Here is an 88,520-nt window from a genome sequence, read left to right on the forward strand (position 1 = left end):
ATGGCACCACCTGCAATAATCCCAGTTCCATCAGAAGCTGGTTTCATAAAAATATTTGATCCAGTATGAGCCCCTTTTAATGAATGTTGTAAAGTTTTATTTACTAACGGTATAGTAATCATATTACGTCTAGCTTTTTCCATAGCTTTTTGAATAGCAGCAGGAACTTCACGTGCTTTTCCATAACCAAATCCAACTCTACCATTTCCATTCCCAACTACAGTTAATGCTGTAAAAGAAAATATACGACCACCTTTTACAGTTTTCGAAACTCGATTTACTGTAATTAATTTTTCTTGTAAATCACTATTATTTTTTTTTTCAATATTAGCCATTCTGTATTTTTCACCTTAAAACTTAAGTCCAAATTCACGTGCAGATTTTGCTAATTCTTTTATACGACCGTGATATTTAAAACCAGATCGATCAAAAGAAACATTAGATATTCCTTTTGATAAAGCTCTTTCTGCAATAATTTTTCCTACTATTTCTGCAGCTTTTTTATTACCTGTATATTTTAAACCACTGCTTATATTTTTCTCTAAAGTTGAAGCGAATACTAATACTTTAGACTTTTTAGAAGAAATTATTTGGGCATATATATGGCGTGAAGTACGATGTACAACTAATCGAGTTGCACCTAATTTTTTAATTTTACAACGTGTTTTCATGGATCTACGTATACGAGAAGTAATTTTATTTTTACTTACAACAATCATATTATTTCTTTTTAGCCTCTTTTATACGTACAATTTCATCTGAATAACGAATACCTTTTCCTTTATAAGGTTCTGGAACGCGATAAGAACGTAGATTAGCAGCGATTTGACCAACTAATTGTTTATCAATTCCTTGAATTATTATTTCTGTAGGTGAAGGATTTTCTATACTAATACCTTTAGGTAAAGCATAAATAACAGGATGAGAGTATCCTAATGACATATTAATTATATTATCTTTTGTCATTGAAACTCGATATCCAACTCCAGAAAGTTGTAGTTTTTTGACAAATCTTTTAGAAACTCCTATAATCATGGAATTTACAAGAGCTCTTGACGTTCCAGCCTGTGCCCAACTATCAGAAAAACCTGAACGCGGTAAAAAAATTATTTTGTCTTCTAAATATTTAATGCTAACTGAATTGTGAATAGTACGTGAGAGCTGTCCATATTTACCTTGAATTGATATTGTTTGTGAATTTAATTGTACATTAATATCAGAAGGAACTACGATTGGACGTTTAGCAATACGAGACATTTTTCCTCCATTGTATATTAAGATACATAACAAACAATCTCACCGCCAAGACCTACTTCACGAGCTTTACGATCTGTCATAATACCTTTAGAAGTAGAAATTACAGCAATACCTAGATTATCCATTACTTTAGGTAATTTGTTCTTTTTTTTATATATTCGCAAACTTGGACGACTGACACGTTGAATGTTTTCTACAACAGGTTTTCCTTTGAAATATTTTAAAATTATTTCTAATTCTAATTTAGATGTACCTGTAATATTAAAATCTTTAATAAAACCTTCCTTTTTTAACAATTCAATAATTGATTTTTTTAATTTAGACGAAGGCATTTTTACTGAATATTTATTAGATAATTGACCATTTCTAATACGGGTCAACATATCTGATACTGGATCTTGCATACTCATTTGAAAACTCCAAAATTGAAAAAAAGTATATTTTACCAACTTGCTTTTTTTAAACCAGGGATTTCACCCCTCATAGCAGCTTCTCTAACTTTAATTCGACTTAATCCAAATTTACGTAAGAATGCATGAGGTCGTCCAGTTTGACGACATCTATTTCTTTGACGTGATGGACTAGAATCGCGAGGGAAAGATTGTAATTTAAGAACAGCATTCCAACGTTCTTCTTCTGATAAATTAATATTAGAAATAATATTTTTTAATTCAATACGTTGTGTGTAAAATTTATTAGCTAATTTTACACGTTTTACTTCTCGTGCTTTCATTGATTGCTTAGCCATTGAATAACCTTAATATCACTTACGAAAAGGAAAATTAAAAGCAGATAATAATGAACGCCCTTCTTTATCATTTTTAGCTGTAGTAGTTATAGTAATATCTAATCCACGCACTCGATCAATTTTATCATAATCAATTTCAGGAAAAATAATCTGTTCTCGTATTCCTAAACTATAATTTCCTTGACCATCAAAAGAATTACTTGATAAACCACGAAAATCACGAATACGTGGAATCGCAATAACAATTAAGCGCTCAAAGAAATCCCATTTTCTTTGACCACGTAATGTCACTTTACAACCAATAGGATAACCTTGACGAATTTTAAAACCCGCAACTGATTTACGAGCCTTAGTAATTAATGGTTTTTGTCCGGATATTGCTGTTAAATCTAAAATAGCATTATCTAAAATTTTTTTATCAGTAGCGGCAGATCCTACACCCATATTTAAAGTTATTTTATCAATTTTAGGAACTTGCATTGTAGAACTATAATTTAGTTCAAACATAAGTTGTTTTATTACTTTTGATTTATAATAATTATACAGTGTTGCCATTATATTTATATAACTCCGTTTGATATTACTCCAAATTATTTAATGATTTTACCATTAGATTTAAAAAACCTAATTTTTTTCCCTTCTTCAAATCTAAAACCAACACGATCTGCTTTATTAGATTCAGGATTAAAAATAGCAATATTTGATATTTGAATAGGTGCTTCTTTTTCTATAATACCACCACTTTTATTTTGAGAGGGAACTGGTTTTTGATGCTTCTTAATTAAATTTAAACCATTTATAATTGCTTTATTTGAAGATAAAATACTTTTTATAATACCTTTCTTTCCTTTATCTTTTCCAGTTAATATAATAACTTCATCATTACGACGTAATTTTGATGCCATTTTTCATTCCTTTAAGACTAAAATATTATTTTCAAAGAACTTCTGGAGCTAATGAAATAATTTTCATAAATTTTTCTGTTCTAAGTTCACGAGTAACAGGTCCAAAAATACGAGTTCCAAGAGGTTGTTCGTTATTATTTAATACAACACAAGCATTAGTATCAAAACGGATAATAGAACCATCAGATCGTCTTACTCCTTTTTTTGTTCTTACTATCACAGCTTTTAATACTTCTCCTTTTTTTACTTTACCTCTAGGTATCGCTTCTTTAATCGTAATTTTAATAACATCGCCGATACCTGCATATCGACGATGAGAACCACCTAATACTTTAATACACATAGCGGAACGTGCACCAGAATTATCTGCTACGTGTAAAATTGTTTGTTCTTGAATCATATTTTTAACGCCTCAGTTATTCTAATTGATCTACTTAGAAGACAATAATAAAAACAATTTCATTCTAACATTAGTTATCATTTATTAATATAAAACACAGACAAACCAAATGATTTTTAATTGTTTACAAAATAGCTTTTTCAACAATACGAACTAAAATCCAAGATTTTGTTTTAGAAATTGGACGAGATTCTCTAATTTCTATCAAATCACCAATAGAACACTCATTTTTTTCATCATGAATATGTAATTTTGTAGTTCGTTTTATAAACTTCCCATAAATATCGTGTTTTACAAAGCGTTGAATAGCAACAACAGCAGATTTTTGCATCTTATTCCTTAAAACACGTCCTTGCAAAGTTCGAATTTTTTCCATTTTTAATTTCCTTCCTTTGCAGTCAATAAAGTCTTTACTTGTGCGATATTTCGTCTAACTTTTCTTAATAAATGAGGTTGTTTTAGTTTTCCAGAAACAGACTGCATTCGCAGATTAAATTGTTCTCGAAATAATTGTAAAAGTTCTATATTAAGATCTTTTTTATTTTTTTTTCGAAATTTTACTATTTCTTTCATTACATCACCATTTTAGTTACAAAAACAGTTTTAATCGGTAATTTCGCTGCTGCTAACTTAAATGCTTCACGTGATTCTTCTTCAGTAACTCCATCTAATTCATAAAGGACTTTTCCAGGCTGTACTAAAGCCACCCAATATTCTACATTACCTTTTCCTTTTCCCATTCGTACTTCTAATGGTTTTTGAGTAATAGGTTTATCAGGGAAAATACGTATCCACATTTTACCTTGTCTTTTAATACAACGAGTGATAGCTCTTCTTGCGGACTCAATTTGACGAGCTGTTAAACGTCCTCGATCAATAGCTTTTAAACCAAAAGAACCAAAATTAATGTTAGTACCAGAAGCTAAACCACGATTTCGTCCTTTATGCATTTTACGAAATTTAGTACGTTTTGGTTGTAACATTATCAATCCTCCCCTTCTCTCTTTTACTTACGATTTTTGCGATTTTGCTTTTTTTTTTGAACAGAAGGTTTTTCTAATTTTTCAATTGCTGCCATACCACCTAATATTTCACCTTTAAAAATCCATACCTTTACACCTATGACACCATATGTTGTATGAGCTTCTGAAGTGCTATAATCAATATTTGCACGAAGAGTATGTAAAGGTACTCTACCCTCTCTATACCATTCTCTACGAGCTATTTCAGCCCCACCTAAACGTCCACTAACTTCAACTTTAATACCTTTAGCCCCTTGTCGCATAGCATTTTGAACAGATCTTTTCATTGCACGTCTAAACATAACTCTTCGTTCTAATTGAGAAGTAATACTATCGGAAACAAGTTTTGCATCTAGTTCTGGTTTGCGTACTTCAGAAATATTTATTTGCACTGGAACACCAGTAATTTGAGCAATAGTAACTCTTAATTTTTCTACATCTTCACCTTTTTTACCAATAACAATACCTGGTCTTGCGGTATAAATAGTAACTCGAATACTTTTTGCAGGTCTTTCAATAATAATCCGAGAAATCGACGCTTTTGATAATTCTTTCATTAAAAACTGACGAACTTTATAATCGCCATCTAAATGATCAGCAAAATCTTTAGTATTAGCAAACCAAACTGAATTCCATTTTTTTATTATACCTAATCGCATTCCATTAGGATGTACTTTCTGACCCATTATTATTCTCCCCAATATTAACGATCAGATACAATTACAGTAATATGACTAGTACGTTTTAAAATACGATCTGCACGTCCTTTAGCACGTGGCATCATTCTTTTCATTGTTGAACCTTCATTAACAAAAATTTTTTTAACTACTAATTGATCTATATCTGCACCGTTATTGTGTTCTGCATTTGCTATGGCTGACTCAAGAACTTTTTTCACTAAAATAGCAGCTTTTTTTCTGGTATAAATTAAAATATTTAATGCGTGAGGCACTGTTTTACCACGAATTAAATCTGCGATCAAACGTACTTTTTGTGCAGAAGACTTTGCTTGACGATGTTTAGCTAACGTTTCCATTTATGCTTCCTCTTTTTTTTAACGTTTTTTTACTTTTTTATCGGCAGTATGTCCTCTATAAGTACGAGTTAAAGAAAATTCTCCTAATTTATGTCCTACCATTTCTTCAGTAATAAATACGGGAATATGTTGACGACCATTATGTACAGATATTGTCAATCCAACCATATTAGGAAATATTGTTGAACGTCTTGACCAAGTTTTTATAGGTTTTTTATCACTTATTTTTACTGATTTTTCTACTTTTTTAAATAAGCTTAAATCAATATAAGGACCTTTCTTAAGAGAGCGTGGCATATTAAAATGATCCCTTTTAAAATTATTTAACACGATGACGTAAAATAAATTTTTCGGTACGCTTGTTTTTACGAGTTTTTTTACCTTTAGTTTGAACACCCCAAGGAGTTACAGGATGTTTACCAAAATTTCTTCCTTCACCACCTCCATGAGGATGATCAACAGGATTCATGGCTGTACCACGAACAGTAGGACGTATACCCATCCAACGAGAAGCACCTGCTTTACCTAAGACTTTTAACATATGTTCTGAATTACCAACTTCACCAATAGTGGCTCTGCAAGTAGATTGTATTTTCCGCATTTCACCGGAACGTAATCTTAAAGTAGAATATTCTTTATCACATGCAACTAATTGTACATAACTACCTGCAGAACGAGCTATTTGACCACCTTTTCCTGGTTTCATTTCTACATTATGAATAAAGGTACCGACAGGTATTTTTTTAATTGGCAAACAATTTCCTATTTTTACAGGAGAATGCAAACCAGATATAATTTTATCTCCGATACTTAAATTTTTTGGAGCTAAAATATAATTTCTTTCTCCATCTTTATATAATATTAAAGCAATATTAGAAGAACGATTAGGATCATATTCAAATCTTTCTACAATAGCTTCTACTCCATCTTTATTTCTTTTAAAATCTATAATACGATATGTTCTTTTATGTCCACCACCGATATGACGGGTTGTAATCCTTCCTTTGTTATTACGTCCTCCACTTTTACTTTTCTTTTTTAAGAGTGAAGAATAAGGTTTTCCTTTATATAATTTTGTGTTGACAATTTTAATAACGTGACGACGACCCGGAGATGTTGGTTTGCATTTAACAATTGCCATTGTTATTTTTCCTTCAATTACTCTGCATTGCCTATGAAGTCTAAATTATACCCTTTTTTCACTTTAATGTAGGCTTTTTTCCAATTGCTTTTCTGAATAATACGATTAGATTGACGCTTTTTTTTTCCTTTTACTTTTAAAGTTCTTACACTATCAACTTCAACATCAAATATTTTTTTTACTGCATATTTTATTTCATGTTTAGTAGCATTATTTAATACTTTTAAAACAACAGTATTACATTTTTCTATTGATATCGAAGACTTTTCAGACACATGTGGAGAAAGCAATATTTTAAGTAAACGTTCTTCAGAAATCATGAAAGCATTTCCTCTACTTTTTTTACGGCATCAACAGTAATAATGACATGTTCACAAGCAATTAAACTAACAGGATCTATAGAATAAACATCTTTGACATCAACAGAATGTAAGTTTCTAGACGCAAGTAATAAATTGTTATCTATTTTATCAGTAATAATAAAAACACTTTTTAAATTTATATCTTTTAACTTTTCTACTAAAAATTTTGTTTTTGGTAGATTTAATGAAAAATTTTTAAAAACAATTAATCTTTTTTGACGTATTAATTCAGAAAAAATACTTTTTAATGCACCACGATACATTTTTTTGTTAACTTTCTGACTATATTCTTGCGGTTTTGCAGCAAAAGTTACACCGCCTGATCGCCAAATCGGACTTCTAAAAGATCCTGCACGTGCACGACCTGTGCCTTTTTGACGCCATGGTTTTCTACCTGACCCAGAAACCTCTGCACGACTTTTTTGGGCTCTCGTACCTTGACGCGTAGATGCTGAATAAGCAATAACGACTTGATGGATTAGAGCTTTATTAAAATCACGACCAAAAATGATTTCAGAAACATTAAGAACACTTTGTATGTCTTTAACTACTAATTCCATTCTTTACTCCTCACTGCTCAAATCTTAATAGCTGGTTTAACGATAAGATTACCACCAGTAGCACCAGGAACAGCGCCTTTTACTAAAAGAAGATTTCTATTTTCATCAATTTTTACTATATTTAAACTTTGTACTGTTACACGGTTATTACCCAGTTGTCCTGCCATTTTTTTTCCCTTAAATACTCTACCAGGAGTTTGATTCTGACCAATAGAACCAGGAACTCTATGAGATAAAGAGTTTCCATGAGTTGCATCTTGAGTATGAAAATTCCAACGTTTCACTGTTCCAGAAAAACCTTTTCCTTTAGAAAAACCTGTAACGTCTACTTTTTTTACATTTTTAAAAATGTGAATGTTAATATTTTGTCCAACTTGAAAAACTTCATTTTTATTAATTCTAAATTCCCATAAACCCCTACCAGGAACAACCCCAGATTTTAAAAAATGACCCGCTTTCGGTTTAGTTAATTTATTTGTTTTTTGCACACCAGTTGTTACTTGAATAGCAGAATAAAGATCAGTATTAATATTTTTTACTTGTGTAATTCGATTTTCTTGAAGTTCAATTACTGTAACAGGAATTGAAGCTCCCTCTTTAGTAAAAATACGAGTCATACCAAGTTTTTTACCGACTAAACCAATCATTGTTTTAATACCTTAATCATATACATATACATTTTACAATTAGCCTAAACTAATTTGTACATCTACACCTGCAGCAAGATCTAAACGCATAAGTGCATCAACAGTTTTTTCAGTAGGTTCTACTATATCAATCAAACGTTTATGTGTACGAATTTCATATTGATCACGCGCATCCTTATTTACATGTGGAGAAACTAAAATAGTAAAACGTTCTTTACGAGTTGGAAGAGGAATTGGTCCACGTACTTGTGCACCAGTTCTTTTTGCTGTTTCAACAATTTCTGTTGTTGATTGATCGATTAATCTATGATCAAAAGCTTTTAAACGAATACGAATTCTTTGGTTCTGCATTAGCTCAGAACTCCAGTTATATACACATTAGAAATTTTATCTTTTCTGAATTAATGTATGTATTTCAGAATAGATGTCATTAGTTATTACTAATATAACTCCTATATCAGGAGTATTTTTTTAAAATATATAAAAAATGCTAATTTTTTATAAAAATTTTTTTTTAAACATATTATATATAGTTACTTTTAAATCAATTAAAATAAAAAAGAACTTATTATATAAGAAAGTTAGTATAATAAATTCTAATCAAGAAAAGAGCATTTTATACTCTTTTCTTAATAAATTCAACTAGATATCAAAATAAAAAACATTTTAAATAAAAAGTTATTAATTTAAAACTTTAGAAACTACACCAGCTCCAACAGTACGACCTCCTTCACGTATAGCAAATCGCAATCCATCAGCCATAGCAATAGGATTAATTAAAGTAACAGTCATTTTTATATTATCCCCAGGCATAACCATTTCAACACCTGAAGGTAATTCAATAGAACCTGTTACATCAGTAGTTCGAAAATAAAACTGAGGACGATATCCTTTAAAAAATGGAGTATGACGCCCGCCTTCTTCTTTGGATAAAACATAAACTTCAGACTCGAATGTTGTATGTGGATGAATACTACCTGGTTTTGCTAAAACTTGGCCTCTCTCAATTTCATCACGTTTTGTACCACGAAGCAAAACACCTACATTTTCCCCAGCACGACCTTCATCTAATAATTTTCTAAACATTTCTACACCTGTACAAGTAGTTTTTGTGGTTTTTTTAATTCCGACAATTTCTACTTCTTCACCAACTTTTATTACACCTTTTTCTACTCTTCCAGTAACTACTGTACCTCTTCCTGATATAGAAAAAACATCTTCTATTGGTAATAAAAAAGGTTGATCAATTGCTCGTTTCGGTTCAGGAATATAACTGTCTAAAAATTTAGATAAATCAATAATTTTTGATTCCCATTCAGGATCACCTTCTAGTGCTTTAAGAGCTGAACCACGAACAATAGGAGTATCGTCTCCAGGAAAATCATATTGCGTTAATAAATCACGAACTTCCATTTCTACTAATTCAAGCAATTCTTCATCATCTACCATATCACATTTATTAAGAAAAACAACAATATAAGGTACTCCGACTTGTCTTCCAAGTAAAATATGTTCACGAGTTTGCGGCATTGGTCCATCAGTTGCAGCTACTACTAAAATAGCACCGTCCATTTGAGCTGCTCCGGTAATCATATTTTTTATATAATCAGCGTGTCCTGGACAATCTACATGAGCATAATGTCTAAATTCTGTATCATATTCCACATGTGAAGTATTAATTGTGATGCCTCTAGCTTTTTCTTCTGGAGCATTGTCGATTTGATCAAAAGCACGTGCAGAACCACCATATTTTTTAGATAAAACAGTTGTGATAGCTGCAGTCAAAGTAGTTTTTCCATGATCTACATGACCGATAGTTCCTACATTTATATGAGGTTTTAAACGCTGAAATTTTTCTTTAGACATTATTTTATTCCTTAGATAATATATTTTTTTATAAATAAAAAATATTGTATACATTATAGAAAAAAACTTCTACTTTTCTCTTCTTTCAATAATAGCTGAGGAAATATTAGATGGTGCTTCTACATATTTTAGAAATTCCATAGAATATGATGCTCTTCCTTGAGTTTGAGAACGTAAATCAGTAGCGTAACCGAACATTTCAGATAAAGGAACGCATGCTTTAATAATTTTACCTATTGCTAAATCCTGCATACCTTCAATCAGACCTCTTCTACGATTCAAATCACCAATAACATCACCCATGTAATCATCTGGAGTTTCTACTTCTACTTTCATAATAGGTTCTAATAAAACTGGCTTAGCTTTCTTAAATCCATTTTTAAATGCAATAGAAGCAGCTAATTTAAATGCTAATTCAGAAGAATCAACATCATGATAAGAACCAAAGTAAAGGCGTACACCTATATCTACTACAGGATATCCTGCTAGCGGACCATATTTTAATTGTTCTTGTATGCCTTTATCAACCGCCGAGATATATTCATTAGGTATTATTCCTCCCTTAATGTCATTAACAAATAAATATCCAACACCTCCTGGTTCTAATGGAAATAATTCTATAACAACATGACCATATTGACCTCTTCCACCTGATTGTTTAATATGCTTTCCTTCAATATCTTTTATTTTATTCAAAATGGTTTCACGATATGCTACTTCAGGTTTTCCAACATTAGCATCTACACTAAATTCTCTTTTCATACGATCAATAATAATTTCTAAATGTAATTCACCCATTCCAGAAATAATTGTTTGATTAGATTCTTGATCAGTTCGTACTCGAAATGATGGATCTTCTTTTGCTAATCGTCCTAAAGCCAAACCCATTTTTTCTTGATCTAATTTTGTTTTAGGTTCTACAGAAATAGATATTACTGGTTCTGGAAATTCCATTTGTTCTAATATAATTGGCTGATTTAAATCACATAGCGTGTCTCCGGTAGTAACATCTTTTAAGCCAATAGCAGCAGCTATATCACCTGCATATACTTCTTTAATTTCCTCTCTCTTATTAGCGTGCATTTGAACAATTCTACCAAATCTTTCTTTTTGAGTTTTAACGGAATTAAAAACAGTATCTCCGGATTTTACTACTCCTGAATACACACGAAAAAAAGTTAAATTTCCTACGAATGGATCATTTGCAATTTTAAATGCTAAAGCAGAAAAGGGAGCTGTATCATTTGAAGATCTAATAGCTGGAGTGTTTTTATCATCATTTAAAACACCTTTAATATCTTGAATATCATCAGGAGCAGGTAAATATTCAATTATTGCATCTAATAATGCTTGAACTCCTTTATTTTTAAAAGCTGAACCACAAGTAATAAGTACAACTTCATCATTTAAAGCTCTTTTTCTTAAACCAAATTTAATTTCTTTTTCTGATAAAGAAATACCATTTAAGTATTTTTCTAAAAGATCTTCATCTGATTCAACTGATGCCTCAATTAGATTTTGATGCCATTTTTCTGCTAAAAAGATCATATCTTTAGGAATTTCATCATAAGTAAAAGTTAAACCTTGATCAGAATCCTTCCAATAAATAGCTTTCATTTTAATTAAGTCTACAATTCCAATAAAACTATCTTCTGAACCAATTGCTAACTGAAGAGGAACAGGATTAGCTCCTAAACGTGTTTTAATTTGTTTTACTACTTTTAAAAAATTAGCGCCCATACGATCCATTTTATTTATAAAAGCGATACGAGGGACTTTATATTTATTTGCTTGACGCCAGACAGTTTCTGACTGTGGTTGAACTCCTCCTACTGCACAATAAACCATAACAGCACCATCTAATACACGCATAGATCTCTCTACTTCTATAGTGAAATCAACATGTCCAGGTGTATCAATAATATTGATTCTATGTGGTTTAAATTGTTTTGCCATACCACTCCAAAACGCAGTAGTTGCAGCTGAGGTAATGGTAATTCCTCTTTCTTGTTCTTGCTCCATCCAATCCATAGTAGCAGCACCATCATGAACTTCACCAATTTTATGATTAATTCCTGTATAAAATAAAATTCTTTCTGTAGTAGTTGTTTTACCAGCATCTATATGAGCACTAATTCCAATATTACGATAGCGAGAAATAGGTGTTATACGAGACATTATCTTTCTCTTATGTTTAGATTGTTAACAATTAAACTTTATCAAACTAATTAAGATCATTGTCTCAATATAATTTATAAAAATAAAAAAATAAGATTTTAATAGTATTACCAACGATAATGAGCAAAAGCTTTATTGGCTTCTGCCATTTTATGTACTTCTTCTCTTTTCTTAACTGCTGTACCTTTATTTTCAACTGCGTCATAAAGCTCATTAGATAAACGTAAAGACATAGATTGATCTGAACGTTTCCGAGCAGATTCTACAATCCAACGCATTGCTAGAGCGTTTCTCCGAACTGGACGCACTTCTACTGGTACTTGATAAGTTGAACCGCCAACTCGACGAGATTTTACTTCTACTGTTGGACGTACATGTTCTAAAGCTATTTCAAATGCTTCTAATTCTTTTTTTTCTGTACGTTTAGATAAGTTTTTTAATGCAGTGTATACAATAACTTCGGCAATAGATTTTTTGCCATCTATCATAAGAATATTGATAAATTTAGCTAATAATTCTGAAGAAAACTTTGGATCTGGTAAAATTTTACGAGCACCAATAATACGACGACGTGGCATAAATACTCCATATAATTAAAATAAATATTTATATATTTTCAATAATAAATTACATTTTAAAACAAATATTTTTTTATGTTTTAGGTTTTTTAACTCCATATTTAGAACGACCTTTTTTACGTTCTTTTACGCCAGCACAATCTAATGAACCTCTAACAATATGATATCGAACTCCAGGTAAATCTTTAACACGACCTCCTCTTATTAAAATTACAGAATGTTCCTGTAAATTATGACCTTCACCTCCAATATACGCAGTAACTTCAAAACCGTTAGTTAATCTTACACGACATACTTTACGAAGTGCTGAATTAGGTTTTTTTGGAGTAGTAGTATAAACCCTTATACAAACACCTCTTTTTTGAGGACTTCCTTCTAATGCAGGAACGTTACTTTTAACAACTTTTCGTAAACGAGGTTTACGGACCAATTGATTCACTGTGGCCATAAAAACTCCTATTTCTAATTGATTTTTTGAAAAATATCAACATGATATAAATGCAATGACTATTTTATATATGAAGATTTTAGGATTGGATATAATAAATTAACTATAAACTTGTATTTTACCAAGTCATTTGTTGTTTATGTTTAAGTGTTAACGAAACGAAATGAATATAACTAATTAAAACAAATTTATTAGAAATATTTTTATGAATACCTCGAGCATAAACATCTTCTTTTATAAGATATAGTTTTGCTGAAGACATAATTATATTTTTTAAAAAAATGTTATCTATTAATGCAATTAATACACCATCTTGAAGAGCTAAAAAATCATCTGATGTTTTTAACATATTTGTAAGAAGAGTAATATTACTTGAAAAAGGAGATTTCATTAAAGTATGTAACATATTTATATACCTTAGAAATTAATAATGGCGTCGTAACTATCTAGTTTCATACGCAAAACATATGAATCTAATATTTTTATTTTTAATATAAAATTTTCATTATAATTTAGACCTCGTTCTAATAATGATGATTTACAGCAATAAAAATTTTTAATATCATAAAAAGATAATATAGAAAAAGAAGATGTATAATTTCTTGCTAAAATATTCTCTGAACGATGACTTTTAATCAGTTGTAAAACACCGTCACCAATAAAAAATAAGCTTATTTGTTTAAAAATAGATGAAATACTAAAAACAGCATCTAATCCTTCTCTACCAAAACTAGTACCATGTGGAGAATAAGAAAAAATAAAAGCAATTCTTTTCATTAAAGTAAATATACCAAATTAAAATTGTATTATACGATCACATATTTTTATAGAATGAGCTAGTTCTAATAATCCACTCAATTGAAAGAAAAGTGATAAATTTCCTTTTTTTGAATTTAAGTTTGATTTTTTTTCATCTTCTAATACACCTCTTCTAAGAGCTGCACTATTACAAACATATAATTTTACTTTATATTTTTTATTTAATTTTTGCCATGCTTCAACTAAATTAAATTCATCAGTTGCAGGAGTAGTCATTCTATTGGCATTAAGAACACCATCGCAGTAAAAAAAAACACTGTATAATTTATGTTTTGTTTTAACTAAAGATTGACAAAAAAGAAAAGCAGTACTTGCATTTTGTGTTCCATAAGCAGCACCTGTTACTAATATTGTATAATTCATTTTTATATTTTAATAAATATTTTCAAAAAAACACTTTAAGATTAATAATGAGTGTAAAAATATTAAGATTTTATATTAACTACATCTAGTAATTCTATATCAAAAATTAACGTAGAATTAGCTGGAATAGTACTAATTTCTTTTTCTCCATATCCTAAATTAGGTGGTATTACTAATTTAATTTTACCACCTTTTTTAATATATTTTAAACCTTCTTGCCAACCTAATATAACATCTTTTAACATTAATGATACAGGTTCACCTCTTTTATAAGAACTATCGAATTCTATACCATTAATTAAGGTACCTTTATAATGCACAGTAATTTTTGTATTGTTTGTTAATGCTTCTCCTTCACCTGTTTTTTCTATTAAATATAAAAGACCACTAGATGTTTTATTCACACCTTTTTTTTTAGAAAAATTTTTCATATACAACTCTCCTTTAATAAAATTATCTTTTGCATTCTTTTCTAATTGAATTTTAGTTGCATTTTTTAATTTTTCTTCTAGTTGTATAAGAATTGAAGAAATTTCTTCATGAGATAACTTTAAGTTACCTGAAATTGCATCTTGAACTCCTTTTAAAAGACTCTTTTTATCTAAATTTACACCTATCTGTTTTTGTTTTTCAAAAGATTGATTAACATAATTTCCTAATGATACACCTAAAGCATAGCCTAATTTATCATCGCCATTTCTAAAAGAATTTTTTATTTCTGAATGCGACTGTAAATGAATGTTGTTTAAAAATATTGATTCTGAAAATGATTTTGGAGCATATAATATTATACACAAAAACATCATTTTTTTTAAAATAAAAAAAATCATTGAAATACTCCCCAAAAAAACTTATGTAGTTTAAATATACTTAATAAGTATTATTTTAATAATTAAATTTTTAACTAATTAATATAGTTATAATTTATAAAATATTTATACTTCATAAAAATACTTTTTCTAAAGCATGTTCAAAACGTTTCATACCTTCATCAATATCATGTTCACTGATGATTAAAGATGGCGCTAAACGAATAACATTATCTCCAGCTGTTAAAAAAATAACACCCTCTAAAAAAGAAAAATTTAAAATTTCATGTATTTTATGAGAAATATTTGATTTTAATACAATTCCAATTAACAAACCTCTACCTCATATGTCTTGAAAAAAATTAAAACGTTTATTGATAAGATTTAATTCAGAAAATATTTGTTTAGATTTTTTTTCAACTCCATCTAATACTTTTTTTGTATTAATAATGTTAACAACAGATTCTGCTACAGCACAAGCTAATGGATTTCCTCCATATGTAGTCCCATGAATTCCGGGTTTAATAATTGATGTAATTTTATTGGTAGTTAACATTGCACTAATTGGAAATCCAGCACCTAAAGATTTAGCAAGAGTTAAAATATCTGGTTCTATTCCATAGTGTTCATAACAAAATAATTTTCCAGTTCTTCCAATTCCAGTTTGGATTTCATCAAAAATTAAAAGGGCATTATATTGATCACATAATTGTCTTAGTTCTTGTATAAAAGAAACAGTTGCTGGTATTACTCCTCCTTCTCCTTGAATAAGTTCAACAACTATTGCACATGTATTATCATCAATTATATTTTTTACCGTATTAATATCATTGAAAAAAAGCATGAACTATTGCTGGAGGTTTAGGACCAAAATTTTCAGAATATTTTGATTGTCCACCTACAGAAACAGTAAAAAATGTACGTCCATGAAATGAATTATAAAAAGAAATAATTTTATTTTTTTTAGAATTATATGTTTTACAAGAGTAATAGCGTGCTATTTTAAAAGCTGCTTCATTGGCTTCAGCACCAGAATTAGCAAAAAAAACATGTGATGCAAAACTAGAAGAAATTAATTTTTCGGCTAATTTAAGAGATGGTTCATTAATAAAAATATTACTAATATGCCATAATATTTTACTTTGCTCTTTTAGTACCTTATTTAATTTAGGATGACAATGTCCTAATGAATTTACTGCAATTCCTCCAGAAAAATCAATGTATTCTTGTCCTTTTTGATCCCAAATACGACTTCCTTTTCCTCTTACAGGAATAAAGGACACAGGTTTATAAACAGGTAAAATAAACTTTGTAAAAGTATTACATGTAATAAATGTTTTTTTTGATATCATGTTTATAATTTTATTAAATATTTAAAAAAATTAAATTTTTAAAATAAAATATACATTATATTTTATTAAAATTAAACTTAAATATTCAAAATGTTTATTGAAATTCTTCTACACTTTAAAAAAAGAAATTTTTTATTTAAAACTATAAAGAAGTTATAATGTCAGAAATTAAATTTTTATAAATTTTAAATTTTATTAAAGAAGGTGATAAAAAATGAAAAATATTAATCAAATAGCTCTTACATGGATTAGTTTTTTTTCATATGCATTTACAGGTGCATTAATTGTTGTTACCGGAATGATAATAGGAAATATTTCTGATTATTTTCATTTATCTATATCTCAAATGAGTAATACATTTACTTTTTTAAATGCAGGAATATTATTATCAATTTTATTAAATTCTTGGCTAGTAGAATATATATCATTAAAAAAACAATTAATATCAGGATTTATTTTAACAATAACGTCTATAGTAGGTATAGTATACGGTACTAGTATAATTTACTTTTCTATAAATATGTTTATACTTGGATTAGTAAGTGGTATTACTATGTCAATCGGTACATTTCTTATTACTCATTTATACACAGGAGGAAAAAGAGGATCTCAATTACTATTAACTGATTCTTTTTTCAGTATGTCAGGAATGATATTCCCTGTTATTGCCGCTTATCTTTTAGAAAAAAAAATTATTTGGTATTGGATTTATATATGTATAGGAGGAATCTATTTATTAATTTTTCTTTTAACAATAAATGTACGTTTTCCACAGTTAGAAAAAAATACAAAAAATTCAAAAGTAACGAAAAAAAAATGGAATATTAATATTTTTTTATTATCTATTTCAGCTCTACTCTACATATTAGGACAATTAAGTTTTATTTCTTGGGTTCCACAATATGTTACTGAAATAATAAATGTAGATATAAAACAAACAGGTGGTTTAGTTAGTAATTTTTGGATGTCTTACATGATTGGTATGTGGTTTTTTAGTTTTATAATTAAATATTTTAATCTAAATTATATGTTCATGTTTCTCACAGGTATTTCTACATTTCTTATGTATAGTTTTATTCATAACCAAAATTTTGTAATACTTAAATGTATTATTATTAGTTTAGGTTTTTTTTCTAGTGCAATTTATACCATAATTATCACATTAGCATCACTACAAACAAAAAACCCATCTCCCAAATTAATAAACTTAATTTTATTATTTGGAACCATAGGAACTTTACTCACATTCATTTTAACTAGTCCTATTGTAGAAAAAAAAGGATTATATGCTACTTTAATTAGTTCAAATATATTATATAGTATAGTTTTTCTGTTATCTATACTAATTTATATTAATAAAAAATACCAAAAAATTACATAAAAAATTTCTTTATAAATATTTTTTTATACTAATAACTACAAATTATTGTAAAACTTAAAAAATAAACTGGAATAAAATTCATTTCTAGTTTATTTAAAGAAGGAAAGGAATCCTAATTTAGTTTGTACATCCTGTAGAGTTTTTTCAGATTTTAATCGAGCTTTTATAGCTCCTTCATAGACTATTTTTTTTAAATAAAGCTCATCATTGCGATAATTAATATAAGATTTTTGCAATTTATATAGAAACTTAGACAAAGAATCTGAAACAATATTTTTAAATTCTGTATACATTATACCTTGTAATTCTTTTGATAAAACCTCAATATTTTTATTAGTAATAGCAGAAAGTATTTCTAATAAATTTGAAATACCTGGTTTTTTTTCTATATCATAATATATTTTACACGGTTTTTCTGAATCAGTTACAGACTGTTGAATCTTTAAGACTACTGAAGATATATTATCTAATAAAAAAATAACGTTGTTTTTATTTATATCAGATTTAGACATTTTTTTATTCGGTTCTAATAAAGCCTTGATTTTAGAACCATGCTCATTAATTAATGGTTCCGGTAAAGTAAAAATATCACCATATAAGGAATTAAAACGCTTAGCTATATTACGTGTTAACTCTATATGTTGTTTTTGATCATATCCTACTGGAACAAAATTAGTTTGATATAATAAAATATCAGATGCCATTAAAACAGGATAATTAAATAGACCTACATTTGTTTTTTCTATGTAATTATTTCCTAATTTTCTTTTGATTTTAAATTGCGTCATACGAAGTAATTCAGAAAATTGACTAAAACAATTTAAAATCCAATTTAGTTGACTATGTTGATAAACATGAGATTGAATAAAAATAATGCTTTTATTAGGATCTACTCCACAAGCTAGATAAAAAGATATTGTATCTAATATTGATTTTTTCAAAAACAAATTATTTTTTTGCGTAGTAAGGGAATGTAAATCAGCAATACAATAGAAACAATCGTAATTATTTTGCATTTTAGACCAATGACGCATAGTTCCTATGTAATTTCCAATAGTTATATTTCCCGAAGGTTGTATGGCACTAAATAAAACAGGTTTAGAAGAAATCATTTTATACTCTGTAATAAAAAATATTAATGAATAGATTTAGAATAAGCATGTTGTAATTCTTTACGAATTTTTTTAATAATAAGATCATAATTAGAATATTTAAACAATCCTGTTCCTATCACGAAAACATTTGCTCCAGAAAATGCTATTTCGCTAATATTATCTAATTTCACTCCTCCATCAACTTCTAATAGAATATCTGAAAAATTAGTATCAATAATTTTTCTTACTTCACGTAATTTATTAAATGTGGATGGTAAAAAAGATTGATTTCCAAAACCTGGATTGACTGACATTAGTAAAATCAAATCTAATTTTTCTAATATATAATCAAGAAAATTAAGTGGTGTAGTAGGATTAAAAGCTAATCCTGCTTTACATCCATGTTCCTTAATTAAATGTAAAGTACGTTCAACATGTTCTGTAGCTTCTGGATGAAAAGTAATAAAAGTAGCACCAGCTTTTGCAAATTGAGGGATTAAATTATCTACAGGCTTTACCATTAAATGAACATCAATTGGCACTGTAATATTATAATTACGTAAAGATTCTAGAATCATAGGACCCATAGTTAAATTAGGAACGTAGTGATTATCCATAACATCAAAATGTATAAAATCGCTTCCAGCATCTATTACTTTTTGGGTATCTTCTCCTAAACGAGCAAAATCAGCAGATAAAATTGACGGAGCTAAAAAAAATTTTTTCACTATAATTTTCCTATATTTATATCTAATATTCGATAATTCTGATTGTTTATTAGTGTAAATTTTCAAAAAATTTAAAAAATTTATAATATATAAAATTATTTTTTATATAAAAATAAGTTAATAAAAATATCTTGAAATAAAAAACAAATTTTTTATTTTAGATTTTAAGAAATATATTGATTTTTAAGGCTCAAAATAATACAAATTATAAATATATAAAATAAAATTTTATACACAGATAAAAAAAGTAGATTATTAATTTATTATTAAGTGAGAATTAATATTATTTAATATAATATTGTAATTGTAAGATAAGCATACAAAAACTATTTTTTAGCATGTGTTTAGAGAATTAAATATAAATATTTTTTATAATTTTTTTAAAATACAAGTTTAGATATTAAATTTTTTTAATTTCATAGAAAATAAAATATAATGCACTATAAAAATATTTATAAATACAAAAAAATTAAAAGTAATATTAAATATTTTTATAAATTTATTTTTTTAAACGATTTTGAACTTATATCAAAAAAATATTTTTTACTCTTTATAGTTTTATTTTTGTAATTGTAAATATGTTTATTAAATATAATTATTATATTTATTAAGAATAAATATAAAATATATTGCCTATAAAAGAATAAAACTATATAAGAGAAAAAATACAATTAAAACTAATATGAACATACAAAATTCAATTATTTTAATTTTTTATATAAAAAAATTTATTGAGAATCTTTAATAGCTGTTAAAATAATATTTTTATCTACATTATTATAAATTTCTGTTTTTCCAATAGATAAAGGTAAAACTAATCTAATTTCTCCTGAAATCACTTTTTTATCTCTCATCATGTAAGGAACATATGAAGCAGCTGACATATTTTTAGGTCCTTTGATAGGTAAACCAGTCCTTTTTAATAATGTAATAATTCTTTTAAAATCATCTTCTTTTAAATATCCAAGTATTTTTGAAGTACGAGAAGCCATGACTATACCTACTGATATTGCTTCACCATGTAGCCAACTTCCATAGCCAGCATGAGCTTCAATAGCATGACCATATGTGTGACCAAGATTTAATAACGTCCTTAAATTACTTTCTCTCTCATCAAGAGAGATTAATCGCGATTTTAATTCACAACATTTTTCTATACAGTAAGCAATAGATTTATTATTCAGTGATAGAATATCTTCAATATTTTCTTCTAACCAAGAAAAAAATTTTTCATCAAAAATAATAGCATACTTAATAACCTCTGCCATACCTGATATTAATTCATTATACGGAAGTGTTTTTAAACAATCAACATCAATAATTACAGAAGATGGTTGCCAAAAAGAGCCAATCATATTTTTACCTAATAAATGATTGACAGCAGTTTTTCCACCAACAGAGGCATCAACTTGAGCTAAAAGAGTTGTTGGAATTTGAATAAAACGTACACCTCTCTGATAAACAGAAGCAGAAAATCCAGTTAAATCACCTATCACTCCTCCACCTAATGCAATTAAAGTAGTATCTCGAGTATGTTTTTTTTCTAATAGAGCTGAAATAATAACTTCCATTTCATTCAGTGTTTTATATTGCTCTCCATCTGAAAGAATAACTTGATCTATTTTTATTCCGGATTTTCTCAAATGATAAAGGACTTTATCCTTTAAAAGATTAGCTAGTGTTTTATTCGTTACTAGCATAGCTTGATTTCCAGGTTGTAAAGGCCAAAAGATATCATCTTTTTGAATAATATTAGAACCTATACTGATAGGATAACTACGTTTTCCTAGAATAACTTTCAACTGTTTCAAAATTTTTTACACTCCATGAATTTTTCATTCTAAGTATAAATACTATATTTTTTCTAATAAACGAATTATATTAAAAGCTACAATTTTAGCACTATGATTATCGGTTTGAACTGTTATATCTGAAATTTCTTCATATAAAGGATTTCTTTCATGTGCTAGATTTTCTAATATAATACGATTAGAGGTAGGAATTTGTAATAATGGTCTTGTTTTATCTCTTTTAGTTCGTGATAATTGTTTTTCAATTGTTGTTTCCAAATAAACTACAATACCACGTGCTGATAAAAAATTACGTGTTTCTTTAAATGTAATTGATCCTCCACCTGTGGCAAGAACAATACCTTGTTTTTTAGTTAATTCATTAATAATTTTTCGTTCTCTCAAACGAAAACCATTTTCACCTTCTACATCAAAAACCCAACTTATATCAGCACCAGTACGTTTCTCAATTTCCTGATCAGAATCAAAAAAATCCATGTTAAGTTGTTGAGACAATTGACGACCAATAGTGCTTTTTCCTGCACCCATTGGTCCTATTAGAAAGATGTTTCGTTTTTCTGCCATATTTTTATTATTAATTAATTCGTTAATAAAACCAGCATTTAGCGTATTTTGCTGGCGGGACATAAATACAAGATTAATAATGAAATAAAATTAATATATAAAATATTTTATATCATTTATTTTATAAAACATAAATAAAATACTTAAACTGTTAAAAATAAAAAAATTATTTTTATTTTTTTATTAATAAATTTAATTTAACCAGATGCATATTTAAACATAAAGTAAAGATATATAAAGAATTATACTTAAATAAAAAATATATTCTATTAAAATCAACATCATTTTTTTCTATTTTGAAAAAACATACAGTTTTTTTTAATTAAAATAAAAATGTAGAAATAGTTTTAAATATAATTTAATTGAGTAAAAACTTGACGTACTTGTTTTTTTTAGATTAATATACTTTCTTGTATCATATTAATAAAATTTGTTTAAAATAAATGGGTGAGATGTCCGAGAGGCTTAAGGAACACGCCTGGAAAGCGTGTATATGGAAACGTATCAAGGGTTCGAATCCCTTTCTCACCAAAAAATTTTTCATTTATAAAATAGATTCTAAAGCAATATTAATCATATCATTAAAACTAGATTCTCTATCTTGAGACGGAATGCTTTCTTTTTTTATAATATGATCAGAAACGGTGCATATAGATAATGCTTTTATTTTTAATTCAGATGCAACTCCGTATATTCCTGCAGTTTCCATGTCCACTCCAAGAATGTTGTATTTTTTTAAAATTTTCAACATCTCTTCATCATTGTTATAAAAAGAATCAGTAGTAAAAAAATTACCAACACGTACGTCAATATTCAATTGTTTTGCAATATCTACTGTTTTACAAATCATGTCAAAATCAGCAATAGCAGAAAAATCATGATCGTTAAATTTTATTCTATTAATCTTTGAATCAGTACAGGCACCCATACCAATCACTATATCACGTAATTTTACGTCCTCTCTTACAGCACCACAAGTTCCTATTCGGATAATCTTTTTTACGTTATATTCAATAATTAATTCTCTAACATAAAGAGAAGCAGACGGTATTCCTATACCATGACTCATAACTGAAACTCTTTTGTTTTTATAAAGTCCAGTATAAGCTAACATTAAACGAGTGTTATTGATTTGACGATAATTATTTAAATAATTTTCAGCAATATATTTAGCCCGTAAAGGATCTCCTGGCATAAGAACTATGTCAGAAAAATCATTTTTTTTACTATTAATATGAGGTGTAGACACTAATTTTTTTCCTTTTTTAATATATAGCTAAATATAAAACTATATTCATTTAAAATTTTAAAGCATATTTTTACCATATTGCATATCAGATAAAAAAAAGTATTTAGCAATAGTTTGTCCTATATCTGAAAAAGTTTTACGATGTCCTAAATAACGAGGTCTAATATCTGGTGAATAAATCAATATAGGAATATTTTCTCTAGTATGATCAGTCCCTTGCCATGTTGGATCACATCCATGATCGGCAGTTAATATTAACAAATCTTTTTCAGTAACTAAACTTATTATTTCAGCCAATTTATAATCAAAAAATTCTAAGCCTTTAGCATATCCAGAAACATCACGACGATGACCCCAATTTGAATCAAAATCTACTAAATTAGTAAAAACAATGGTATTGTTTTTAGATAATTTTATTTCATTAATAGTATTATTACATAAATCTTTTAAACCAGTAGATTCAATTTTTTTAGTTATTCCTATACCGGCATAAATATCAGAAACCTTACCAATTGCAATAACCTGTCCTTGCTTTTCATCTATTAGTTTCTTAATAACTGTTGTAGAAAAAGGTTTTATTGAAAAATCCTTTCTATTACCCGTGCGTTGAAAATTTAATTTATTATTTCCAATAAAGGGTCTAGCAATTACCCGCGCCACTTTATATTTAAAATCATCTAAAATAAAACGAATAGTTTTACATAATTTATAAAGATTTGATAAACCAAAAAAAGCTTCATGACAAGCAACTTGTAAAACAGAATCTGATGAAGTATATATAATTGGTTTTTTAGTTTTAATATGTTCTTCGCCCAATTTATAAACAATATCAGTTCCTGAAGCATGACAATTTCCAATAAGGCCTGGTAATTGAAACTGACTTATTATTTCTTTTAATAATATATCAGGAAAACTATCATATTTTTTTTTAAAATAAAACCAATCATCTAAAACAGGTACTCCTGCAATTTCCCAATGTCCTGAAGTAGTGTCTTTTCCAGAAGAAATCTCACTAGCAAATCCATAGCTAGCTATAACATTTGAATTATTATCAAATCCTAAAGGATATTTTCCTGTAGATTTTTTTGCAGCTTGTATAATTCCTAATTTTACTAAATTAGGAATATAAAGAACGCCTTTTCTTCCTATATTAGCTTGACCTAAAAAACACTTTTCTACTATATGCCCGAATGTGTCTGAACCAACGTCATTAAATTTATCTGCATCAAGACTAGAACCGATTCCAAAAGAATCTAAAACAATCAAAAAAACTCGTTTCATTATCAAATATCCAAAAATTAATAAAAAATAATTGTGTTTATCTTTTTAAAATATTATCAACTTGCTCTCTTGTTTTATCGAAGATAATATCAGAATACTCACTCATTACTATATTTAAATTAGCAATAGTAGGGGCTAAATATATTAAACTATTAGAAGTATCATATGCTAAATATGCACTATTGTTCTTTTTAAAAGAATATATGCTACAAGGATTTTTAGACCTAATCCATCGAGCAAGAATAATGTTCACTTGTTCACATATTGCATCTATATGATATTCTATTTTTAAACGTTCAATAACAACATCAAATTGTAATATTCCAATAGCGCCTAAAATTAAATTATTATTATTAATAGGACGAAATACTTGTATAGCTCCTTCTTCTGATAATTGTGTTAAACCTTTTATTAATTGTTTTTGCTTAAGAGGATTTTTTAAAAAAATTCGACGATATATTTCTGGAGCAAAACTAGGTATACCAATAAATTTAATATCTTCTCCTTCAGTAAACGTATCTCCAATTTTAATGGTTCCATGATTATGAAATCCTATAACATCACCAGGATAAGCTTTATCTATTGATAATCTATCTCCAGCTAAAAAAGAAAAAGCATCAGAAACAATAATATTTTTTTTTATTCGTACATGCCTTAATCTCATTCCTTTTGTATATTGTCCTGAAACAATTCTAACAAAAGCTATACGATCACGATGTTTTAAATCCATATTAGCTTGAATTTTAAAAACAAAACCAGTAAATTTTTTTTCTTGAGGATATACTTTACGTGTATGACTTTTACGAGATAAAGGAGAAGGTCCCCATGTTATTAAACTAGTTAACAAATGATCAATTCCAAAATTACCGAGGGCACTACCAAAAAAAACAGGTGTTAAAACGCCTTTTAAAAAATTTTTTTTATCAAATTCAGGATATACATTAATAATTAAATCTAATTCTTCACGCAAATGATTAGCTAATTCAATTCCAATATCGTTATCTAATAAAACATCAGATAAACTATAAAAAACTTGACTATTTAATAAACATTTATTTTCAAATGTTTTTTTTTTATATAAATAAATTAATTTTTTATGGATATGATATATTCCTTTAAAATTCTTTCCACAACTAATAGGCCAGGTAACAGGAGTGCAGTTTAATTGGATTTTTTTTTCAATTTCATCTAAAATATTTATTGGTTCTTGACTATCACGATCTAACTTATTAATAAATGTAATAATAGGGGTATTATGCATTCGCGTAACATCTATTAATTTTTTTGTCTGTTCTTCAATACCTTTAGCAGCATCAATAACAACTAGACAACAGTCTACAGCTGTAAGAATACGATATGTATCTTCTGAAAAATCTTGATGGCCTGGAGTATCTAATAAATTTATTAAAACATTTTTATATATGAATTGCATAACAGAAGTAGTAACAGAAATTCCACGTTTTTTTTCAATATCCATCCAATCTGATTTAGCATATTTTTTATTCCCCCTTCCTTTGACTATTCCAGATGTATGGATGACCTTTCCAAACAATAACATTTTTTCAGTGATAGTAGTTTTTCCAGCATCAGGATGAGAAATAATAGCAAAAGTTCTTCTTTTGCTTAATTCCTGTTCATGATTTGAATTGAACATAATATATACATACTCATTGTAGAAAATAGTATAGAAAAAATCATCTAATTAAGATTTTTAAAAAATTATTTTTTAAAAAACTTTATGCTTTTAGTTATTTTGATTTGTTTAAAAAAAACAGTAATATTGTAAATAGTTGCAATCTAAATGTCATATTCATGTTAATAAAAATAACTTAATTGATCGTTTAATAAAATTTTTTAATTTAAAATACTTTATATAATTCTAAATAATTTTATACTATTCTAATCTTGTACTTAATTTAAAAAAATAAATTTAAATTTTTTTATTTAAAATCTACTTTTTATATTCAAGTATTTACAATTTCATTTAAAAAAACAACAAAAAGAATCGATCAATGAAGAAGAAATTTATATATATTGCATATACAGGTGGAACTATTGGTATGCAAAAATCAAAATATGGATACGTTCCAATTTCTGGATATCTTCAAAAACAACTTATTAAAATGCCAGAGTTTCATAAAAAAGAAATACCATATTTTACTATAAAAGAATATCAGCCATTGATTGATTCTTCTAATATGACACCAAGAAAATGGCAAATTATTGCCAATGACATTGGAAGAAATTATTATAAATATGACGGATTTGTTATTTTGCATGGAACAGATACAATGGCATATACAGCTTCCGCTTTATCGTTTATATTAGAAAATTTAGAAAAGCCAGTAATCATAACAGGCTCTCAAATTCCTCTATCAGAAGTGCGTTCTGATGGTCGTCAAAACTTATTAAACTCTCTATTAATAGCTGCAAACTATCCTATTAACGAAGTTACTCTATTTTTTAATCATAGATTGTATAGAGGAAATAGAACAACAAAATCACATGCAGATGGTTTTGATGCTTTTTCTTCTCCTAATTTAGAACCATTATTAGAAGTAGGAATAAAAATTCGTTATTTTCATAAAGAAAAAATAAAAAAAAAACCAAAAAAGTTAAGAATTTATCAAATAACACCTCAACCTATTAGTATCATTACTATTTATCCGGGAATGTCCGCAAAGGTTGTAAGAAATTTTTTACTTTATCCAATCAAAGCGATGATCTTGTGTACTTATGGTGTAGGAAATGCGCCTCAAAATAGAGATTTTTTAAAAGAATTACATTTAGCGCGTAAAAAACACATTATTATTATTAATTTAACGCAATGTATATCAGGAAGAGTTAATATGAACGGATATGCAACAGGCAATTCTCTTATAAAAGTTGGAGTAATTAGTGGTTATGACCTTACTGTAGAAGCAGCTTTAACCAAATTGCATTTTTTATTAAGTCAAAACATTTCAAGGAAAAAAATTTGTCTTGAAATGCAAAACAATTTACGTGGTGAATTAACACCTTTTTGATATTTTATTAATTCTTAATCACGTTAATAAAATGAATGCTGTCCATGTAAATGCTCTGTACCATCATATACTTTTTTAATTTCAGGAAAAGAAGCTAATAATTTTTTTTCCACCGTTTCTTTTAAAGTCATTCCTATCATCGAGCATCCATTACAACCACCACTAAATTGTATAATAGCAGTTCCATTTTTTTGATTGATTTTAATTAAATTAACTTTTCCTCCATGCATTGATAACTGAGGATTAATTTCCATATTTAAAAAATATTTAACTCTATCTTCTAATAAATAACTATTTTTATTTAAAATATTACATTTAGCATATGGAGCTTTAAAAGTTAATTGAGAACCAAGTTTATCATAAACGAGATCTATTTCAGAATTTTTTAAATAAGCAATAATATTCTTATCAATATAAATAAAAAATTGATTATATTTTAATTGAATATCTGATTCTTCTACTTCACTTTTTAAACAATATGCTACTCCACATTCTGCACTGGGTGTGCCAGGATTGATAATAAAAACACGTATTTGAGTTCCTGGAGGCTCTTTTGATAAGAGTGATCTAAAATAATTTTGAGCGTTTTCAGAAACAGTAATCATAAGTATAATTGTAATAAATATATGTTAATTTAAATAATTTTACTAACTTATTAAAAAAAAAACAAGAAACTTTAGAAAAAAATAAATTTTATTTTTTGTTTTTAATATAATTATAAAAATTATTATAGAAAATAAAAAAAGAGAAAAAATGAAAAGTTTTTACTGGAATACCATAGGAGAGGGGAAAATAAATGTTATTCTTCTTAGTGGATGGGGATTACATTCAAAAATATGGTTTTTTATTATTAAAAAATTTCAATTGTTTTTTAAATTTTATTTAATTGACTTACCTGGATTCGGTAAGAATAGGATGTTACATCCTATGAAGATAGATTGCATAATTAAAATTTTATATTACTATATGCCAAAAAATTCTATTTGGATGGGATGGTCTATGGGCGGATTAATTGCTAGCAAATTTGCATTATCTTATCCAAAAGAAACCTTAGCTGTAATCAGCGTTGCTTCTTCTCCATGCTTTATAGAAAAAAAAGATTGGCCAGGAATAAAAAAAGATATAGCTGAACGTTTTTATCTAGATTTAAAAAAAGATTACTATAAGACAATAAATGACTTTTTAAACTTACAAACAATAAATTTAAATCCATACGTACAAGATTTAATAATTTTAAAAAAAATATTATTTTCTGAAATGAAACCAAGTATAAGTTTCTTAAAAAATGGCTTAGAAATCATTTCTTCTATAGATTTACGTTCAGATATAGTTTTTCTTAAAGTTCCTTTACTACGTATATACGGTGGATTAGATAATTTAGTACCGAAAAACATAGCAAAAATACTTGATAAAAAATGGCCAAAAACTAATTCTATAATTATTAAAAAAGCCGCTCATATTCCATTTGTTTCACACAAAAAAGAATTTTGTTTCATATTATGGAATTTTCTAAATTCATTTTAAAAAAAATATAGCCCCAAAAAAAATGGGGCTTTAATAGTCTTTAATTTGTATAAGATATTGTTTTAAAAGGGGATTTCATCATCAAAATCTATTTCGGAAGAAGAATTAATTGAGTCTTTATTTGATTTATATTTTTCAGATATATTTTCAAAATCTACTTTTTCTGTTTTCTTTATTTTGGGTGAAACAATATTTTTATCATTTGTTGAAATTGCTTGTAAATTAGAATTGCGACTTCCTAACATTTGCATTGTACCACCAATATTTACAACTATTTCTGTAGTATAACGCTCAAGACCATTTTGGTCTTGCCACTTTCTAGTTTGCAAAGATCCTTCAATATATACTTGAGAACCTTTTCTAAGATATTCACCAGCAATTTCAGCTAATTTACCAAATAATACTATTCGATGCCATTCTGTTTTTTCTTTATTTTCTCCAGTGTTTTTATCTTTCCAATTTTCTGAAGTTGCTAATGTCATATTTACAACTGCATTACCATTAGGCATATAGCGAACTTCTGGATCTTGTCCTAAATGTCCAATAAGAATTACTTTGTTAACACCTCTACTCGCCATAAAAAACTCCATTTTTAAAATTAATAAAAATAATATTTTTTGTATATAAATTATAATTATACATGCTAAATATTTTATTTAGTATGATCAAATTTATAAAAGTGCTATATTATTTTTTAAAATTTTAAAAGAATTATAATTTCATTATTTATTTTTTTAATATAAATTTATCAATAGCATCAACATATAAAAAATATTATAAATATTAGATAAAATTATAACTAATTTAAAGATTAAAAACCCTTCTAAAATAATTTATTGAAATAAATTTATTTATTACTATTCTTACAAAACAAAAAACATAATAAAATAAAAAACTAAATATTTTTTAAAAAATTATAAAATATTAAAAAAATTTAATAATTAAAAATATTATTTTTTAAAAAAAATAATATGAGTAAAATATTTTGTGAAAGATTAAATATTATTAATACACATTTGACAATGTTTTAAATTGATATTTAAAAAAAAATCAAAAAGGACACAAATAGATCAGTTCATAAATGATGTATTATTGCAATATTACGATATAATTTCATATTGATTCACTAAATAATGGTATATGCAATAAATATGGCTAAAAATAAATTATATTTACATCAAATTAATAGATTAAAAATTCCACCGCATTCTTTAGAAGCAGAACAATCTGTATTAGGTGGTTTAATGTTAGATAATGAACAATGGGATACAGTTTCAGAACATGTAGTTGCTGATGATTTTTTTAGTAAACCCCATCGTTTAATATTTCAAGAAATGCAACAACTTCTTGATTTAGGATATCCAATTGATTTGATTACTCTATCTGAATCTTTAGAACAAAAAGGTAAGCTAGAAAGTGTAGGTAGATTTTCTTATTTGGCTGAACTATCAAAAAACACTCCCAGTACAGCTAATATTACTGCATATGCAGATATAGTTCGAGAACGTGCAATAGTAAGAGAAATGATATTAGTAGCTAATAAAATAGCTAATGCTGGATATGATACACAAGGTAGAAAAAGCGAAGAATTATTAGATTACGCAGAGTCAAGTGTTTTTAAAATTGCAGAAAAACGTTTTAAAAAAGATTCAGGTCCAAAAAATGTAGAACAAATTCTTGATGAAACTGTTGCTAGTATTGAAAAATTATTTTTATCACCTCATGATGGAGTAACAGGAATTAATACAGGGTATCAAGATTTAAATAAAAAAACATCTGGATTACAACGTTCTGAACTAATTATTATTGCAGCAAGGCCTTCAATGGGAAAAACAACGTTTGCAATGAACTTGTGTGAAAATGCTGCTATGCTTTACGATAAACCTGTGCTTATTTTTAGTTTAGAAATGCCTGGAGAACAGATTATGATGCGTATGTTAGCATCTTTGTCTAGAGTAAATCAAGCACGAATTCGTACTGGACAATTAAATGATGAAGACTGGGCACGCATGTCTGGTACAATTAATGTACTGCTTAAAAAAAAGAACATTTACATTGATGATTCTTCAGCATTAACTCCAAGTGAAGTCCGTTCAAGAGCACGTAGAATTTATCGAGAAAATAATGGATTAACTTTAATTATGGTAGATTATTTACAACTTATGAGAGTACCCTCTTTATCAGAAAATCGTACCCTGGAGATCGCAGAAATATCTAGAACTTTAAAAGCATTAGCAAAGGAGCTTCAAGTTCCAGTAATAGCATTATCACAACTTAATCGATCTTTAGAGCAAAGATCAGATAAAAGACCAGTAAATTCAGATTTACGTGAATCAGGTTCTTTAGAACAAGATGCAGATTTAATAATGTTTATATATCGTGATGAAATTTACAATGAAAATAGTGATTTTAAAGGAATAGCAGAAATAATAATAGGGAAACAAAGAAATGGTCCAATAGGAACAGTATGTTTGACGTTTAATGGACATTGGTCTAGGTTTGACAATTATTCAGGTGCTAAATATGATTAATTTTTAAAAAACATTTTAATAATTTTTTAAATTATTAAAAAACAACAATTATCAAAAAATATTTTTTTAATTATTTAGCAATAAAAAATTTTACAAAAATAAGTTTTTAAATATATTTAAAATATATTAATAAAATAATTAAAATAATATTATTTTAGTTTTGAATATATAAGTATATAAAATATTTAAATTAAACAAAAAACACCATCTATTTAAAAATGTTTTTTCAAATCATAAGATTAAATAAATGTATAAAAAAATCAAACTTAAAGTTGGAATACTAATGGATTCTATTGAATCTATTAATATTAAAAAAGATTCGAGTTTTGCTATTCTTCTAGAATCTCAAAAAAGAAATCATCTAATTCATTATATGGAAATGAATGATCTTTACTTACAGAATGGTCATCCATATGCAAGGGTTCGTTTAATTAAATTAGAAAAGAACATAAAAAAATGGCATAAAGTCATTGATGAAAAAAATATTTCATTAAATACATTAGATGTTATTTTAATGAGAAAAGATCCTCCATTCGATACAGAATTTATTTATTCAACATATATATTAGAACGTGCAGAAAACGCAGGGGTGTTAATTATTAATAAACCTCAAAGTTTAAGAGATTGTAATGAAAAAATTTTTATATCCTGGTTTTCTGAATTAACTCCCGATACTTTAGTAACAAGAAATTCTTCTAAAATACGTCAATTTTGGAAAAAACATCAAGATGTTATAATTAAACCATTAGATGGAATGGGAGGTGCTAATATATTTCGTATTAAAAAAAATGATCCTAATTTCGCAGTCATTGTTGAAACTTTGACACATTATGAAAAAAATTTTTGTATGGTTCAAGCCTATTTACCAAAAATTAATCTTGGTGATAAAAGAGTTTTAATTGTTAATGGAAATCCGATACCATGGTGCTTAGCTAGGATTCCACAAATTGGTGAAACAAGAGCTAATTTAGCTGTTGGAGGAAAAGGGAAAATACAATTACTCAGTCAAACTGATTGGGAAATAGCTAATCATTTAGCTCCAATTTTAAAAAGAAAAGGTTTAATTTTTGTTGGATTAGATATAATAGGTGATAAATTAACTGAAATTAATGTTACAAGTCCAACAGGAATTTGTGAAATTGAATCAGAAAAAAATATTTCTATTACTAGTATTTTACTAGATTATATCGAAAAAGAAATACAACAGAGATCGAAAAATGATAGTAATTGCATTTGATTTTGGTATAAAAAACATAGGAATAGCAGTGGGAGAAAATATTACCAAGAAAGGCAGACCTTTAAGGGTTTTAAATGCACATAACGGAATACCAAATTGGAATACTGTAAAAAATTTATTAAAATATTGGAAACCTAAATTTTTGATTGTTGGTCTTCCACTCAATATAAATGGTACTAAACAAAATATAACAAAAAAAACAGAAAAATTTGCTTGCTTATTAAAAAATAAATTTAATATTTTAGTAAAAATGCATGATGAACGTTTAACTACTATAGAAGCCAGATCGGTAATATTTCAAAAAGGAGGTTTTAAACAACTAAAAAAAATCAATATTCATTCTCTTTCAGCTGTAATTATATTGGAAAGTTGGTTAGATCAAAATACACTTGAAATTTAATCATTTTAAAAACAAGAAAAAATAAAAATATGAAAAATATAAGTTATAATTATAAAAATTTAAAAAAAAAATACAGAATTTTGTTAAAAACAATAATATCTCTACAAAAAAAATAAGAATTATTACAGTTACTAAAAATCAAAATATTGATATCATTGAACAATCAATATTATTAGGAATTAAAGAGTTCGGAGAAAATTATGCAAAAGAAGGTGTTTGCAAAATACAAAAATTACAAAAATACAAAAATATTATTTGGCATTTTATTGGTAAAATACAATCTAATAAAACTAAAATAGTTGCTCAAAATTTTGATTGGTGTCAAACAATTAATACAGAAAAAATTGCACTCTTATTAAATCAATATAGACCAAAAAATCTACTTCCCATTAACGTTTTAATTCAGATTAACGTTTCTAAAGAACCAAATAAAAATGGTATTAATATAAACGAATATCAAAAATTAGCAAAAGTAATTTCTTTAATGCCTAATCTTAATTTACGAGGAATTATGGCTATGCCTGAAATAAAAAAAAATATTATTGATAATAACATTCAATATAAAAAAATAAAAATTATATTTAATCAATTAAAAAGAAAATATGCATCAGTAGACACTTTGTCATTAGGAACAAGTTTTGATATAAAAAAATCTTTACTTGCTGAAAGCAATATGATAAGAATTGGTCGTAATATTTTTAATAAATAAAATATTTTTATCAAAATTCATTAAAAAAAGTATTCCTATGTTTAAATTATCTCCTATTAGTTTATATATTCATATTCCTTGGTGTTTAAAAAAATGTGGGTACTGTGATTTTCATTCATATGTCAGTCCAGAAATTATTCCTGAGAAAAAGTATATTGAAAATTTATTAAAAGACTTTGAAAAAGATTTACATCTTATAAAAAATAGAAAAATAAATACTATTTTTATCGGTGGAGGAACACCTAGTTTATTAAAAAATAAATCAATAAAAAGATTAATTTATGGTATTAAAGAAAGATATTTTGTTTCTCAAAATGCAGAAATTACTATAGAAGCAAATCCTAAAACAATAGAATGCAAACGTTTTGTTCATTATAAAAATTCTGGAATTAATCGTTTTTCTTTAGGTGTTCAAACATTTGATTCAGATTTACTAAAAAAAATAGAACGCACATACGATTTAGATGAATGTATAAATGCAATTAAAGAATTGAAAAAGGTAAGTCAAAATATTAATTTAGATTTAATGTATGGTTTACCTGATCAAACTTTAGAAAATTCTTTACTAGACTTGAAATATGCTATTGGATATAATCCGTCTCATATCTCATGGTATCAGTTAACTATAGAACCTAATACTATATTTTATTCAAAAAAACTAAACATCCCTAATGATGAAATAATTTTCGAAATGTTCTCTAAAGGAGATAAGTTACTAAGAAAATCAGGATATAAAAAATATGAAATCTCTTCGTATGCAAAACATGATTACCAGTGCCAGCACAATCTTAATTATTGGAATTTTGGCGATTACATAGGAATAGGTTGCGGAGCTCATGGTAAAATTACTCAAAAAAATGGTAAAATCATTAGAACGTTTAAAAACAAAAATATAAAAAATTTTTTAAATGGAAATTATTTGAATTCTGTAAATACTGTTTCTGAAGAAGACATAGTTTTTGAATATTTTATGAATACTTTTAGGTTATATAAACCTATTTTAAAAAAAGATTTTAGAAAAAAAACTCATATAAATGAAATTAATATAAAAAAAAGAATTCAAAAAGCAATAAATAATGGATTTTTAATTAATACAACAGATTATTGGAATACAACAAAAAAAGGTAAATTTTTTTTGAATTCACTACTAAAAATCTTTTTAAAATAAATTAAATATACTATGATATTTTTAATTGAAACATTAAATCAAAAACACGATCACCACGAAGATGTGCCTTTTTTTCAAAATCAGTTATTATACGAGATACAGGACGTATAACAAAATCATTCGTCTTTGATAAATTTTCATAATCATCGATACAGTTAATTCTATCTAATATGTAAAAAGCATATTCTTCAGAATCCGTCACAATATGTAATATACCATTAAATATTAGCTTTTTAGCAAGAACCTTTAAAAAATCACTTTGTAAAATCCTTCGTTTTTTATGACGTTTTTTATTCCAAGGATCTGGAAAAAAAATTTGTACAGTTAATAAAGTGTGATCTAAAATCATAATATTAATAACTTCAATCGCATCATAATAAATTATTTTTAAGTTTTTAAGTTTATAAATATAAGCTAAATTTAAGCACGATCCTATTCCTGATTTATATACTTCTATCCCTAGAAAATTTTTATCAGGAAAATTCATTGCAGTTTGAACTAAAGATCTTCCTGAACCAAACCCAATTTCTAATATAACTGGATCAGAACTATTAAATATAGAAGAAAAATTTAATGGTTCTAGGCAAAAATCAATTCCAATTAACGGCCAATATCTTTTAATTGCATTTAATTGAGATGTAGTAATACGACCTTTACGACATACAAAACTTCGAATTTTACGTAAAAAAATACCATTATGGTCATATTTAGGTGTCAAAATATTATTTTTCATATTTAGTTGCTAATTTAGTTTAAATCAAAAATTTTTAATAATTTATTCGTATAAAATTGAATATATTCTTTAAATTTTTTATAAAAAATGGTTGCTTATTATAATGACAATATATTCTTTTTCCCAATTAGTTCTAAACTGGTACCATTTTTATGGCAGAAAAGATTTACCATGGCAAAAAAACAAAACATTATACATAGTTTGGATATCTGAAATAATGTTACAACAAACTACAGTAAAATCTGTTATCCCATATTTTGAAAAATTCATATTAAATTTTCCAAACATAAAAACCTTAAGTAATGCTAAATTAGACGAAGTTTTACATTTATGGAGCGGTTTAGGATACTATAATAGAGCAAGAAACATTCATAAATCAGCTCAAATCATTCAAATAAAACATAATGGGATATTTCCTAATCAATTTATAGAAGTCATTAAACTACCGGGAATAGGAAAATCTACAGCAGGAGCTATTTTATCTTTATCACTAAATTTTTTTTATTCTATTTTAGATGGAAATGTAAAAAGAATTTTAATTCGTTACTATGGTATTATAGGCTCTTTAAAAGATAGAACAACAGAAAAAAAATTATGGGATATCATAGAGTATATTACTCCAATACATAATAGTGCTAAATTCAATCAAGCCATGATGGACTTAGGTTCATTAATCTGTATACGTGGAAAAGCAAAATGTAATATTTGTCCATTAAATCAAAAATGCGTTGCATATATAGAACAAAAATGGGAAAAATACCCTTTAAAACACATCAAAAAAAAAACTCCTAAAATAATATCTTGGTTTGTTTTAATTAAATTTAAAAATAATTTTTGGATAGAAAAAAATACCAAAAAAAACATTTGGAGAGATTTGTTTTGTTTTCCAAGTTTTGATAGTCAAAAAAAAGCATTAATCTGGTCAAAAGAAAAAAAAATAAATTTAAATAAAAGAAAAAAGATGATATCATTTTTTCATCAATTTAGTCATTTTATTTTACATATTCATCCAATTTTATTTGAATTATCATCTATTTTAGAAATTCATGAAAAAGATAAAATGGGTCTTTGGTATGATTTAAACAATCCTCAACATATAGGATTACCTCGACCTGTAAAAAAAATACTTGAAAGTTTTAAAAAAGATATTTTTTTAAGGGGATAATAAAAAATGCCTCGTATAATTTTTTGTACGTTTTTAGAAAAAAAATCTGAAGGTCAAGATTATCAATCGTATCCTGGTGAATTAGGAAAAAAAATATATAATCAAATCTCTAAAACAGCATGGAAGCAATGGATTATAAAACAAACTATTTTAATAAATGAGAAAAAACTCAATATGTGTAATATTAATGACCAAGAAGAAATAGAAAAACAAATGAAATTATTTTTATTTAAAAAAACTGAAAAAATATAAGATTATTTATAATAACTATTGTGAGTAATTTTTAAAAATTAAAAAACACTTTATCTTAAAATAATACTTTTTACTTTATAAAAAAAATCATACAGTGCTAATATTTGATTCAGGAGTAGGTGGTTTATCTATATTAAAATATATAAAAAAAAAACTACCAAACATACATTATGTATATGTATTAGATAATGAATTTTTTCCTTATGGAAACAAAAAAAAACTTTTTATTATCGAGAGAAGTATTAACATAATTAATATAGTAAAAAAAATTTATCCTATTCAGATAGTTTTAATTGCATGTAATACAGCAAGTACTGCTAGTTTATCTATCTTAAGAAAAAAATTTAATTTTCCTATTATTGGCGTTCTACCTGATATTCACACAGCTAAAAAAATTACAAAAAATAACATTATTGGTTTAATAGCTACTAAAGCAACTATTAATTCTTCTTATATCAAAAAAATAATACAAAAAAAATCTTTTAATAAAGTAATTAAAATTATAGCCACAAATAAATTAGCATTAATAGCTGAAAAAAAAATCAGAGGTATTAAAGTTGAAAAAATAGAATTACAAAATATTTTTCAACCATGGATTAATCTTGCAGTACAGCCAGATACAATTATATTAGGCTGTACTCATTTTTTATTATTAAAAAAAGAAATTCAAAACATTTTACATCCATCTGTTTATTTTATCGACTCAAAAAAAATAATTATATCTAAAATTAAGAAAATTTTTTATAAAACAAAAATTGATCAAAAAATAATAAAAAATATTTTTTTCTATTCAAAAAATAATAAAAAATTACAAGAATTGCTATTTTTTTTACAAGAATACAATTTTAATATAAAAAAAAAATTAATTTAAATTAAAATTTTGATAAAATAATTTTTTATATTTTTGAAAAGTATAAACTAATATACTATTTAGTAAAATAATATTCTTTTTATTAAGAGAATTCTGTTTTAATAAATCTTTAATTTTATCTATATATTCGTTTAAAACACTTGGTTTTAAAACATTTAAACAATATTTAAACCATAATTTTTTCTCATTTTTATTTAATGTCTCTAAAAAATTTCGAGCTCGATAACGAAAAAATAATGTTTTTAAACGAATATCATGAAAATTACAATTAATTTTTTTTAATAAAAACGGTGAAGTATTTCTAATAATTTCTATAATTTTTTTATCATGTACATCAAAAAACGCATTATAAATTTGTAAATCTACATTTGACGAAATACTAAAATCATTTTTTTTAGAAAAAATAACTTTTATTTTTTCAAAAAAATTACTATTTTTTTTTAAAAAATTAATTTTACTATTATATAAAAAAACATCTAAATCAAGTCGACGATAATCTTCAACTCGTATAGATTGAATCGGTGCTAACATTGGACAACGATTAAGATGCAATAAAACTATTCCTAAATTAAATAAATTTTTGATAAAATTATTATCAAAAGATATTTTTTGACATAAAAGAATTAATCTTTCAACATCTTTAAACAAATCAATAGCAATTAGTACATTACTATTATTTTTATGCCATGCTATAGGTAATATACAGCTTAGATTGTAACGAACAGCACCAAAATGATTAGAAATATAAACAATTGGCTCAAATTTTTTTAAATTGATTAATTTATATAACTCTTTTTTATTTCTATTTCTGAAAAAAAAGCTAAATAATTTAGGTTGCATTTTTTTAATCAATTTTGTTATTGCGATAGTTGCATATACATCCGCCATAGCATCATGTGCATTTAAATGAACAATATTATTTATTTTAGTTAAATCTGAAAGTTTAAAACTAACTAGACCTAAATTATTTTTAGGCCATTTTATACCTTTAGGTCTCAAAGCATAACATGCTCTTAATAAAGGTAATATATCCCAACGAGAATTTCCATTCTTCCAACACCATTCATAGGGATCAAAAAAATTTCTATAAAATATATTTCTTGTAATTTCATCATCAAAATTAATGTTATTATAACCAACAATGCACGTATTTGATTGTTTAAAAATATTGAATATTTTTTTAGAAAAAATATATTCATTAGTTCCATGTTTTTGTGTATATTGAGGAGTTATACGTGTAATTAAAACAGAACAAGGATCAGGTAAATAATCATCTGAAGAATAACAATAAAAACATTGTGGATCTTCAATAACATTAAAATCCGTATCTGTTCTAATGCAAGCAAATTGAGCTGGCTTATCTAAAGATGTATGTATTCCAAAAGTTTCATAATCATAAAATAAAAATGTAGAAGTTTTTTTTAAAGACATAATTTTTTTAAAATTTAATAATTAAATAAAACATGTTAAACTTTTAACATTTTGATATTTTTCAAAAAATTAAAAATTAAACATAAATAAAAGGCTTTTTAAAAATGTCAGACACAAAAAAATCATTTAAAAATGTATTAGAATTCGTTCATAAATTTAGAAGAAAAAATAAAATCAAGAGAGAGATATCTGACATTGAAAAAAAAATTAGAGACAATCAAAAAAGAATATTACTTTTAGATAATCTTAGTCAATATATTACATCAGATATGAATTATGAAGAAATTAAAAAGATAATTTTTATGATGAAAAACGATTACGAAGATAGAGTCGATGACTACATTGTGAAAAGTGCAGAACTTTCTAAAGAAAAAAGAAACTTATCAAGAGAACTAAAACTAATTATTAATTAAATTTTTTCTCCCCTGACTGGATTCGAACCAGTGACATACGGATTAACAGTCCGCCGTTCTGCCAACTGAACTACAGAGGAATTTAATAATATATATCAAAATTTTATCCATCTGTCAAATATATATATTTTTTTTTTTAAAAAACATGAAATTTTAAAAAGAACTCTAGATTATTAGAAAAAATTGATTTATAGTATAAAGATAGAAAAAATATGGCCCTTTAGCTCAGTGGTAAGAGCAGGCGACTCATAATCGCTTGGTCGCTGGTTCAAATCCAGCAAGGGCCACCAATAAAAAATTACTGCTTTTTTTATAAAATTTTCTAATAAAAATTATCATAATTTTTAATATCAACTAAAATGTTGATATTTTTTAAAATATTATTTTGAATTTTATGATAAATTAGGATTTAATTTTTATGCACTGGAAAAAACAATTTATTGACTTTTGTTTTAAAAAAAAAGCTTTAAAATTTGGAACATTTACACTAAAATCAGGACGTTGCAGTCCTTATTTTTTTAACTCAGGTCTATTATCTAACGGTAAAGACATTGTCAAAATTGGTTTATTTTACGCTCATTCTATAATAGACTCAAAAATAGAATTTGACGTTTTATTTGGTCCAGCATATAAAGGTATTCCTATCGCTGTAGCAACCTCCATAGCATTAAAAAATTACTATAATTTAAATATTCCATATACTTTTAATAGAAAAGAAAAAAAAACATATGGAGAAAAGGGCAATTTAGTAGGCAATATAATTCAAAACAAGAAAATTATTATTTTAGATGATGTAATAACATCAGGAACTGCAATACATCATTCTATTAAAATTCTTGAAGAACAAAACGCACATATATCTTCTATATTTGTACTTCTAGATAGAAAAGAAAAAGGGAAAAGAGATTTATATAACGTGAATTATCTCAGTAACAAAAAAAGTTATAAAATTATTTCAATAATTACAATTAAAGATTTAATTAATTATTTACTAGAAGATAAAAAATTAAAAAAACATGTACCAGAATTAGAAAAATATCGTCAAAAATATGGTCTTAATGAATAAATATAAAAAATAACATAAAACATATTTAAAAAGTTCCAGAATGTCCAAAACCTTTTTCAGCACGTATGGTTTTATCAAAATTTTTTACTAAAGAAAAATTTGGTCTAATAACTGGAATAAATATTATTTGCGCTATCCTATCATTAGGATTTATATAAAAAATTTTTTTACTACGATTCCAAAGGGATATCATTAATTGACCTTGATAATCAGAATCAATTAAACCTACTAGATTACCCAGAACAATTCCTTTTTTATGACCTAATCCAGAACGAGGTAAAATCAGTGCTGTTATATTAGGATTTTTGATGTATATTGCTATACCAGTTGAAACTAAGATAGTCTTTTCAGGTTTTAACTTAATTTTTTCTTCTAAACAAGCTCGAAGATCTAAACCAGATGATCCTGAAGTTGCATATGTTGGTAGTAAAAATTTTTTTTCAATACTTAAATCCATAATTTGTATTTCAATATTATTCATAATAAAATTCTTTCTTGATTAGTAAAAACAATTTTTGATTAAAACATTATATTGACAATGCACAAAAACCAGAATTAATAAAAGAAGAACAAGAAGATAATGAATAGTTTAAATCATCGCCTGTCCACGTCTTTACTGTTCCACCCGCAGCAGTAACAATAGCTTGACCTGCAGCAGTATCCCAAATATGGGTTTTCCCAAATCTTGGGTAAATTTGTGCAGTACCTTCTGCAATTAAACAAAATTTTAGAGAAGAACCCATTTTTTTTAATTTATAATTTTTTATTTTTTTTAAATAATTGTTTAATTCTTTATCAGGATGTGAACGACTAGTAATTAATAATGGTGTGTTCTTTTCTGAATAAGAAACGCTAATTTTTTCTTTTACACCTGGTTTGATTTCTTTCCAAGCGTTGTTATTAAAAGAAGAGTATAAAATGTTTGAAAAAGGAGCATATATCACTCCTAATACAGGAATTCCATTTTTAATTAAACTAATATTTACTGTAAATTCACCATTTTTTTTCAAAAATTCTTTAGTTCCATCTAAAGGATCAATCAACCAATAATCTTTCCAAAAACGATAAATATCAAAATTATGTGATTCTTCTTCGGAAATGATTGGAAAATTAGGATTTATTTGTATAAGTCCTTCTTTAATTATGTTATTAGCTTCACGATCAACATTAGTTATAGGAGTTTTATCCGATTTATAAGAAATATTTATAGATTTTTGAGAGTTATAAAATTTCATAATTACACTTCCTGTGTAACGCGCTAACTTACAAACTTTTTCTAACATTATACTTTTACACATCTTTAATAGTAATAAGAAATAAAAATTTCTAAAAATTTAATTTTTTGAAATAACATTAACTATAAAATCAATACATATTTCGTTATGTGGTTGAAATATTACTTTATGTTCTCCGACTTTGCGCAATAAACCATTCGGTAGACGAATTTCTTTTTTATTTAATTTAATACCTAAAGACATCATTTCTTTTATTATATTTCTAATACCTACAGAACCAAATATTTTACCTTCTTTACCCACTTTAGAAAAAATTGTTATAGCTTTTATTTTTTTTATTTTGTCAGCACGTGACTGTGCTGTAAGAAATTTATTAATATTTTCTTGTTCTAATGCAACACGTTGAGCCTCAAAAGATTCGATATTTTTTTTATGAGCTAAAATAGCTTTACCTTTTGGAATCAAAAAGTTTCTTGCATAACCAGATTTAACATGAATAACTGAACCAGTATTACCTAATTTATGAATTGTTTCTAAAAGAATTATTTCCATTATTTAATCTCATATATTATTACACATAAATAAATTTATTATTTAACGGTGTTGATCAGTATAAGGTAACAAAGCAAGATATCGAGCTCTTTTAATAGCTCTAGATAGTTGTCGTTGATATTTTGCTCGAGTACCAGTAATACGACTAGGAACAATTTTTCCACTTTCTGTAATATAGTTTTTTAAAATAGTAATATCTTTATAATCTATCTCTTGAATGCCTTCTGCAGTAAAACGACAGAATTTTCTACGACGAAAATAACGAACCATGTATATGTTCTCCAATAATAGTAAAAAAATTAAATATTTTTTATTGTTTATAATCTTATTTATTATATTAATAACAAATTTTTAAAAAAATTAAATTTAAATTTGTTTTTTTTCTTTTTTTTCATCTTTTAATTTAATAATAGGTGAAGGCTCGGTTATTGCTTTTTTCATACATATAATCATATTCCGAAGAACTATAGTATTAAAACGAAATTCTGTTTCTAAGAAATTAATAGCTTTAGAAGTAACTTCAATGTTCATTAAAACATAGTGTGCTTTTTGTAATTTATTAATAGAATAAGATAATTGACGTCTGCCCCAATCTTCTAAACGATGTATAATACCTGAATGATTATCAATAATTTTTTTATATTTTTCAATTAACACTGGAACTTTTTCACTGTGATCGGGATGAATCATAAAAATAATTTCATAATGACGCATAAAAAGATATGCTCCTTTTGGTTTTTTTAGCTTCCTTATGAGGTAATTATAGATATTTTCAAGGAAGCAAGGAACTTTTTTAAGTTTATAGATAATTTTATTACATATGGTATTTTAGTTTAATAAAAAAATCAATGAAATTTCATTGTTAAAATAAAAACGCATAAGAATTATATCAAAGATAATTCTATTTTACGTTCATTTAAATTGACAGATATAACTTTTACTTTTAGTGTATCACCAAGACAATAAGTGTTTTTTTTAGATTTTCCAATTAATTTAAATCCTAAGGCATCAAAATAATAATAATCATCATGTAAAGATGCTATATGAACTAATCCCTCAATAAAAAAGTGATTTAAACGAACGAAAAATCCGAAAGAAGTGACATTAGAGATTACACCTGTCAGTATATTACCTATTTTTTTATGCATAAAATCACATTTCAACCAATCTACTACATCTCGAGTTGCTTCATCAGCACGTCTTTCAGTCATAGAACAATGAACACCTATTTTTTTTATTTCATTTATACCGTATGCATAAGTATTAGAAGTATTGTATTTACTAAAGGAAATATTTTCGTTGTTTTTTGATAATAAATATTTTATAACTCTATGTAAAATAAGATCAGGATAGCGTCGAATAGGTGAAGTAAAATGAACATAACTAGATAAAGACAAACCAAAATGCCCACAATTATCTGGAGAATATACAGCTTGTTTCATAGAACGTAATAAAATTATTTGAATCATTTCGTATTCAGGACGTTTGGAAATATTTTTTAATAAATTTGCATAATGAATGGATTCTGGATTTTCTCCTCCTGATAAAGTTAATCCTAGTTCTTTCAAAAATAAACGAAAACTAGCAACATTATCTTTTTTTGGACGATCATGATTACGAAATAAGACGGGATATTTATATTTTTCTACAAAAGATGCAGAAGCTGTATTAGCTAATATCATACATGATTCAATGAATTTATGCACATCATTTCGAATGTTTTGAGAAATATGTTTAATTTTTAAGTTAGAATCTAAAAGAAATTTTGGCTCTATATTTTCAAAATAAATACCTTTCCTAGAAAAATTATATTTATTTAAAGTTTTTTGTAAATATGATAAATTTTCAATGTCTTTTAAAAATTTTTTATACTTAAAACGTAAAAAAGTATCACCATTCCAAATTTTAAAAATTTCATTATATGTAAATCGTCCATGAGAAGATATAACAGCTTCATAATGTTTATAGCTAATTAACTCTCCTTTTTTAGATAAATTCATTTCACATATTAAACAAAAACGTTCTTTATAAGGTTTTAAAGAACATAAATCTGTAGAAATTTTTTCTGGTAACATAGGTATAACTAATGAAGGAAAATATATAGATGTACCGCGTTCTAATGCTTCTTTATCTAAAGCAGTATCAGGTTTAATATAATAACTTACATCTGCAACTGCTACCCATAAATTCCATCCTTCTTCTAAATCTGTTTTTTTTTCACAAAAAACCGCATCATCAAAATCACGAGCGTCTTCATCGTCAATAGTGAAAAAAGGAAGATGTCTTAAATCTATTCGATTTTTTAAATCAAATGGATTTATTTTATCAGTAATTTTACATAATTGGTTTTCAACTTCTTTAGACCACAACGAAGGAATAGAATGAGTACGTAGTGCTATATCAATAGCTAAACTAGTGCCCATTTCTTTTCCAAGAATTTCTACTATTAATCCTTGTATTCTGTTTTTTCTTATAAAATGTTGTTTTAATTTTACAACTACAATAGATCCTATAGAAATATTCTCTTTAATAGATGAAAGGACAAAAATCTTAAAATTAAAACGAGTGTCATTCGGAATCACAATTTTTTTTTCATGATGAATATAATATCTACCAACAATTAATACATTATTAGGTTGTAATATTTTTAAAAATCTAGCAGAACTTCGTCTTTTTCTATCAGAATTTACTATATGAGCTAAAATAATATCTCCGTGAATACATAATTTCATTTGTTCTGAAGAAAGCCAAAGATCTTCTTTTAATGTTTCTGTTCTAAGAAAACCATAACCATCTCTATGACCTATTACTTTTCCTTTAACAACTTTTAAATTTTCAGGAGTAATGTAAAAACGGTTTTTAGTATATATAACTTGACCATCTCGTTCCATTGCTCTTAATCGTCGACGTAATGCTTTTTTTTCTTCTTGATTATTGATACCAAATTTCTTTTCTAAATGTTTTTGACTTATTAAATTTTTGCATTTTTTAAGACATGAAGAGATGTATTCTCGACTTGGAATAGGGTTTTTATATTTACTGGCTTCTCTTTTTTGGTAGGGATCTACTACCATATTTACTTCTCCATTTATATTATTTTATAATATATATAAATTATAGTTAATAATTTTTTTAAACATGCTCTTATATTTTTATAGAATTATTTCTAATTTTTCAAAAATCAAACATCTTATATTTTTAGAGTAAAATGGTTTCAAAATTTATCTTTTATTAGAAAAGATTTCTTACTAAGATAATATTAGAACGTTCAGGACCTGTAGAAATTATATCAATAGGAATTTTAGTTATTGTTTCTATACGTTTTATATAATTTTGAGCTTCATAAGGTAAATCTTCTAGTTTTTTAATACCTAAAGTTTTCTTTTTCCATCCTGGTAAAATTTCATATATTGGCTCTATATTCTCCCAATCATATACTGTATCAGGATATGATATAATCTCTGAAGTATTAGTATTTTTATAAGATATACAAATTTTTATCTCATTTAAACCATCTAATACATCTAATTTTGTTATACATAAGCTTGACAAAGAATTGATTTTTACTGCTCGACACAAAGATACTGTATCTAACCAACCAGTCCGTCTTTTTCTACCTGTTGTAGAACCAAATTCATGACCTTTTGTTGAAAAATGTTCATCTATATTATCAAATAATTCAGTAGGGAAAGGACCATTACCAACTCTTGTAGAATATGCTTTAGTTACTCCAAGTATACGATTTAAACATCTAGGACCTACTCCAGTACCTGAGATAATGCCACCAATAGTAGTATTAGAAGAAGTAACATATGGATATGTACCATGATCGATATCTAAAAAACTACCTTGAGCGCCTTCAAAAACAATTTTTTTGTTATTTTGAATAGCTTTATGTAAAATATGAGTTGTATCTTGAATCATATCTTGAATTAAATCTATTATTGGTAGTAAATCCTTTAAAATTATTTTATAATTAATAGAATTACATTTGTAAAAAGATACTAGCTGATGATTATAGTAATCTACTATTTTCTCTAAACGTGTTGATAATTTTTTTTCATCTTTTAAATCTTTTATACGTAATCCTCGACGAGCAATTTTATCTTCGTATGCTGGTCCAATACCTCTTCCCGTAGTACCAATTGCATTAATTCCTAATCTTTTTTCACGCGCAATATCCATTTCAATATGATATTTTAAAACTAAAGTAGCTGAACTAGAAATCAGTAAACGTTTTCTAACAAAAATACCACGTTTTTCTAATTTTTTTATTTCTTTTATTAGTTCTAACGGAGACACTACCACACCATTAGCAATGACACCAATTGTATTATCATGCAACAATCCAGATGGAATTAAATGAAGAATAATTTTTTCTCCATTTACAACTAAAGTATGACCTGCGTTATGACCTCCTTGACATCTTACAACATATGCAGCATCTTCAGTTAGATAATCTACTATTTTACCTTTTCCTTCATCACCCCATTGTGTTCCGAGTATTACAATATTTTTATTCATTTTTAATAACACCTACTATTTTTAAAATCTTTACGTTTATAAGAATATTTTATTCAATTTTAATCATTTTATTTATATATTTAAAAAATTTACCATCTGGTTGAATCAACATAATATTACCATCATTTTTAAAACTATTTTCATAAGCACGTAAACTACGAATAAAAAAATAAAAATAAGGTTCTTTATTATAATTTTGTGCAAATAATCTCGTTACAATAGCTTCTCCTTCACCTTTAATCATTAATGCTTCTTTTTGTGCTTCTGCTAATATTATAGAAACTTTATAATCTGCAGCTGCACGTATTTTTTCAGCTTTTTCTTGTCCTTGAGAGCGTTGACTTCTAGCTACAGCTTCTCTTTCTGCTCTCATACGATTATATATCGCATCAGATACTTCGATAGGTAAATTAATTTGCTTAATGCGAACATCTACAACTTGTATTCCTAATGCATTCATACTATTAACATTAATTGACGATTCTTTTTCTAAATGTATAGTTCCTTTATTTAAGGTGTTAAGAACATCTTTTGTTAATCTTCCTCTAGAATCAGTAACAATTTCTTTTACATTAAGACAACCTATTTCAGAACGTAAACGATCACTAAATTTTCTTTTTAATAAGACTTCAGCTTGAAATATATCACCTCCTCCTGTAGCAAGATAATAACGACTGAAATCATTAATACGCCATTTAATATAAGAATCAACAATTAGATCTTTTTTTTCTTTTGTAACAAAACGATCAGCTTGATTATCCATAGTATGAATCCGTCCATCTAACATTTTAACTGTTTCTAGAAATGGAAATTTAAAATGTAATCCAGGATTATATACTACAGTTTTTTGTTCATTATTACGTAAAACCTTACCAAATTTTAAAACAATACCACGCTCTCCTTCTTTAACAATAAAAAAAGAAGAAGAAATAAAGAAAAATAATATACTTAATAGACAAATAACAGCTTTATTCATATTCATTCTCTCTCTGGATTTTTCACATGACTTCGTATTGCATTAATACGACGTTGTTCTAAAATATTTTTAGGAGATAATGAAGAAAAATAATTAATATTTTTATCTTCTTTAGAAGAACGAGAATAATTTTTGCTAAAATTAACATTGTTTGTAAAGTTTTTATCAACTGATTTTTTATTAGAAAAAAATTTATCTAAAGACAGAAAAAACATTGAATTACTTTTTTTATCAATAAATATTTTTCTATTTTTACTTAATAATCTTTCCATTGATTCTATATAAAGACGTTTCAAAGTTATTTTTTTAGCTATTCTATATTCAGGTAAAATTTTAGCAAAACGAGCGACTTCTCCTTCAGCCTCTAAAATTATACGTGATGAATACGCTCGTGCTTCTTCTAAAATTCTTTGTGCTTGACCATGAGCTTTCGGTTGAACTTCATTTGAATATGCCTCAGCTTCACGTACATATTGTTCACGATTTTCACGTGCTGCTATTGCATCATCAAAAGATGTTTTTACTTCTTCTGGAGGTCTAGCTGTTTGAAAGTTAACATCTAATATCGTTATCCCCATTTGATATGGCTTAATTGTTTCTTCAATTTCTCTTTGAGTATCACTACGTACTAAAGTACGTCCCTCTGTTAACACTCGATCCATAGTTGAACGACCAATTACACCACGTAATGCACTATCTGTTGCTTGACGTAAACTATCATCAGGGTATAAAACAGAAAACAAATAGTCAGAAGGGTTAGTTATTTTATATTGTACATTCATTTCTACATGAACTACATTTTCATCTGAAGTTAACATTATCCCTGATGTTGCTAATTCCCTTACAGTTTCAACGTTTACAGCTTTTACTTCGTTGATAAAAACAGGTCTCCAATTTAATCCTGGTTCGACTAAATGACTAAATTTTCCAAAACTTGTAACAACGCCACGTTCAGTTTCTTTAATAGTATAAAACCCACTAAAACACCAAACAAAAAAACTGATAAAAATTATTATTAAAAAAGGATGTAAATTTTTTTTTGGTGTATTTGAGGAATAAGTTGTTTTAGTAATAATATTTTTCATATTATAGAAAAAACTTTTTATATCTGATACACTTTTTTTTTCAGTTAATTGTTTTCCATTGTTATCACTTGAACAGCTTTTTTTGTCATCTTTTTTATCCCCCCAAGGATCAAATTCAGGTTTTTTATCATTTGGTTTATTCCAGGCCATCTTATGCCTCATTTATTAATTTTATTACTTAAATAACTTAAAAAATAGTCAAATTTATTTACAATAAAATTCATAAAAAACACAAATACAGAAAATACATAGTATGTTTTATAAGAATAAAAATCTATTTTTTCTAAATATTTTTATTGTATTCTTTTGTCTATTTTTAATTTTTTTCAAGTATATATAATAATTGTTTAATTAAAACATCATTATTAGAACTATATGACAATTTATTAAGATTTTTCCATTTTTTTAGCCATGTTAATTGATGTTTAGCAAGTTTTTTTGTAGCATAAATAATTTTATCAAGCATTTCCTTATGATTAATTTTATATTCAAGATATTCCCACATTTGACGATATCCTATACATCTAATAGATGGTAAATTTATATGTAAATCTCCTCTAAAAAATAACAATTCTACTTCTTCTTGAAAACCTAGCATCAACATTTTCTTTATACGCAATTCAATACGATTATTTAACCATTCTTTACTTGGAGGTATAATTGCAAATTGAAAAATAGTATATGGTAATTTATGGTTATTATTTTTTTTTAATTCTGTTAAATTTTTACCGGAAAGATAAAACACTTCTAAAGCTCTTAATAATCTTTGAATGTCATTTTTATGAATTCGATTAGCAGAAGTAGGATCTATTAATTCTAATTGTTTATGCAAAATTTTTTTTTGATTGTTTAATAAATATTCACGAATTTTAATATTAGACGGTGGTAAAATAGATAATCCATTTAATAATACATTATAATAAAACATGGTTCCACCAACAAGACAAGGTATTTTCCCTAATTTAACAATATCATTAATTTCTTTTAGTACGTCACTATAAAATTCTGCAACTGAATAATTTTCAATTGGATCTTTAATATTTAATAGACGATGAGGATGATTTGATAAATCAGAAAGACTTGGTTTTGCTGTTCCAATATCCATATTACGATAAATCAAAGCAGAATCTACACTAATTAATTCTATTGGCAAATACTCTCTAAGAGAAATAGCAAATTGAGTTTTTCCAGATGCTGTTGGTCCCATTAAAAAAAGTACTATGGGTTTTTTTTTTTATTTTTTTTGTGAAAATTCATATTTTTAACATACATAATGCTGAATTAATATTTATTTTTTGTAATAATCTAGGCGGAGGATTTTTTAATAAAAAAGGACAATAATATTGCATTTGCAACAATACTGAAATTCCATCAGTATAATTCCAATTTTTTAATTCTATAAAAAGATTAATATAAAACCAATTAATTATATCTGAAATTGATACTCTTCTTTTGACGAATAAAAATTTAAAAAACTTTGATATCGTTATATCAATGTTTTTATTCATAAAACACACTGGAATAAATTTTAAAATAACATAATTTTTCTTAAAAATTAAATAGAATCCAAAGAGTAATAATTCTTCTTGATGATTTAATAAAATTGAATACTCTTTAAATATCAAATTGATTTTAATATTAGCTAAAAAATATTTAGGTATTTTTTTTTCTTTTATATCAATTTTTAATTGATATTTTTTAATTATCGCTTGAGCTAAGGGAAATGAAATAAGCGAAAAATTATCATACTGATGAATTAAACCATAATACTTGCGCACAACGATTAACAAGCGCTGAAAAGAACAATCATATTTTTTAAAAAAACTATCAAATGTAATATTTTTTTCTTTTTTTTTGATATTTTTTTTTGAAAAAGATAAAGATGTTATTTTTAATAAATATTTATTTTGATTTTTTTTTAAATTATGTAAAATACTGTTATAAATAAACGTATATATTATATCAAATTTATTGAATACAATTTCATTTTTTGTAGGATGAATATTTATATCAATTTCATTAGATGGGACTGTTAAATATAAAACAAATGAAACATATTTATTTCCTACTATTTCTTTATAAGCAGAACAAACAGCATTCACGATAAGATTATTACGAATATAGCGATTATTAACATAACAATATTGAATTTTTTTTAAATTATTAAAATATCGAGGATATGATATCCATCCAAATAGCATAATATTATATATTTTTGATTTTATCTCTAATAATTCATTGATATTGATTTTATTTAAAAACACATCTTTCAATCTATCAATTTTATTATTTGAGTTTTTCAAAGCATTATATTGTACAATTATTTTTTTGTTATGTTTTAGAGAAAAATTTATATGAAAATGTGATAAAGCAATTTTTTTAATTACTTCAAAAATTTTTAAAAATTCTAATTTTTGATTTTGTATAAATTTTAGTTTAACAGGTATATTATAAAATAAATTTTCTACTAAAACAGTAGTTCCTTGAGGGTGCGCTATTGGTTGTAAAACTATTTTACTATCAATAAAACCTTCTGAATATATTTTCCAAGCAACATTATTTGGTCTATTAGAAGAAATTAAAGTAAATCTTGAAACTGCTTTAATACTAGCTAACGCTTCACCTCGAAATCCAAAAGTGTTAATTGAATCTAAATCAGATAATGAATTAATTTTACTAGTAGCATGACGAGTAATCGCAAGTAATAATTCTTTTTGATCAATACCAAAACCATCATCGTTCAAAAAAATAGATTTAAAACCATTTTGTTCAATTTCAATATTAATATTTTTTGCATTTGCATCTATACTATTTTCGATAATTTCTTTAATAACAGACGCTGGTCGATCAATTACTTCTCCGGCAGAAATTTGAGATGATAAATCGGATGACAATATACGAATAGGCATTATCTTATTCTCTAATTTAGTTCAATAAATTATTGAAGAAAAAATAATATTGTCTTACAATTATTTTATATAATTATGAATGTGTTTTTAAAATAGAATTATATTCTGAAACAATTAAATGGGATTCTTTACTGTTTATAGATAAACCACAAATATCTAATAAAGTTTTTTTAATACCTTGGTTTTTTATTAAAGAAGAAATTTTTATTGATTCTAGATCATTTTCGTTATAATAACAAAATGCTGACGCAATACCCTTTGCTAAATTAAAATAAGATAATCCGTATTTAATACATCCTAAAAGAGGTTCGACTAAACGTTCTTCTCGTCTTAATTTTTGTAATGGATTTCGCGCTATACGTAAAAGATTATCTGACAAAAAGGGATTTTCAAAACGACAAAAAATCTTCTCTATATAAGAAAAGTGATCGTTTGAATTAAAATTATAATGTTTTATTAAAAAATTTCCACTTTCTTGCATGGCTGATTTAACAATAAAACGTATTTTTTCATCTAAGATAGCTTCATGTATTGTTTTATATTTTTTTATCCAACCTAAATATGCAGCTATAGCATGTCCAGTATTTAATGTAAACAATTTCCTTACTATAAAAGGATCTAAATTATTACTCAAATTCATATTAGTAATTATTGGAACTTCACCTTTAAACTGATTACAATTTACAATCCATTCTTGAAAGTCTTCAGCAATGATAAATAAAGAACTTTTCTTTTTATTTATTACTGAAGAAGGTATGATTGTATCAATACTACAATCTACAAAGCCAATATATTTATTTACATACATATGGTATTTTTCAGGTAATTTATCTAGCACGTTTTTTTTTAAAACTGAGCTTGCTTTTATTTTATTTTCACAAGCGATAATATTTAAGGGTTTTATTGACTGGATATTAAATTTTAATATTATTCCATTACAAATTAAAGATGCAATTTTATCTAATGCAGAAGGACCTACAGCAGTTGTAATCAAATCAACCAAAGTCATTATTTTTATAATTTTAGGATCACTAGAATTTATAGCACTAATACCTTTAACATCAAAAATACTATCTTGATCTTTACTAACTGTTCTAACAAAATAATGTTTACTATCATTAATAGTATCTATTACATCTTGATTAATATCAGAAAAAATTATATTAAAATTTGATTCTGATAATATTTTTCCAATAAATCCAAGACCAATGTTTCCAGCTCCAAAATGAAGTGCTTTCATATTAGACATTCCAAAAAAAATGTTTTATTTAGAAAAAATCATACTCGAATTTATTCAACATTTAAAAGTGACAATACTGTTTTTACATCACTGGTTTTAGATAATATTTTAATGGTATCTTTATTATCTAAGGCATTTGTAATATTACTCACTACCATAATATGTTCATCGTTTTTAGCTGCAATTCCAATTACAAGATAAGCGATATCATTTACGTCTTCTCCAAAATGAACTCCTTTAGGAAATTGACAAAAAACTATTCCTGTCTTTAAGACAGATTCTTTTCCTTTAATAGTGCCATGTGGAAGAGCTATTGATTCACCTAACCAAGTTGAAGATATTTTTTCTCTTTCTAACATCGAATTAATATAATCAAATGTAACATAACCTTGTTTTACTAAATTTTTGCCAACTATATTAATAGCTTCTTCTTTAGTATCTGCATATTGATTAAGTAAAATATTTTGTTCACTTAATCGAAATAAATTATGAGATTTTTTTTCATAATTTGTATTTTTTTTATTATTTTTATCCAGGGAATTAATATCATTTCTTTGTAAAGAAATTAGGTTTTCTATTAATTTTTTTACTAAATTATCATAAAAACTATTATTAAGAAAGTTTTTTAAAGAAATATGCTGAGCATTAGGCGCATATTTTTTTGCACGATCAGTTAAATTTTGATGTGTAATTACCAAATCTGCATTATGAGGTAATACATTAATTGCCATGTTTATTACAGAAATATGATTTAAATGAGCAAGTTTTATTTTTTTACGAAGAATACTTGCACCCATTGCACTAGAACCCATTCCAGCATCACAAGCAACTATAATTGTTTTTATTCTACTAAAACATCTAGATTTAATATTATTAAATGGATCTTTTTTTGATATTTTTGTATCAATTAAATTTTCATCTTGTTTTAATATTTTTTTATTATTTTTATTAACTTCATAAAAATTGCATTTTAATAATAAAGATGCAGTAATAAAAGAAACTATAAAAGAACAAAAAACAGCACTAATATTAACCAAATAAAAACCTTTAGGAGTCATTGCTAAAATAGATAAAACTGAACCTGGTGATATTGCAGAAATCAAACCACCATTAAAAAAAACTAACATAAAAACACCTGTCATACCACCCATGATAAGAGAAATAATTAACTTGGGTTTAATTAGTACATAAGGAAAATAAATTTCATGAACTCCTCCTAAAAATTCAATTATTGCCGCTCCTCCTGAAGATCTAGATAAACTTCCTTTTCCAAAAAAAAACCACGCTATTAATACACCTAATCCTGGACCAGGGTTAGATTCTATCAAAAAAAATATAGATTTATGATTTTCTGAAGTATCTTGAATACCTAATGGTGAAAAAATTCCATGATTAATTGCATTATTTAAAAAAAATACTTTAGCCGGTTCTATAATAATAGATGTAAGAGGTAATAAGTTATAAAATAATATTAATTTTATTAAACTAGATAAAATATGAGAAATCCATTCAATAAATGGACCAATAGTAAAAAATGAAATAATAGCTAATAAAATTCCAAATATAGCAATAGAGAAATTATTAACTAACATTTCAAAACCATTTTTTATTTTATTTTCTATTTTTTTATCAAAATATTTGATAGTCCATCCGCCTAGTGGTCCAGCAATCATTGCTCCTAATAACATTGGCATATCAGTACTTGTAATTACCCCAATGGTCGTTATACTGCCTACTAATCCACCTCTATCATTAGAAATTAAACGACCCCCAGTATATCCAATCAAAATAGGTAAAAGATAAAAAATCACAGGTGATATTAACTGCTCTAAAGCCTTATTAGGCTGCCATCCTAAAGGTATAAACAAGGCAGTCATAATTCCCCATGTAATAAAAATACTTATATTAGGCATTATCATATTACTTAAAAATTGACCAAGATTTTGTATTTTTGATTTAATTGATGTAAACATAATAAACCACGCATATTCCATAAAATTAAAATTTTAAAATAACTTTTAAATAAAATATTAATAATTAAATTTAATACTTTTTTAAAAAAAGTTAGATTTTTAATAAATATATACATCATTATAAATTTTTCTAATTAATTTTTTATTTTATAACAATTTAATAATTCAAATTGTTAAAATATTTACTTCGTAAAAGATTTATAAAAATCAATAAGTCCTTCAGTAGAAGAATCATAACACTTTTGTGTTATATTATTATTTAAATAATTATAAATATCTTGAGATAATTTTTTTCCTATTTCCACGCCCCATTGATCGAAACTAAAAATATTTAATATATAACCTTGAATAAAAATTTTATGTTCATATAAAGCGATTAATGCACCTAAATTATAAGGATTAATTTTTCGAACTAAAATCGAATTTGTAGGTTGATTTCCTTGACATATTTTAAAAGATAAAATTTTTTTTATATCATGAGGACTTATCTTAGATGAAATTAATTCATTCAATAAAGTATTTCTAGAATTACCAAAAGCTAATGCTTGTGTTTGAGCAAAAAAATTAGAAATTAATTTTAAATGATGGTTAGCAATATTATTATGTGAAAAAACTGGAGCAATGAAGTCACAAGGAATTAATTTGGTACCTTGATGTATTAATTGATAGAATGCATGCTGACCATTAGTTCCAGGTTCTCCCCAAATAATAGGACCAGTTTGATAAGATATTTTATCTCCTTTTCTATTAACTGATTTACCATTAGATTCCATATTAGATTGTTGAAAATAAGCAGAAAAACGATGCATATACTGATCATATGGCAATATAGCTTCTGTTTCAGAACCAAAAAAATTACCATACCAAATACTTATTAAAGCTAATAATATTGGAATATTTTTATTATTATCCGTATTGTAAAAATGATTATCCATAGCATGAGCGCCGTCTAAAAATTTTGTAAAATTATCAAATCCAATTGATAACATAATTGATAATCCTACTGAAGACCACAGTGAAAAACGTCCTCCAACCCAATCCCAAAATTTAAAAATATTATTAATATTAATTCCAAAATCTAAAGCATTTTTTACATTAGCTGATAAAGCAAAAAAATGTTTGTTTAAAATATTTGTATTTTTTGAAAAATTTAAAAACCATTTTTTTACACTAAGAGCATTTGTTATGGTTTCATCTGTTGTAAAAGTTTTAGAAGCTATTAAAAAAATTGTTTTTTCAGGATTTATTTTTTTTAAAACTTCCGTAATATGTGTTCCATCTATATTCGAAACAAAATGCATATTTAAATGATTTTTATATGGACGTAATGCTTCGGTAACCATGTATGGCCCTAAATCAGATCCACCTATACCAATATTGACAACATCAGAAATCGTTTTACCAGTATAACCTTTCCATGTTCCATTAATAACAAGATTTGAAAAATTTTTCATTTTTTCAAGTACAGTATTAATTTCTAACATAATATTACAATTATTTATTATAATAGGATTATTAGTTCTATTACGAAGTGCAACATGTAATACAGAACGATTTTCTGTCTGATTGATTTTAGCTCCAGAAAACATTAGTTGTATCGCTAATTTAACATCAGTTTCTTTAGCTAAACTTAATAAGTACATTAAAGTGTCATCATTAATACGATTTTTTGAAAAATCAATTAATATTTCATTTTCAAATGAAATTGAAAATTTTTTAAATCGATTAGGATCTCTTAAAAAAAGATCTTTTAGATGAACATGTTTTATTTTCTTAAAATGATCACTTAAATCTTGATAAGATTTAGTTTCATTAAAATTAATATTTTTCATCATAAAACTTACTCCTATAATTTAAAAATATAATTTTATATAAAACATCACTACATATGTTAATAAAAACATTATTAAATATACTTTTTACTAAATTTTATAAAAAATATTTTTTAATTAAAAAAAATAATTTTTTAAAATACTTATATAATTAATTTATGGTATAAATAAATAATTCTATTTTTTAATAATATTTGAATAACATATAAAGCATATGAAAATCAATAAAAAAAATCTTATTTGGATCGATTTAGAAATGACTGGACTTAATCCTAAAATACACCGTATCATTGAAATTGCTACATTAATTACGGATGTTAACTTAAATATCATTTCAGAGGGGCCAGTAATTCCTATATATCAAAAAAAAAACATATTTTATTAATGGATGAATGGAATTTTATAACTCATAAAAAAAATGGATTAATAAAACGTGTTCAAGATAGTTTATATAACGAACATCGAGCAGAGTTTGAAACTTTACTTTTTTTAAAACAATGGGTGCCTATTAAAGCATCTCCAATGTGCGGAAATAGTATTGCTCAAGATCGTAGATTTTTATTTAAATATATGCCAAAACTAGAAAATTATTTTCACTATAGATATATAGATGTGAGTACTTTAAAAGAATTAATTTATCGTTGGAAATGCAAAAATCAAACTAACTTTAAAAAAAGAAATAATCATACAGCATTAGAAGATATTCGTGAGTCTGTTATGGAATTAAAATTTTATAAAAAACATTTTTTTAAGTTTTCATAAAAAATATTTTTGAAAAAGAAAGCTTGAAAAATATATTTTATATCTATAAAATATATTTGATCACATATCAATTAAAAAATTTGCGGGAATAGCTCAGTCGGTAGAGCACAACCTTGCCAAGGTTGGGGTCGCGAGTTCAAATCTCGTTTCCCGCTCCATTTAGATTTTAAAAAATTTTGTTCTAATAATTCATTTATAAATAAACTAACTTTTTTAATATAAAAAATATTTTTCTGATAAAATTTCAAAAATGTTTTTAATAAAAAATTTAAAGGAAAACATATATGATTTTTTACTCATCCTATAAATGGATGATATTTTTTATTTTTTCGTTTATCTTTCAAGTTCAAATTAATCAAAATAAATATTTAAAAAAAAATATTTTAAAGAAAAAAAAGTATTTTTTTTAAAAAATTTAATTGAACCAAAACACACAAAAAAAGTAATTAAAATATCTCAATCTTTCAAAGAAATACATAAAAAAATAAAAATTTTTAAAAAAAAACAAAAAATTTTCAGCAGTAGTTCAATTTCATCAAAAAAAATTACTATCCTAATAGACGCCGGACATGGAGGACAAGATCCAGGAGCAATTGGACACAAAGGACTTCAAGAAAAAAAAGTTAATATTGCGATAGCACTTCAACTGAAAAAACTACTAGATAATGATACAATGTTTCGTACACTTCTAACACGTAATAATGACTCTTATCTTTCACTAAAAAAAAGAAGACAATTTTTAAAAAAAAATCAGGTAAATTTATTAATATCGATTCATGTAGATTCCTCCAAAAAAAAATACGTATCAGGAGCATCTTTATGGATAATTTCCAATAGTAGAATGAACCGTGAAATTAATAATTATGTAAAAAGTAAAAATTCAAATATGTGTTTTTCTCAAACTATTCAAAATATTTTTAATGAAAATAAAAATGATCTATTTTTAAAAAAAACTATTCTGGATTTGCAATTTAATAACTTACAAAAAATAGAATTTGACTTGTCTAAATATATATTTGAGCAATTCAAAAAAAAGATAAAATTACATAGAATACAATTAAATTATGCTAGTTTAGGGATATTAACTTGTATAAGCATGCCTTCCATATTAATTGAAACAGGTTTTATCACTAATTTTTTAGAAGAACAAAAATTGAGTACAACTTATTATCAAAATAAAATTGCTAATGCTATTTATTTATCTTTAAAAAATTATTTTTTACATAAATTTTAAGCATTAATAAAAAATTTTTAAAATATATAAATTTTTTAAAAATAATTTTTTTTAAGCATCTAAATACACAATCTAAGATGCTTAAACTAAACAAAGAAAAATTTTCTTAATTATCAATTATTTTTTATTAAAATTAAAACGTTTTTTAAATCTTTCAACACGACCTCCAGTATCAATAACTCTTTGTTTTCCTGTATAAAATGGATGACATTTTGCACATATATCTAAATTTATATTTTGATTGATAGTAGAAAAAATTTCAATTTTATTTCCACAAGAACAAGTAGCAATTATCTTAGAATAATGAGGATGAATTTTTTTTTTCATAAGAAAACTCCTTAAATAACAAAAACATATTTATTATGTTATACAAATAATAATATATTAATACCAAAAAATCAGCTATTTTATAAAAAATGATGTATAAAAAATATATGTATTATAATAAACACAAAATTGATTCTTTATATTTTAAAAAAAAAAAAAAAAAAATACGTATATATTATACTAATATTAATAGTTATTTTTTTAAATTTTTTTAATATGAATCGAAAAAATATTTCTAAAGAAAAAAGTACACGTTTTATAGAAAAAAACAAAAATACTAATATAGTACCTCCTCAGCCAAAAGAAAAATGGAAATACATTCAAAAATTAAAACATTTATAAAAAATGTCTAGTTTTTAAAAACTGGTTGAATTAAATAAATAATATTTCATATAATGAAAAAATTTTGTTTTAAATTATTTTTTAAAAAGTATTAAAGCAATAACTATAAAAAAAGTAATTTTACTTATAAAAAGTAAATTATATTTTATATATAATATATTTTTATACAATAAAAAAACGTTATGTTGAAGAGGCTTTTCTTGTGACGACAATATTAAGTGTAAGATTAAAAAATAAAGTAGTGATCGGAGGTGATGGACAAGCAACTTTAGGCAATACGATTATGAAAAGTAATGTTAAAAAGATCAGATCCCTTTATCATGAAAAAGTAATTGCTGGTTTTGCAGGAGGGACCGCAGATGCTTTCACTTTATTTGAAATGTTTGAAAAAAAATTAGCTTTATATCAAGGCCAACTACAACGTGCTGCAATTGAATTAGCAAAAGATTGGCGATCTGATAGAATGTTGAGAAAATTAGAGGCTTTATTAGCAGTTGCTGATAAAGAAACTTCATTGATAATTACAGGTAATGGAGATGTAATTCAACCTGAAGATGATCTAATAGCTATAGGATCAGGTGGTTCTTATGCTCAATCTTCTGCTCGTGCATTAATAAATAATACAGATTTGAACGCAAATCAAATTGTAGAAAAATCATTAACTATTGCTGCAAATATTTGTATTTATACAAATCATACTTTTACTATAAAAGAACTATTTTCAGAAAAATAAGGATTATCTTTATGTCTTCAATGACTCCTCCTCAAATTGTTTCTGAACTTGACAAATTTATTATTGGTCAAGAAAAAGCAAAAAGAGCTGTATCTATTGCACTAAGAAATCGTTGGCGTCGTATGCAATTAAATAATGAACTTCGCCATGAAATAACTCCTAAAAATATTTTAATGATTGGACCTACTGGAGTAGGTAAAACAGAAATTGCTAGACGTTTAGCTAAATTAGCTGATTCTCCTTTTATTAAAGTAGAAGCGACAAAATTTACTGAAGTAGGATATGTTGGAAAAGAAGTTGATTCAATTATTCGAGATTTAACTGATGCAGCAATAAAAATGATTCGAATCAAAAACATTGAAAAAAACAAAATTCGAGTTGAAGAAATAGTCGAAGAAAAAATATTAGATGTTCTCGTACCTACTCCTAAAAAAAACTGGTCTGAAAAAGAAAAAAATGAAAGCCTCTTAAATACTATTCAAACATTTAGAAAAAAATTAAGAGAAGGTCTGTTAGATGAAAAAGAAATAGAAATAAATGTGCTAACAACCAGTATGGGTATTGAAATAATGGCTCCTCCAGGAATGGAAGAATTAACTAGTCAATTGCAATCTCTTTTTCAAAACTTAGGAGGACAGAAAAAAAATAATAGAAGATTAAAAATTAAAGATGCTATTATATTATTAACAGAAGAAGAAGCTGCTAAATTAATTAATCAAGAAGAAATTAAAAAAGAAGCTATTCATGCAGTAGAACAAAATGGAATAGTTTTTATTGATGAAATCGATAAAATATGTAAACGAGGAGACTCTTCAGGTCCAGATATTTCTCGAGAAGGTGTTCAAAGAGATTTACTTCCATTAGTTGAGGGTTGTACTGTGTCTACTAAACATGGGATGGTTAAAACAGATCATATCTTATTTATTGCATCTGGAGCATTTCAAACTTCTACTCCTTCTGACTTAATTCCTGAATTACAAGGACGTCTTCCAATCAAAGTTGAATTACAAGCCCTCACTATTGATGATTTCGAAAAAATTTTAACCGAACCTACTGCTTCAATTACTGCGCAATATAAAGCACTTATGGAAACAGAAGGTGTTCATATTAATTTTACAAAAGAAGGCATACGTAATATTGCAGAAGCGGCTTGGAAAGTGAATGAATCTATGGAGAATATTGGAGCTCGTCGATTACATACGATTCTAGAAAAATTAATGGAAGATATATCTTTTAACGCTACTGAAAATAAAGGTAATACAATTGAAATTAACTCTAACTATGTTGGACAACATTTAGATCAATTAATATCTAATGAAGATCTAAGTCGTTTTATTTTATAATTTATTTTTAAAATGTTGATTCAATATTATAATAACTACATAAAAAAAATAAATATTATTTGTATAATAAAAAAAATTTAAATTATTTAAAATTAATTAATAATTACTATTGAAAAAAAAAAAATAAGACCTTATATGAAAAAAAGAAAGTTTCTTAAATTTGTTAGAACTATATAAAAATTAAAATTTTTTAAAAAAAGGAGCTTTTTATGTCTTATCGTTCTCTTTCATTTATTCCAAATTTTAATGGTCATAATGTTTTTTCAAATAGATTTAATCAAATTGATAAGATGTTTAGTACATTAACAGGAGAAAAACCAATATCTGATACCCCAGCATATAACATTTGTCAAATAAATGAAGTAGAATACCAATTAACAATTAGCATTCCTGGATATGAAGAAAAAGAACTAGATATTTCTGTACATAATAACCAACTATCTATTCAAGGAAAAAAAGAAAATCAAGTAGAAAATAATAAAAAAGAAAGCATAAAATGGTTGCACAAGGGAATAATTTTTAATAACTTTTCTTTAAGTTTTAATTTAGATCATAAAATAAAAGTTAAAAAAGCAGAGTTATCTTTAGGTTTACTAAAATTAAATTTTGAATGTAATGTTCCAGAAGAAGAAAAACCTAAAAAAATTTCTATTAATATTCCAGACGATACAAAAAAAATTGATAAAAGATAACATTAAAAAAAATAAAAAAATTGATTTAAATAAAAACCATTGTACTTAAATAAAACAAAGTACAATGGTTAAAAAAATAGTCATTGATTGTTGAGAATAAAATATGAATCCATGGATTAATGCTAAAGTTTTAAAAATAAAAAAATGGAGCAATCATTTATTTACTCTTATTTTAAAAGCCTCTATAGCACCTTTTTATGCAGGACAATTTACTAAATTAGCTTTATATGATGAAGCTAATAAAAAAAAAATACAACGAGCATATTCATATCTAAATTCACCTAATGAAAAAAACTTGGAAATATATATTGTTCGTGTATTAAACGGAAAATTGAGCAATATGTTATATAATCTTCAATCTGGTGATAAAGTTTTGATTAAGAAAAATTCATTCGGATTTTTTACTATAGATGAAATACCAGATTGTGAAACGTTATGGATGTTTGCTACAGGAACCGGAATAGGACCATATTGTTCAATTTTAAAAGAAGAAAAAAATATTATTAATAGATTTGATCATATTGTATTAATACATGCAGTACGGTATCAAAATGAATTAGTTTATCTTCCTTTAATGCAGAAACTTTATGAACAATATAAAGGAAAATTAAAAATTCAAACAATTATTAGTAGAGAAGAAAATAGAAATTCTTTGACTGGTAGAATTCCCTTTCTATTAAATAACCAAAAACTAGAAAAAAAAATTGGTTTATCAATTAATCCTCAAACTTCACATGTTATGTTATGTGGTAATCCTTTAATGGTTAAAGATACATATCATTTTTTAAAAAATAATAGAAATATGATAAAACATTTACGTCGTAAAAAAGGGAATATTACAATGGAAAATTATTGGTAAAAATTATTATCTCTTTTTAACAACGATCTAATGAAAAAGACATTATTTTACTAATACTTTTTTCGTTTAAAATTAACATAATTAATCGATCTAAACCTATTGCAACTCCCGAACAACGGGGCAAACCAGAAGATAATGCTTGAAGAAAAAAACAATCTATTTTTTGCGTAGGAATATTTATGGACAAACGTTTTTTATTATCTTCAATAAAACGTCTTTTTTGTTTGCTAAAACTTGTAAGTTCATAAAAACCATTCCCTAATTCTATTCCTTTAAAAAAAAATTCGAATCTTTCTGAAATACGAGAATCTTTTGAATTAATAGCAGCAAGACATGCTTGTTCTGCAGGAAAATGATAAACAAACAAAGGTCTTTTTTTTCCTAATCGAGGTTCTATTTTTAATGTGAAAAGCAATTGTATTAATTTATTTAAATCATCTTCAAAATCAGTCAAATGATCTAATTTTAGTTTTTTAGATATTTTACGTAATTCTAATAAATTAGTATTTAATGGATCTATGTTTAAGAATTTTATAAATATATCTTGATAAGAAATTTTATCTGATTTATGACAATTTAAAATAATTTGAAGAAATTCATCTATTTCTTTGATAAAATTTTTCATAGAACAAAAAGGTTGGTACCATTCTAAAATAGTAAATTCTGGATTATGATAACGACCTAATTCTTCATTTCTAAAACAATGACAAATTTGATATATAGGTCCACTTTTTGCAGCTAACAAACGTTTCATATGATATTCTGGACTAGTAACTAACCATAGTTTTAATTTTTTAATATGATCAAACGAAAGAAAATCTGTTTTAAAAGATGTTAAGTGTACATCAGTAACAGTTGAACGAGATAAAATTGGTGTTTCTACCTCCATAATTTTTTTTTGTAAAAAAAATAAACGAATATTAGAAATAATTTGTGATCTTTTAATCAAATTCTTAATTGAAGCATTAGGTTTCCAAAAATTTTTTTTTTCATATTAATTCTCTTAAAAATCAGTCATTTAAAAATAAATTTTTTCTCTTAGAGAAGATTATATATTGAAAATAAAACTCAAATAATATTACATATAAATAAAAATATGAATAAAACTGCAATATATCCTGGCACTTTCGATCCAATTACTTATGGACATTTAGATATTATAACAAGAGCTACAAAAATATTTGATAATGTAATTATTGCAATTTCTGATAATTTAAAAAAAAAACCAATCTTTAATCTAAAAGAACGAATAGAATTAACTCAAAGTGCTACTTTACATCTTAAAAATATAAAAAAAATACTTGGATTTAATAATCTTCTTGCAAATCTAGCAAAGCAAGAAAATACTAATATTTTAATTAGAGGAGTACGTACAATATTTGATTTTGATTATGAAATAAAATTAGCTGCTATTAATAAACAAATTTATCCAGATTTAGATAGTATCTTTTTACTTTCTTCTAAAGAAGTTTCTTTTATATCTTCATCTTTTGTTAAAGAAATTGCAAAATATAGGGGAGATACAAAACCATATCTTCCGAAAGAAGTTCATTTTGCATTGTTAAAAAAACTTAATAATATTACCATAAAATAAAATTTGTTATTAGTTTTATTTAAAAAAATATAATAGGGACATATTAAATATGCCCTATTATTCAATGAATAATTATTTATTTTATTTAAAAAAATATTAGTATTTTATTTATTTTTTATTTTATAAAATGTGAATATTTAATTATTGGTAAAGCATTTGGATAAATAATTATGGTTGCACGTACTCCTAAAGATTTATATTTTTTAATATAATTTTGATTTTTTATGTTTAAATCAGACAAATTAGTTGCAACTAACTTAATTCCACCATCATTTAAATTGTCTATTTTATAAATGTTTTTTGAATTTTTTATCTGATATTGATCGATTTCTGGATGTTCGGAAATTAATTGAAGATAAGATCGATATAAAAACTTTTGATTTGCATATGTAGCAATTAATTTTTGAGAATTTATATCAGGTATTATCTTTTTAAAATCTTGTATCATTTTTTCTCGATTACTAGAAAAAATTAAATTTTTATTTACAATAAAAAGAGATGAATTAAGATCATTCATAAATTTTTTATCCAGATCTTGAGAAAATTTTGAATTTTCATAATATTCTTGAAAACGCTTAATTGTATTTGTGATATTTTTCAATGAATTTAACTGATCTGAAACTTTCCATGAACTATTATCAAAAGCAAAATCTTCATAATAAGACTGTTGAACACTTTTATTCATTCTTTCTCTAAAATTATTATCAGTTTGTGAAATATTTTTCCTACCTTCCAAATCAAAATTTTCATCTAATCTCATAGAATTGTAAAAACTATCTTGATTATTTTTTTTTGGTGTAATAGTAAGTAGATCTGGAAAAGAACTTTGATATTGAGGATGTTTTGGATTGTTATTTAATTTATTAACAATTTTTATTTTTCCTTGACGTCGAATTTTATCCATGATTGCTCTCATAAAAACTTTTGAAGATTCAATAGTTCTTTTAAGTTCTTCGACGTGTTCAGATAAAGGAATCATAGTTCCATTTCTTGAACTAGGTCCTAGATCTTTGTCTGAAAAAAATATTTTTTGGATTGTTTTTCCATTAAAAAGTTTTATTGTTTCTTTTTTTACAGTTTTATAAGTTTCTATTACTGTATTTTTGATTTCATTTAAAATATCATGAGTTATTTTTATAAGATTAAAATTTAAAAACTTTTTATCAAAAAATTTTATTTTATTATTGAAGAAATATGAAGGGGGGTTGTTAAGAATTTTTTTTTCATTGATACATTATTAATAAGTTCATTATTATTTAAATTTATAATATTTTTAGTATTATTTTCTAAAGAAATAAAATTTTGTATATCATATTTTTCAAATATATTCTTTTCTGTTTGTTTTTTTAACATTTCTAATAAAAATAAAGATTTTTCACATACATTTTCTATATTTACAAGATATTTTTTATCTTTAAATACATTTAATTCTTTAGTATTATTTTTTATAGTAGAATAATTTTTGAATTTATTTATATCTCTTTCTTTTTCTAATGATTTTTTATTAGAATTTTGATAAATTTTGTTTGTTTTAATTAGAGATTTTTTTCTTATTATATCTATATTGAAAAAATTAGATGACATAATATTTTTATCCTTTTTATAAATTTATATAAAAAAATTCATATCTTAAATTATTTTTATATATTTTTTACATATAAAATACGTAAAAAAATTATCAATTTATATTTTAAATATATTTTTAAAAAAGTCAATTATTAATTGTTAAAAGAGAAAAGGTAGAAAATGAAAATACATTTATTATTTAAATTCCACAATCAAAGATTGTATGATTTAATCAATTCATTTGATATAAAACATGATGAAAATTCCTCTATATCTTTAATAATAAATTCTAATTCATTAGAATTATATAACCGTCAGTATCCTAAACAAAAACCTATCAAAGTTGATTTTACTTCAAATAAAAATAATTATAGATGTTATTCTGTTAGAAAAAAAAATGAAATTTTATCTAAAGCTGTAGGAATAAAAAATTCTTATTATCCTTTTGTTTTAGATGCGACAGCAGGATTAGGAAATGATGCTTTTATACTTTCTTTTTTAGGTTGTAAAGTCGTTATGATAGAACGTCATCCAATAATTGCTGCTTTATTAAAAGATGGATTGCAAAGAGCATATGAAGATAAAAAAATAGGAAATTGGTTAAAAAAACGATTACATCTAATTTTTAATGATAGTTGTGATATGTTAAAAATACCTTTTTTAAAACCAGATGTTATTTATTTAGATCCCATGTATCCTATTCGAAAAAAAATGTCTTTACCAAAAAAAAACATGCAAATTTTTAGGAAATTAATAGGACAAGATTATGATTCTAAAAATTTATTGAAAATTTCTAGAAAATTAGCAAAAAAAAGAATTGTTGTTAAACGTCCTTGTTATGCAAAACCTTTATCTAAAGATAAAATAAATTTTGTAATTATGGGTAAAAAACATCGTTTTGATATATATAGTCCTCTTTAAAAAAAACAGGAGTACATATATTTGATACATACCCCTAATTTAAAATACTATAAAAATTCTACGATTTAAAATTTAAATTAAAAACAATGCTATCCAATATAAAAAACCAGATAATAAAATTGAAATAGGTAAAGTTAACAACCATGCTAATGCAATATTTTTAATAGTCTTAATTTGAATACCATCACCATCAATTAACATTGTACCTGCTACAGAAGATGATAAAATATGTGTAGTCGAGACAGGTATTCCTGTATAACTTGCTATTCCAATTGAAAATGAAGCTGTTACTTGTGCTGACATAGCCTGTGCATATGTCATTTGTTTTTTTCCTATTTTTTCACCGATAGTAATTACTATACGTTTCCAACCTATCATTGTTCCTATTGATAAGGACAATGCAACAACTAATATAATCCAAATTGGTGCATATTCAATTGTTTGAAGTATATTTTTTTTGCTTTTTATTAAAAAAGATCTATCTTGAGAATTCACATCAAAAGTAGTTATTGTTTGATCAATTAAATCAGAAATACATAATAAAAAATGACGCAATTGTAATCTTTTTTCTACATCTAATCTGTGATAATTAGAAATATTTTGTAATAAAATTTTAGTTTTTTTGATATTTTCGATAATGTTATAAACATGAGAATAATTAATTGATGTATCAATTACTTTTTTATTTTCATTTTTTTTAAATATATTTTTAGAATTTTCTAAATAATATTTTTCTAATTGATTAATAGTATTTTGTGTGCAAATAATTTCGTTTTTATTAGCATTTAAATTTATTAAAAAAGACGAAGGTACAATTCCTATAAGAACAAGCATTATTAAACCAATACCTTTTTGTCCATCATTTGCACCATGAGCATAACTTACTCCAATAGATGATACAATTAATGCTAAACGTATTAAAAATGGTGGCTTTTTTTTTCCATCTATCTTTTCACGTTCTAGTGGTGTCATATGAATTCGATAGAAATTTTTATTAAAATTGTTTACATAATATCGTAATAAAAAAATTAAACCTCCTGCTATTATTAATCCTATAATTGGAGAAAACACAAGAGATAAAAAAATACTTTTCATTTTAGGAATATTAAGTGCATTTATTAAAGACGAGTCTGTTACTATTGCATTAGTTAATCCTATTCCAATAATCGCTCCAATAAGAGAATGTGAACTAGATGCAGGCAAACAAAAATACCATGTAGATAAATTCCACATTATAGCTGCTAATAAAATAGAAAAAACCATAGCAAGTGCATTTTTTGACGTACTATTTAATAGCAAATCATTTGGTAATAAATGTACAATTGCATAAGCAACAGTCAAACCTCCTAGCATCACACCTAAAAAATTAAATATACCAGACATTATAACTGCAACATTAGAAGACATTGCTCGAGTATAAATTAAAGTTGACACTGCGTTTGCTGTATCGTGAAAACCATTAATAGCTTCATAAAATAGAACAAAAAATAAAGCTAAAAAAACAAATAAACTATGATTCAAATCAGAATAAGAAAATAAATATAGCATAATCTTTAAGCCATTTTGATGAATTGAACTAAGTTTATTATCTGTGAGAAACTATGTTTAAGGAAAGTAAAATATGAATTTTATTTATAAAAATATTATTTTTAATGTTTTTATAAAAATATGATTTTTTTCATAAATTTTTATTTTTTTTTAGTTTAAAAGATAAAAAAATTGCTAACAATAACATTGTTATTATAAACATTAAAATTCCATACCATTTAAAATGGAACCAAAAAAAACCACCAAACGTACCGAATACACTTGAACCTAAATAGTAAAAAAATAAATATAAAGAAGTAGCTTGAACTTTTGCAGTCTTTGTATAAGAACTAATCCAACTGCTAGCAATTGAATGTGATGCAAAAAAACCACTAGAGAAAATTATTAAACCTAAAATTATTATAAATAAGTTATCACATTGTGTAATAAATACGCCTGTTACCATTAAACATAAAGACACTATAAGAATATTATTTCGACAATATTTTTTAATTAAAATACCAGCTTTAGGAGAACTATATACTCCAGTTAAATAAATAGTTGACAACAATCCTATGCTAGATTGATAAAGCAAAAATGGTTCTAAAATTAAACGATAACCAATATAATTAAAGATAGTAACAAAACTACCCATGAGTATAAAACCTATTAAAAAAAGAATAAATAATTCTGGTTTTTTTAATTGCAAATAAAAACGGTTTAAAAAACTATAAAAATTAATAGAAATAGAACAAAAATTTTTAGATTGAGGTAAAAAATATAAAAAAAAACAAGAAGATATTAAAGAAAAAAATCCAATAATAACCAATGAAATATTCCATGAAAATTTTTCAGCTAAAATACTGCTTAAAAGTCTTCCTGAACATCCACCTATAGTATTTCCGCTAATGTATAGTCCCATGCAAAAAGATAAAGAACTAGGGTGTATTTCTTCACTAATATATGTCATTGCTACTGCCACAACACCGCTTAAAGCTAAACCTGTTAAAGCACGAAATAAAATAATAGTCGTCCAACTAGTCATCATTGAACATATTATTGTTAATATTGCTGCTATAAATAAAGAAGCAGACATAATTAATTTTCTACCGACTACATCCGATAAAGGTCCAGTAAATAGCATTCCTAAAGCCATCATTCCAGTTGCTGCAGATAAAGATAAGCTACTTTCTGCAGGAGTTAAATAAAATTGTTTAGAAAATACTGGTAAAATAGATTGTACACAGTATAAAATCGAAAAAGTAGAAAAACCACCTGAAAAAAGAGCTAAAATAACTTGATTAAATTTTTTTGTATTTTTTTTTATGTATTGTTTTTTTTTTGAAAATTCTTGTTTTTCTTTTAATAAAATCAAAATATAACTCCTTTTTTAGCTAAAATAATTTTATAAATATATATAGCCATCGTAAACATGTTTTGCAGGTCCTGTCATATAAAGAGAATGTCCAAGACCTTTCCAGGTTATAATTAATTTTCCACCTAATAAATCTACTTCAACAGTATCAGAAAGTAAGTTTTGTACAATACCTACAGCTACTGCAGCACAAGCACCACTACCACAAGAATATGTTTCACCTACATCACGTTCATATACTCTTAATTTGATATTTTTTTTATTGATGATTTCCATAAATCCTACATTAATTCCTTTTGGAAATATAACATTTCTTTCTATATATTTACCAAGTGTATTTACAGGAGCATGTTTAATAGTTTGAACTTTAATAATACAATGAGGATTACCAATAGATACAATACTGCATATTAAACTTTCTTTAAAAAGTTTTATTGAAAAATTGTCATATGAAATATTTTTTAATAAAGTAAAATTTTGAAGTGTAAAATCAGGTTTATTCATATTAACTTTAATCATATTATTAGATATTAATTCAATAATTAAGCTTCTTTTTTTCGTACTAACAAAAATCTTTTTTTTACTAGTTAGATTTTTTAATAATAAAAAAAGACCAAAACATCGTGCACCATTACCACATTGTTCAACTTCATTTCCATTTGAATTAAAAATTCGATAATTAAAATCAAATAGAGGATTATTTGATTTTTCTACAAGTAATAATTGATCAAAACCAATTCCAGTATATCGATCAGATAGTTTCTTTATTATTGATGATGATAAGAGAAAATCTTGATTGATGCAATTAACAACCATAAAATCATTTCCTAAACCATGCATTTTAGAAAAGTAAATTTTTTTTTTATTTTTAAAATATGAAATCATTTTATGTCCTATTTAATTATTTAATATTTTTTTAAAAAATATATTTATTTATGAAATTTAATTCATCAAAAATTAAGTAATATTAAAATTATACTAAAAATAAGATTATATAAAATACATTAATCTAATTATTTTTATCTTTTAAATTTGTTATAATATAGATAAAATTTAAGGAAATAAAAAATGAAAATACCAGATATAAGTAAAAAAGATAATTTTTATATTTTAGTAAATAATTTATTTTTGCAAATAGAAGATACTTTAAACCTGTATGATAATGAAATTGATATAGATTATCAGATTCAGGATTATGTAATGACTATTACTTTTCAAAATAAAAGTTTAATAATTATTAACAAACAAGAATCATTGCAACAAATTTGGTTAGCTACAACAATAAATGGATATCATTTTAATTACAAAAAAAATAAATGGATTTGTAATCGTAGTAATAAAAATTTTTGGGAGATATTTGAAAATGCATTTTTTGTTCAATCAAATAAAAAAATTATTTTTAATAAAAAATAATTTCATTTTTATATATAAAAAAAACATAATAAAGTTTTTTTTATATTTAAAATTTAAAAATTAAAAATTTTAAGTAGAAAATTATAAAAAACGCATCTATATTAACATGAATTTTGATATGCAAAATAAAACATTAAGAATTGCTACTAGAAAAAGCCCCCTAGCCTTACAGCAAACTAAATATGTTCAAAAAAAAATACTATCTTTATATCCAGATTTAAATATAAAATTAGTACCTATTGTTACTCATGGAGATAATATTTTAAATAAATCTCTTTCAAAAATTGGAGGAAAAGGATTATTTATAAAAGAATTAGAAATTGCACTTCTTGAAAACAAAGCTGATATTGCAATTCATTCTATGAAAGACCTTCCAGTAAATATTACAAAAGAACTATGTTTAGTTAGTATATGCAAAAGAGGAAATCCTTTAGATACATTAGTGTCTAATAATTATAAATCAATTAATCAATTACCTAAAGGAGCAATAGTTGGTACATCAAGTTTAAGAAGACAATGTCAATTAATCACTCATAGACCTGATTTAATTATCTCTCCTTTAAGAGGGAATGTAGAAACAAGAATAGCAAAGTTAGATCAAGGGAAATACGATGCAATTATTCTCGCTACTGAAGGATTAAATAGATTAAGTTTACAACATCGAATTACTCAAATTATACCTGCTGAATTATCTCTTCCTTCATGTGGACAAGGTGCAATTGGAATTCAATCAAGAATACATGATAAAAAAGTAATATTTTTTTTATCTCGTCTTAATCATATAAATACTTTTATTGAAATAAATGCAGAAAGAGCATTTTGTAGAAAATTAAATGCAGGATGTCAAATTCCTATAGGCAGTTATGCTATTATAAAAGAAAATAAAATTTGGTTAAGAGGAGTAATAGGTTCACCTAATGGTAAAACTATATTAAAAGGAGAAAGAATAGGTTGGTATAATACAGGAGAAAAAATGGGGTATGAACTTGCTGAAGAATTATTAAACAATGGAGCTAAAAATATTCTTAATAATCTACATTTGAAACAATCGTATTATATATAAAAATACTTATGAAAATACTAGTAATGCGACCTTCTCCTGAAGGAGAAGATTTGGTAAATAATTTAAAAAAAATAGGCATACATGCTTGGCATTTTTCTTTTTTTGATTTTTATTCTAGTACTAGTTTAATAAACTTATCAAATAAAGTTAATGATTTATATGAATCAAATATAATTATTATTTTTTCTAAAAAATCTATTTATTATACAAATTTATATTTAAAAAATCATAATTTACAATGGCCTTTTGATGCAGAATATTATACTGTAGGTCAAAGTACGGCTCTTTCTCTTTACAAACATGTAAAAAAAAAATTATTTTTCCCAAAAAACAAGAAGATAGTGAAAATTTATTAATTCTATTACATAAATATTTGTTAAAAAAGCACAAAATAGTTTTATTACAAGGCGAAAATGGACGTAAATTGGTAGAAAAAAACTTAAAAAAAAAAGGTTTTAATGTTTCTACTATAGAATGTTATAAGCGAATTTTAAAAAATTTAAATATCGAAAAAGAAGAAAAATTATGGTGTTTATATAAAATAAATACTTTAGTAGTAACCAGTAGCGAAATTTTATATCACATAAAAAACATCATTTGTAGTATTAATGAAAATAATTGGCTATTAACATGTAAAATTTTTGTAATTAGTAGAAGATTGTTTAAAATAGCGAAAATTTTAGGATGGAAAGATATAGTAATTTCAAATTGTGCTAGTAATGAATGTTTGATAAAGGTAATTAAAAAAGAAAAATTTGGTAATTAGTTTTTTTCGGCGAAAGAGGATTTGAACCTCTGACCTACTGGTCCCAAACCAGTTGCGCTACCAAGCTGCGCTATTCGCCGTTTTTAAAATGTATAATTTTTATATTTTTTTGGGTGGCTAATGGGATTTGAACCCATGACCTCTGGAATCACAATCCAGAGCTCTACCGACTGAGCTATAGCCACCAATAATAAAAAAATTTTTATATTTATTTTTATAAAAGTGCGCTCGACAGGATTTGAACCTGACACCTCTACCTTCGGAGGGTAGCGCTCTATCCAAATGAGCTACGAGCGCATTCGAATAAAGATAAATTAGATTTTATGATTAATTATCTTTAATGTCCAGCTTTTTTTTATAAAATCTAAATAACAAAACATTAAAGTATTTATGAACGTTTCATCATATCAAAAAATTCATCATTAGTTTTAGTCATAGAGAGTTTATTAAGCAAAAATTCCATTGCATCTATTTCACTCATAGGATGAATAATTTTTCTTAAAATCCACATTTTTTGCAATTCGTCAGGTAAAGTTAATAATTCTTCTTTTCGAGTGCCAGAACGATTATAATCAATAGCTGGAAAAACACGTTTTTCGGCAATTTTTCTAGATAGTGGTAATTCCATATTTCCAGTTCCTTTGAATTCTTCATAGATAACTTCATCCATTTTTGAACCTGTATCGACTAATGCTGTTGCAATAATTGTCAAACTTCCTCCTTCTTCTACATTACGTGCGGCACCAAAAAAACGTTTAGGTCTATGTAATGCGTTAGCATCAACACCTCCTGTTAAGACTTTTCCTGATGCAGGTACTACTGTATTATAAGCTCGAGCTAATCGAGTAATTGAATCTAATAAAATAATGACATCTTTTTTATGTTCTACTAATCTTTTTGCTTTTTCAATAACCATTTCAGCAACTTGAACATGTCTTGATGCAGGTTCATCAAAAGTGGAGGCAACTACTTCTCCTTTAACTAATCTTTGCATTTCAGTAACTTCTTCTGGTCTCTCGTCAATTAACAAAACCATTAAAACACAGTCTGGATGATTATAAGCAATGCTTTGAGCTATATTTTGAAGTAATATTGTTTTTCCAGCTTTTGGAGGTGCTACAATTAGTCCTCTTTGGCCTCTGCCAATAGGAGATGCTAAATCTAATACTCTTGCTGTTAAATCTTCAGTTGAACCATTCCCGCGTTCCATTCTTAATCGAGAATTAGCGTGTAATGGAGTTAAGTTTTCAAATAAAATTTTACTTCTTGCGTTTTCAGGTTTATCATAATTTACTTCATTAACTTTAAGTAAAGCAAAATATCTTTCCCCTTCTTTTGGTGGTCTTATCTTCCCAGAAATAGTATCACCTGTACGTAAATTAAATCTACGTATTTGACTCGGTGAAACATATATATCGTCAGGGCCAGCTAAATAAGAACTATCAGCAGAACGTAGGAAACCAAATCCATCTTGTAGTATTTCTAAAACACCGTCTCCAAATATATCTTCTCCACTTTTTGCATGTTGTTTAAGGATGGCAAAAATAATATCTTGTTTACGCATACGCGCTAAATTTTCCAACCCCATTTTTTCACCAAGAGTAATTAATTCAGAAACTGGCATATTTTTAAGTGCGGTAAGGTTCATAATGGTGGGTTCTTAGTAAAATCGGGGTAAATCTTAAAATAAAAATTATTACATAATTTTGAAATTTATTCGTTTTTTATAATAAATTCTAAATAAAATTAAGTTTTTTTGATGTTTTTAACTAATTGTTTTTGATATTTTTAATGAATGTATTCATTTAAAAATTCTTTAAGTTGTAATTTAGAAATGGCTCCTACTTTAGTTGCGAGAACTTCACCATTACGAAATAACAATAATGTAGGAATACTTCGAATGGAATATACTGGAGCAATATCAGGGTGTTTTTCTATATTTAACTTTCCAACAATAATTTTATCAGAATATTCTTCTGATATTTCATTTAAAATAGGTGCTAAAATTTTACAAGGATTACACCATTCAGCCCAAAAGTCAACTAAGATAAAATCTTTCGATTTTAAAACTTTTTCTGAAAAATTTTGATCAGTTAATTCAATTATTTTATTCATTTTTATGTTTTTACTCAAAATTAAGAAATTTCACAAAAAATTAATTTTAAATTTTTATAATTTAAAAAATATATAATATGATTATATCATTTTTATTTTTTTTTTAAACTAAAATTAAAAATTTTATCTAAAATTATTTTTTTAATTTGTTAATTTTTTTTGAAATTAAAAATTTTTAATTTTTTGTTTTCTTTTTTTAAAGATTTTTCTACAAAAATACTTTTATCCCATTTTAAATCTTCTTGAGGTAATTCAAATAAAAACCTACTAGGTAACATATCTAAAATTTGTCCATATTGATTTCTTGTCGAACAATAAGTAAAAAATAATTGTTTTTGAGCTCTGGTTATTCCTACGTAAGTTAATCGTCTTTCTTCTTCTATATTATTATCATTAATACTTTTATGATTAGGTAAAACTCCTTCACACATACCAATCATAAAAACTGAAGGAAATTCTAAACCTTTAGAAGCATGCAAAGTCATTAATTGTACTTGATTTTTTTCTGAGTCTTTTTTAGTATTTTGTTCTACCATATCACGTAGTGTCATACGTGCAATAATTTTTGATAAACTCATAGGTTTTTCTAATTCATCACCTTTAATCATATTTTTTATCCATGTCGATAAAGTATGAATATTGTTTATACTATCTTTTACCTTTTTTGGCTCCTTTATAATTTTAGATAACCATGTTTCATATTCAATTTCATTAATAATTTTATCTAAAATTATAGATGGTTTTAAAAAAGATAATTTAATAAAACTTTCTATTAAAAGAATAAAATTTTTTATTTTATCAAAAGTTTTTTTGTTTAAAAAATTTTTTAATTCAATATCGTTACTTGCTTCATAAAGACTCTTATTTTTTTTATTGGCCCAATTTTCTATTTTTTTTAATGTAATAATACCTATTTTTCGAGAAGGCACATTTATAATTCTCATGAATGCAGAATTATCATTTTTGTTGATAATAATTCGAAGATAACTTAATAAATCTTTAATTTCCGGATGAGAAAAAAATGAAGAATTTTTTGAAATATTGTATGGAATATTTTCTTTTATTAATACTTTTTCAAGGATTCTAGATTGATAATTGCCTCGATATAAAATAGCATAATCTTGATATTTCACTGATTTTTTAGAACATTGTAGTAAAATTTTTTTCGCTATTTTTTTTGCTTCATTTTCTTCATTTTCAGCTATTATAACTTTTATAAAGTTTCCATATTGTAATTGAGAAAAAAGGTTTTTTTGTAAAAAATGTATATTATTAGAAATAAGACTATTTGCAGCTTTTAGTATTCTACCTGAAGATCGATAATTATGTTCCATTTTTATAATTTTTAAATCAGGAAAATCTTTTTTTAATAAAAAAATATTTTTAGGATTTGCTCCTCTCCATGAATAAATAGACTGATCATCATCTCCAACTAATGTAAAATTAGAATTAATATCAGTAAGTACTTTTATAAATTCATACTGACTATTGTTCGTATCTTGATATTCATCAACTAATAAATAAGAAATTTTATTTTGCCAACGATTTTTGATTTCTTTGTTTTTTTTTAACAAAATTGTCGGTATACAAATTAAATCGTCAAAATCTAAAATATTTGATTTATAAAGATAAGTGTTATATTTATCATAGATATCTGAAAAATATTTTTCTGAATTTGATTTTGCTAATAATTTAACTTCTAAAGGGGTAAAAAATTTATTTTTCCAATAAGAAATCATAAAATTTATTTTTTTTAATAATTTTAAATCATTTTTTACTTGTTTATCACATATTTTTTTTAGTAGCATAATTTGATCTTTTTCATCAAATAGGGTGAAATTAGCATTAAATTTTAATGAATTAATTTCTTGTTTGATAATTTTTAATCCTAATGAATGAAAAGTAGAGATAATCATATTTTTTATTTTTGCAACATCTAAATATTCTGAAAGACGAATTCGCATTTCATATGCTGCTTTATTAGTAAAGGTTACAGCTGCAATATTATCAGGTGTATATTGACAATAATTAATCAAATAAATTATCTTATTTACAATAACTTTTGTTTTTCCGGAACCAGCCCCTGCTAAAATTAAACAGGGACCATTAATAAATTTAATAGCATTTTTTTGAGCAAAATTAAGGGTCATAAAAATATCAATAGTTTTAAATTAATAAAATATATATTATTAAATATCTTTAAATAAAAAAAGAATTTTTTATTGAGCAACACTAATTGTTTTCATTTTTTTCATATAAGATCTGAGCTTTCGTCCAATAACTTCGATTGGATGATTGTGAATCATTTCATTAATTTTTTGTAATTCAATGTTATTTACAGATTTTTCAGATAACGAACAACCGAGGTCAGTGTCTTCAAGAGTTGTCGCAAAATTTTTTAAAATAGGATATGCTGATTCAGAAAAAAGATAACTACCATATTCAGCAGTATCTGAAATTACCATATTCATTTCATATAATTTTTTTCTTGCAATTGTATTGGCTATTAAAGGTAATTCATGTAGTGATTCGTAATAAGCGGATTCTTCCATTATGCCTGATTCTATCATTTTTTCAAAAGATAACTCAATACCAGCTTTTAATATTGCTACCATCAATATTCCATGATCATAGTATTCTTGTTCTGATATTTTTTGATCATAATAAGGAGCTTGTTCAAAAGATGAATTCTTTATTTTCTTTCTCCAATCTAATAAATTTTTATCTTTATTTCTCCAATCTTTCATCATTTCTATAGAAAAATAGCCTGAAATAATATCATCCATATGTTTTTGAAATAGTTCTGATAACATTTTTTTAACTGTTTGGGAAAGATGAAAAGCTCTAATTTTTGATGCATTAGATAACCGATCCATCATTAAAGTAATACCACCATGTTTAAGGGATTCTGTAATAGTTTCCCATCCATACTGTATTAATTTACCCGCATAGGATGGATCATATTTATTTAAAATTAATTTTTCATAACATACTAATGATGCAGTTTGAAGCATACCACATAAAATTGTCTGTTCACCCATAAGATCTGATTTTACTTCAGCTACAAATGATGACTCAAGAACACCTGCACGATGTCCTCCAGTAGAAAAAGCCCAAGCTTTAGCAATTTCTAATCCTATACTGTGAGGATCATTTTCATCATGTACAGCAATTAATGTAGGCACTCCAAACCCTCTTTTATATTCTTCTCTTACCTCTGTTCCTGGACATTTTGGAGCGACCATGATTACAGTAATATCTTTTCTTATTTTTTCTCCTTTTTCTACAATATTAAAACCATGTGAATAACCTAAACATGAATCTTTTTTCATTAATTTTTGGAGTTCTCTTACAACACTAGAATGTTGTTTGTCAGGAGTTAAATTAATTACTAAATCAGCACTTGGTATAAGAGAGTCATAATCACCTATTAAAAAATTATTTTCTATAGCATTTGTCCAGGATTGATTTTTTCTTAAAATACTATCTTTTTTTAAGGCATAAGAAATATTTAATCCTGCATCTCTCATGTTTAATCCTTGATTTAAACCTTGAGATCCACATCCTACAATAACTATTTTTTTATTTTTTAATATATCATTTTTTTTACTAAATTCTTCTTTTTCCATAAAACGACATTTTTTTATTTGGTTAATTTTTTGACTAAAAGTTAACATATTAAAATAATTCATTGATAAATATTCTCCTGATGTTTTAAAAATTTTTAAATATTAGATAATTTTTTTTGATTTCTAACAGCTCCTTTATCTGCACTTGTAGCAAAAAAAGCATATGTTTTTAATGCAGATGATACATATCTTTTTCGATTATAAGGTTTATAGGATAAATGCCCCTTGGATTCTTCTTGTAAAATACGTCTAGATAGTTCTTTTTCTGTAATATCTAAATTAATTATTCTTTTAGTAATATTAATATTAATTATATCACCATTTTTCACTAAAGCTATTATACCCTTGTTTGCAGCTTCAGGTGAAACATGTCCTATAGAAAGTCCTGAAGTACCACCTGAAAAGCGACCATCAGTAATTAATGCACATGTTTTGTCTAAATTCATTGATTTTAAATATGTAGTTGGATACAACATTTCTTGCATTCCTGGACCACCTTTAGGACCTTCATAACGAATAATAACAATGTCACCTGGAATGATTTTTTTATTCAAAATTGCATCAACAGCATCTTCTTGACTTTCATATACTTTGGCATTTCCAGAAAAAATATAGTTTTCTTTATTTATTCCAGCGGTTTTTATTATACAACCATTTTTTGCTAAATTTCCATATAAAACAGCTAATCCTCCATCTTGGCTATAAGCGTTTTTACAAGAACGAATACAACCATTTTTACGATCATAATCTAATTCTGACCATCTACATTGTTGAGAATATGGTTTTATTGTACGAATTCCACCAGGCTTAGCTTTAAACATTTTGATAATGTCAGGATTTTTTGTTAAAATAATATCATATTCATTTAATGTTTCTTCTAAATTTAGTTGTAATATGTTTTGTGTGTTTTTATTCAACAGATTAATACGATTTAATTCTCCTAAAATTCCCATTACACCACCTGCTCGATGAACATCTTCTACATGATATAAAGCAGTGCTTGGTGAAACTTTACAAATATGCGGTATTTTTTTAGATAGAGTATTAATATCAGACATTTTAAAGTCTACTTTTGCTTCTTGAGCTGCTGCTAATAGATGTAAAATCGTATTAGTTGAACCACCCATTGCAATATCTAATATCATTGCATTTTGAAAAGACTCTTTATTTGCAATATTTCTAGGTAAAACTTTTTTATTATTTTTTTTATAATATTCTTCAGTAATTTTAACGATAGTTTGAGCTGATTTTATAAATAAATTTTTACGATCAACATGAGTTGCTAAAAGCGTACCATTACCAGGTAAAGATAAACCTATAGCTTCTGTTAAACAATTCATGGAATTAGCTGTAAACATTCCCGAACAAGATCCACATGTAGGACATGCTGAAAGTTCAATTTTCTTAATAAAATCTTCTGATTCATTAGGGTTTCCTCCTGTCATAATAGCATCCACTAAATCAATTTTTATTTCTTTTTTGTCTTTTTGTATTTTACCTGCCTCCATAGGACCACCTGAAATAAAAACAGACGGTATATTTAATCTCAACGACGCCATAAGCATACCTGGAGTAATTTTATCGCAATTAGATATGCAAATTATGGCATCAGCACAGTGTGCATTAACTACATATTCTATAGAATCCGCGATTAATTCACGTGAAGGTAAAGAATACAACATTCCAGAATGTCCCATAGCTATTCCATCATCTATTGCTATAGTGTTAAATTCTTTTGGAACACCACCTGATTTTTGAATTTCTTTAGCTATAAGTTTACCTACTTCTTGTAAATGAATATGTCCTGGTACAAATTGTGAAAAGGAATTTACTACTGCAATAATTGGTTTTTCAAAATCTTCATCATTCATACCTGTAGCACGCCATAGTGATCTTGCTCCAGACATATTTCTACCATGTGTAGTTTTAAAAGAACGATATTTAGGCATTTTATAAGAAACTCCAAAGGATAATTTTTTAAGATTTTTGTTTTGATAAATGCACTTCTATAAATTTTTTCATATTTATAGTAAATTATATTTCTATTAATAAAATTTTTAATTGAAATAAACGATAGAATTTTTTTAGACATTTATGCAAAAAATTGCAGGAATTATATTTTTAGTATAATTAAGTATAGAAATTGATTTAATTTTTTATTTAGATGAAAAATAATCAAATGGTGAGATTTTGGCAGGGGTGGAAGGATTTGAACCTACAACTTTCGGTTTTGGAGACCGATGCTCTACCAAATTGAACTACACCCCTAAGTGACATTGTAAATTTAAAAGTAATTATATTATTATTAATAATAAAAGTCTAGTGGGTATTTTGTATATTTTAAAATAGTAAATTTCAATCATTTTTAGATCTAAAATTTTATTACAATGATAGAATATTTATTCTAATAAATTCTAAATGTTATTTGAAGGTAAATTTTTGTTATGAAAAATCCAATTTATTTAGACTATGCTGCAACTACTCCAGTAGAATATCAAGTTGCAAAAAAAATGATGAATTATTTAACAATAGATGGAATATTTGGAAATTCTGCTTCTCGATCTCATAAATTTGGTTGGAATGCAGAAGAAATTGTTGATATTGCTCGAAATCAAATATCCGAATTTATTGGTGCAGACTCTCGTGAAATTGTTTTTACTTCAGGTGCAACTGAAGCAAATAATTTAGCTATAAAGGGTATAGCTTTGTTTCATAAAAATAAGGGTAAGCATATTATTACTAGTAAGACAGAACATAAATCTGTTTTAGATACTTGTAGATATCTTGAAACTCAAGGATTTGACTTAACTTATCTTACTCCTAAAAATAATGGTATTATAGATTTAAATTATTTAAAAAAGAATATAAGAAAAGATACTATTCTTGTTTCTATAATGCATGTAAATAATGAAATTGGTATTATTCAAGATATAAAAAATATATCAAAAATTTGTCGAGAAAATGGTATTTTTTTTCATGTAGATGCTACTCAAGGTGTTGGTAAGATTCCTATTGATTTAAAAAAATTATATATAGATTTAATGTCTTTTTCTGCTCATAAAGTTTATGGACCGAAGGGAATCGGTGGTTTATATGTACGCCGTAAACCACGTGTTCGTTTATTAGCTTCAATACATGGAGGTGGTCATGAAAGAGGAATGCGTTCTGGTACTTTACCTGTTCATCAAATTGTAGGAATGGCAGAAGCATTTATTTTAGCAAAAAGAAAAATACATGATGATTTTATACGTTTAACACACTTGAGAAATTTACTTTGGAATGGAATTAAAAACATTGAAGAAGTATACTTGAATAGTGATTTAAAACAAGGAGTACCTCATATTTTAAATGTTAGTTTTAATTATGTTGAAGGTGAATCTTTAATTATGTCACTTAAAGATCTAGCAATTTCTTCTGGTTCTGCCTGTACATCTGCCAGTTTAGAACCATCTTATGTTTTAAAAGCTTTAGGGATAAAAGATGAATTAGCTCATAGTTCTATTCGTTTTTCCATTGGACGATTTACGACAGAAGAAGAAATTCAACATACAATAAAATTAGTTCATCAATCTATTTATAAATTACGTGAACTTTCACCTTTATGGGAAATGTTTAAATCTGGAGTTGATTTAAATAGTATAGAATGGGATCATAATTAAAAAAATTAAAATAAATTAAGGTAATTAAAAATGGCTTATAGTAAAAAAGTAATGGATCACTATGAAAATCCGCGAAATGTTGGATCTTTTTCTAACACTGATAAAAATGTAGGAAGTGGGTTAGTAGGTGCACCGGCTTGCGGTGATGTAATGAAATTACAAATTAAAGTTAATGACAATGATATTATTGAAGATGCTTGTTTTAAAACATATGGTTGTGGTTCAGCAATAGCCTCAAGTTCATTAGTAACCGAATGGATTAAAGGAAAATCAATAAAAGAAGCTGAAACCATTAAAAATACTAGTATAGTAGAAGAATTAGAACTTCCACCAGTAAAAATTCATTGTTCTATTCTAGCAGAAGATGCTATTAAAGCGGCTATTGCTGATTATAAAAACAAAAAGAAATAATTTGATTTTATTGTTGAAAGAATATTTTTCTTTCAACATGTAATTTATAATATAACGTTTTTACTTAGTGAGAACAATTTAGGTGATCAATGAATTATTTTATATTATTTAATCTACCAAAGAAATTTAAAATTAATAAAGAATTACTTTCTCAAAATTTTTATAAATTACAGTTACAATTTCACCCTGATTTATTTATAAATGATTCTTTATCTAAAAAAAAAGTAATTTTAGAAAAATCCATTCAAATTAATAAAGGTTATAAAATTTTAAAGAATTTTTTAAGTAGAGCAATATATCTTCTTTCTTTGCATGGTTTTAAAATAAAAAACCAAAAATTTTTTTCAGAAAATCATGGTTTTTTAGAAAAATATTTTTCTTTATATGAAGAATTAGATAATTTAAAAAAAAATAATTTCGATGAAACATTATTAAATAATTTATTGAAAAAAATATCAAAAAGAATTCAAAAATATAAAGAAGAGATTGAATTAGAATTTGAGAAAAAAAATTTTGAAAAAGTGTCTATAGTTATAGAAAAATTATTATTTTTTGAAAAAATGAGAATGAATTTAAAAAAAGAACAAAATAGCTTTAAAACAGATATAAAATAAGGGATTATAAAAAATGACTTTTTTAATAAAAAAATATAAAAAAAAAATATTTTTAGGTATTGATCTTGGTACTACATATTCTTTGGCTGCAACAGTAACAAAAAGAGGTCCTATTTTATTACCAGATAAAGAAAATCGTTACTTATTACCATCAGTTGTTCATTATAAACATAATAGTATAACGGTAGGTTGGAATGCTTTGGAAAATTTTATTAAAGATCCTGAAAATACAATTTGTTCTGTAAAACGTCTACTTGGTCGTTCTATTGAATTTATTAGACAAGAATTTCCAAATCTACCATATCTTATACAAAAAGAAATTAATGGAGGAATATTATTTCATACAAATGCAGGTCTTGTTACTCCTGTTGATGTTTCTAGCGAAATATTAAAATCCTTAAAAAAAAGGAGTTTTTCATTTTTTAATAAAGAAATAGATGCAAGTATTATTACAGTTCCAGCATATTTTAATAATTTTCAAAGAGAAGCAACTAAAAAAGCTGCTCTTCTTGCAAAAATTAATTTAATAAGATTGTTAAATGAACCTACAGCTGCAGCTATAGCTTATGGTTTAGAAGCACATAAGACAGGTATTATCATTGTATATGATTTAGGAGGTGGTACATTTGATGTTTCTATATTAAAATTAAATAAAGGAATATTTGAAGTATTAGGTACTAGTGGTGATTCTAATTTAGGTGGTGATGATTTTGATTTTGCTTTAGCAAGTTATATTTATAAAAAGTCAAATTTGTCTAATAACAGTAATAATTTTTTTCAATCATCATTGCTTAAAATAGCAAGAGAAACTAAGTTAAAATTAACTAAATATGATAAAGTTAAAGTTCATTTTTTTAATTGGATTGGTTACATTACTCGTGATGAATTTAATTCAATAATTATCAATTTTATTAAAAAAACTTTATCTATTTGTTCTAATCTTCTTGAAGAAGTTGATTTATCTATTGAAAAAATTAGTGAAGTTATAATGGTTGGCGGTTCTACTCGTGTTCCATTAGTTTATAAAAAAGTTTCTTCTTTTTTTAAAAAAAATCCCTTAAATTCTATTAATCCAGATAAAGTTGTAGCTATAGGTGCTGCAATTCAGGCAAATATGCTTGTTAATAACACTGTAAAAAATAAAATATTATTGTTAGACGTTATACCCCTTTCATTAGGTATTGAAGTTATGGGTGGTTTTGTAGAAAAAATTATTTTTAAAAATAGTTCAATTCCTATTTCAAAAACTAAAGAATTTACAACTTACAAAGATAATCAAACATCTATATTAATTCATGTCTTACAAGGAGAAAGCGAGTTTTCAAAAGATTGTATTACTCTATCTCGTTTTGTTTTGAAAAAAATTAAACCTCAAAAAGCAGGATCAATTCGTATTTTAGTTACATTTCAAATTGATACTGATGGGTTAATTAATATAAAAGTATCAGAAAAAAATGGAGATCAAGATAAAATTATTCAAATTGATAGTAACATTTTCCTTCAAGAAGTAAATATTACTAAAATAATGAAAGATTCTTCAAAAAAACTCTGAAATTTTTGTTTTAAAAAAAGTAAAAATAAATTTTATGTTTTTTAACATTTCAAAGAACAAAAAAGATAAAAAAATTATAAAAATATATTAATTAAAAGAATTGTTTTTAAATTTAAACTTAGTTTAAAAATTTTTTTAAAAAATAAGTAAAATTGTTTTATGTCATAACTTATACTATTATTGATTTTCATTTAAATTAAAATATTTTAAAAAGAGAATAGATAAATGCCTAAAATTTTATTTTTACCTCATAAAATTATATTACCAGAAGGCGCCGAGTGTTCTGGACAAAAGGGTGAAACAATATTAAATGTTGCATTAAGAAATAATATTAAATTAGAACATGCATGTGAAAAATCATGTGCATGTAGTACGTGTCATTGTATAATAAGAAAAGGTTTTTTTTCTCTTTCAGGATGGTCTGAAAAAGAAGATGATATTTTAGATAAAGCCTGGGGTCTTGAATCTGAAAGTCGTTTAAGTTGTCAAGCAATTATTGGAAATATTGATCTTGAGGTAGAAATACCCTTATATACTGTTAATTATGTTAGAGAATGTTGATTTTTTTATTTTTTAACATAAGGATTAATATTATCTTTAAATTGTATTTGTATAGGTGTTCCTTTTATATCAAGATTATTGTGAAAAAAATTAATTAAATATCGTTTATAAGGTAAAGATAAATATTTAACTTGATTCCCATGTATAATAATTTTAGGTGGATTAGAACTACCTAAATGTGCATATTTTAGTTTTATTCGACGTCCTTTGATGATTGGTGGTTGGTGTTTTTTAGTAGCTTCTTGCATAATTTTTATAAGTTTTGATGTACTAATTTTTTTATTAGAGTTTTCATATGCTTCTTTTATTGATTTAAATAGTTTTAAAATACCTATTTTATGTAATGCAGATATAAAATGTATTTTTGAAAAATAAAGAAATTTTAATTTATTATTAATAATTTCTTTGATTTTTTTTCTTTCATAAGAATTTAATAAATCCCATTTATTAATAACAATCACAATACCCTTTCCTGATCTTATAATAAAATCAGCTAGCAGTAGATCTTGATTACATATTTTATTATTTGCATCTATTATTAATAATATTACATTCGATTTTTCAATTGTTTGTAATGTTTTAATTATTGAAATTTTTTCAAAATTATTAGTTTTCTTGTTTTTTTTAGATGCACCTGCGGTGTCAACTAAAATATAATTTTGATTATTATATTTTATCGGAGTTGATATACTATCTAATGTAGTTCCTGGTATATTGCATGTAATCATTCTTTCTTTTTTTAGAAATGCGTTTATTAAAGTAGATTTTCCAGCATTCGGACGACCAATAAAAGCTATTTTTATAATTGATTTTTGTGTTTCTTTATTTGATTTTACTAAATCTTCTTTTTGGTCTGTTGAATTTATCCAGGGAATTAAATATTTTTTAATCAGGGTATTAATTTTTTGATTATGACTAGCAGATATTTTGTGAATTTTTTCAATTCCTAAAGAGTAAAATTCATTAATTTTAGAAAAATCATTAATCCCATCTATTTTATTAATAATAAGAATTGTTTTTTTCTTGTATTGTCTAATATTATTAATAATGTCTATTTCTTGTGGCATTAATCCATCACGTGCACTTACTATAAATAGAATTAAATTTGATTCTTTTATTGCTTCTATTGTTTGTTTTTGTGCTTTTTTTTCTATTTCAGTTAAATTAATGTCTAAACCTGCTGTATCGATTAAAATTATTTTTCTGTTTTCTTCTAATAAGCAATATCCATATTGTCTATCTCTAGTGATTCCTGAATAATTTCCTACTAATGCGTTTCTAGTTTTTGTTAATATATTAAATAAAGTAGATTTTCCTACATTAGTGCGTCCAATTAATGCAATGATAGGTATCATTTTTAATTTATACTCTTTTTAATTGAAATATATTATATTTTTATATTGCATGTATTTTATTTTAATTCATTAATTTTCATTTTAATAATTTCTTTAGATGCATTAGACAATTCTATTGATAAACTTTTTTTCCAACATTTTAATGCTTCCTTTTTTTTGTTTTGTTTAACAAAAATATCACCTTTTATATTTTCAATTATATTTATCCAATTCTTGTTTTTCATAGTTTTGAGGATATTTAATGCTAATTCATATTCGTTTTTTTGTATTTTTATTTTAACCATTCTTAATTTTAAAATGTTCTTTAAGTTTTCCTCATTTGTATATTTTAAGCAATTACTCAATTCGATAAAAGCTTTATCTAAATCATTATTTAAAATAAGTTTTTTTGCTAAAAACATACTATTAAATGTTTCATAGAAATTATTCTTTTTCAGAATAATATTTTTGTTTTTATTTAAATTTTCAAATTTTTCGAACTTTATTTTTTCTTTTATTTCATTATATTTTAGTGTTTTTTTGTTAGTTTGATAACTGGCGTTAAAATCTTTTTTAAACAATAAAAAAATACTTAAAATAAGAAAGATGATAATAAAAATGATGATGTATTTTTTAGATTTTTTAATCATATTTAATCTCTTTGGATTTTAATAATA

The 88,520-nt window shown here is 25.3% G+C and carries 94 protein-coding genes, 8 tRNA genes and 4 pseudogenes (1 of these 106 only partly in view); 34 read left to right on the top strand and 72 right to left on the bottom strand.

Annotated features, from left to right (window positions below; genetic code table 11):
• From rpsE to D9V66_RS02730, 28 genes and pseudogenes are all read right to left on the bottom strand, one after another.
• On the bottom strand, positions 1–335 hold the 5' portion of the coding sequence (rpsE, locus tag D9V66_RS02595) for a 30S ribosomal protein S5 (protein ID WP_158365878.1). It extends 169 nt beyond the left edge of the window; only the first 335 of its 504 coding nucleotides appear in the window; the start codon lies at positions 333–335; its stop codon lies beyond the left edge, outside the window.
• Between the two features lie 15 nt (positions 336–350).
• Positions 351–719, bottom strand: a complete 369-nt coding sequence (gene rplR, locus D9V66_RS02600) for a 50S ribosomal protein L18 (protein ID WP_158365879.1) — start codon at positions 717–719, stop codon at positions 351–353.
• Between the two features lies 1 nt (position 720).
• Positions 721–1,257: a 50S ribosomal protein L6 gene (gene rplF / locus D9V66_RS02605; protein ID WP_158365880.1), complete on the bottom strand. Its 537-nt coding sequence runs from the start codon at positions 1,255–1,257 to the stop codon at positions 721–723.
• Positions 1,258–1,274: 17 nt separating this feature from the next.
• Positions 1,275–1,667 (bottom strand): 30S ribosomal protein S8, encoded by a 393-nt coding sequence (gene rpsH / locus D9V66_RS02610; RefSeq protein ID WP_158365881.1) that lies wholly within the window; start codon positions 1,665–1,667, stop codon positions 1,275–1,277.
• A gap of 32 nt (positions 1,668–1,699) precedes the next feature.
• Positions 1,700–2,005 (bottom strand): 30S ribosomal protein S14, encoded by a 306-nt coding sequence (rpsN, locus tag D9V66_RS02615; protein WP_158365882.1) that lies wholly within the window; start codon positions 2,003–2,005, stop codon positions 1,700–1,702.
• A gap of 15 nt (positions 2,006–2,020) precedes the next feature.
• A complete protein-coding gene (rplE, locus tag D9V66_RS02620; RefSeq protein WP_158365883.1) occupies positions 2,021–2,560 on the bottom strand; it encodes a 50S ribosomal protein L5 in 540 nt (179 codons plus the stop codon).
• Positions 2,561–2,595: 35 nt separating this feature from the next.
• A complete protein-coding gene (gene rplX / locus D9V66_RS02625) occupies positions 2,596–2,910 on the bottom strand; it encodes a 50S ribosomal protein L24 (RefSeq protein WP_158365884.1) in 315 nt (104 codons plus the stop codon).
• Between the two features lie 31 nt (positions 2,911–2,941).
• Complete coding sequence (gene rplN / locus D9V66_RS02630; protein ID WP_158365885.1) at positions 2,942–3,310, bottom strand: 50S ribosomal protein L14; 369 nt, start codon at positions 3,308–3,310, stop codon at positions 2,942–2,944.
• Positions 3,311–3,434: 124 nt separating this feature from the next.
• Positions 3,435–3,686, bottom strand: coding sequence for a 30S ribosomal protein S17 (rpsQ, locus tag D9V66_RS02635; protein WP_158365886.1), 252 nt, complete (start codon positions 3,684–3,686; stop codon positions 3,435–3,437).
• A gap of 2 nt (positions 3,687–3,688) precedes the next feature.
• Entirely contained in the window at positions 3,689–3,883 is a 195-nt protein-coding gene (gene rpmC / locus D9V66_RS02640) for a 50S ribosomal protein L29 (protein WP_158365887.1), read from the bottom strand.
• Positions 3,883–4,293, bottom strand: coding sequence for a 50S ribosomal protein L16 (rplP, locus tag D9V66_RS02645; protein WP_158365888.1), 411 nt, complete (start codon positions 4,291–4,293; stop codon positions 3,883–3,885). The genes rpmC and rplP overlap by 1 nt, the downstream gene beginning before the upstream one ends.
• A 23-nt stretch (positions 4,294–4,316) precedes the next feature.
• A complete protein-coding gene (gene rpsC / locus D9V66_RS02650) occupies positions 4,317–5,018 on the bottom strand; it encodes a 30S ribosomal protein S3 (protein ID WP_158365889.1) in 702 nt (233 codons plus the stop codon).
• Between the two features lie 17 nt (positions 5,019–5,035).
• A complete protein-coding gene (gene rplV / locus D9V66_RS02655; RefSeq protein ID WP_158365890.1) occupies positions 5,036–5,368 on the bottom strand; it encodes a 50S ribosomal protein L22 in 333 nt (110 codons plus the stop codon).
• A gap of 18 nt (positions 5,369–5,386) precedes the next feature.
• A complete protein-coding gene (gene rpsS / locus D9V66_RS02660; protein ID WP_158365891.1) occupies positions 5,387–5,665 on the bottom strand; it encodes a 30S ribosomal protein S19 in 279 nt (92 codons plus the stop codon).
• A 22-nt stretch (positions 5,666–5,687) separates the two neighbouring features.
• Complete coding sequence (rplB, locus tag D9V66_RS02665; protein WP_158365892.1) at positions 5,688–6,509, bottom strand: 50S ribosomal protein L2; 822 nt, start codon at positions 6,507–6,509, stop codon at positions 5,688–5,690.
• A gap of 17 nt (positions 6,510–6,526) precedes the next feature.
• Positions 6,527–6,829 (bottom strand): 50S ribosomal protein L23, encoded by a 303-nt coding sequence (gene rplW / locus D9V66_RS02670; RefSeq protein WP_158365893.1) that lies wholly within the window; start codon positions 6,827–6,829, stop codon positions 6,527–6,529.
• Positions 6,826–7,431, bottom strand: a complete 606-nt coding sequence (gene rplD, locus D9V66_RS02675) for a 50S ribosomal protein L4 (RefSeq protein WP_158365894.1) — start codon at positions 7,429–7,431, stop codon at positions 6,826–6,828. Before rplD ends, rplW begins: the two co-directional genes overlap by 4 nt.
• 17 nt (positions 7,432–7,448) lie before the next feature.
• Positions 7,449–8,078, bottom strand: coding sequence for a 50S ribosomal protein L3 (gene rplC, locus D9V66_RS02680; protein ID WP_158365895.1), 630 nt, complete (start codon positions 8,076–8,078; stop codon positions 7,449–7,451).
• Positions 8,079–8,117: 39 nt separating this feature from the next.
• The gene (gene rpsJ / locus D9V66_RS02685; RefSeq protein WP_009874476.1) at positions 8,118–8,429 is read right to left on the bottom strand and encodes a 30S ribosomal protein S10; all 312 of its coding nucleotides are present in this window, start codon (positions 8,427–8,429) and stop codon (positions 8,118–8,120) included.
• Positions 8,430–8,759: 330 nt separating this feature from the next.
• A complete protein-coding gene (gene tuf / locus D9V66_RS02690; protein ID WP_158365896.1) occupies positions 8,760–9,944 on the bottom strand; it encodes an elongation factor Tu in 1,185 nt (394 codons plus the stop codon).
• Between the two features lie 69 nt (positions 9,945–10,013).
• Positions 10,014–12,122 carry an elongation factor G gene (gene fusA, locus D9V66_RS02695; protein ID WP_158365897.1) on the bottom strand — a complete coding sequence of 703 codons (2,109 nt, stop codon included), beginning with the start codon at positions 12,120–12,122 and terminating at the stop codon, positions 10,014–10,016.
• Positions 12,123–12,229: 107 nt separating this feature from the next.
• Positions 12,230–12,700 carry a 30S ribosomal protein S7 gene (gene rpsG, locus D9V66_RS02700; protein WP_158365898.1) on the bottom strand — a complete coding sequence of 157 codons (471 nt, stop codon included), beginning with the start codon at positions 12,698–12,700 and terminating at the stop codon, positions 12,230–12,232.
• A 73-nt stretch (positions 12,701–12,773) separates the two neighbouring features.
• Positions 12,774–13,148, bottom strand: coding sequence for a 30S ribosomal protein S12 (rpsL, locus tag D9V66_RS02705; RefSeq protein WP_158365899.1), 375 nt, complete (start codon positions 13,146–13,148; stop codon positions 12,774–12,776).
• Positions 13,149–13,266: 118 nt separating this feature from the next.
• Positions 13,267–13,554, bottom strand: a complete 288-nt coding sequence (gene tusB / locus D9V66_RS02710; RefSeq protein ID WP_158365900.1) for a sulfurtransferase complex subunit TusB — start codon at positions 13,552–13,554, stop codon at positions 13,267–13,269.
• An 11-nt stretch (positions 13,555–13,565) separates the two neighbouring features.
• A complete protein-coding gene (tusC, locus tag D9V66_RS02715) occupies positions 13,566–13,925 on the bottom strand; it encodes a sulfurtransferase complex subunit TusC (protein ID WP_158365901.1) in 360 nt (119 codons plus the stop codon).
• Positions 13,926–13,943: 18 nt separating this feature from the next.
• Positions 13,944–14,330: a sulfurtransferase complex subunit TusD gene (gene tusD / locus D9V66_RS02720; protein ID WP_158365902.1), complete on the bottom strand. Its 387-nt coding sequence runs from the start codon at positions 14,328–14,330 to the stop codon at positions 13,944–13,946.
• Positions 14,331–14,392: 62 nt separating this feature from the next.
• Complete coding sequence (gene fkpA / locus D9V66_RS02725; RefSeq protein WP_187308376.1) at positions 14,393–15,160, bottom strand: FKBP-type peptidyl-prolyl cis-trans isomerase; 768 nt, start codon at positions 15,158–15,160, stop codon at positions 14,393–14,395.
• Positions 15,161–15,272: 112 nt separating this feature from the next.
• Positions 15,273–16,491 (bottom strand): annotated as a pseudogene (locus D9V66_RS02730) (aspartate aminotransferase family protein).
• Positions 16,492–16,705: 214 nt separating this feature from the next.
• Between D9V66_RS02730 and tsgA the strand changes: the two are divergent.
• Positions 16,706–17,872 carry an MFS transporter TsgA gene (tsgA, locus tag D9V66_RS02735; protein WP_158365903.1) on the top strand — a complete coding sequence of 389 codons (1,167 nt, stop codon included), beginning with the start codon at positions 16,706–16,708 and terminating at the stop codon, positions 17,870–17,872.
• A gap of 89 nt (positions 17,873–17,961) precedes the next feature.
• On the opposite strand, the gene trpS is transcribed toward tsgA, so the two are convergent.
• The 4 genes from trpS to aroK all read right to left on the bottom strand — a co-directional run bounded on the left by trpS (position 17,962) and on the right by aroK (position 22,069).
• Positions 17,962–18,984, bottom strand: a complete 1,023-nt coding sequence (gene trpS / locus D9V66_RS02740) for a tryptophan--tRNA ligase (RefSeq protein WP_158365904.1) — start codon at positions 18,982–18,984, stop codon at positions 17,962–17,964.
• A 23-nt stretch (positions 18,985–19,007) separates the two neighbouring features.
• Positions 19,008–19,694, bottom strand: a complete 687-nt coding sequence (rpe, locus tag D9V66_RS02745; protein WP_158365905.1) for a ribulose-phosphate 3-epimerase — start codon at positions 19,692–19,694, stop codon at positions 19,008–19,010.
• Between the two features lie 728 nt (positions 19,695–20,422).
• Positions 20,423–21,505, bottom strand: a complete 1,083-nt coding sequence (aroB, locus tag D9V66_RS02750) for a 3-dehydroquinate synthase (protein WP_158365906.1) — start codon at positions 21,503–21,505, stop codon at positions 20,423–20,425.
• Between the two features lie 42 nt (positions 21,506–21,547).
• Entirely contained in the window at positions 21,548–22,069 is a 522-nt protein-coding gene (gene aroK / locus D9V66_RS02755; protein WP_158366051.1) for a shikimate kinase AroK, read from the bottom strand.
• 446 nt (positions 22,070–22,515) lie between these two features.
• Here aroK and D9V66_RS02760 point away from each other — a divergent pair.
• Positions 22,516–22,600, top strand: a tRNA-Ser gene (locus tag D9V66_RS02760).
• 13 nt (positions 22,601–22,613) lie between these two features.
• On the opposite strand, the gene deoD is transcribed toward D9V66_RS02760, so the two are convergent.
• Genes deoD through D9V66_RS02775 form a run of 3 tightly spaced genes read right to left on the bottom strand, consistent with a single transcriptional unit; the run spans position 22,614 to position 26,253 of the window.
• On the bottom strand, positions 22,614–23,318 hold the full coding sequence (deoD, locus tag D9V66_RS02765) for a purine-nucleoside phosphorylase (protein WP_158365907.1): 705 nt from the start codon (positions 23,316–23,318) through the stop codon (positions 22,614–22,616).
• Positions 23,319–23,375: 57 nt separating this feature from the next.
• Positions 23,376–24,599, bottom strand: a complete 1,224-nt coding sequence (locus tag D9V66_RS02770; protein WP_158365908.1) for a phosphopentomutase — start codon at positions 24,597–24,599, stop codon at positions 23,376–23,378.
• A gap of 37 nt (positions 24,600–24,636) precedes the next feature.
• The gene (locus tag D9V66_RS02775) at positions 24,637–26,253 is read right to left on the bottom strand and encodes a peptide chain release factor 3 (protein ID WP_158365909.1); all 1,617 of its coding nucleotides are present in this window, start codon (positions 26,251–26,253) and stop codon (positions 24,637–24,639) included.
• Between the two features lie 358 nt (positions 26,254–26,611).
• Here D9V66_RS02775 and ansA point away from each other — a divergent pair, with 358 nt between their 5' ends.
• Complete coding sequence (gene ansA / locus D9V66_RS02780; protein ID WP_158365910.1) at positions 26,612–27,625, top strand: asparaginase; 1,014 nt, start codon at positions 26,612–26,614, stop codon at positions 27,623–27,625.
• A gap of 23 nt (positions 27,626–27,648) precedes the next feature.
• Here ansA and D9V66_RS02785 read toward each other — a convergent pair whose 3' ends face one another.
• Positions 27,649–28,230, bottom strand: coding sequence for an NfuA family Fe-S biogenesis protein (locus D9V66_RS02785; RefSeq protein ID WP_158365911.1), 582 nt, complete (start codon positions 28,228–28,230; stop codon positions 27,649–27,651).
• Positions 28,231–28,378: 148 nt separating this feature from the next.
• Here D9V66_RS02785 and bioH point away from each other — a divergent pair, with 148 nt between their 5' ends.
• Positions 28,379–29,149, top strand: a complete 771-nt coding sequence (gene bioH / locus D9V66_RS02790) for a pimeloyl-ACP methyl ester esterase BioH (RefSeq protein WP_158365913.1) — start codon at positions 28,379–28,381, stop codon at positions 29,147–29,149.
• A 62-nt stretch (positions 29,150–29,211) separates the two neighbouring features.
• Here bioH and D9V66_RS02795 read toward each other — a convergent pair whose 3' ends face one another.
• Positions 29,212–29,727, bottom strand: a complete 516-nt coding sequence (locus D9V66_RS02795) for a single-stranded DNA-binding protein (protein WP_158365915.1) — start codon at positions 29,725–29,727, stop codon at positions 29,212–29,214.
• Positions 29,728–30,282: 555 nt separating this feature from the next.
• Between D9V66_RS02795 and dnaB the strand changes: the two genes are divergently transcribed.
• The 5 genes from dnaB (at position 30,283) to hemW (ending at position 35,194) form a co-directional block, all read left to right on the top strand.
• Positions 30,283–31,680 carry a replicative DNA helicase gene (dnaB, locus tag D9V66_RS02800; protein ID WP_158365917.1) on the top strand — a complete coding sequence of 466 codons (1,398 nt, stop codon included), beginning with the start codon at positions 30,283–30,285 and terminating at the stop codon, positions 31,678–31,680.
• Between the two features lie 247 nt (positions 31,681–31,927).
• The gene (gshB, locus tag D9V66_RS02805; RefSeq protein ID WP_158365919.1) at positions 31,928–32,917 is read left to right on the top strand and encodes a glutathione synthase; all 990 of its coding nucleotides are present in this window, start codon (positions 31,928–31,930) and stop codon (positions 32,915–32,917) included.
• On the top strand, positions 32,898–33,317 hold the full coding sequence (gene ruvX / locus D9V66_RS02810) for a Holliday junction resolvase RuvX (RefSeq protein WP_158365921.1): 420 nt from the start codon (positions 32,898–32,900) through the stop codon (positions 33,315–33,317). The genes gshB and ruvX overlap by 20 nt, the downstream gene beginning before the upstream one ends.
• Positions 33,318–33,438: 121 nt before the next feature.
• Positions 33,439–34,026 carry a YggS family pyridoxal phosphate-dependent enzyme gene (locus D9V66_RS02815; protein ID WP_261979339.1) on the top strand — a complete coding sequence of 196 codons (588 nt, stop codon included), beginning with the start codon at positions 33,439–33,441 and terminating at the stop codon, positions 34,024–34,026.
• Positions 34,027–34,063: 37 nt separating this feature from the next.
• On the top strand, positions 34,064–35,194 hold the full coding sequence (hemW, locus tag D9V66_RS02820) for a radical SAM family heme chaperone HemW (RefSeq protein WP_158365925.1): 1,131 nt from the start codon (positions 34,064–34,066) through the stop codon (positions 35,192–35,194).
• Positions 35,195–35,204: 10 nt separating this feature from the next.
• Here hemW and trmB read toward each other — a convergent pair whose 3' ends face one another.
• Positions 35,205–35,927, bottom strand: coding sequence for a tRNA (guanosine(46)-N7)-methyltransferase TrmB (gene trmB, locus D9V66_RS02825; protein ID WP_158365927.1), 723 nt, complete (start codon positions 35,925–35,927; stop codon positions 35,205–35,207).
• Positions 35,928–36,030: 103 nt separating this feature from the next.
• Between trmB and mutY the strand changes: the two genes are divergently transcribed.
• The 3 genes from mutY (at position 36,031) to murI (ending at position 38,215) form a co-directional block, all read left to right on the top strand.
• Entirely contained in the window at positions 36,031–37,092 is a 1,062-nt protein-coding gene (mutY, locus tag D9V66_RS02830) for an A/G-specific adenine glycosylase (protein ID WP_158365929.1), read from the top strand.
• 6 nt (positions 37,093–37,098) lie between these two features.
• Positions 37,099–37,344, top strand: a complete 246-nt coding sequence (locus D9V66_RS02835; RefSeq protein WP_158365931.1) for an oxidative damage protection protein — start codon at positions 37,099–37,101, stop codon at positions 37,342–37,344.
• Positions 37,345–37,438: 94 nt separating this feature from the next.
• The gene (gene murI, locus D9V66_RS02840) at positions 37,439–38,215 is read left to right on the top strand and encodes a glutamate racemase (RefSeq protein ID WP_187308377.1); all 777 of its coding nucleotides are present in this window, start codon (positions 37,439–37,441) and stop codon (positions 38,213–38,215) included.
• Here the strand turns inward: murI and sbcB are convergent.
• The gene (gene sbcB, locus D9V66_RS02845) at positions 38,207–39,646 is read right to left on the bottom strand and encodes an exodeoxyribonuclease I (protein ID WP_158365933.1); all 1,440 of its coding nucleotides are present in this window, start codon (positions 39,644–39,646) and stop codon (positions 38,207–38,209) included. The genes murI and sbcB overlap by 9 nt on opposite strands.
• Positions 39,647–39,750: 104 nt before the next feature.
• Here sbcB and D9V66_RS02850 point away from each other — a divergent pair, with 104 nt between their 5' ends.
• Positions 39,751–40,059, top strand: a complete 309-nt coding sequence (locus D9V66_RS02850) for a DUF496 family protein (protein ID WP_158365935.1) — start codon at positions 39,751–39,753, stop codon at positions 40,057–40,059.
• Positions 40,060–40,066: 7 nt separating this feature from the next.
• On the opposite strand, the gene D9V66_RS02855 is transcribed toward D9V66_RS02850, so the two are convergent.
• Positions 40,067–40,139, bottom strand: a tRNA-Asn gene (locus D9V66_RS02855).
• Between the two features lie 134 nt (positions 40,140–40,273).
• Here D9V66_RS02855 and D9V66_RS02860 point away from each other — a divergent pair.
• Together D9V66_RS02860 and pyrE are read left to right on the top strand one after the other, a co-directional pair.
• Positions 40,274–40,349: transfer RNA gene (locus D9V66_RS02860), tRNA-Ile, on the top strand.
• A gap of 128 nt (positions 40,350–40,477) precedes the next feature.
• Positions 40,478–41,125: an orotate phosphoribosyltransferase gene (pyrE, locus tag D9V66_RS02865; protein WP_158365937.1), complete on the top strand. Its 648-nt coding sequence runs from the start codon at positions 40,478–40,480 to the stop codon at positions 41,123–41,125.
• A 25-nt stretch (positions 41,126–41,150) separates the two neighbouring features.
• Here pyrE and dut read toward each other — a convergent pair whose 3' ends face one another.
• The 14 genes from dut to pgi form a co-directional block, all read right to left on the bottom strand.
• A complete protein-coding gene (gene dut, locus D9V66_RS02870) occupies positions 41,151–41,609 on the bottom strand; it encodes a dUTP diphosphatase (protein WP_261979340.1) in 459 nt (152 codons plus the stop codon).
• Positions 41,610–41,652: 43 nt separating this feature from the next.
• A complete protein-coding gene (gene cysQ / locus D9V66_RS02875) occupies positions 41,653–42,408 on the bottom strand; it encodes a 3'(2'),5'-bisphosphate nucleotidase CysQ (RefSeq protein ID WP_158365941.1) in 756 nt (251 codons plus the stop codon).
• A 51-nt stretch (positions 42,409–42,459) separates the two neighbouring features.
• On the bottom strand, positions 42,460–42,912 hold the full coding sequence (rplI, locus tag D9V66_RS02880; protein ID WP_158365943.1) for a 50S ribosomal protein L9: 453 nt from the start codon (positions 42,910–42,912) through the stop codon (positions 42,460–42,462).
• A gap of 42 nt (positions 42,913–42,954) precedes the next feature.
• Positions 42,955–43,182 (bottom strand): 30S ribosomal protein S18, encoded by a 228-nt coding sequence (gene rpsR, locus D9V66_RS02885; protein ID WP_158365945.1) that lies wholly within the window; start codon positions 43,180–43,182, stop codon positions 42,955–42,957.
• Positions 43,183–43,278: 96 nt separating this feature from the next.
• On the bottom strand, positions 43,279–43,626 hold the full coding sequence (gene rpsF / locus D9V66_RS02890) for a 30S ribosomal protein S6 (protein ID WP_158365947.1): 348 nt from the start codon (positions 43,624–43,626) through the stop codon (positions 43,279–43,281).
• A gap of 170 nt (positions 43,627–43,796) precedes the next feature.
• Positions 43,797–45,986, bottom strand: a complete 2,190-nt coding sequence (gene rnr / locus D9V66_RS02895; RefSeq protein WP_158365949.1) for a ribonuclease R — start codon at positions 45,984–45,986, stop codon at positions 43,797–43,799.
• Between the two features lie 157 nt (positions 45,987–46,143).
• Complete coding sequence (locus tag D9V66_RS02900) at positions 46,144–47,436, bottom strand: adenylosuccinate synthase (RefSeq protein ID WP_158365951.1); 1,293 nt, start codon at positions 47,434–47,436, stop codon at positions 46,144–46,146.
• A 49-nt stretch (positions 47,437–47,485) separates the two neighbouring features.
• Positions 47,486–48,412: a protease modulator HflC gene (hflC, locus tag D9V66_RS02905; RefSeq protein WP_158365953.1), complete on the bottom strand. Its 927-nt coding sequence runs from the start codon at positions 48,410–48,412 to the stop codon at positions 47,486–47,488.
• A gap of 2 nt (positions 48,413–48,414) precedes the next feature.
• Complete coding sequence (gene hflK, locus D9V66_RS02910) at positions 48,415–49,647, bottom strand: FtsH protease activity modulator HflK (RefSeq protein WP_158365955.1); 1,233 nt, start codon at positions 49,645–49,647, stop codon at positions 48,415–48,417.
• A gap of 166 nt (positions 49,648–49,813) precedes the next feature.
• On the bottom strand, positions 49,814–50,704 hold the full coding sequence (gene miaA, locus D9V66_RS02915; protein ID WP_158365957.1) for a tRNA (adenosine(37)-N6)-dimethylallyltransferase MiaA: 891 nt from the start codon (positions 50,702–50,704) through the stop codon (positions 49,814–49,816).
• A 46-nt stretch (positions 50,705–50,750) separates the two neighbouring features.
• Positions 50,751–52,406, bottom strand: a complete 1,656-nt coding sequence (mutL, locus tag D9V66_RS02920) for a DNA mismatch repair endonuclease MutL (RefSeq protein WP_158365959.1) — start codon at positions 52,404–52,406, stop codon at positions 50,751–50,753.
• Positions 52,407–52,479: 73 nt separating this feature from the next.
• Positions 52,480–53,646: a mannitol-1-phosphate 5-dehydrogenase gene (locus tag D9V66_RS02925; RefSeq protein ID WP_158365961.1), complete on the bottom strand. Its 1,167-nt coding sequence runs from the start codon at positions 53,644–53,646 to the stop codon at positions 52,480–52,482.
• Between the two features lie 50 nt (positions 53,647–53,696).
• Positions 53,697–55,619 (bottom strand): PTS mannitol transporter subunit IICBA, encoded by a 1,923-nt coding sequence (locus D9V66_RS02930; RefSeq protein WP_158365963.1) that lies wholly within the window; start codon positions 55,617–55,619, stop codon positions 53,697–53,699.
• Between the two features lie 182 nt (positions 55,620–55,801).
• A complete protein-coding gene (gene pgi, locus D9V66_RS02935; RefSeq protein ID WP_158366053.1) occupies positions 55,802–57,451 on the bottom strand; it encodes a glucose-6-phosphate isomerase in 1,650 nt (549 codons plus the stop codon).
• Positions 57,452–57,665: 214 nt separating this feature from the next.
• On the opposite strand from pgi, the pseudogene orn reads away from it, so the two are divergent.
• From orn to D9V66_RS02950, 3 genes and pseudogenes are all read left to right on the top strand, one after another.
• A pseudogene (gene orn / locus D9V66_RS02940) lies at positions 57,666–58,213 on the top strand (oligoribonuclease).
• 82 nt (positions 58,214–58,295) lie between these two features.
• Positions 58,296–58,371: transfer RNA gene (locus D9V66_RS02945), tRNA-Gly, on the top strand.
• Positions 58,372–58,742: 371 nt separating this feature from the next.
• Positions 58,743–59,447: an N-acetylmuramoyl-L-alanine amidase gene (locus D9V66_RS02950; RefSeq protein WP_158365965.1), complete on the top strand. Its 705-nt coding sequence runs from the start codon at positions 58,743–58,745 to the stop codon at positions 59,445–59,447.
• A gap of 117 nt (positions 59,448–59,564) precedes the next feature.
• Here D9V66_RS02950 and rpmE read toward each other — a convergent pair whose 3' ends face one another.
• Positions 59,565–59,774, bottom strand: coding sequence for a 50S ribosomal protein L31 (gene rpmE / locus D9V66_RS02955; RefSeq protein ID WP_158365967.1), 210 nt, complete (start codon positions 59,772–59,774; stop codon positions 59,565–59,567).
• Between the two features lie 216 nt (positions 59,775–59,990).
• Between rpmE and D9V66_RS03255 the strand changes: the two genes are divergently transcribed.
• The 5 genes from D9V66_RS03255 (at position 59,991) to D9V66_RS02975 (ending at position 63,743) form a co-directional block, all read left to right on the top strand.
• A complete protein-coding gene (locus D9V66_RS03255) occupies positions 59,991–60,116 on the top strand; it encodes a hypothetical protein (RefSeq protein ID WP_261979319.1) in 126 nt (41 codons plus the stop codon).
• A gap of 202 nt (positions 60,117–60,318) precedes the next feature.
• Positions 60,319–60,849 carry an ATP-dependent protease subunit HslV gene (gene hslV, locus D9V66_RS02960; protein ID WP_158365969.1) on the top strand — a complete coding sequence of 177 codons (531 nt, stop codon included), beginning with the start codon at positions 60,319–60,321 and terminating at the stop codon, positions 60,847–60,849.
• 11 nt (positions 60,850–60,860) lie between these two features.
• Positions 60,861–62,192, top strand: a complete 1,332-nt coding sequence (hslU, locus tag D9V66_RS02965; RefSeq protein ID WP_158365971.1) for an HslU--HslV peptidase ATPase subunit — start codon at positions 60,861–60,863, stop codon at positions 62,190–62,192.
• Between the two features lie 209 nt (positions 62,193–62,401).
• On the top strand, positions 62,402–62,884 hold the full coding sequence (locus tag D9V66_RS02970) for an Hsp20 family protein (RefSeq protein WP_158365973.1): 483 nt from the start codon (positions 62,402–62,404) through the stop codon (positions 62,882–62,884).
• Between the two features lie 103 nt (positions 62,885–62,987).
• Positions 62,988–63,743, top strand: a complete 756-nt coding sequence (locus tag D9V66_RS02975) for an FAD-binding oxidoreductase (protein ID WP_158365975.1) — start codon at positions 62,988–62,990, stop codon at positions 63,741–63,743.
• A 16-nt stretch (positions 63,744–63,759) separates the two neighbouring features.
• Here the strand turns inward: D9V66_RS02975 and epmA are convergent.
• A pseudogene (gene epmA / locus D9V66_RS02980) lies at positions 63,760–64,719 on the bottom strand (elongation factor P--(R)-beta-lysine ligase); the annotation flags it as partial.
• Positions 64,720–64,839: 120 nt separating this feature from the next.
• Here epmA and coaD point away from each other — a divergent pair.
• A complete protein-coding gene (coaD, locus tag D9V66_RS02985) occupies positions 64,840–65,337 on the top strand; it encodes a pantetheine-phosphate adenylyltransferase (protein WP_158365978.1) in 498 nt (165 codons plus the stop codon).
• A gap of 115 nt (positions 65,338–65,452) precedes the next feature.
• On the opposite strand, the gene D9V66_RS03180 is transcribed toward coaD, so the two are convergent.
• Positions 65,453–66,316 carry a hypothetical protein gene (locus tag D9V66_RS03180; protein ID WP_261979320.1) on the bottom strand — a complete coding sequence of 288 codons (864 nt, stop codon included), beginning with the start codon at positions 66,314–66,316 and terminating at the stop codon, positions 65,453–65,455.
• Between the two features lie 194 nt (positions 66,317–66,510).
• Positions 66,511–66,921: a hypothetical protein gene (locus D9V66_RS02995; protein WP_158365980.1), complete on the bottom strand. Its 411-nt coding sequence runs from the start codon at positions 66,919–66,921 to the stop codon at positions 66,511–66,513.
• A 162-nt stretch (positions 66,922–67,083) separates the two neighbouring features.
• On the opposite strand from D9V66_RS02995, the gene D9V66_RS03000 reads away from it, so the two are divergent.
• Positions 67,084–67,824 (top strand): class I SAM-dependent methyltransferase, encoded by a 741-nt coding sequence (locus D9V66_RS03000; protein ID WP_158365982.1) that lies wholly within the window; start codon positions 67,084–67,086, stop codon positions 67,822–67,824.
• A gap of 72 nt (positions 67,825–67,896) precedes the next feature.
• On the opposite strand, the gene D9V66_RS03005 is transcribed toward D9V66_RS03000, so the two are convergent.
• The 3 genes from D9V66_RS03005 to dapF form a co-directional block, all read right to left on the bottom strand.
• Positions 67,897–69,372, bottom strand: coding sequence for an inorganic phosphate transporter (locus D9V66_RS03005; RefSeq protein WP_158365984.1), 1,476 nt, complete (start codon positions 69,370–69,372; stop codon positions 67,897–67,899).
• 130 nt (positions 69,373–69,502) lie between these two features.
• Entirely contained in the window at positions 69,503–70,726 is a 1,224-nt protein-coding gene (locus tag D9V66_RS03010) for an MFS transporter (protein WP_158365986.1), read from the bottom strand.
• A gap of 30 nt (positions 70,727–70,756) precedes the next feature.
• On the bottom strand, positions 70,757–71,581 hold the full coding sequence (gene dapF / locus D9V66_RS03015) for a diaminopimelate epimerase (RefSeq protein WP_187308389.1): 825 nt from the start codon (positions 71,579–71,581) through the stop codon (positions 70,757–70,759).
• 213 nt (positions 71,582–71,794) lie between these two features.
• Between dapF and cyaY the strand changes: the two genes are divergently transcribed.
• The 4 genes from cyaY (at position 71,795) to D9V66_RS03035 (ending at position 73,968) form a co-directional block, all read left to right on the top strand.
• A complete protein-coding gene (gene cyaY / locus D9V66_RS03020) occupies positions 71,795–72,139 on the top strand; it encodes an iron donor protein CyaY (RefSeq protein ID WP_158365990.1) in 345 nt (114 codons plus the stop codon).
• Positions 72,140–72,257: 118 nt separating this feature from the next.
• On the top strand, positions 72,258–73,202 hold the full coding sequence (hemC, locus tag D9V66_RS03025) for a hydroxymethylbilane synthase (protein ID WP_158365992.1): 945 nt from the start codon (positions 72,258–72,260) through the stop codon (positions 73,200–73,202).
• An 8-nt stretch (positions 73,203–73,210) separates the two neighbouring features.
• Positions 73,211–73,558, top strand: a complete 348-nt coding sequence (locus D9V66_RS03030) for a uroporphyrinogen-III synthase (protein WP_158365994.1) — start codon at positions 73,211–73,213, stop codon at positions 73,556–73,558.
• On the top strand, positions 73,558–73,968 hold the full coding sequence (locus D9V66_RS03035; protein ID WP_261979341.1) for a uroporphyrinogen-III synthase: 411 nt from the start codon (positions 73,558–73,560) through the stop codon (positions 73,966–73,968). Before D9V66_RS03030 ends, D9V66_RS03035 begins: the two co-directional genes overlap by 1 nt.
• Before the next feature lie 6 nt (positions 73,969–73,974).
• On the opposite strand, the gene D9V66_RS03040 is transcribed toward D9V66_RS03035, so the two are convergent.
• The 9 genes from D9V66_RS03040 to D9V66_RS03080 all read right to left on the bottom strand — a co-directional run bounded on the left by D9V66_RS03040 (position 73,975) and on the right by D9V66_RS03080 (position 81,980).
• Positions 73,975–74,048: transfer RNA gene (locus tag D9V66_RS03040), tRNA-Pro, on the bottom strand.
• A gap of 32 nt (positions 74,049–74,080) precedes the next feature.
• A tRNA-His gene (locus D9V66_RS03045) sits at positions 74,081–74,153 on the bottom strand.
• A 38-nt stretch (positions 74,154–74,191) separates the two neighbouring features.
• A tRNA-Arg gene (locus D9V66_RS03050) sits at positions 74,192–74,265 on the bottom strand.
• Positions 74,266–74,356: 91 nt separating this feature from the next.
• Entirely contained in the window at positions 74,357–75,616 is a 1,260-nt protein-coding gene (gene rho / locus D9V66_RS03055; protein WP_158337677.1) for a transcription termination factor Rho, read from the bottom strand.
• 140 nt (positions 75,617–75,756) lie between these two features.
• Positions 75,757–76,083, bottom strand: coding sequence for a thioredoxin TrxA (trxA, locus tag D9V66_RS03060; RefSeq protein WP_158365998.1), 327 nt, complete (start codon positions 76,081–76,083; stop codon positions 75,757–75,759).
• Positions 76,084–76,232: 149 nt separating this feature from the next.
• Positions 76,233–78,233, bottom strand: coding sequence for a DNA helicase Rep (gene rep, locus D9V66_RS03065; protein ID WP_158366000.1), 2,001 nt, complete (start codon positions 78,231–78,233; stop codon positions 76,233–76,235).
• 69 nt (positions 78,234–78,302) lie between these two features.
• Entirely contained in the window at positions 78,303–79,775 is a 1,473-nt protein-coding gene (gene ilvC / locus D9V66_RS03070; RefSeq protein WP_158366002.1) for a ketol-acid reductoisomerase, read from the bottom strand.
• A 32-nt stretch (positions 79,776–79,807) separates the two neighbouring features.
• Positions 79,808–81,661 (bottom strand): dihydroxy-acid dehydratase, encoded by a 1,854-nt coding sequence (gene ilvD, locus D9V66_RS03075; RefSeq protein WP_158366004.1) that lies wholly within the window; start codon positions 81,659–81,661, stop codon positions 79,808–79,810.
• A 242-nt stretch (positions 81,662–81,903) separates the two neighbouring features.
• A tRNA-Trp gene (locus D9V66_RS03080) sits at positions 81,904–81,980 on the bottom strand.
• Positions 81,981–82,156: 176 nt separating this feature from the next.
• Between D9V66_RS03080 and D9V66_RS03085 the strand changes: the two genes are divergently transcribed.
• The 5 genes and pseudogenes from D9V66_RS03085 to fdx all read left to right on the top strand — a co-directional run bounded on the left by D9V66_RS03085 (position 82,157) and on the right by fdx (position 86,509).
• On the top strand, positions 82,157–83,371 hold the full coding sequence (locus D9V66_RS03085; protein ID WP_158366006.1) for an IscS subfamily cysteine desulfurase: 1,215 nt from the start codon (positions 82,157–82,159) through the stop codon (positions 83,369–83,371).
• 30 nt (positions 83,372–83,401) lie between these two features.
• The gene (iscU, locus tag D9V66_RS03090; protein WP_158366008.1) at positions 83,402–83,782 is read left to right on the top strand and encodes a Fe-S cluster assembly scaffold IscU; all 381 of its coding nucleotides are present in this window, start codon (positions 83,402–83,404) and stop codon (positions 83,780–83,782) included.
• A gap of 89 nt (positions 83,783–83,871) precedes the next feature.
• Entirely contained in the window at positions 83,872–84,396 is a 525-nt protein-coding gene (gene hscB, locus D9V66_RS03095; RefSeq protein WP_158366010.1) for a Fe-S protein assembly co-chaperone HscB, read from the top strand.
• A 13-nt stretch (positions 84,397–84,409) separates the two neighbouring features.
• A pseudogene (hscA, locus tag D9V66_RS03100) lies at positions 84,410–85,939 on the top strand (Fe-S protein assembly chaperone HscA); the annotation flags it as partial.
• A gap of 234 nt (positions 85,940–86,173) precedes the next feature.
• Entirely contained in the window at positions 86,174–86,509 is a 336-nt protein-coding gene (fdx, locus tag D9V66_RS03105; RefSeq protein WP_158366014.1) for an ISC system 2Fe-2S type ferredoxin, read from the top strand.
• Positions 86,510–86,514: 5 nt separating this feature from the next.
• Here the strand turns inward: fdx and der are convergent, their stop codons facing one another.
• Both der and D9V66_RS03115 read right to left on the bottom strand, forming a co-directional pair.
• Complete coding sequence (der, locus tag D9V66_RS03110; RefSeq protein WP_158366016.1) at positions 86,515–87,864, bottom strand: ribosome biogenesis GTPase Der; 1,350 nt, start codon at positions 87,862–87,864, stop codon at positions 86,515–86,517.
• Positions 87,865–87,920: 56 nt separating this feature from the next.
• Positions 87,921–88,493 carry a YfgM family protein gene (locus tag D9V66_RS03115; RefSeq protein ID WP_158366018.1) on the bottom strand — a complete coding sequence of 191 codons (573 nt, stop codon included), beginning with the start codon at positions 88,491–88,493 and terminating at the stop codon, positions 87,921–87,923.
• Positions 88,494–88,520 lie beyond the last annotated feature (27 nt).

The sequence above is a fragment of the Buchnera aphidicola (Brevicoryne brassicae) genome, assembly GCF_005082825.1.
GTDB lineage: Bacteria > Pseudomonadota > Gammaproteobacteria > Enterobacterales > Enterobacteriaceae > Buchnera > Buchnera aphidicola_AK.

What these genes read in the sequence shown, in the direction of transcription:
- rplR (WP_158365879.1), bottom strand. Translation starts at nt 719, where the DNA reads ATGATTGTTGTAAGTAAAAATAAAATTACTTCTCGTATACGTAGATCC.
- rplF (WP_158365880.1), bottom strand. Translation starts at nt 1,257, where the DNA reads ATGTCTCGTATTGCTAAACGTCCAATCGTAGTTCCTTCTGATATTAAT.
- rpsH (WP_158365881.1), bottom strand. Translation starts at nt 1,667, where the DNA reads ATGAGTATGCAAGATCCAGTATCAGATATGTTGACCCGTATTAGAAAT.
- rpsN (WP_158365882.1), bottom strand. Translation starts at nt 2,005, where the DNA reads ATGGCTAAGCAATCAATGAAAGCACGAGAAGTAAAACGTGTAAAATTA.
- rplE (WP_158365883.1), bottom strand. Translation starts at nt 2,560, where the DNA reads ATGGCAACACTGTATAATTATTATAAATCAAAAGTAATAAAACAACTT.
- rplX (WP_158365884.1), bottom strand. Translation starts at nt 2,910, where the DNA reads ATGGCATCAAAATTACGTCGTAATGATGAAGTTATTATATTAACTGGA.
- rplN (WP_158365885.1), bottom strand. Translation starts at nt 3,310, where the DNA reads ATGATTCAAGAACAAACAATTTTACACGTAGCAGATAATTCTGGTGCA.
- rpsQ (WP_158365886.1), bottom strand. Translation starts at nt 3,686, where the DNA reads ATGGAAAAAATTCGAACTTTGCAAGGACGTGTTTTAAGGAATAAGATG.
- rpmC (WP_158365887.1), bottom strand. Translation starts at nt 3,883, where the DNA reads ATGAAAGAAATAGTAAAATTTCGAAAAAAAAATAAAAAAGATCTTAAT.
- rplP (WP_158365888.1), bottom strand. Translation starts at nt 4,293, where the DNA reads ATGTTACAACCAAAACGTACTAAATTTCGTAAAATGCATAAAGGACGA.
- rpsC (WP_158365889.1), bottom strand. Translation starts at nt 5,018, where the DNA reads ATGGGTCAGAAAGTACATCCTAATGGAATGCGATTAGGTATAATAAAA.
- rplV (WP_158365890.1), bottom strand. Translation starts at nt 5,368, where the DNA reads ATGGAAACGTTAGCTAAACATCGTCAAGCAAAGTCTTCTGCACAAAAA.
- rpsS (WP_158365891.1), bottom strand. Translation starts at nt 5,665, where the DNA reads ATGCCACGCTCTCTTAAGAAAGGTCCTTATATTGATTTAAGCTTATTT.
- rplB (WP_158365892.1), bottom strand. Translation starts at nt 6,509, where the DNA reads ATGGCAATTGTTAAATGCAAACCAACATCTCCGGGTCGTCGTCACGTT.
- rplW (WP_158365893.1), bottom strand. Translation starts at nt 6,829, where the DNA reads ATGATTTCTGAAGAACGTTTACTTAAAATATTGCTTTCTCCACATGTG.
- rplD (WP_158365894.1), bottom strand. Translation starts at nt 7,431, where the DNA reads ATGGAATTAGTAGTTAAAGACATACAAAGTGTTCTTAATGTTTCTGAA.
- rplC (WP_158365895.1), bottom strand. Translation starts at nt 8,078, where the DNA reads ATGATTGGTTTAGTCGGTAAAAAACTTGGTATGACTCGTATTTTTACT.
- rpsJ (WP_009874476.1), bottom strand. Translation starts at nt 8,429, where the DNA reads ATGCAGAACCAAAGAATTCGTATTCGTTTAAAAGCTTTTGATCATAGA.
- tuf (WP_158365896.1), bottom strand. Translation starts at nt 9,944, where the DNA reads ATGTCTAAAGAAAAATTTCAGCGTTTAAAACCTCATATAAATGTAGGA.
- fusA (WP_158365897.1), bottom strand. Translation starts at nt 12,122, where the DNA reads ATGTCTCGTATAACACCTATTTCTCGCTATCGTAATATTGGAATTAGT.
- rpsG (WP_158365898.1), bottom strand. Translation starts at nt 12,700, where the DNA reads ATGCCACGTCGTCGTATTATTGGTGCTCGTAAAATTTTACCAGATCCA.
- rpsL (WP_158365899.1), bottom strand. Translation starts at nt 13,148, where the DNA reads ATGGCCACAGTGAATCAATTGGTCCGTAAACCTCGTTTACGAAAAGTT.
- tusB (WP_158365900.1), bottom strand. Translation starts at nt 13,554, where the DNA reads ATGTTACATACTTTAATGAAATCTCCTTTTTCAAGTAATATTACTCTT.
- tusC (WP_158365901.1), bottom strand. Translation starts at nt 13,925, where the DNA reads ATGAAAAGAATTGCTTTTATTTTTTCTTATTCTCCACATGGTACTAGT.
- tusD (WP_158365902.1), bottom strand. Translation starts at nt 14,330, where the DNA reads ATGAATTATACAATATTAGTAACAGGTGCTGCTTATGGAACACAAAAT.
- fkpA (WP_187308376.1), bottom strand. Translation starts at nt 15,160, where the DNA reads ATGATTTTTTTTATTTTAAAAAAAATGATGTTTTTGTGTATAATATTA.
- tsgA (WP_158365903.1), top strand. Translation starts at nt 16,706, where the DNA reads ATGAAAAATATTAATCAAATAGCTCTTACATGGATTAGTTTTTTTTCA.
- trpS (WP_158365904.1), bottom strand. Translation starts at nt 18,984, where the DNA reads ATGATTTCTTCTAAACCTGTTTTATTTAGTGCCATACAACCTTCGGGA.
- aroK (WP_158366051.1), bottom strand. Translation starts at nt 22,069, where the DNA reads ATGGCAGAAAAACGAAACATCTTTCTAATAGGACCAATGGGTGCAGGA.
- D9V66_RS02770 (WP_158365908.1), bottom strand. Translation starts at nt 24,599, where the DNA reads ATGAAACGAGTTTTTTTGATTGTTTTAGATTCTTTTGGAATCGGTTCT.
- D9V66_RS02775 (WP_158365909.1), bottom strand. Translation starts at nt 26,253, where the DNA reads ATGTTCAATTCAAATCATGAACAGGAATTAAGCAAAAGAAGAACTTTT.
- ansA (WP_158365910.1), top strand. Translation starts at nt 26,612, where the DNA reads ATGAAGAAGAAATTTATATATATTGCATATACAGGTGGAACTATTGGT.
- D9V66_RS02785 (WP_158365911.1), bottom strand. Translation starts at nt 28,230, where the DNA reads ATGATTACTGTTTCTGAAAACGCTCAAAATTATTTTAGATCACTCTTA.
- bioH (WP_158365913.1), top strand. Translation starts at nt 28,379, where the DNA reads ATGAAAAGTTTTTACTGGAATACCATAGGAGAGGGGAAAATAAATGTT.
- D9V66_RS02795 (WP_158365915.1), bottom strand. Translation starts at nt 29,727, where the DNA reads ATGGCGAGTAGAGGTGTTAACAAAGTAATTCTTATTGGACATTTAGGA.
- dnaB (WP_158365917.1), top strand. Translation starts at nt 30,283, where the DNA reads ATGGTATATGCAATAAATATGGCTAAAAATAAATTATATTTACATCAA.
- gshB (WP_158365919.1), top strand. Translation starts at nt 31,928, where the DNA reads ATGTATAAAAAAATCAAACTTAAAGTTGGAATACTAATGGATTCTATT.
- ruvX (WP_158365921.1), top strand. Translation starts at nt 32,898, where the DNA reads ATGATAGTAATTGCATTTGATTTTGGTATAAAAAACATAGGAATAGCA.
- hemW (WP_158365925.1), top strand. Translation starts at nt 34,064, where the DNA reads ATGTTTAAATTATCTCCTATTAGTTTATATATTCATATTCCTTGGTGT.
- trmB (WP_158365927.1), bottom strand. Translation starts at nt 35,927, where the DNA reads ATGAAAAATAATATTTTGACACCTAAATATGACCATAATGGTATTTTT.
- mutY (WP_158365929.1), top strand. Translation starts at nt 36,031, where the DNA reads ATGACAATATATTCTTTTTCCCAATTAGTTCTAAACTGGTACCATTTT.
- D9V66_RS02835 (WP_158365931.1), top strand. Translation starts at nt 37,099, where the DNA reads ATGCCTCGTATAATTTTTTGTACGTTTTTAGAAAAAAAATCTGAAGGT.
- sbcB (WP_158365933.1), bottom strand. Translation starts at nt 39,646, where the DNA reads ATGTCTTTAAAAAAAACTTCTACATTTTTATTTTATGATTATGAAACT.
- D9V66_RS02850 (WP_158365935.1), top strand. Translation starts at nt 39,751, where the DNA reads ATGTCAGACACAAAAAAATCATTTAAAAATGTATTAGAATTCGTTCAT.
- pyrE (WP_158365937.1), top strand. Translation starts at nt 40,478, where the DNA reads ATGCACTGGAAAAAACAATTTATTGACTTTTGTTTTAAAAAAAAAGCT.
- cysQ (WP_158365941.1), bottom strand. Translation starts at nt 42,408, where the DNA reads ATGTTAGAAAAAGTTTGTAAGTTAGCGCGTTACACAGGAAGTGTAATT.
- rplI (WP_158365943.1), bottom strand. Translation starts at nt 42,912, where the DNA reads ATGGAAATAATTCTTTTAGAAACAATTCATAAATTAGGTAATACTGGT.
- rpsR (WP_158365945.1), bottom strand. Translation starts at nt 43,182, where the DNA reads ATGGTTCGTTATTTTCGTCGTAGAAAATTCTGTCGTTTTACTGCAGAA.
- rpsF (WP_158365947.1), bottom strand. Translation starts at nt 43,626, where the DNA reads ATGCGTCATTATGAAATTATTTTTATGATTCATCCCGATCACAGTGAA.
- rnr (WP_158365949.1), bottom strand. Translation starts at nt 45,986, where the DNA reads ATGGTAGTAGATCCCTACCAAAAAAGAGAAGCCAGTAAATATAAAAAC.
- D9V66_RS02900 (WP_158365951.1), bottom strand. Translation starts at nt 47,436, where the DNA reads ATGAATAAAAATATTGTAATACTCGGAACACAATGGGGTGATGAAGGA.
- hflC (WP_158365953.1), bottom strand. Translation starts at nt 48,412, where the DNA reads ATGAATAAAGCTGTTATTTGTCTATTAAGTATATTATTTTTCTTTATT.
- hflK (WP_158365955.1), bottom strand. Translation starts at nt 49,647, where the DNA reads ATGGCCTGGAATAAACCAAATGATAAAAAACCTGAATTTGATCCTTGG.
- miaA (WP_158365957.1), bottom strand. Translation starts at nt 50,704, where the DNA reads ATGGGACCAACAGCATCTGGAAAAACTCAATTTGCTATTTCTCTTAGA.
- mutL (WP_158365959.1), bottom strand. Translation starts at nt 52,406, where the DNA reads ATGCCTATTCGTATATTGTCATCCGATTTATCATCTCAAATTTCTGCC.
- D9V66_RS02925 (WP_158365961.1), bottom strand. Translation starts at nt 53,646, where the DNA reads ATGAAAGCACTTCATTTTGGAGCTGGAAACATTGGTCTTGGATTTATT.
- D9V66_RS02930 (WP_158365963.1), bottom strand. Translation starts at nt 55,619, where the DNA reads ATGTTTACATCAATTAAATCAAAAATACAAAATCTTGGTCAATTTTTA.
- pgi (WP_158366053.1), bottom strand. Translation starts at nt 57,451, where the DNA reads ATGAAAAATATTAATTTTAATGAAACTAAATCTTATCAAGATTTAAGT.
- rpmE (WP_158365967.1), bottom strand. Translation starts at nt 59,774, where the DNA reads ATGAAAAAAAAAATTCATCCTCATTATTCTAAGATAATTGCTACTTGT.
- D9V66_RS03255 (WP_261979319.1), top strand. Translation starts at nt 59,991, where the DNA reads ATGAATCGAAAAAATATTTCTAAAGAAAAAAGTACACGTTTTATAGAA.
- hslU (WP_158365971.1), top strand. Translation starts at nt 60,861, where the DNA reads ATGTCTTCAATGACTCCTCCTCAAATTGTTTCTGAACTTGACAAATTT.
- D9V66_RS02970 (WP_158365973.1), top strand. Translation starts at nt 62,402, where the DNA reads ATGTCTTATCGTTCTCTTTCATTTATTCCAAATTTTAATGGTCATAAT.
- D9V66_RS02975 (WP_158365975.1), top strand. Translation starts at nt 62,988, where the DNA reads ATGAATCCATGGATTAATGCTAAAGTTTTAAAAATAAAAAAATGGAGC.
- coaD (WP_158365978.1), top strand. Translation starts at nt 64,840, where the DNA reads ATGAATAAAACTGCAATATATCCTGGCACTTTCGATCCAATTACTTAT.
- D9V66_RS03180 (WP_261979320.1), bottom strand. Translation starts at nt 66,316, where the DNA reads ATGATTCCTTTATCTGAACACGTCGAAGAACTTAAAAGAACTATTGAA.
- D9V66_RS02995 (WP_158365980.1), bottom strand. Translation starts at nt 66,921, where the DNA reads ATGTCATCTAATTTTTTCAATATAGATATAATAAGAAAAAAATCTCTA.
- D9V66_RS03000 (WP_158365982.1), top strand. Translation starts at nt 67,084, where the DNA reads ATGAAAATACATTTATTATTTAAATTCCACAATCAAAGATTGTATGAT.
- D9V66_RS03005 (WP_158365984.1), bottom strand. Translation starts at nt 69,372, where the DNA reads ATGCTATATTTATTTTCTTATTCTGATTTGAATCATAGTTTATTTGTT.
- cyaY (WP_158365990.1), top strand. Translation starts at nt 71,795, where the DNA reads ATGAAAATACCAGATATAAGTAAAAAAGATAATTTTTATATTTTAGTA.
- hemC (WP_158365992.1), top strand. Translation starts at nt 72,258, where the DNA reads ATGCAAAATAAAACATTAAGAATTGCTACTAGAAAAAGCCCCCTAGCC.
- D9V66_RS03030 (WP_158365994.1), top strand. Translation starts at nt 73,211, where the DNA reads ATGAAAATACTAGTAATGCGACCTTCTCCTGAAGGAGAAGATTTGGTA.
- rho (WP_158337677.1), bottom strand. Translation starts at nt 75,616, where the DNA reads ATGAACCTTACCGCACTTAAAAATATGCCAGTTTCTGAATTAATTACT.
- trxA (WP_158365998.1), bottom strand. Translation starts at nt 76,083, where the DNA reads ATGAATAAAATAATTGAATTAACTGATCAAAATTTTTCAGAAAAAGTT.
- rep (WP_158366000.1), bottom strand. Translation starts at nt 78,233, where the DNA reads ATGACCCTTAATTTTGCTCAAAAAAATGCTATTAAATTTATTAATGGT.
- ilvC (WP_158366002.1), bottom strand. Translation starts at nt 79,775, where the DNA reads ATGAATTATTTTAATATGTTAACTTTTAGTCAAAAAATTAACCAAATA.
- ilvD (WP_158366004.1), bottom strand. Translation starts at nt 81,661, where the DNA reads ATGCCTAAATATCGTTCTTTTAAAACTACACATGGTAGAAATATGTCT.
- D9V66_RS03085 (WP_158366006.1), top strand. Translation starts at nt 82,157, where the DNA reads ATGAAAAATCCAATTTATTTAGACTATGCTGCAACTACTCCAGTAGAA.
- iscU (WP_158366008.1), top strand. Translation starts at nt 83,402, where the DNA reads ATGGCTTATAGTAAAAAAGTAATGGATCACTATGAAAATCCGCGAAAT.
- hscB (WP_158366010.1), top strand. Translation starts at nt 83,872, where the DNA reads ATGAATTATTTTATATTATTTAATCTACCAAAGAAATTTAAAATTAAT.
- fdx (WP_158366014.1), top strand. Translation starts at nt 86,174, where the DNA reads ATGCCTAAAATTTTATTTTTACCTCATAAAATTATATTACCAGAAGGC.
- der (WP_158366016.1), bottom strand. Translation starts at nt 87,864, where the DNA reads ATGATACCTATCATTGCATTAATTGGACGCACTAATGTAGGAAAATCT.
- D9V66_RS03115 (WP_158366018.1), bottom strand. Translation starts at nt 88,493, where the DNA reads ATGATTAAAAAATCTAAAAAATACATCATCATTTTTATTATCATCTTT.